Annotated in this window: 118 protein-coding genes and 2 pseudogenes (2 of these 120 running past the window's edge); 49 read left to right on the top strand and 71 right to left on the bottom strand. The window is 65.6% G+C overall.

Annotation, left to right across the window (positions count from 1 at the left end; all coding sequences use genetic code 11):
- The 3 genes from ACIA48_RS14735 to ACIA48_RS14745 form a co-directional block, all read left to right on the top strand.
- On the top strand, positions 1–1,015 hold the 3' portion of the coding sequence (locus ACIA48_RS14735) for a flavin-containing monooxygenase (protein WP_396732364.1). The gene continues 467 nt to the left of window position 1, outside the view; the window shows 1,015 of its 1,482 coding nt (coding positions 468–1,482); its start codon lies off the left edge, out of view; its stop codon occupies positions 1,013–1,015.
- 68 nt (positions 1,016–1,083) lie between these two features.
- Positions 1,084–1,431, top strand: coding sequence for a hypothetical protein (locus ACIA48_RS14740; RefSeq protein WP_396732367.1), 348 nt, complete (start codon positions 1,084–1,086; stop codon positions 1,429–1,431).
- A gap of 9 nt (positions 1,432–1,440) precedes the next feature.
- Positions 1,441–2,790, top strand: coding sequence for an adenylate/guanylate cyclase domain-containing protein (locus tag ACIA48_RS14745; RefSeq protein ID WP_396732369.1), 1,350 nt, complete (start codon positions 1,441–1,443; stop codon positions 2,788–2,790).
- 3 nt (positions 2,791–2,793) lie between these two features.
- On the opposite strand, the gene metK is transcribed toward ACIA48_RS14745, so the two are convergent.
- The 5 genes from metK to mihF form a co-directional block, all read right to left on the bottom strand.
- The gene (gene metK / locus ACIA48_RS14750) at positions 2,794–4,002 is read right to left on the bottom strand and encodes a methionine adenosyltransferase (protein WP_396732372.1); all 1,209 of its coding nucleotides are present in this window, start codon (positions 4,000–4,002) and stop codon (positions 2,794–2,796) included.
- A 111-nt stretch (positions 4,003–4,113) separates the two neighbouring features.
- Positions 4,114–5,367 carry a bifunctional phosphopantothenoylcysteine decarboxylase/phosphopantothenate--cysteine ligase CoaBC gene (gene coaBC, locus ACIA48_RS14755; RefSeq protein ID WP_396732374.1) on the bottom strand — a complete coding sequence of 418 codons (1,254 nt, stop codon included), beginning with the start codon at positions 5,365–5,367 and terminating at the stop codon, positions 4,114–4,116.
- 42 nt (positions 5,368–5,409) lie between these two features.
- Positions 5,410–5,724 (bottom strand): DNA-directed RNA polymerase subunit omega, encoded by a 315-nt coding sequence (gene rpoZ / locus ACIA48_RS14760; protein WP_041304056.1) that lies wholly within the window; start codon positions 5,722–5,724, stop codon positions 5,410–5,412.
- Between the two features lie 19 nt (positions 5,725–5,743).
- Positions 5,744–6,340 (bottom strand): guanylate kinase, encoded by a 597-nt coding sequence (gmk, locus tag ACIA48_RS14765; RefSeq protein ID WP_396732377.1) that lies wholly within the window; start codon positions 6,338–6,340, stop codon positions 5,744–5,746.
- A 15-nt stretch (positions 6,341–6,355) separates the two neighbouring features.
- A complete protein-coding gene (mihF, locus tag ACIA48_RS14770) occupies positions 6,356–6,670 on the bottom strand; it encodes an integration host factor, actinobacterial type (RefSeq protein WP_006244838.1) in 315 nt (104 codons plus the stop codon).
- 549 nt (positions 6,671–7,219) lie between these two features.
- Here mihF and ACIA48_RS14775 point away from each other — a divergent pair.
- Positions 7,220–8,275: a DUF2330 domain-containing protein gene (locus ACIA48_RS14775; protein WP_396732381.1), complete on the top strand. Its 1,056-nt coding sequence runs from the start codon at positions 7,220–7,222 to the stop codon at positions 8,273–8,275.
- Positions 8,276–8,286: 11 nt separating this feature from the next.
- Here the strand turns inward: ACIA48_RS14775 and pyrF are convergent, their stop codons facing one another.
- The 7 genes from pyrF to pyrR are packed head-to-tail and all read right to left on the bottom strand — an operon-like array spanning position 8,287 to position 16,895.
- Positions 8,287–9,105 carry an orotidine-5'-phosphate decarboxylase gene (gene pyrF, locus ACIA48_RS14780; protein ID WP_396732384.1) on the bottom strand — a complete coding sequence of 273 codons (819 nt, stop codon included), beginning with the start codon at positions 9,103–9,105 and terminating at the stop codon, positions 8,287–8,289.
- Positions 9,102–12,440 (bottom strand): carbamoyl-phosphate synthase large subunit, encoded by a 3,339-nt coding sequence (gene carB / locus ACIA48_RS14785; RefSeq protein ID WP_396732387.1) that lies wholly within the window; start codon positions 12,438–12,440, stop codon positions 9,102–9,104. Before carB ends, pyrF begins: the two co-directional genes overlap by 4 nt.
- Positions 12,440–13,564, bottom strand: coding sequence for a glutamine-hydrolyzing carbamoyl-phosphate synthase small subunit (gene carA / locus ACIA48_RS14790; RefSeq protein ID WP_396732390.1), 1,125 nt, complete (start codon positions 13,562–13,564; stop codon positions 12,440–12,442). The genes carB and carA overlap by 1 nt, the downstream gene beginning before the upstream one ends.
- Positions 13,561–14,058 carry a transporter gene (locus ACIA48_RS14795; RefSeq protein WP_396732394.1) on the bottom strand — a complete coding sequence of 166 codons (498 nt, stop codon included), beginning with the start codon at positions 14,056–14,058 and terminating at the stop codon, positions 13,561–13,563. Before ACIA48_RS14795 ends, carA begins: the two co-directional genes overlap by 4 nt.
- Before the next feature lie 28 nt (positions 14,059–14,086).
- Entirely contained in the window at positions 14,087–15,382 is a 1,296-nt protein-coding gene (locus ACIA48_RS14800; protein ID WP_396732397.1) for a dihydroorotase, read from the bottom strand.
- Positions 15,379–16,326 (bottom strand): aspartate carbamoyltransferase catalytic subunit, encoded by a 948-nt coding sequence (locus ACIA48_RS14805; protein ID WP_396732400.1) that lies wholly within the window; start codon positions 16,324–16,326, stop codon positions 15,379–15,381. The genes ACIA48_RS14800 and ACIA48_RS14805 overlap by 4 nt, the downstream gene beginning before the upstream one ends.
- On the bottom strand, positions 16,323–16,895 hold the full coding sequence (gene pyrR / locus ACIA48_RS14810; RefSeq protein WP_396732403.1) for a bifunctional pyr operon transcriptional regulator/uracil phosphoribosyltransferase PyrR: 573 nt from the start codon (positions 16,893–16,895) through the stop codon (positions 16,323–16,325). Before pyrR ends, ACIA48_RS14805 begins: the two co-directional genes overlap by 4 nt.
- Before the next feature lie 134 nt (positions 16,896–17,029).
- Between pyrR and ACIA48_RS14815 the strand changes: the two genes are divergently transcribed.
- Complete coding sequence (locus ACIA48_RS14815) at positions 17,030–18,235, top strand: serine hydrolase domain-containing protein (RefSeq protein WP_396732406.1); 1,206 nt, start codon at positions 17,030–17,032, stop codon at positions 18,233–18,235.
- A gap of 15 nt (positions 18,236–18,250) precedes the next feature.
- Positions 18,251–19,456: an FAD-dependent monooxygenase gene (locus ACIA48_RS14820; RefSeq protein WP_396732408.1), complete on the top strand. Its 1,206-nt coding sequence runs from the start codon at positions 18,251–18,253 to the stop codon at positions 19,454–19,456.
- Between the two features lie 86 nt (positions 19,457–19,542).
- Here the strand turns inward: ACIA48_RS14820 and ACIA48_RS14825 are convergent, their stop codons facing one another.
- Genes ACIA48_RS14825 through ACIA48_RS14840 form a run of 4 tightly spaced genes read right to left on the bottom strand, consistent with a single transcriptional unit; the run spans position 19,543 to position 22,309 of the window.
- Positions 19,543–20,097, bottom strand: coding sequence for a hypothetical protein (locus tag ACIA48_RS14825; protein ID WP_396732410.1), 555 nt, complete (start codon positions 20,095–20,097; stop codon positions 19,543–19,545).
- A complete protein-coding gene (gene nusB, locus ACIA48_RS14830; RefSeq protein WP_396732412.1) occupies positions 20,098–20,640 on the bottom strand; it encodes a transcription antitermination factor NusB in 543 nt (180 codons plus the stop codon). It abuts the gene before it with no gap.
- Positions 20,633–21,196, bottom strand: a complete 564-nt coding sequence (gene efp, locus ACIA48_RS14835) for an elongation factor P (protein ID WP_396732414.1) — start codon at positions 21,194–21,196, stop codon at positions 20,633–20,635. Before efp ends, nusB begins: the two co-directional genes overlap by 8 nt.
- Before the next feature lie 18 nt (positions 21,197–21,214).
- Complete coding sequence (locus ACIA48_RS14840) at positions 21,215–22,309, bottom strand: aminopeptidase P family protein (protein ID WP_396732417.1); 1,095 nt, start codon at positions 22,307–22,309, stop codon at positions 21,215–21,217.
- 33 nt (positions 22,310–22,342) lie between these two features.
- Here ACIA48_RS14840 and ACIA48_RS14845 point away from each other — a divergent pair, with 33 nt between their 5' ends.
- Together ACIA48_RS14845 and ACIA48_RS14850 are read left to right on the top strand one after the other, a co-directional pair.
- Positions 22,343–22,894 (top strand): B-4DMT family transporter, encoded by a 552-nt coding sequence (locus ACIA48_RS14845; RefSeq protein WP_396732419.1) that lies wholly within the window; start codon positions 22,343–22,345, stop codon positions 22,892–22,894.
- A gap of 46 nt (positions 22,895–22,940) precedes the next feature.
- Positions 22,941–23,840: a hypothetical protein gene (locus tag ACIA48_RS14850; protein ID WP_396732422.1), complete on the top strand. Its 900-nt coding sequence runs from the start codon at positions 22,941–22,943 to the stop codon at positions 23,838–23,840.
- On the opposite strand, the gene ACIA48_RS14855 is transcribed toward ACIA48_RS14850, so the two are convergent.
- The 6 genes from ACIA48_RS14855 to pcaH are packed head-to-tail and all read right to left on the bottom strand — an operon-like array spanning position 23,837 to position 28,940.
- Positions 23,837–24,523, bottom strand: coding sequence for a 3-oxoacid CoA-transferase subunit B (locus ACIA48_RS14855; RefSeq protein WP_396732425.1), 687 nt, complete (start codon positions 24,521–24,523; stop codon positions 23,837–23,839). The two genes, ACIA48_RS14850 and ACIA48_RS14855, sit on opposite strands and share 4 nt — an antisense overlap.
- Complete coding sequence (locus ACIA48_RS14860; RefSeq protein WP_396732427.1) at positions 24,520–25,215, bottom strand: 3-oxoacid CoA-transferase subunit A; 696 nt, start codon at positions 25,213–25,215, stop codon at positions 24,520–24,522. Before ACIA48_RS14860 ends, ACIA48_RS14855 begins: the two co-directional genes overlap by 4 nt.
- Positions 25,212–26,396 carry a 4-carboxymuconolactone decarboxylase gene (gene pcaC, locus ACIA48_RS14865; protein ID WP_396732430.1) on the bottom strand — a complete coding sequence of 395 codons (1,185 nt, stop codon included), beginning with the start codon at positions 26,394–26,396 and terminating at the stop codon, positions 25,212–25,214. The genes ACIA48_RS14860 and pcaC overlap by 4 nt, the downstream gene beginning before the upstream one ends.
- On the bottom strand, positions 26,393–27,592 hold the full coding sequence (gene pcaB, locus ACIA48_RS14870) for a 3-carboxy-cis,cis-muconate cycloisomerase (protein WP_396732433.1): 1,200 nt from the start codon (positions 27,590–27,592) through the stop codon (positions 26,393–26,395). Before pcaB ends, pcaC begins: the two co-directional genes overlap by 4 nt.
- Positions 27,589–28,152, bottom strand: coding sequence for a protocatechuate 3,4-dioxygenase subunit alpha (pcaG, locus tag ACIA48_RS14875; RefSeq protein WP_396732435.1), 564 nt, complete (start codon positions 28,150–28,152; stop codon positions 27,589–27,591). Before pcaG ends, pcaB begins: the two co-directional genes overlap by 4 nt.
- Positions 28,152–28,940 carry a protocatechuate 3,4-dioxygenase subunit beta gene (gene pcaH, locus ACIA48_RS14880; protein ID WP_396732438.1) on the bottom strand — a complete coding sequence of 263 codons (789 nt, stop codon included), beginning with the start codon at positions 28,938–28,940 and terminating at the stop codon, positions 28,152–28,154. The genes pcaG and pcaH overlap by 1 nt, the downstream gene beginning before the upstream one ends.
- Positions 28,941–29,011: 71 nt before the next feature.
- Between pcaH and ACIA48_RS14885 the strand changes: the two genes are divergently transcribed.
- Positions 29,012–29,761, top strand: coding sequence for an IclR family transcriptional regulator (locus ACIA48_RS14885; RefSeq protein ID WP_396732440.1), 750 nt, complete (start codon positions 29,012–29,014; stop codon positions 29,759–29,761).
- 27 nt (positions 29,762–29,788) lie between these two features.
- Here the strand turns inward: ACIA48_RS14885 and ACIA48_RS14890 are convergent, their stop codons facing one another.
- The 3 genes from ACIA48_RS14890 to ACIA48_RS14900 all read right to left on the bottom strand — a co-directional run bounded on the left by ACIA48_RS14890 (position 29,789) and on the right by ACIA48_RS14900 (position 32,791).
- The gene (locus ACIA48_RS14890) at positions 29,789–31,147 is read right to left on the bottom strand and encodes an MFS transporter (protein ID WP_396732443.1); all 1,359 of its coding nucleotides are present in this window, start codon (positions 31,145–31,147) and stop codon (positions 29,789–29,791) included.
- A 46-nt stretch (positions 31,148–31,193) separates the two neighbouring features.
- Positions 31,194–32,051 carry a shikimate dehydrogenase gene (locus ACIA48_RS14895; RefSeq protein WP_396732446.1) on the bottom strand — a complete coding sequence of 286 codons (858 nt, stop codon included), beginning with the start codon at positions 32,049–32,051 and terminating at the stop codon, positions 31,194–31,196.
- A 98-nt stretch (positions 32,052–32,149) separates the two neighbouring features.
- Complete coding sequence (locus ACIA48_RS14900) at positions 32,150–32,791, bottom strand: TetR/AcrR family transcriptional regulator (RefSeq protein ID WP_396732449.1); 642 nt, start codon at positions 32,789–32,791, stop codon at positions 32,150–32,152.
- A gap of 92 nt (positions 32,792–32,883) precedes the next feature.
- Between ACIA48_RS14900 and ACIA48_RS14905 the strand changes: the two genes are divergently transcribed.
- Positions 32,884–34,707 carry a bifunctional sugar phosphate isomerase/epimerase/4-hydroxyphenylpyruvate dioxygenase family protein gene (locus tag ACIA48_RS14905; RefSeq protein WP_396732452.1) on the top strand — a complete coding sequence of 608 codons (1,824 nt, stop codon included), beginning with the start codon at positions 32,884–32,886 and terminating at the stop codon, positions 34,705–34,707.
- On the opposite strand, the gene aroQ is transcribed toward ACIA48_RS14905, so the two are convergent.
- From aroQ to ACIA48_RS14930, 5 genes and pseudogenes are all read right to left on the bottom strand, one after another.
- Positions 34,694–35,116, bottom strand: a complete 423-nt coding sequence (aroQ, locus tag ACIA48_RS14910; RefSeq protein WP_396732883.1) for a type II 3-dehydroquinate dehydratase — start codon at positions 35,114–35,116, stop codon at positions 34,694–34,696. The two genes, ACIA48_RS14905 and aroQ, sit on opposite strands and share 14 nt — an antisense overlap.
- Before the next feature lie 35 nt (positions 35,117–35,151).
- Positions 35,152–36,240, bottom strand: a complete 1,089-nt coding sequence (aroB, locus tag ACIA48_RS14915; protein ID WP_396732455.1) for a 3-dehydroquinate synthase — start codon at positions 36,238–36,240, stop codon at positions 35,152–35,154.
- Positions 36,241–36,364: 124 nt separating this feature from the next.
- Positions 36,365–36,880: pseudogene (locus ACIA48_RS14920) on the bottom strand (shikimate kinase); the annotation flags it as partial.
- Positions 36,880–38,091 (bottom strand): chorismate synthase, encoded by a 1,212-nt coding sequence (gene aroC / locus ACIA48_RS14925; RefSeq protein WP_396732458.1) that lies wholly within the window; start codon positions 38,089–38,091, stop codon positions 36,880–36,882. The pseudogene ACIA48_RS14920 and the gene aroC, both read right to left, overlap by 1 nt.
- Positions 38,066–38,221: a hypothetical protein gene (locus ACIA48_RS14930; RefSeq protein WP_396732461.1), complete on the bottom strand. Its 156-nt coding sequence runs from the start codon at positions 38,219–38,221 to the stop codon at positions 38,066–38,068. Before ACIA48_RS14930 ends, aroC begins: the two co-directional genes overlap by 26 nt.
- On the opposite strand from ACIA48_RS14930, the gene ACIA48_RS14935 reads away from it, so the two are divergent.
- From ACIA48_RS14935 to ACIA48_RS14950, 4 genes are read left to right on the top strand one after another with little or no spacing between them, the layout of a single operon-like run.
- Positions 38,222–38,746: a DUF1097 domain-containing protein gene (locus tag ACIA48_RS14935; RefSeq protein ID WP_396732464.1), complete on the top strand. Its 525-nt coding sequence runs from the start codon at positions 38,222–38,224 to the stop codon at positions 38,744–38,746. It abuts the gene before it with no gap.
- Entirely contained in the window at positions 38,743–39,477 is a 735-nt protein-coding gene (gene nthB / locus ACIA48_RS14940) for a nitrile hydratase subunit beta (protein ID WP_396732467.1), read from the top strand. The genes ACIA48_RS14935 and nthB overlap by 4 nt, the downstream gene beginning before the upstream one ends.
- The gene (nthA, locus tag ACIA48_RS14945; RefSeq protein WP_396732469.1) at positions 39,474–40,094 is read left to right on the top strand and encodes a nitrile hydratase subunit alpha; all 621 of its coding nucleotides are present in this window, start codon (positions 39,474–39,476) and stop codon (positions 40,092–40,094) included. The genes nthB and nthA overlap by 4 nt, the downstream gene beginning before the upstream one ends.
- Positions 40,091–40,378 carry a nitrile hydratase accessory protein gene (locus ACIA48_RS14950; RefSeq protein ID WP_396732472.1) on the top strand — a complete coding sequence of 96 codons (288 nt, stop codon included), beginning with the start codon at positions 40,091–40,093 and terminating at the stop codon, positions 40,376–40,378. The genes nthA and ACIA48_RS14950 overlap by 4 nt, the downstream gene beginning before the upstream one ends.
- On the opposite strand, the gene ACIA48_RS14955 is transcribed toward ACIA48_RS14950, so the two are convergent.
- From ACIA48_RS14955 to ACIA48_RS14995, 9 genes are all read right to left on the bottom strand, one after another.
- On the bottom strand, positions 40,375–40,977 hold the full coding sequence (locus ACIA48_RS14955) for a TetR/AcrR family transcriptional regulator (RefSeq protein WP_396732474.1): 603 nt from the start codon (positions 40,975–40,977) through the stop codon (positions 40,375–40,377). The two genes, ACIA48_RS14950 and ACIA48_RS14955, sit on opposite strands and share 4 nt — an antisense overlap.
- Before the next feature lie 31 nt (positions 40,978–41,008).
- Positions 41,009–41,500, bottom strand: coding sequence for a DUF3237 domain-containing protein (locus tag ACIA48_RS14960; protein WP_396732476.1), 492 nt, complete (start codon positions 41,498–41,500; stop codon positions 41,009–41,011).
- Entirely contained in the window at positions 41,497–41,883 is a 387-nt protein-coding gene (locus ACIA48_RS14965; RefSeq protein ID WP_396732478.1) for a nuclear transport factor 2 family protein, read from the bottom strand. The genes ACIA48_RS14960 and ACIA48_RS14965 overlap by 4 nt, the downstream gene beginning before the upstream one ends.
- Positions 41,884–41,928: 45 nt before the next feature.
- Complete coding sequence (locus tag ACIA48_RS14970) at positions 41,929–42,354, bottom strand: prepilin peptidase (protein ID WP_396732480.1); 426 nt, start codon at positions 42,352–42,354, stop codon at positions 41,929–41,931.
- A gap of 15 nt (positions 42,355–42,369) precedes the next feature.
- Positions 42,370–43,173, bottom strand: a complete 804-nt coding sequence (locus ACIA48_RS14975) for a shikimate dehydrogenase (RefSeq protein WP_396732483.1) — start codon at positions 43,171–43,173, stop codon at positions 42,370–42,372.
- A complete protein-coding gene (mltG, locus tag ACIA48_RS14980; RefSeq protein ID WP_396732486.1) occupies positions 43,170–44,441 on the bottom strand; it encodes an endolytic transglycosylase MltG in 1,272 nt (423 codons plus the stop codon). Before mltG ends, ACIA48_RS14975 begins: the two co-directional genes overlap by 4 nt.
- A complete protein-coding gene (gene ruvX, locus ACIA48_RS14985; protein ID WP_396732488.1) occupies positions 44,434–44,976 on the bottom strand; it encodes a Holliday junction resolvase RuvX in 543 nt (180 codons plus the stop codon). Before ruvX ends, mltG begins: the two co-directional genes overlap by 8 nt.
- Positions 44,977–44,980: 4 nt before the next feature.
- Positions 44,981–47,671 carry an alanine--tRNA ligase gene (gene alaS, locus ACIA48_RS14990; RefSeq protein ID WP_396732491.1) on the bottom strand — a complete coding sequence of 897 codons (2,691 nt, stop codon included), beginning with the start codon at positions 47,669–47,671 and terminating at the stop codon, positions 44,981–44,983.
- A 139-nt stretch (positions 47,672–47,810) separates the two neighbouring features.
- Positions 47,811–48,212, bottom strand: coding sequence for a secondary thiamine-phosphate synthase enzyme YjbQ (locus tag ACIA48_RS14995; protein WP_396732494.1), 402 nt, complete (start codon positions 48,210–48,212; stop codon positions 47,811–47,813).
- A 124-nt stretch (positions 48,213–48,336) separates the two neighbouring features.
- Between ACIA48_RS14995 and ACIA48_RS15000 the strand changes: the two genes are divergently transcribed.
- Positions 48,337–48,645 carry a GlsB/YeaQ/YmgE family stress response membrane protein gene (locus ACIA48_RS15000; RefSeq protein WP_396732496.1) on the top strand — a complete coding sequence of 103 codons (309 nt, stop codon included), beginning with the start codon at positions 48,337–48,339 and terminating at the stop codon, positions 48,643–48,645.
- 64 nt (positions 48,646–48,709) lie between these two features.
- Here ACIA48_RS15000 and ACIA48_RS15005 read toward each other — a convergent pair whose 3' ends face one another.
- From ACIA48_RS15005 to ACIA48_RS15025, 5 genes are all read right to left on the bottom strand, one after another.
- Positions 48,710–49,108: a VOC family protein gene (locus ACIA48_RS15005; RefSeq protein ID WP_396732499.1), complete on the bottom strand. Its 399-nt coding sequence runs from the start codon at positions 49,106–49,108 to the stop codon at positions 48,710–48,712.
- Complete coding sequence (locus ACIA48_RS15010) at positions 49,108–49,581, bottom strand: SRPBCC family protein (RefSeq protein ID WP_396732501.1); 474 nt, start codon at positions 49,579–49,581, stop codon at positions 49,108–49,110. The genes ACIA48_RS15005 and ACIA48_RS15010 overlap by 1 nt, the downstream gene beginning before the upstream one ends.
- Positions 49,578–49,934 (bottom strand): ArsR/SmtB family transcription factor, encoded by a 357-nt coding sequence (locus ACIA48_RS15015; protein ID WP_396732504.1) that lies wholly within the window; start codon positions 49,932–49,934, stop codon positions 49,578–49,580. The genes ACIA48_RS15010 and ACIA48_RS15015 overlap by 4 nt, the downstream gene beginning before the upstream one ends.
- Before the next feature lie 77 nt (positions 49,935–50,011).
- Positions 50,012–51,340 carry a replication-associated recombination protein A gene (locus tag ACIA48_RS15020; RefSeq protein ID WP_396732506.1) on the bottom strand — a complete coding sequence of 443 codons (1,329 nt, stop codon included), beginning with the start codon at positions 51,338–51,340 and terminating at the stop codon, positions 50,012–50,014.
- A 21-nt stretch (positions 51,341–51,361) separates the two neighbouring features.
- Positions 51,362–52,198 carry a DUF3097 domain-containing protein gene (locus ACIA48_RS15025; protein ID WP_396732509.1) on the bottom strand — a complete coding sequence of 279 codons (837 nt, stop codon included), beginning with the start codon at positions 52,196–52,198 and terminating at the stop codon, positions 51,362–51,364.
- A 23-nt stretch (positions 52,199–52,221) separates the two neighbouring features.
- Between ACIA48_RS15025 and ACIA48_RS15030 the strand changes: the two genes are divergently transcribed.
- From ACIA48_RS15030 to ACIA48_RS15050, 5 genes are all read left to right on the top strand, one after another.
- Complete coding sequence (locus tag ACIA48_RS15030; protein ID WP_396732512.1) at positions 52,222–52,797, top strand: hypothetical protein; 576 nt, start codon at positions 52,222–52,224, stop codon at positions 52,795–52,797.
- A gap of 10 nt (positions 52,798–52,807) precedes the next feature.
- A complete protein-coding gene (locus ACIA48_RS15035; protein ID WP_396732515.1) occupies positions 52,808–53,599 on the top strand; it encodes an SDR family NAD(P)-dependent oxidoreductase in 792 nt (263 codons plus the stop codon).
- Positions 53,600–53,614: 15 nt separating this feature from the next.
- Positions 53,615–54,094 carry a nuclear transport factor 2 family protein gene (locus tag ACIA48_RS15040; protein WP_396732518.1) on the top strand — a complete coding sequence of 160 codons (480 nt, stop codon included), beginning with the start codon at positions 53,615–53,617 and terminating at the stop codon, positions 54,092–54,094.
- The gene (locus tag ACIA48_RS15045; RefSeq protein ID WP_396732521.1) at positions 54,091–54,867 is read left to right on the top strand and encodes an SDR family NAD(P)-dependent oxidoreductase; all 777 of its coding nucleotides are present in this window, start codon (positions 54,091–54,093) and stop codon (positions 54,865–54,867) included. Before ACIA48_RS15040 ends, ACIA48_RS15045 begins: the two co-directional genes overlap by 4 nt.
- A gap of 108 nt (positions 54,868–54,975) precedes the next feature.
- A complete protein-coding gene (locus ACIA48_RS15050) occupies positions 54,976–56,538 on the top strand; it encodes an HNH endonuclease signature motif containing protein (protein ID WP_396732523.1) in 1,563 nt (520 codons plus the stop codon).
- Positions 56,539–56,543: 5 nt separating this feature from the next.
- On the opposite strand, the gene ACIA48_RS15055 is transcribed toward ACIA48_RS15050, so the two are convergent.
- From ACIA48_RS15055 to ACIA48_RS15075, 5 genes are read right to left on the bottom strand one after another with little or no spacing between them, the layout of a single operon-like run.
- Positions 56,544–57,629: a putative zinc-binding metallopeptidase gene (locus ACIA48_RS15055; protein WP_396732526.1), complete on the bottom strand. Its 1,086-nt coding sequence runs from the start codon at positions 57,627–57,629 to the stop codon at positions 56,544–56,546.
- On the bottom strand, positions 57,622–58,554 hold the full coding sequence (locus tag ACIA48_RS15060; protein ID WP_396732528.1) for a transglutaminase N-terminal domain-containing protein: 933 nt from the start codon (positions 58,552–58,554) through the stop codon (positions 57,622–57,624). The genes ACIA48_RS15055 and ACIA48_RS15060 overlap by 8 nt, the downstream gene beginning before the upstream one ends.
- On the bottom strand, positions 58,551–61,193 hold the full coding sequence (locus ACIA48_RS15065) for a circularly permuted type 2 ATP-grasp protein (RefSeq protein WP_396732886.1): 2,643 nt from the start codon (positions 61,191–61,193) through the stop codon (positions 58,551–58,553). The genes ACIA48_RS15060 and ACIA48_RS15065 overlap by 4 nt, the downstream gene beginning before the upstream one ends.
- Positions 61,193–64,540: a DUF2126 domain-containing protein gene (locus ACIA48_RS15070; RefSeq protein WP_396732531.1), complete on the bottom strand. Its 3,348-nt coding sequence runs from the start codon at positions 64,538–64,540 to the stop codon at positions 61,193–61,195. The genes ACIA48_RS15065 and ACIA48_RS15070 overlap by 1 nt, the downstream gene beginning before the upstream one ends.
- 41 nt (positions 64,541–64,581) lie before the next feature.
- Positions 64,582–65,511: a DUF389 domain-containing protein gene (locus ACIA48_RS15075; RefSeq protein ID WP_396732533.1), complete on the bottom strand. Its 930-nt coding sequence runs from the start codon at positions 65,509–65,511 to the stop codon at positions 64,582–64,584.
- A 31-nt stretch (positions 65,512–65,542) separates the two neighbouring features.
- On the opposite strand from ACIA48_RS15075, the gene ACIA48_RS15080 reads away from it, so the two are divergent.
- Entirely contained in the window at positions 65,543–65,923 is a 381-nt protein-coding gene (locus ACIA48_RS15080; protein ID WP_396732536.1) for an MmcQ/YjbR family DNA-binding protein, read from the top strand.
- Here the strand turns inward: ACIA48_RS15080 and ACIA48_RS15085 are convergent.
- The gene (locus ACIA48_RS15085) at positions 65,920–66,390 is read right to left on the bottom strand and encodes a winged helix-turn-helix transcriptional regulator (protein ID WP_396732538.1); all 471 of its coding nucleotides are present in this window, start codon (positions 66,388–66,390) and stop codon (positions 65,920–65,922) included. The genes ACIA48_RS15080 and ACIA48_RS15085 overlap by 4 nt on opposite strands.
- 95 nt (positions 66,391–66,485) lie before the next feature.
- Between ACIA48_RS15085 and ACIA48_RS15090 the strand changes: the two genes are divergently transcribed.
- Positions 66,486–67,667, top strand: a complete 1,182-nt coding sequence (locus ACIA48_RS15090) for a thiolase family protein (protein WP_396732541.1) — start codon at positions 66,486–66,488, stop codon at positions 67,665–67,667.
- Positions 67,668–67,721: 54 nt separating this feature from the next.
- Here ACIA48_RS15090 and ACIA48_RS15095 read toward each other — a convergent pair whose 3' ends face one another.
- Positions 67,722–68,144: a nitroreductase family deazaflavin-dependent oxidoreductase gene (locus ACIA48_RS15095; protein WP_396732544.1), complete on the bottom strand. Its 423-nt coding sequence runs from the start codon at positions 68,142–68,144 to the stop codon at positions 67,722–67,724.
- 58 nt (positions 68,145–68,202) lie between these two features.
- On the opposite strand from ACIA48_RS15095, the gene ACIA48_RS15100 reads away from it, so the two are divergent.
- Positions 68,203–68,994 carry an SDR family NAD(P)-dependent oxidoreductase gene (locus tag ACIA48_RS15100; protein ID WP_396732547.1) on the top strand — a complete coding sequence of 264 codons (792 nt, stop codon included), beginning with the start codon at positions 68,203–68,205 and terminating at the stop codon, positions 68,992–68,994.
- Here the strand turns inward: ACIA48_RS15100 and ACIA48_RS15105 are convergent.
- Together ACIA48_RS15105 and aspS are read right to left on the bottom strand one after the other, a co-directional pair.
- The gene (locus ACIA48_RS15105; protein WP_396732550.1) at positions 68,991–69,902 is read right to left on the bottom strand and encodes a DUF4436 family protein; all 912 of its coding nucleotides are present in this window, start codon (positions 69,900–69,902) and stop codon (positions 68,991–68,993) included. The two genes, ACIA48_RS15100 and ACIA48_RS15105, sit on opposite strands and share 4 nt — an antisense overlap.
- A 45-nt stretch (positions 69,903–69,947) precedes the next feature.
- The gene (gene aspS / locus ACIA48_RS15110; protein ID WP_396732553.1) at positions 69,948–71,732 is read right to left on the bottom strand and encodes an aspartate--tRNA ligase; all 1,785 of its coding nucleotides are present in this window, start codon (positions 71,730–71,732) and stop codon (positions 69,948–69,950) included.
- 75 nt (positions 71,733–71,807) lie between these two features.
- On the opposite strand from aspS, the gene ACIA48_RS15115 reads away from it, so the two are divergent.
- From ACIA48_RS15115 to ACIA48_RS15125, 3 genes are read left to right on the top strand one after another with little or no spacing between them, the layout of a single operon-like run.
- Positions 71,808–72,695 (top strand): oxidoreductase, encoded by an 888-nt coding sequence (locus tag ACIA48_RS15115; protein WP_396732556.1) that lies wholly within the window; start codon positions 71,808–71,810, stop codon positions 72,693–72,695.
- Between the two features lie 9 nt (positions 72,696–72,704).
- Positions 72,705–73,214 carry an SRPBCC family protein gene (locus ACIA48_RS15120; protein ID WP_396732559.1) on the top strand — a complete coding sequence of 170 codons (510 nt, stop codon included), beginning with the start codon at positions 72,705–72,707 and terminating at the stop codon, positions 73,212–73,214.
- A 36-nt stretch (positions 73,215–73,250) separates the two neighbouring features.
- Entirely contained in the window at positions 73,251–73,745 is a 495-nt protein-coding gene (locus ACIA48_RS15125) for an SRPBCC family protein (protein WP_396732562.1), read from the top strand.
- Positions 73,746–73,748: 3 nt separating this feature from the next.
- Here ACIA48_RS15125 and ACIA48_RS15130 read toward each other — a convergent pair whose 3' ends face one another.
- Together ACIA48_RS15130 and ACIA48_RS15135 are read right to left on the bottom strand one after the other, a co-directional pair.
- Positions 73,749–73,991 carry a hypothetical protein gene (locus tag ACIA48_RS15130; protein WP_396732565.1) on the bottom strand — a complete coding sequence of 81 codons (243 nt, stop codon included), beginning with the start codon at positions 73,989–73,991 and terminating at the stop codon, positions 73,749–73,751.
- A 123-nt stretch (positions 73,992–74,114) separates the two neighbouring features.
- Positions 74,115–75,629 carry a carboxylesterase/lipase family protein gene (locus ACIA48_RS15135; RefSeq protein ID WP_396732567.1) on the bottom strand — a complete coding sequence of 505 codons (1,515 nt, stop codon included), beginning with the start codon at positions 75,627–75,629 and terminating at the stop codon, positions 74,115–74,117.
- A 75-nt stretch (positions 75,630–75,704) separates the two neighbouring features.
- Between ACIA48_RS15135 and ACIA48_RS15140 the strand changes: the two genes are divergently transcribed.
- From ACIA48_RS15140 to ACIA48_RS15155, 4 genes and pseudogenes are all read left to right on the top strand, one after another.
- Positions 75,705–76,595 (top strand): neutral zinc metallopeptidase, encoded by an 891-nt coding sequence (locus ACIA48_RS15140; RefSeq protein ID WP_396732570.1) that lies wholly within the window; start codon positions 75,705–75,707, stop codon positions 76,593–76,595.
- A gap of 57 nt (positions 76,596–76,652) precedes the next feature.
- Positions 76,653–77,330 (top strand): MBL fold metallo-hydrolase, encoded by a 678-nt coding sequence (locus ACIA48_RS15145; protein WP_396732573.1) that lies wholly within the window; start codon positions 76,653–76,655, stop codon positions 77,328–77,330.
- Positions 77,327–77,863 (top strand): DinB family protein, encoded by a 537-nt coding sequence (locus ACIA48_RS15150; RefSeq protein WP_396732576.1) that lies wholly within the window; start codon positions 77,327–77,329, stop codon positions 77,861–77,863. The genes ACIA48_RS15145 and ACIA48_RS15150 overlap by 4 nt, the downstream gene beginning before the upstream one ends.
- A pseudogene (locus ACIA48_RS15155) lies at positions 77,847–78,678 on the top strand (mycofactocin-coupled SDR family oxidoreductase). The gene ACIA48_RS15150 and the pseudogene ACIA48_RS15155 overlap by 17 nt, the downstream one beginning before the upstream one ends.
- On the opposite strand, the gene ACIA48_RS15160 reads toward ACIA48_RS15155, so the two are convergent.
- Positions 78,675–79,559, bottom strand: a complete 885-nt coding sequence (locus ACIA48_RS15160) for an acyl-CoA thioesterase (protein WP_396732579.1) — start codon at positions 79,557–79,559, stop codon at positions 78,675–78,677. The pseudogene ACIA48_RS15155 and the gene ACIA48_RS15160 overlap by 4 nt on opposite strands.
- A 78-nt stretch (positions 79,560–79,637) precedes the next feature.
- On the opposite strand from ACIA48_RS15160, the gene ACIA48_RS15165 reads away from it, so the two are divergent.
- From ACIA48_RS15165 to ACIA48_RS15180, 4 genes are all read left to right on the top strand, one after another.
- Entirely contained in the window at positions 79,638–80,300 is a 663-nt protein-coding gene (locus ACIA48_RS15165; RefSeq protein ID WP_396732582.1) for a TetR/AcrR family transcriptional regulator, read from the top strand.
- A gap of 147 nt (positions 80,301–80,447) precedes the next feature.
- Positions 80,448–81,668 carry an amidohydrolase family protein gene (locus ACIA48_RS15170; RefSeq protein ID WP_396732585.1) on the top strand — a complete coding sequence of 407 codons (1,221 nt, stop codon included), beginning with the start codon at positions 80,448–80,450 and terminating at the stop codon, positions 81,666–81,668.
- A 78-nt stretch (positions 81,669–81,746) separates the two neighbouring features.
- A complete protein-coding gene (locus ACIA48_RS15175) occupies positions 81,747–82,883 on the top strand; it encodes an acyl-CoA dehydrogenase family protein (protein WP_396732587.1) in 1,137 nt (378 codons plus the stop codon).
- Complete coding sequence (locus tag ACIA48_RS15180) at positions 82,880–84,136, top strand: acyl-CoA dehydrogenase family protein (protein WP_396732590.1); 1,257 nt, start codon at positions 82,880–82,882, stop codon at positions 84,134–84,136. The genes ACIA48_RS15175 and ACIA48_RS15180 overlap by 4 nt, the downstream gene beginning before the upstream one ends.
- Positions 84,137–84,153: 17 nt before the next feature.
- Here ACIA48_RS15180 and ACIA48_RS15185 read toward each other — a convergent pair whose 3' ends face one another.
- The 3 genes from ACIA48_RS15185 to ACIA48_RS15195 all read right to left on the bottom strand — a co-directional run bounded on the left by ACIA48_RS15185 (position 84,154) and on the right by ACIA48_RS15195 (position 87,087).
- Positions 84,154–85,170 (bottom strand): Rv2578c family radical SAM protein, encoded by a 1,017-nt coding sequence (locus ACIA48_RS15185; protein ID WP_396732592.1) that lies wholly within the window; start codon positions 85,168–85,170, stop codon positions 84,154–84,156.
- Positions 85,171–85,210: 40 nt separating this feature from the next.
- Positions 85,211–86,440 (bottom strand): glycosyltransferase, encoded by a 1,230-nt coding sequence (locus ACIA48_RS15190; protein ID WP_396732595.1) that lies wholly within the window; start codon positions 86,438–86,440, stop codon positions 85,211–85,213.
- A 239-nt stretch (positions 86,441–86,679) separates the two neighbouring features.
- The gene (locus tag ACIA48_RS15195; RefSeq protein WP_396732597.1) at positions 86,680–87,087 is read right to left on the bottom strand and encodes a hypothetical protein; all 408 of its coding nucleotides are present in this window, start codon (positions 87,085–87,087) and stop codon (positions 86,680–86,682) included.
- 244 nt (positions 87,088–87,331) lie between these two features.
- On the opposite strand from ACIA48_RS15195, the gene urtA reads away from it, so the two are divergent.
- The 7 genes from urtA to ACIA48_RS15230 are packed head-to-tail and all read left to right on the top strand — an operon-like array spanning position 87,332 to position 93,784.
- A complete protein-coding gene (gene urtA, locus ACIA48_RS15200) occupies positions 87,332–88,597 on the top strand; it encodes an urea ABC transporter substrate-binding protein (protein ID WP_396732600.1) in 1,266 nt (421 codons plus the stop codon).
- A 7-nt stretch (positions 88,598–88,604) separates the two neighbouring features.
- Entirely contained in the window at positions 88,605–89,489 is an 885-nt protein-coding gene (urtB, locus tag ACIA48_RS15205; protein WP_396732603.1) for an urea ABC transporter permease subunit UrtB, read from the top strand.
- A complete protein-coding gene (gene urtC, locus ACIA48_RS15210; RefSeq protein ID WP_396732605.1) occupies positions 89,486–90,598 on the top strand; it encodes an urea ABC transporter permease subunit UrtC in 1,113 nt (370 codons plus the stop codon). The genes urtB and urtC overlap by 4 nt, the downstream gene beginning before the upstream one ends.
- Complete coding sequence (urtD, locus tag ACIA48_RS15215) at positions 90,595–91,428, top strand: urea ABC transporter ATP-binding protein UrtD (RefSeq protein WP_396732608.1); 834 nt, start codon at positions 90,595–90,597, stop codon at positions 91,426–91,428. Before urtC ends, urtD begins: the two co-directional genes overlap by 4 nt.
- Positions 91,428–92,120 carry an urea ABC transporter ATP-binding subunit UrtE gene (gene urtE / locus ACIA48_RS15220; protein WP_396732611.1) on the top strand — a complete coding sequence of 231 codons (693 nt, stop codon included), beginning with the start codon at positions 91,428–91,430 and terminating at the stop codon, positions 92,118–92,120. Before urtD ends, urtE begins: the two co-directional genes overlap by 1 nt.
- Before the next feature lie 56 nt (positions 92,121–92,176).
- The gene (locus ACIA48_RS15225) at positions 92,177–92,704 is read left to right on the top strand and encodes a hypothetical protein (RefSeq protein WP_396732614.1); all 528 of its coding nucleotides are present in this window, start codon (positions 92,177–92,179) and stop codon (positions 92,702–92,704) included.
- Between the two features lie 3 nt (positions 92,705–92,707).
- Entirely contained in the window at positions 92,708–93,784 is a 1,077-nt protein-coding gene (locus ACIA48_RS15230) for an MBL fold metallo-hydrolase (protein WP_396732616.1), read from the top strand.
- A 2-nt stretch (positions 93,785–93,786) separates the two neighbouring features.
- On the opposite strand, the gene ACIA48_RS15235 is transcribed toward ACIA48_RS15230, so the two are convergent.
- The 3 genes from ACIA48_RS15235 to ACIA48_RS15245 all read right to left on the bottom strand — a co-directional run bounded on the left by ACIA48_RS15235 (position 93,787) and on the right by ACIA48_RS15245 (position 96,839).
- Positions 93,787–94,776, bottom strand: a complete 990-nt coding sequence (locus ACIA48_RS15235) for an amidohydrolase family protein (protein ID WP_396732619.1) — start codon at positions 94,774–94,776, stop codon at positions 93,787–93,789.
- 135 nt (positions 94,777–94,911) lie between these two features.
- Positions 94,912–96,177, bottom strand: coding sequence for a histidine--tRNA ligase (hisS, locus tag ACIA48_RS15240; RefSeq protein WP_396732622.1), 1,266 nt, complete (start codon positions 96,175–96,177; stop codon positions 94,912–94,914).
- A complete protein-coding gene (locus ACIA48_RS15245; RefSeq protein WP_396732624.1) occupies positions 96,177–96,839 on the bottom strand; it encodes an MBL fold metallo-hydrolase in 663 nt (220 codons plus the stop codon). Before ACIA48_RS15245 ends, hisS begins: the two co-directional genes overlap by 1 nt.
- Before the next feature lie 101 nt (positions 96,840–96,940).
- Here ACIA48_RS15245 and ACIA48_RS15250 point away from each other — a divergent pair, with 101 nt between their 5' ends.
- From ACIA48_RS15250 to ACIA48_RS15260, 3 genes are read left to right on the top strand one after another with little or no spacing between them, the layout of a single operon-like run.
- On the top strand, positions 96,941–97,816 hold the full coding sequence (locus ACIA48_RS15250; protein WP_396732627.1) for a peptidylprolyl isomerase: 876 nt from the start codon (positions 96,941–96,943) through the stop codon (positions 97,814–97,816).
- On the top strand, positions 97,813–98,811 hold the full coding sequence (locus ACIA48_RS15255) for a peptidylprolyl isomerase (protein ID WP_396732629.1): 999 nt from the start codon (positions 97,813–97,815) through the stop codon (positions 98,809–98,811). Before ACIA48_RS15250 ends, ACIA48_RS15255 begins: the two co-directional genes overlap by 4 nt.
- On the top strand, positions 98,804–99,247 hold the full coding sequence (locus ACIA48_RS15260) for a DUF3592 domain-containing protein (RefSeq protein ID WP_396732632.1): 444 nt from the start codon (positions 98,804–98,806) through the stop codon (positions 99,245–99,247). The genes ACIA48_RS15255 and ACIA48_RS15260 overlap by 8 nt, the downstream gene beginning before the upstream one ends.
- A 4-nt stretch (positions 99,248–99,251) precedes the next feature.
- On the opposite strand, the gene ACIA48_RS15265 is transcribed toward ACIA48_RS15260, so the two are convergent.
- From ACIA48_RS15265 to yajC, 7 genes are all read right to left on the bottom strand, one after another.
- Positions 99,252–99,545 carry a DUF4333 domain-containing protein gene (locus ACIA48_RS15265; RefSeq protein ID WP_396732635.1) on the bottom strand — a complete coding sequence of 98 codons (294 nt, stop codon included), beginning with the start codon at positions 99,543–99,545 and terminating at the stop codon, positions 99,252–99,254.
- Positions 99,546–99,596: 51 nt separating this feature from the next.
- On the bottom strand, positions 99,597–101,909 hold the full coding sequence (locus ACIA48_RS15270) for a RelA/SpoT family protein (RefSeq protein WP_396732889.1): 2,313 nt from the start codon (positions 101,907–101,909) through the stop codon (positions 99,597–99,599).
- A 103-nt stretch (positions 101,910–102,012) separates the two neighbouring features.
- Entirely contained in the window at positions 102,013–102,573 is a 561-nt protein-coding gene (locus ACIA48_RS15275) for an adenine phosphoribosyltransferase (RefSeq protein ID WP_396732638.1), read from the bottom strand.
- A complete protein-coding gene (locus tag ACIA48_RS15280) occupies positions 102,540–104,192 on the bottom strand; it encodes an ABC transporter substrate-binding protein (protein WP_396732641.1) in 1,653 nt (550 codons plus the stop codon). The genes ACIA48_RS15275 and ACIA48_RS15280 overlap by 34 nt, the downstream gene beginning before the upstream one ends.
- 5 nt (positions 104,193–104,197) lie before the next feature.
- Positions 104,198–105,493 carry a protein translocase subunit SecF gene (gene secF / locus ACIA48_RS15285; protein ID WP_396732644.1) on the bottom strand — a complete coding sequence of 432 codons (1,296 nt, stop codon included), beginning with the start codon at positions 105,491–105,493 and terminating at the stop codon, positions 104,198–104,200.
- Positions 105,494–105,497: 4 nt separating this feature from the next.
- Positions 105,498–107,324 carry a protein translocase subunit SecD gene (secD, locus tag ACIA48_RS15290; RefSeq protein ID WP_396732647.1) on the bottom strand — a complete coding sequence of 609 codons (1,827 nt, stop codon included), beginning with the start codon at positions 107,322–107,324 and terminating at the stop codon, positions 105,498–105,500.
- 72 nt (positions 107,325–107,396) lie between these two features.
- The gene (gene yajC, locus ACIA48_RS15295) at positions 107,397–107,729 is read right to left on the bottom strand and encodes a preprotein translocase subunit YajC (RefSeq protein ID WP_396732650.1); all 333 of its coding nucleotides are present in this window, start codon (positions 107,727–107,729) and stop codon (positions 107,397–107,399) included.
- A 139-nt stretch (positions 107,730–107,868) separates the two neighbouring features.
- Between yajC and ACIA48_RS15300 the strand changes: the two genes are divergently transcribed.
- The 3 genes from ACIA48_RS15300 (at position 107,869) to ACIA48_RS15310 (ending at position 111,224) form a co-directional block, all read left to right on the top strand.
- Positions 107,869–108,282 carry an extradiol dioxygenase gene (locus ACIA48_RS15300; RefSeq protein WP_396732653.1) on the top strand — a complete coding sequence of 138 codons (414 nt, stop codon included), beginning with the start codon at positions 107,869–107,871 and terminating at the stop codon, positions 108,280–108,282.
- Positions 108,283–108,430: 148 nt separating this feature from the next.
- A complete protein-coding gene (gabT, locus tag ACIA48_RS15305) occupies positions 108,431–109,771 on the top strand; it encodes a 4-aminobutyrate--2-oxoglutarate transaminase (RefSeq protein WP_396732656.1) in 1,341 nt (446 codons plus the stop codon).
- A gap of 19 nt (positions 109,772–109,790) precedes the next feature.
- The gene (locus ACIA48_RS15310; RefSeq protein ID WP_396732659.1) at positions 109,791–111,224 is read left to right on the top strand and encodes a gamma-aminobutyraldehyde dehydrogenase; all 1,434 of its coding nucleotides are present in this window, start codon (positions 109,791–109,793) and stop codon (positions 111,222–111,224) included.
- 34 nt (positions 111,225–111,258) lie between these two features.
- Here the strand turns inward: ACIA48_RS15310 and ACIA48_RS15315 are convergent, their stop codons facing one another.
- Positions 111,259–112,098: an alpha/beta fold hydrolase gene (locus ACIA48_RS15315; RefSeq protein WP_396732662.1), complete on the bottom strand. Its 840-nt coding sequence runs from the start codon at positions 112,096–112,098 to the stop codon at positions 111,259–111,261.
- 58 nt (positions 112,099–112,156) lie between these two features.
- Here ACIA48_RS15315 and ACIA48_RS15320 point away from each other — a divergent pair, with 58 nt between their 5' ends.
- Positions 112,157–112,621: a MarR family winged helix-turn-helix transcriptional regulator gene (locus ACIA48_RS15320; protein WP_396732665.1), complete on the top strand. Its 465-nt coding sequence runs from the start codon at positions 112,157–112,159 to the stop codon at positions 112,619–112,621.
- On the opposite strand, the gene ACIA48_RS15325 is transcribed toward ACIA48_RS15320, so the two are convergent.
- Positions 112,618–112,902, bottom strand: a complete 285-nt coding sequence (locus ACIA48_RS15325; RefSeq protein ID WP_396732668.1) for a hypothetical protein — start codon at positions 112,900–112,902, stop codon at positions 112,618–112,620. The genes ACIA48_RS15320 and ACIA48_RS15325 overlap by 4 nt on opposite strands.
- Positions 112,903–113,163: 261 nt before the next feature.
- On the opposite strand from ACIA48_RS15325, the gene ACIA48_RS15330 reads away from it, so the two are divergent.
- Positions 113,164–113,588, top strand: partial view of a LuxR family transcriptional regulator gene (locus ACIA48_RS15330; protein ID WP_396732892.1) — the 5' end (the start) only. It continues 2,821 nt past the right edge of the window; 425 of the gene's 3,246 nt are visible here — the first part of the coding sequence; it begins with the start codon at positions 113,164–113,166; its stop codon lies beyond the right edge, outside the window.

Below are 113,588 nucleotides of genomic sequence, written 5' to 3' on the forward strand. Positions count from 1 at the left end.
GACGATGCACACCGCACGTTGGGATCACGAGCAGGATCTGACCGGTAAGCGGGTCGCGATCATCGGAACGGGTGCCTCCGCGGTGCAGGTCATCCCCGAGATCGCACCGATCGTCGAGCGCCTCACCGTTTTTCAGCGCACCCCCATCTGGTGCCTCCCCAAGCCCGACGTGCCGCTGTCGCCGAGGACCAGACGCCTGATGCGCCTCCCCGGTGGCTCGACGGTGCAGCGCGTGCTCAGCCAGGCGTACGTCGAACTGACCTTCACGCTGCCCGCGCAGTACTTCACCCTCAACCCGATGGCCAAGAACATGTCGGAGATCGGCAAATCGTATCTGCGCAAACAGGTTCACGACCCAGAGGTGCGGGACAAGCTCACGCCGCGATATGCCGTCGGTTGTAAGCGCCCCGGGTTTCACAACACGTATCTCTCGACATTCAACCGCGACAACGTCGAGCTGGTGACCGAGCCGATCGACAAGATCACCGGGTCGGGCGTGGCGACCGTCGACGGCGAGACACGCGACGTCGACGTGCTCATCCTCGCGACCGGATTCAAGGTGATGGACATCGAGGACAACCCGACCTACCCAGTGACCGGCGCGGGTGGCCGGTCGTGGAGCGAGCACTTCAGCGAGCAACGGCTGCAGTCCTACGAAGGCGTTGCGGTGCCGGGCTTCCCGAACTTCTTCACGGTGTTCGGACCCTACGGATACGTAGGGAATTCGTACTTCGCGCTGATCGAAACGCAGACACACCACATCGTGCGCTGCCTCAAGCACGCAAAGCGCCGTCGCGCCAACCGCGTCGAGGTCAAACAGGAAGCCAACGACCGCTACTTCGCCGAGATGATGCGCAAGCGGCACCGACAGATCTTCTGGCAGGACACGTGCAAGGACGCCAGGAGCTATTACTTCGACAAGAACGGCGACGTGCCGCTGCGGCCGGCCAGCACGCTCCACACATACTGGCGAGCACGCAGCTTCCCGCTTGACGATTACGAATTCAGCACCTGAACGTCGGTGGCATATCTACGCTCAGCTCATCAATCGATTGACTGATTGGGGGCCGAGAAATGCAGAGTATGACGTTCGCCGACATACCGGTTGCTGTCGGCGGGGACGGCGTGGACTTCCGCAGCCAAGAAGTCGGTGAGATGTCCATCGCATGGGTGAAGCTCGCCGCGGGCGCAGACCTTCGTCCGGCACTGGCGGGACTGCCCGGCGACATGTGCCAATGCCCGCATTGGGGTTACATGCTGAACGGGCAGCTTCGCATGCACACGCCGACGGGGCCGCTGACCTACAGTGCCGGCGAGGCGTTCTATTGGGCCGCTGGACACGCTCCGGAAGCGGTTACCGACTGTGAGTACATCGATTTCTCGCCAACCGAAGAGCTCAAAACGGTCCTTCGCCACGTCACCGGCGATTAGACCACCGGGGTGACGTTCGACCGACCCGAGACCCGATACGTCGAGGCGGATGGGGTGCCCATCGGCTATCAGACGTACGGCTCGGGCAAGCGAACGCTGATCGGTGTTCCCGGGTTCGCGCAGAACATCGACACCATCTGGGACAACCCGGAATCCGCCGCCTTCTTCGAGCGACTCGGATCCTTCTGCCGCGTCATCACTTTCGACAAGCGCGGTACGGGAACATCGGACCGAAGCATTCCACCTCCGTCGCTGGATGCGCGGGTCCAAGATCTCGTTGCGGTGATGCGTGCAGAGAACGTGGATCGCGCAGTCATCGCCGGGTTCTCGGAGGGCGGCACCATGGCTGCGTTCTTTGCGGCGACCTATCCCGAGCGATCGGAGGGGTTGATTCTCAGCGGCAGCTTCGCGAGTCTGGTGCGCCGCGACGACCATCCCTGGGCGCCGACGGCGCGGCAGCAGTCCCGGAACTTCCGGGCAATCGGATTGGTCTGGGGCACAGGTCAATTCACGACCCGGCGGGTCGCGCCATCCATGGCTCGAAGCAAGGGTTTCCGGCGTTGGGCGGCCCGGTACGAACGCGCGTCAATATCGCGCTCACGAATCGTGCCTTTCAGCCGGATCAACACCGCGATCGACATTCGGCATGTGCTGTCGTCCATCTATGCCCCGACCCTGGTGATGCACGCGCGCGGAGACCGAATCATTCCGCTGCGGAGCGGCCGATACCTGGCCGAGCACATCGTGGGTGCGCGTTTCCTGGAACTGGACACCGGCGATCACGTGATCTGGTTCGGCGCGCAACACGCGTATGCCGATGCGATTGAGGAGTTCGTCACCGGCACACGTCCCAATGCCGACCACTCACGAAGGCTCGCAACGATTCTGTTCACCGACATCGTCGACTCGACGACACACGCCGAGCGCGCGGGCGATGCCGCCTGGCGCGATGTCCTGGACCGCCACGACGACGTGAGCCGCATCGAGATCGGCATCTGCGGCGGCCGATGGGTCAAGAGCACAGGTGACGGCCTGCTGGCCATATTCGACAGCCCGGCCCGTGCGGTCCGATGCGCGTGGACCCTGCGCGATCGCATCCGACGGGAATTGGGCATCGAAGTGCGTGCCGGACTGCACACCGGCGAGGTCGAGACGCGTGGCGACGACGTAGCCGGTCTAACCGTGCATCAGGCCGCGCGCGTGCAGGGTGTCGCCGGCAGCTCAGAGGTGCTCGTCTCGGACGCGGTGCACAACCTCGTCGCCGGGTCCGGCATCGCGTTGGAAGACCGCGGCACGCACACCCTGAAGGGGATCGCGCAGCCGTGTGGGCTCTACCGCGTCGTCGACGTCGCCTTATAGCGGCTAGACGGCCGCCTTGAGCTCGTCGACCTTGTCGAGGCGCTCCCACGGCAGGTCCACATCGGTGCGGCCGAAGTGGCCGTAGGCGGCGGTCTGCGCATAGATCGGCCGCAGCAGATCCAGATCGCGCACAATCGCGCCGGGCCGCAGGTCGAACACCGAGGTGATCGCCTTCTCGATGCGAGCCGGATCCACGGTCTCGCTGCCGAAGGTCTCCACGAAGAGCCCAACCGGGGCCGCCTTGCCGATCGCGTAAGCGACCTGGACCTCGACGCGCTCCGCCAGACCGGCTGCGACCACGTTTTTCGCCACCCAGCGCATCGCATACGCCGCGGAACGGTCGACTTTGGACGGATCCTTGCCCGAGAATGCGCCGCCGCCGTGGCGGGCCCAGCCGCCGTAGGTGTCGACGATGATCTTGCGGCCGGTCAGGCCGGCATCACCCATCGGGCCGCCGAGCACGAACTTGCCGGTCGGGTTGACCAACAGCCGGAAGTCGGAGGTGTCCATCGTGTCGTGGTTCAGGTCGGCCAGCACGGTGTTGACGACCTTCTCGCGGATATCGGGCGCCAGCGTGGCGTCCAGGTCGATACCTGCGGCGTGCTGCGTCGACAGCACCACGGTGTCCAGCCGGACCGGCGTGGTGCCGTCGTACTGCACGGTGACCTGGGTCTTGCCGTCGGGACGCAAGTAATCCAGCACCCCGCTCTTGCGAACCTCGGTCAACCGGCGCGACAGCCGGTGCGCCAGCGCGATGGGCAGCGGCATCAATTCGGGCGTGTCCTTGATGGCGTAGCCGAACATCAGGCCCTGGTCGCCTGCGCCCTGGGCGTCGAGCGGGTCGCCCGCGCCTTCGACGCGCGTCTCGTGGGCGGTGTCGACGCCTTGCGCGATATCGGGCGACTGCGCGCCGATGCCGATGTTGACCCCGCAGGTCTCGCCGTCGAAGCCCTTCTCCGAGGAGTCGTAGCCGATGTCGAGGATGCGGGCCCGCACGGTGTTGGTGATGTCGGCGAAAGCTTCCTTGGCCGTCGTCGTGACCTCGCCGACGACGTGCACCTGGCCGGTGGTGACCAACGTTTCGACCGCAACACGCGATCTGGGATCGTCGGCGAGCAACGCGTCGAGCACCGAGTCGCTGATGGCGTCACAGATCTTGTCGGGATGCCCCTCGGTCACCGACTCACTGGTAAACAGCCGAGCTTCACTCACGGTGTGATCCTCCAAAACTTAGTTAGTCAAATTATATGCGTGCCCTGCTGCACCCAAGCGTGTGCCCACGTTCCGCACAACCCTTTCACGCAGCCCGGCACGTGATTCGCGTTACCCGCTGCCGTCCTGCAGGATCGCCACGATCGCGTCAACGATACGGCTGGCCATCAGAGTTTTCGAACCGTGCTCCAATGCCGACTCCGCGCCGTCGGCCGCGAGCAGCCATCCGTCGTTGTTGTCGACCTCGAATGCCCGATTCTCGCCGACGGCGTTGACGACCAGCAGATCGCACCCCTTGCGCTGCAGTTTGGCCCGGGCGTGGAACAGCACATCGCCGTTCGCGTCACCGGTCTCGGCCGCGAAGCCGACGATCGCGCGCATGTTCGGCAGCTGGCCGTCGGTCCGCGACCGGACGGCACTCGCCAGGACGTCTTCGGTGCGGGTGAGCTCGATGACCGGTGGCGCCGCGTTGGGGTCGGCGGACTTCTTGATCTTGTTGCTCTCCACCTGCGTCGGGCGGAAATCAGCGACTGCGGCGGCCATCACCAGCACGTGCGCGTCGGGCGCGTGCTTCGAGACAGCATCGGCGAGCTGGGCGGCCGAGCCGATGTGGACCACATCCACTCCGGCAGGGTCGATGAGGCCGGCGGTGTTGCCCGCAATGAGCGTGACATCTGCCCCGCGCTGGGCCAACACCCGGGCCATTGCGTAGCCCTGCTTGCCCGAACTCCGGTTGCCGATGAATCGCACCGGATCGAGTGGTTCGCGGGTGCCGCCGGCGGTGACGAGCACCTTGACGCCGGGCAGGTCGTAGGGCAGTGCGTCGCCGCGCTCAAGCAGCAGGTGCGCGAGCGTGGAGATCTCCTCGGCCTCGGGCAGCCGTCCCGCGCCGCTGTCGGCGCCGGTGAGCCGTCCTGACGCCGGTTCCAGCACCACCGCGCCTCTGCGGCGCAGCGTGGCGACGTTGTCCACGGTGGCCGGGTGGAACCACATCTCGGTGTGCATCGCGGGCGCGAAGATCACCGGACATCGTGCGGTGAGCAGTGTGGCGGTCAGCAGGTCATCGGCACGGCCCGCGACGGCCCGCGCGAGGAGATCCGCGGTCGCCGGCGCCACCACGACGAGGTCGGCCTCCTGCCCGAACCGGACGTGAGGCACCTCGTGGACGTCGTCCCAGACGCCGGTGTGAACGGGATTGCCGGAGAGCGCTTCGAACGTTGCCGCGCCGATGAAGCGCAGAGCGGATTCGGTGGGCACGACACGAACGATGTGGCCCGCCTCGGTCAGCTGACGTACGACCGTGGCCGCCTTGTAAGCGGCGATGCCGCCGGCCACGCCGACGATGATCCGCTTGCGTTCGGTCACTTCAACCCTTCGCCCAACAGGCTCATCGCCGGGTCTCCTCCGCTACTCGCCTTCGGTGTGCTCGAGCAGGTCGCCGTGGATCTCCCGCATCGCGATCGACAGCGGCTTCTCCTGGAGACCGGGTTCGACCAGCGGTCCGACGTATTCGAGGATGCCGTCGCCGAGCTGGTTGTAGTAGTCGTTGATCTGGCGCGCCCGCTTGGCGGCGTAGATCACGAGCGCGTACTTGCTGGACGCGCGGTCGAGCAGCTCGTCGATGGGCGGATTGGTAATGCCCAACGGCGTGTCATAGGCGCCGGCGCCGGACTCGATGTCGTCGACAGCGGTCAGCTGGGCGTCGGCGTGGGGGGTGCTCACGTAGCAGATCTCCTGGCGGTTATGCGTGAAATTCGGGTGGCTCACCATGGGCCACCAGCAAGGATACCAATTCGGAGCACGCAGACTCCAATTCGCTGTTCACGACGACGACATCGAAGTCGTTCTGAGCTGCCAGTTCGTCGCGTGCGGTGGCCAGCCGACGGGCCATTACTTCTGGGGTCTCGGTGCCACGCCCGATCAACCGACTCTCCAGGGCTTCCCAGCTGGGCGGCGCGAGAAAAACGGTGAGGACTTCCGGCATGGATTTCTTGACGGCGCGGGCCCCGGCCAGATCCACCTCGATGAGAACCGGACAGCCCGCCTCGATGGCCTTCCGGACGGGTTCCGCCGGGGTGCCGGAGCGATGCAGGCCGCCGTGGATCTCGGCCCATTCGAGCAGGGCCCCGTGGTTGATCAGCTCTTGAAACCGCTCGGCGGTGATGAACGAATAGTCGATGCCGTCGACCTCGCCCGGGCGCGGGGCCCGGGTGGTGACGGACACGCTGAAATGCAGGTCGGGAACGCGGTCACGCAGACAGCGGACAACAGAGGATTTCCCGACGGCAGAGGGGCCGGACAGCACGATCGCCCGTCCGGCCCCCCGGCCGGCGCTCAACTTATGCGCCCGGAATTACTGGTCGAACTTTTCCAGCAGCGCCTTGCGCTGGCGATCTCCCAGGCCACGCAGGCGGCGGGTCGGGGCGATCTCGAGTTCGGTCATGATTTCCTGCGCCTTGACCTTGCCCACCTTGGGCAACGCCTCCAGAAGGGCAGAAACCTTCATCTTGCCCAAGACCTCATCGGTCTCGGCATCCTTCAACACCTGCTTGAGGTTGGTGCCGCCGCGCTTGAGCCGGTCTTTGAGCTCGGCACGTATGCGACGTGCGGCAGCAGCCTTCTCCAACGCTGCCGCGCGCTGCTCGTCGGTCAACTGGGGAAGGGCCACGGGTTCCTCCGTCTCTCACACCATCATTGTTTTCTTATCGGCTGGTATGAAAAATTCCACAACAGCCAGCGACGACGACCGTACCCACGCAACCTGATGAAAGCGAACCCCACCCCCTCGTTCTGACACCAAAAGCCCAGCGTGTAAGGCAGTGCCGCCGCGAGAGGCCAAACGCCCAGAACCGCCCGAAAGCGTCGGTTTCAACTGTCAACGAGCCGGATTCACCTGCGTATCAAGGTATTTCGACCGCTATGGGGTGGCCTACCGACCTACGCGATCTGTGGCCTGGACCACACATCGGGCGGGTTTCGAGGCCTGAAAAGAAAATTTTGCCTGGTCACCGCATGTCGGGCGTGTCGCAGCCACTCGACCGGCCAGTTAGAACGGCTACGCATGCGTCAAAACACCAAATGGATTCAAAAACCGCCCGGTAGAGCGCGACCAGCGGTGCCAATGAGGCAGAAGTGACATGTGTTGCCAACGTGATTCGCTGCACGGGCGTCCGATAGAGGCCAGGTACGAAATAGACTTCGCCGCGAGGAGGTCGCCGTGACCGCACGCGTCTGTCGATCCGTCGCCCTGGTACTCGCTGCATTGATCGGGGCAGCTCTGTTCAACATCGCGAGCACGGCGTGGGCGTGCGGCTGTGGAGCCTACGTCGCCGACAATTCCGACTCCTCGGTCGCCGACGAGCGGGCGCTGATTGCCTGGGACGGCACCACCGAGGACATCCTGATGTCGTTGTCGGTGACGGGCTCATCGGACGAAGCCGCCTGGATCATGCCGGTGCCGTCTGCCGCGCGCGTCACCCTGGGCGAGGCAGAGGTGTTCTCCGAACTCACCAAGCTCACCGCACCACGTATCGAGTACCGCGATTCGTGGTGGCCGACCATCCCCTGGCTGGTTTGGGCCGGATCGGCATCGGACACCGCAGGCGCACCGTCCGGCGCCGTCAACGTGCTCGACCGTCAGCGCCTCGGACCGTTCGACGTCACCCGGCTGGCGGCCAAGGATCCGACCTCGTTGGCAAATTGGCTGAGCGACAACGGATTTCCACATCCCGACAGTCTCGACGAGAACCTCGCCCCATACGTCGCCGACGGCTGGGAGATCGTGGCGGTTCGACTGGTTCCCGCTGAATCAGGCGGTTCATTGACGGGAGCCCTTCAGCCGCTACGGCTCTCGTTCGCCTCCGACACCGTCGTCTACCCGATGCGACTGTCGCGATCGGCGACGATGTCGCAGTACATCGACCTGTACGTGCTGGCACAGCATCGGATGGATCCGTCGGCGGTTCCGGTTCCTGGCGATAGGCCGACTCTCGAATTCGCCGGCCAGATCGATCGCGGCGCCTCCCCCGCACTGGCCGATTACGTCGGTGACGCAGCGTTTTTGACGAGGTGGAAGAACACGATCTACGAACCGACAGCGATCGAGGGTGACTACATATTCGGGCAAGCGCCCTCGGATACGCCCTTCCAGCAGGTCGTCTACCGCACCCGCGACCGCGGCAACGTGAGCTATCTGATCTTGCTCGCACTGCTCGGAGTCGGGGGCCTCGTCACGATCGTGCTGCTGACGCGACTCCTACCGCGAAAACGGTGAAACGCCAGCGCTCATGCTAGATACGCCACAGCATCGCGGAACTTCTCGGCCGCCGAGCGCACCTTCGCGACATCGGGACCGGCCCGCAACACGTCACGCGACACCGCGGGAAGCAGCTGCCCGCGATGGGATCCACCGAGACCGCCCAGTGCTTCGGGGCGTCCGCCCTGCGCCCCCACGCCGGGAACGAGCATCGGGCCGCCCAAGGCGCTGACATCCGGTGGTTCGGCGAGCGTGGCGCCGACGACGACGCCGACAGATCCCGGCTCGGGCACGCTGTCGCGGTTGACCGCGGCCGCGGCATCCACGATCGACTGCGCCACGCTTCGTCCGGCGGTCTCGGCGCGCTGGACGCTCGCACCCTCCGGGTTGGATGTCGCCGCGAGGACGAAGACACCACGGCCGTTGGCCGCCGCGGTGCTGAGCAGCGGCTGCAACGACCCGAAGCCCAGATACGGCGATGCGGTCACTGCGTCTGCGGCCAGTGGCGAATCGCCGGCCCACGCATTCGCGTAGGCGGCCATCGTCGACCCGATGTCGCCGCGTTTGGCATCGGCAAGCACCAGCACACCAGTGTCACGAAGCGCCCGAATCGTGCGTTCCAGCACTGCGAATCCCGCCGCGCCGTGCGCCTCGAAGAACGCCACCTGCGGTTTGACGATCGCAAAGCCGGAGAACGCCTCGACGCAGATGTCGCTGAACCGCGCCAGCCCGTCGGCGTCGACGGTAAGCCCCCATGCGCGCAGCAGCTCGGGATGCGGATCGATACCGGGGCACAGTGGTCCGCGGGCGGCGATCGCCTCGGCCAACCGGGCACCGAATCCTGTCACGGCCCCAGCACGCTGTGCAGTTCCTGCAGCGACATCACACCGATGTCCCCGCGGATTCCGGCCTCGATGCCTTGCACCGCAGCCGAGGCGCCCTGCACGGTGGTGACACACGGAATGTTCATCGACACTGCGGCCGAGCGGATCTCGTAGCCGTCGATGCGTGGACCGGAGTTGCCGTATGGGGTGTTGATCACCATGTCCACTTCACCGGACTTGATCAGGTCCACGGCGGACGAAACGGGCCGCCCCTCCCCCGGCTGCTCGAAGTGTTTGCGCACCTCGTCGCACGGAATGCCGTTGCGGCGCAGCATCTCAGCGGTGCCCGCGGTGGCCAGAACCCGGAATCCCAGGTCGGCCAGCCGCTTCACCGGGAACACCAGCGAGCGCTTGTCGCGGTTGGCGACAGACACGAACACCGTGCCCTCGGCGGGCAGCGATCCGTACGCCGCGGTCTGGCTCTTGGCGAAGGCGCTGCCGAAATCGTGGTCGATGCCCATGACTTCGCCTGTTGACTTCATCTCCGGGCCGAGCAGCGAGTCGATCTGCGCACCGTCGGTCTTACGGAAGCGATGAAAAGGCAGCACCGCTTCCTTGACCGCCACCGGCGCGTTGCGCGCGGTCGTCGCGCCGTCACCGGTGGCCGCCAGCACGCCCTCTTCGCGGAGTTGGGCGATGCTGGCGCCCAACATGACTCGTGCACACGCCTTCGCGAGTGGGATGGCGGTGGCCTTGGACACGAATGGCACCGTCCGGCTGGCGCGCGGATTGGCCTCCAGCACGTAGAGCACGTCGTCCTTGAGCGCGTACTGCACATTGAGCAGCCCGACGACGCCGATGCCGTGCGCGATCGCCTCGGTGGCGCGCCGCACGGACTCGACATCGCTGCGGCCCAGGGTCACCGGCGGCAGCGCGCACGCCGAGTCGCCGGAGTGGATGCCGGCCTCCTCGATGTGCTCCATGACGCCGCCGATGTACACCTCGGTGCCGTCGCACAGTGCGTCGACGTCGATTTCGATCGCGTCCTCGAGGAACCGGTCCACGAGCACCGGATGTTCGGGTGAGAGCTCGGTGGCCCTGGTGATGTAGCCCTGCAGGGTCTCCTCGTCATAGACGATCTCCATGCCGCGGCCACCCAGCACGTACGACGGACGGACCAGCACGGGGTAGCCGATGTCGGCGGCAATGCGGCGCGCCTGTTCGAAGCTGGTCGCGGTGCCGAACCGTGGTGCGGGCAGGCCTGCGGTGTTGAGGACCTCTCCGAATGCGCCACGGTCTTCGGCCAGGTCGATCGCCTTGGGACTGGTGCCGACGATGGGCACACCGGCCTTCTCGAGACGCTCCGCGAGTCCGAGTGGTGTCTGCCCGCCGAGTTGCACGATGACCCCGACGACACCGGGACCTCCTGCGCCGGAGGCGGATTCGGCGTGGTACACCTCGAGCACGTCTTCGAATGTGAGTGGTTCGAAGTACAGTCGGTCCGCGGTGTCGTAGTCGGTCGAGACCGTTTCTGGATTGCAGTTGACCATGACGGTCTCGAATCCGGCCTGGCTCAGCGTCGTGGCGGCGTGCACGCAGCTGTAGTCGAACTCGATGCCCTGCCCGATGCGGTTAGGCCCCGACCCCAGGATCAGGACCTTGGGCCTCTCGGTCTGGGGGGCGACCTCACTCTCGGCCGCGGGATCGAGTTCGTAGCTGCTGTAGTGGTAGGGCGTCTTCGCCTCGAACTCGGCCGCACAGGTGTCGACGGTCTTGTAGACCGGGTGGATGCCGAGCCGCGTCCGCAGCGCCCGTACCCCGATCTCACCGGCCAATTCCGGTCGCAGGGCAGCGATTTGGCGGTCGGACAGGCCGTGGTACTTGCCGCGCCGCAGCAGCTGCTCGTCGAGCACCGGCGCATCAAGCAGTTCGGCGCGCAGCGTGACCAGTCCGGCGATCTGTTCAACGAACCACGGGTCGACGCCGGAGGCCTCCGCGACCTGCTCAACGGTCGCGCCCTTGCGCAGAGCCAACTCGAGGTCGTACAGCCGTCCGTCGGTCGGCGTTCGCAGCGCCTCGAGCAGCTCGTCGACGGAGACGTCGGGGTCGGGTTTGGTCCAGAACCCGGCGCGACTGGTTTCGAGCGACCGCATCACCTTGCCGAGCGCCTCGATGAAGTTGCGGCCCAACGACATTGCCTCACCTACGGATTTCATGGTGGTGGTGAGGGTGGGATCGGCACCGGGGAACTTCTCGAAGGCGAAGCGGGGCGCCTTCACGACGACGTAGTCCAGCGTCGGCTCGAAGCACGCTGGCGTTTCCTTGGTGATGTCGTTGACGATCTCGTCGAGGGTGTAGCCGATCGCCAGTTTCGCGGCGATCTTGGCGATCGGGAATCCGGTGGCCTTGGAAGCCAGCGCACTGGACCGAGACACCCTGGGGTTCATCTCGATGACGATCAGACGACCGTCGACCGGGTTGACGGCGAACTGGATATTGCAGCCGCCGGTGTCGACGCCGACCTCGCGCAGGATGTCGATGCCCAGGGTCCGCATCTTCTGGTACTCACGGTCGGTGAGTGTCATCGCAGGCGCCACCGTCACCGAGTCGCCGGTGTGCACACCCATCGGGTCGAAGTTCTCGATCGAGCAGACCACCACGACGTTGTCGTGGCCGTCGCGCATCAGCTCGAGCTCGAATTCCTTCCAGCCGAAGATGGATTCCTCGATGAGCACGTTGGCCGACGGCGACGCGGCCAGCCCCTCGCCAGCCATCCGGTCCACGTCCTCGGCCGAGTACGCCATGCCTGATCCGAGTCCACCCATGGTGAACGACGGCCGCACGACGACTGGCAATCCGAGCTCGGCGACGGTCTCGCGAACCTCGTCCATCGTGAAACACACGCGGGAGCGCGCGGATTCGCCGCCGACCTTGCTGACGATGTCCTTGAACTTCTGCCGGTCCTCGCCCCTCTGGATCGCTTCGAAGTCGGCACCGATCAACTCCACGCCCCAGCGGTCGAGCGCGCCGTTCTCGTAAAGCGCGACAGCGGTGTTCAGCGCGGTCTGCCCGCCGAGGGTGGCCAGCAGCGCGTCGATCTTGTTGCCGCGCTCGGCATGTTGGGCGAAGATCTTTTCGACGAAAGCCGCGGTGATCGGTTCGACATAAGTGTGGTCGGCGTATTCCGGGTCCGTCATGATCGTCGCCGGATTGGAGTTGATCAGACTCACCTGCAGGCCTTCGGCCCGCAGCACGCGGCATGCCTGGGTTCCCGAGTAGTCGAACTCACAAGCCTGGCCGATGATGATCGGCCCGGAGCCGATCACGAGCACGTGGTTGAGGTCGCTGCGCTTCGGCATCAGCGGCCCTCCGCCATCATGTCGATGAACTGGTCGAACAGGTAGTTGGCATCGTGTGGGCCCGCTGCGGCCTCAGGGTGGTACTGCACCGAAAAGGCTCTCCCATCAACCAGTTTGATGCCCTCGACCACACCGTCGTTGGCACAGGTATGACTGACTATCGCGGTACCGAATTCGGTGTCGAACGTCTCGCCGGCCTCACCCTCGAGCGCAAATCCGTGGTTCTGTGCCGTCACCGCGACTCGGCCCGTGGCGTGGTCCATGACGGGCACGTTGATACCGCGGTGGCCGAAGACCATCTTGTACGTCGAGCGCCCCAGCGCGCGGCCGAGGATCTGATTGCCGAAGCAGATGCCGAACAGCGGAATACCCGCACCGAGGACTTCCCGTGTCACGCCGACGATGTGGTCGGCGGTGGCCGGGTCGCCGGGCCCATTGGAGAGAAAGACTCCGTCGGGTTTGAGGTCGGCGATCTGGTCGAAGGTGACCGTCGACGGCAGGACGTGGCTGCGGATACCGCGGTTGGCAAAGTTGCGCGGCGTGTTGGTCTTGATGCCGAGATCGATCGCCGCGACCGTGAAGCGTTGGGCGCCCTCGGGTTCGACGACGTAGGTGGCGTCCGTGCTCACCTCACCTGCCAGGTTGGCACCCAGCATCGACGGCTGATCGCGAACACGCCCGAGCAGTTCGTCGGCGTGCGCGAGAGCATCTCCGGAGAACACCCCGGCCTTCATCGAGCCGAGGCTGCGCAAGTGCCGCACCACGGCGCGGGTGTCGATTCCCGCGATCCCGACGATGCCCTGACGGACGAGCTCATCGTCGAGAGTGCCTGTCGCGCGCCAGTTCGACGCCCGCGGGGACGGATCGCGTACGGCGTAACCGGCGACCCAGATCTTGTCGCCACGGCTCTCGGCATCCTCCTGATTCCAGCCGGTGTTGCCGATCTGCGGAGCGGTGGCCACCACGATCTGCCCGTGATAGCTCGGGTCGGTCAAGGTCTCCTGGTACCCGGACATGCCGGTGGAGAACACGGCCTCTCCGAGCGTTTCGCCGACCGCACCGAACTCCGTGCCGGTGAAGATGCGCCCGTCCTCGAGCACCAGCACTGCCCTGCTCGTGCTCATGCCTTCTCCAGCCACGGCTCGTAGGCGGCGCGGTTGTCGGCGCGGAATCCCGTGTCGATCTCGGTACCCGACGGCAGGCGCCATCTGATCGCGAGGATGCCGTCGTGGGTCAGCGCCTTCCCGGCCACTCCCCGTTCGGTGCGAATCGCGGTGATCGATTCTTCGGGTATCCAAATCGGTCCTGCACCGTTGCGCTGCAACATGATCCCTTCGGGGTAACGGGTCAGCACCGCCTTGTGACGGAACCCGAGATCGCCGACGGCGACGCGGTCGTTCCAATGCGGGACGAGTGTGCTGCCGACATACATTCCTTTGGTGGCGGACACAATCGCCGATCCCACGGTGTCCGGCAGCGGCGGCAGGGTCCCGATCAATTCGGCCTGCCGCTCGGCGCGACGGCGCCAGCCGCGCAGCATCGCCTGGATGATGATGGCGATCAGCACGGCCAGCACCGCGGCCATGATCAGCGACCCCACGAGTGTTCCGGTGTTCATGCGCGATCCGCCTGCGCTCGCTCGCCGTTCATGCCGGGCTCTTCCCGTCGCGGGCGGTGACCTTGCCCCGCAACAGCGTCAGCGTCACCGCCGCGGGCAACTCCATGGACTCGTACGGCGTGTTGTCGGAGCGGCTCGCCAGCTCGGATCCCTCGACCGTCCAGGTGGCGTCGGGATCGACGACGGTCAGGTTGGCGGGCTCGCCGATCTCCAGGGGTCGGCCCTGATCCGGCAGGCCGACAATGCGGGCGGGGTTCTCGCTCATCACGCGAGCGACGTCGCGCCAGGTGAGCAAGCCGGGACGCACCATGGTCTCGACCACCACGGACAAGGCGGTCTGCAGGCCGAGCATGCCCGGGCGCGCATGGGCGAACTCGCACATCTTCTCGTGCTCGGCGTGCGGCGCATGGTCGGTGGCGACGCAGTCGATCACCCCGTCGGCGAGCGCCTGACGCAGAGCCTCGGCGTCCGAGGCCTCCCGAAGTGGCGGGTTCACCCGGTTGCGGCCGTCGTAGGAGGCCAGGCGCGTGTCGTCGAGCAGGAGGTGGTGCGGTGTCACCTCGGCGGTGATCGAAATGCCTTGTTCCTTGGCCCATCTGACGATCTCGACGGTGCCGGCCGTGGAGGCGTGACAGATGTGTACGCGCGCCCCGGCATCGCGGGCCAGCAAGGCGTCGCGAGCCACGATGGACTCCTCGGCCGCACGCGGCCAGCCGGCCAGACCCAGGAGCGCCGCATTGGGACCCTCGTGCGCGATGGCGCCGACAGTGAGGCGAGGCTCTTCAGCGTGCTGAGCGATGAGGACGCCGAGGCCCGTCGCATATTCCAGCGCGCGGCGCATGATCAGCGGGTCATGCACGCAAATGCCGTCGTCGGAGAACATCCGCACCTGCCCGGCGCCGTTGGCCATCATGCCCATCTCGGTGAGCTGCGCGCCGTTCAGGCCCATCGTGACGGCACCCACCGGATGTACGTCGACGAGCCCGACCTGCTGGCCGCGATGCCAAACGTGATCGGTGACGACCGGGCTGTCGGCGACCGGGTTGGTGTTGGCCATGGCGAACACCGCGGTGTAGCCACCCAAAGCCGCTGCCGCCGAGCCTGTTTCGATGTCCTCGGCGTACTCCCTGCCGGGCTCGCGCAGATGCGTGTGCAGGTCGACGAATCCGGGCAGCAGGATCTGCCCGCTGGCGTCCACGACGTCGGCGTCGTCGGGGACTGTCAACCCGGGACCGATGTCGGCGATCTGTCCGTCCGACACCAGTACGTCGACCCGGTCATCCTCGCCGTAGAGCTGTACCCCGCGGATCAACACGCTGCTCATGCGCTAATCGCCTCCTGCTCAGCGCCCACCAGCAGGTGGAACAGCACCGCCATCCGGATATGCACACCGTTGGAAACCTGTTGCAGAACAGCAGATTGCGGGGAATCCGCTACTGAGAACGCGATCTCCATACCTCGCACCATCGGACCGGGGTGCAGAACGACCGCGTTGCCAGGGAGCATTGCCTGGCGCTTCTCAGAAAGCCCGTAGAGCACGGAGTACTCGCGCGCTGAGGGGAAGAACCCGCCGTTCATCCGCTCGGCCTGCACGCGCAGCATCAGCACCGCGTCGGCGACGGGCAGTTCGGCGTCGAGATCGTGGGACACGGTGACCGGCCAGTCGGCTACCCCGACGGGCAGCAGCGTGGGCGGTGCGACGAGCACCACTTCCGCGCCCAGCGTGTCGAGGAGCAGCACGTTGGACCGTGCGACCCGGCTGTGCAGGACGTCGCCGACGATCACGACGCGCTTGCCCTCGATGTCGCCGAGTCGCTGGCGGATGGTGAGCGCGTCGAGCAGAGCCTGGGTCGGGTGCTCGTGCGTGCCATCGCCGGCGTTGATCACCGCGGGGCCGCCCTGCTCGGTGCGGGTCCACTCGGACAGCTGCTGCGCCGCACCGGATGCCGGGTGGCGGATGATCAGGGCGTCGGCACCCGCGGCACGCAGTGTGAGGGCGGTGTCGCGCAGCGACTCCCCTTTGGACACAGACGATCCCGATGCGCTGACGTTGATGACGTCGGCGCTCATCCATTTGCCGGCTACCTCGAACGACACCCGGGTGCGGGTGGAGTTCTCGTAGAACATCGTGATGATGGTGCGGCCGCGCAGCGTCGGGAGCTTCTTGATCTCGCGTCCAAGCAACGCCTGGCTGAATCGGTCGGCGTTGTCGAGAATGGCAACCGCGTCCTCACGAGACAGATCAGCGGCCGAGAGCAGATGTTTCACCTTGCGGGTCCTCCCTGGGGTGCGATCCAGATGCCCTCGATGTCGTCGTCTTCGGTGAGACGGACCTTGACGTTCTCGGCTCGTGAAGTCGGCACGTTCTTGCCGACGTAGTCGGCGCGCAGGGGCAGCTCTCGGTGGCCACGGTCGACGAGGACCGCGAGCTGCACGGCGCGGGGTCTTCCGATGTCGCGCAGCGCGTCGAGCGCCGAGCGCACGGAGCGGCCGGTGTAGAGGACGTCGTCGACCAGGATCACCAGGGTGCCGTCGATACCGCCCTCTGGAATCGAGGTGTCTTCTAGCGGCCGGGGCGGCTTGCTGTCGAGGTCGTCGCGGTAAAGCGTGATGTCGAGCGCGCCGCGGGCGACGGTGACGTCGGCGAATTCCTTGATCTTTTCGGCCAGCCGCGCGGCGATCGTGACCCCACGGGTGGGAATACCGAGCAGGATGACCGGCGGAGCATCGGAACCGTCGAGCGCGGTCTTCTCGATGATTTGATGGGCCATGCGGGAGATGGTCCGGCTGACGTCCGCTGCGGACATCAGTTCCCGGTCGGTGCCAGGCGCGCCCAAAGACCCTGACCTCCTTCTCCGCCTCTCAGGACGGCTCTTTAAAGGATGTCGAAACTGCGGGGAGCTTAGCACCTGCATTTCGGCTCGCCACACGCGACACCATCCGTCACCGGCGCTTCAGTACGCTGACGCGGGTGAAGCTCGACGGTAACCAGACATCCATCCAAGAGGCGATCGACGGCGGGCTGCTCGCCGGTGCCGTCACGCTGGTGTGGCGTTCGGGCGAGGTGCTCCAAGTCAACGAGCTCGGCTACCGCGACGTCGACGCGGGCCAGCCGATGGAGCGGGACACCATCTTCCGCATCGCGTCGATGACCAAGCCCGTCACAGTGGCCGCCGCGATGAGCCTCGTCGAGGAGGGCAAGCTCTCGCTGTCCGACCCGGTGTCGACGTGGCTGCCCGAGCTGGCCGACATGCAGGTACTCGTCGATCCGCGCGGTTCCCTCGACAAGACCACTCCTGCGTTCAGGCAGATCACGATCGACGATCTGATGACCCACCGCAGCGGACTCGCCTACTCGTTCTCAGTGCTCGGTCCGCTGAGCAAGGCCTACGGTCGGATGTCCTTCCGCCAGGATCAGGACCGCTGGCTGGCCGAGCTTGCGACGCTACCGCTCGTCCACCAGCCCGGCGACCGCCTCACCTACAGTCACGCCACCGACGTCCTGGGCATCGCGCTGTCGCGGATCGAGGGCAAGTCACTGTCTGATGTGTTGTCCGAGCGCATCTTCGGACCGCTGGAAATGGTCGACACCGGCTTCTCGGTGGGCACCGCGGGGCGTCGTCGTGCCGCGACGATGTACAAACTCGACGCGAACATGACGTTGCAGCACGACGTGATGGGTCCGGCGCCGATCACCGATCCCCCGTTCTGCACCGGCGGCGCCGGTCTGTGGTCGACCGTCGACGACTACCTTCGGTTCGCACGGATGCTGCTTGCCAACGGCACGCTCGACGGTGTCAAGGTCCTGTCCGAGAAGTCGGTTCAACTGATGCGCACCGACCGGTTGACCGACGAACAGAAGCAGCACGACTTTCTGGGGATGCCGTATTGGCTAGGCCGCGGCTTCGGGCTCAACCTCTCCGTGGTGACCGACCCCACCAAGTCGCGGCAACTGTTCGGGCCCGGTGGACTCGGCACCTTCGGTTGGCCCGGCGCCTACGGCACCTGGTGGCAGGCGGACCCGAGCGCCGATCTCGTGCTCATCTACCTCATTCAGAATCTGCCCGAGCTGAGCGTGGACGCAGCCGCGGCCATCGCGGGCAATACGTCGCTGGCGAAACTGCAAAGCGCACAACCCAAATTCGTCCGGCGCACCTACCAAGCTCTCGACATCTGACGCTACGGTGGTGCGATGACCCAGCCCACCGTCGTAATCAGCGGGGCCGGCATCGCCGGCCCCGCACTGGCGTTCTGGCTGACCCGCAACGGATATCGGGTCATCGTCGTGGAGATCGCACCCGGCATTCGGCCCGGCGGACAAACCGTTGACCTACGGGGCGCGGGCGGCGACGTCGTCGAACGGATGGGCCTGATCGACCAAATGCGCGCGCGGGCAGTCGAGCAAGCCGGCGCCGCCTGGGTGAAATCCGACGGCAGCAGGCGCGCCGAGATGCCGGTGACTGCGTTCGACGGCAACGGCCTCGTGTCCAAACTGGAGATTCTGCGCGGCGATCTAGTCGACGTGTTGTACCAAGCCACCAAGAACAGCACCGAATACTGTTTCGGTACAAGCATTTCGGAGGTGGAGCAGGCCGAGGACGGCGCCGAGGTCACTCTCTCCGACGGAACGATGTTGCGGGCGGACCTCATTGTGGGCGCCGACGGTCCACACTCAGCGGTGCGGAGACTGGCCTTCGGACCGGAAGACCAATTCGTCACGCCGGTCGGCGGCTACAACGCCTGGTTCTCGGCACCCGATCGCGTCGGACTGGACGGGTGGTTCCTGATCTACCAGGCGCCCGGTGGACTCAACGCCTCGATGCGTCCGTCACATGACCCGGCTATCGCGAAGGCCGGGTTCACCTTTCAGTCAGAACCTTTGACGTACGACCGACACGACCTCGACGAGCAGCGCCAGATTCTCGTCGAGCGATTCGCGGGAGCGGGGTGGGAATGTGACGCACTGCTGGCCGCGGCGCAGGAGGCCGACGACTTCTATTTCGACTCCTACGCCCAGGTCCACATGCCGTCCTGGTCATCCGGTCACGTCACTCTTGTGGGTGACGCCGGCTACTGCGCCTCCCCGCTCAGCGGGATGGGGACCAGCCTCGCCCTTGTCGGCGCGTACGTGTTGGCGGGCGAGCTCGGCCCAGCAAATTGCTTTGACACCGAACATATTTCGTCGAAATTGGCTCGCTACGAAACCGTCATGCGTCCTTACGTCGACAAATGCCAGGAGCTGCCGAACAGCCTCGACAGGTTCGCTCCGATGAAGGATTCCGACATCACGTCCACTGCGCTGGTGATGAAGTGGATGCAGCGCTGGCCGTTCCGCCCCATCGCGGCAAAACTCTGGTTCAAAACCGCGGATTCGATTGCATTGCCTGAGTATTTGTAGCGTCATATTCGAGTGCCGAGCGTGCGTGTCTGAGGGTGACATGCCGGCGAGTCGCACGAGAAACCGCACGCTCGTCGAGGTGGGCGCTACTCGATGCTGCGTGAGAGCACCCGGCCGAACTGCAGCAGACGTTGCATCTGCGCCAGACCGCCGTTGTCGACAGACTTGTAGTAGCGGAACGATTCGCAGTAGATGTCGGTCTCGGTCACCGACTTCTGCCTGGACCGGGTGACCAGTTGCGTGTACATCCGCAGCCGGACTTCGGAAAGCCGGCGGGTGCCGTCGTCGAGCGCCTCGTACTCGGTGGTGAGCACGTGGTCGGTGATCGTCGACAACAGGATGGTGCGTACGGAGGCGTTGAGCACTCGGCGCTCGCGATCGTCGCCGCTCGACGACTCGTCATCGGCGCGCCAAATGATCAGCCGGTGCCCATCGGTGAGCACGACCTCCTGCCACAGCGGGTTCTCGTCGGTGTCGCCCCACGTCCCCTCGCTGAAGCCGCGGGACATGATGAACGACTTGATCGCCGGAAGGTCGATGACCGAACGCAATTGGTCGAGCGCCAGGTCGGGATCACGCAGGTATACCTTGGCCGCCTCGTCCACACTCGAGTACGGCGCCCAGTCCTGCGGTGCGCCCATCTACGTCCCTACGCCCGAATCGCCTGCCCCCCGAACGGCTTGCGCGGCCGCCCGAATCTGGGGCGTCACCAACATCACCTGACCCAGCACACCGTTGACGAAACCCGGTGAGTCGTCCGTGGACAACTGCTTGGCCAGTTCGACGGCTTCGTCGACCGCGACGGGTTCGGGAACATCGTCGGCGTGCAGCAGCTCCCACACCGCTACCCGCAGGATCGCCCGGTCGACGGCGGGCAGCCGATCCAGAGTCCACCCTTGCAGGTGCGCTGAAATCAGGTCGTCGATGTGCGCGGCGTGATCGGTCACCCCACGCGCCACCGTCACCGTGTACGGGTTCAGCGGTGAGACGTCGGTCTGAGATTGCGCCAGAGCGTTGCGCGCCTCGGCGACCTCGGCTGCGGTGAGTCCGCGCGCCTCGGCCTCGAAGAGCAGATCGACGGCCCGCTTGCGGGCCTGATGGCGGCCACGGTCGCTCCGACCGATCCGGCCTGAGCCCCCGCTTCGGCTTTTCCTGTCGCTGCGCTCGCCCCGGGTGTCAGGCATTCACCCTTCCCAGGTAGCTGCCGTCACGTGAGTCGACCTTCAGCTTGTCGCCAGTGTTGATGAACAACGGCACCTGGATCTCCGCGCCGGTCTCGACGGTCGCCGGCTTGGTGCCCGCGTTGGAGCGGTCGCCCTGCAGGCCGGGCTCGGTGTGGGTGACCTCTAGCTCGACGGTCACCGGCAGTTCGAGATACAGCGGGGCGCCGTCGTGGAAGGCGATCTGCACCGGCAGGCTCTCCAACAGGAAGTCGGCGGCGCGCCCGACGAGCGATTCGGACAGCGGGTGCTGCTCGTAGTCCTCGGAATCCATGAACACGAAGTCCGAGCCGTCGCGGTAGAGGTAGGTGGCGTCGCGGCGGTCGACGGTAGCGGTCTCGACCTTCACACCGGCGTTGTAGGTCTTGTCGACGACCTTGCCCGACAGCACATTCTTCAGCTTGGTGCGGACGAACGCGGGCCCCTTGCCGGGCTTGACGTGCTGGAATTCGATGATCTGCCAGAGTTGGCCGTCAATCTGAAGGACGAGCCCGTTCTTGAAGTCGGCGGTCGATGCCACGGTTGGTTGTTCTCCTGTTCAGAGGATCGCCAGTTCCTTGGGGAACCGGGTGAGTAAGTCAGGGTTCGGGTGTGAGTCACTGCCGACGACAAGCGTGTCCTCGATTCGGACACCGCCGCGGTCTGGCAGATAGACACCGGGTTCCACGGTCACCGCGGAGCCAGCAAGCAGTGTACCTGCGGATGAGGCGCTGATTCCCGGTGCTTCGTGAATCTGCAGACCGACCCCGTGACCAAGTCCGTGACCGAAGTTCTCGGCATATCCCGCATCGGCGATGATCTGTCGCGATGCCGCGTCGACATCGGAGAGCGTGACCCCGGGGGCGAGCGCGTCCCGGCCCGCACGCTGCGCAGTCGCCACCAGCTCGTAGATGTCGTGTTGCCACTGGGCGGCTGGCGACAGCACAAAAGTCCGGGTCATGTCGGAGTGGTAGCCGCACACCAGCGCGCCGAAGTCGATCTTGACGAAGTCGCCGGCACTCAACACCGCGTCGGTCGGCCGGTGATGCGGGATCGCCGAGTTGGACCCTGCGGCCACGATGGTTTCGAACGACCGGCCGTCGGCGCCATGATCGAGCATCAACGCCTCGAGCTCGCGGCTCACCTCTTTCTCTGTGCGGCCCGCCCGCAGCCCGCCCCGCTCGACCAGATCGTGTAGCGCCGCATCGGCGGCTTCGCAGGCCAGACGCAGCAACGCAATCTCGCCGGCGTCCTTGACCTCACGTAACGCCTCCACCGTTCCCGAGGCCCTGACCAGTTCGGTTCTGTCACCGGCGGCATTGGTGAGCACGCTGAACATGTCGACGGTCACCACATGGCTCTCGAAGCCCAACCTCGACAGCCCATCGGCCGCCGCGCGCGCGACCAGATGTGGTCCGCAGGATCTTTCGATGACGAGCTCGGCGTCGGGCGCCTGCTGCGCGGCCTGGGTGCGGTAACGCCCGTCGGTGGCCAGCACCGGTGTCGGGTCCTCGGCGCGAATCAGCAGCGCGGCGTTGGACCCGGTGAAACCGGACAGATATCGCACGTTGACCAGGTCTGACACCAGCATCGCGTCTAGGTCGTCGGCGACCAGTCGCTGACGCAGCCGGTCCCGACGCTGTGAAATAGTCACGGTTGTTGAACCTACTCGCTAAGGTGTGGCCTCATGAGTAACTGGTTGCTGCGCGGACTGGTGTTCGCGGCCCTGATGGTGATCGTGCGATTGCTGCAGGGAGCGTTGATCAACGCGTGGGAGACCAGGGCCGGTCTGATCAGTCTCATTCTCGTCATCCTGTACGCGGTTGCGGTGTTCCTGTGGGGGCTGGCGGACGGCCGCGCCGACGCCCGCGCCAATCCCGATCCGGACCGCCGCGGCGACTTGGCGATGACGTGGCTACTGGCCGGCCTGTTCGCAGGGATCGTCAGCGGCGCCATCGCATGGTTCATCCACCTCTTCTACAAGAGCCTCTACGTCGAAGGCCTGATCAACGAGCTCACCACGTTCGCGGCGTTCACCGCCCTGCTCGTGTTCCTGATCTCACTCGCGGGCGTCACCCTCGGCCGCTGGCTGGTCGACCGCCACGCCCCCGAGGTGACGCGGCACGGTCACGTGCATGACGACGAGCGAGCAGACACCGATGTGTTCGCGGCCGTCAACCAGCCAGAAGGCCAGCGGACCGAGGAGTACGACACGGTGGAGACCCGTCGTGACACCTGAGTCCCGGCCTGTCCTGACGAGCTGAGCTGAGCTCCGCGACTCCACCGTGAACCCGGACGAATTCTGCACGTCCGACCAGTGGAGCGTGCTGTCCTCCGCAGGTTCTCACTCACAGTTCGCCGGCGTGCTCGGCGGCTTCTTGATCACCGCCATCGCGCTTCTGATGGACAAGAAGAGTCGCGAAAGCATTCACACGCTTGCGCTGTTCTCCTCGGCGGTGCTGATCCTGATGCTGTCCAGCTTCCTGTTCAGCTTGATCACGGGTAACCAGGTGCCGGCCGAGGGCGACGCGCGTGGCATCTGCGCGATCGCGTGGACACAGGGTGCGGTGTCGACAGGAATGCTCGCCGCAGGTGCGACGGCGCTGTTCGGCGGCCTGGGCTGGATGCTCGCCAGCCATGCGGTCAACCGGTTGTCCGAGCAGGATCCCGAGGACGTCGGCGCCTACTGCTTTCTGGCCGATCTTGGTGGCTGGCTGACGTTCGCCGCGGCGATGACGACGACGCTGATCCTGTCCGAAACCGCCGTCGACTACTTGCATTTCATGTACGGCCGCAGACCCGACCTCTGGGTGACCGGCCTCATCGTCACGGCCTCCGCGCTGGTCATCCTCGCCGATTTTGTGCTCGTGTATGTGCGGACCAAGACGCTGCGCAGGTCGTTGGCCGACAGCGACGCGCCGACCCGACTGGCGCTTCGCTCGATCAAGGTCGCCACCATCGCCACTGTGATCCTGGCGATCGGCGCGTCCTGGCTGGCCGTCAGCCTCGCCCGAATTCCCAAGGACTGGTTGACAGAACCGAACGTCGCTGTCGTCGCGTTCGTCTTGTCGTTGACGTTCGTGCTGCCCACGATCGTGGCGACGGCGATCTGCTACTCAGTGGCGAGCACCGATGAGCGCCCCGTTGTCCGAGGTGTGAAAGGCGTTGCGGCGCGAGGACGCTAGTGCAGTGGTACCGACATTCGCTCGGCGAGCGCGGACAGTGAGATCCCGAACGTCTCCAACACACGTATGCCGTCATCGTGGCCGGAGCCGATCGCGAAGACCGCATAGTCGGTGTACACGCGGCTGACGCACCTAGTGCCGGTGAGCGGATAGGTGCACTGCGGAACCAGCTTCGCCTCACCGCTCTTGGCGAACAGATTCATCATGACGAACACGCTTTTCGCCCCGATGGCGAGATCCATGGCGCCGCCGACCGCGGGAATGGCATCGGCTGCTCCGGTGTGCCAGTTGGCCAGATCGCCGTGCTGACTGACCTGGAATGCGCCAAGTACGCAGACGTCGAGATGACCGCCGCGCATCATCGCGAACGAATCGGCATGGTGGAAATACGATGCGCCCGCGGTCTCGGTGACGGGCACCTTGCCCGCATTCGTCAGATCTGCGTCGATCTCGTCGCCGACCGCTTCGCCGCCCATACCGAGCATGCCGTTCTCGGTGTGCAGCACCACATCTGCTTCCGGAGAAAGGTATTCGGCAACAGTCGTTGGTTGTCCGATCCCGAGGTTGACATACGAACCCGGCGGAATATCACGCGCGATGATCGCTGCCAGCTCGCGACGGTCAAGTGGACCGCGATCCAGATGCTCGATGCTGGTGCTTCGACTTTGGACATGGAGCGTCACGACGCCGCCTCCCTCGTACGTTGGTCAGCCGACAAATCGAGGATGCGGTCCACGAAGATTCCGGGTGTGACCACGATTTCAGGATCGATGGAACCCGCCTCGACCACGCGGGACACCTCGGCGATTGTCAACGACGCCGCGGTGGCCATAACCGGGCCGAAATTGCGAGCAGTCTTGCGGTACAACAGGTTTCCTGCCCGATCGCCGACATGCGCGCCGATCAGGGCAACATCGCCCCGGATCGGGTACTCCAGCACGTAATCTCTGCCGTCGATGGTTCGCATTTCCTTCCCCTCCGCGAGGGGTGTACCGACACCCGTCGGACAGAAGAACGCGCCGATCCCCGCACCCGCCGCCCGGATCCGTTCCGCCAGATTTCCTTGCGGCACCACCTCGAGCTGGACCCTGCCGGCTCGGTAGAGCTCGTCGAAGACGTATGAATCCGCCTGCCGCGGAAAGGAACAGATGACCTTGGTGACGCGTCCGGCAGCGAGCAGCGCGGCGAGACCGGTGTCGCCGTTGCCCGCGTTGTTGCTGACGATGGTGAGATCGGTGGCACCCTGTTCGATCAACGCGTCGATCAGTGCGGTCGGCATGCCCGCCATCCCGAAGCCGCCGACGAGAACTGTCGACCCGTCTTCGATGCCTACGACGGCTTGCCCCGCCGCTTCGCAAATCTCGGTGCGGCTCATGGCCTGTCCCCCTCGTTACTCTCGAAGCCGGGTAAAACGTCGGCGGCGATCCGGAAGGCCGTGTTCGCGTCCGGCACTCCGCAGTAGATCGCGGTCTGCATCAGCAGCTCCTTGATCTCGTCGTTGGTCAGCCCGTTGCGACGGGCGGCCAGCAGATGCATCTTGAGTTCCTCGTGGTGTCCGCGAGCCACCAGCGCGGTCAGCGTGATCAGCGACCGGCTTCGGCGGTCCAGGCCTGGCCGCGTCCAGATTGCGCCCCAGGCGTATTCGGTGATGAACCGCTGAAAGTCGGCGGTGAAGTCGGTGGTCGCGGCGATGGCCCGGTCGACATGCACGTCGCCGAGGACCTCACGCCGCACCTTAAGGCCGCTGGCGTACACCTCGTCGATGGTGGTGGGCATCGGCGCTGTCGACGTCTGCGCGTGTTCGGTGATCAGCTGTGCCACACGAACCGGAACCTCGGCCGGGGCGAGATGTCCCACACCGTCCAGTACGACCAAGCGCCCATCTTTGACGCCGGAGGCTATGCGCTGCAGGTGATCGGGCGGTGTGGCGATATCGTTGCTGCCCGCGACGGCGAGGACCGGTGTGCTGATCTCGTGCAGCCGGTTGGTGACGTCGAATCCACCCAATGCCTCACACACCTGGGCGTACGAGCCGGAGTCCGCGCTACGCAGAGCATCCAGCAGCGTCGAGCTGATGACGGATTCACGCTCGGCGAAGCCGTTCGGGAACCAGCGCTGCGCGGCGGCCGCGACCATGGTTTCGGTTCCCGACGCGCGTACGGCTTCCGCGCGTTCCCGCCACGCGGCCTTGGTGCCGATCACCGCTCCGGTGCACAGCAGGGTGGCCGAGGCAATACGGTACGGCGCATCGAGTAACAGCTGCAGCCCGACACATCCTCCGACCGAATCACCTGCGTAATGGAATGTTTCGCGGGTGTACCGATCGGCGAGCGCCAGCACCCCGGCGGCGAGCTCAGCGATGGTGAAGGCTTCCGTCATGCCGCCGCGGCCATGCCCTGGCAGATCCCAGCCCACCACGCGCCACCTGTCTGTCAATGTGGCCGCGGCCTGGCCCCACAGCGCGGTGGCAGAGGTGCCCAGTGACGGCCCGAGAAGAAGCAGCGGGGCGGTGGCCGGCCCGCCGAACTCCGTGCCGATGATGCGCGGAATGCTCACGGCGTGTCCTTGAGGTAATGGTCGGCCCGCTGCAATGCAGAGTCGATGAGCTGTTCGGCAGCCCCGAGATAGCTCGCGGACGGAGCGCGTCCGGTCAGTTCCGTCATGCTCTGCTGCTCGGATGAAACGCCTTCGGCAGCAGCCAGATTAGCGCTTGCACGGGTCGCGTCGATCTGCAATCCGATGAGGAGTTCGGTCGCGTGGGCGGCGGCGACGACCGTGTACCGCGCCAAAGTCCGCAGGGTCGCCCACTCGGCATGCCATGCCCCGTCGGAACGTTCGTCGACGGACATCGCCGCTGCGGTATGCAGTGTGGCGGCCAGCGGCGCCGCGGTCATCGCAGTACGGCGGATCAACACCGAACGCACCGGATTGTTCTTGTGAGGCATGGTCGACGACCCGCCCCCGCCTGATTCCGCCAGCTCGCCGATCTCGGGCCGGCTGCCCGTGGCGACATCGGCCGCGATGTACCCCCAGGCGTCGGAGCAGGTGACCAGGGCATCGCCGATTCGAGTGATCGCGGATCGCGTGGTGTGCCAGGGAGGCGCGGGGGCGAGCCCGAGCGCGGCCGCCAGTGAGTCACCGAGGCCGATCGCGCCTTCCACGGATCCGCTCAGCTCGACGGCGGCAGCCAGGGTGCCCGCTGCACCTCCGGCCTGGACCGGAATCCTCAGCTCGGCCAGCGGTTCGGCGGCGTCCAACACCGCGGACAACCACCGCGCCACTTTGACGCCGGCGGTACTCGGTAATGCCGCCTGGGTGAGAGTCCTGGCGAGCATCGGTGTGGCACGGTGCGTTTCGGCGAGTGCCGACAAGGCCCGCACCTGACCCACGAGTTCCTCACGAATGCGAGCGAATGCGTCTCGGACACACACCATCAGCGCGGTGTCGACGACATCCTGGCTCGTCAAGCCGCGATGCAGCCACCGTGCGGTTGGCTCGGGTGTGCGGGCGCGCAACAGCGCCACCAGCGCGCTGACCGGATTGCCGTCGGCATCGGCATCCCGCGCGATCGGTTCTAGGTCGCTGTCGGTGATGAGCGCACCGAGGTCAGCGCACGCCGATTCCGGCGCGATGCCCGCGTCGACGAGCGCATCCAGCCATGCCTGCTCGACGGTGACCATTGCGTTCAGGAAGGCACGATCGCTCATCAGATCATCGGCACGATGATCCCCGGGCCAGAACAGATCGCTCACGGCCGATGTCCCGGATAGGTGAGGAAGACGGTCTCGTCGTCGCCGGCTTGGAGCTTGATGTCGAATCGCAGGCCGGTCGCTTCCTGGGTTGCAATCAGTGTCTGACGGCGATGCGCGGGAAGCGATTTCAGCAGCGGGTCATTCTGTAGTTGATCACCGGGCAGGTACGCGCGAGTGAACAGCCGGTTGAGCAGTCCGCGGGCGAACACCGTGACGAGAATGAACGGTGCAGCGCCGGGGACCGATGCCCCGGGTAGCACCGTGGAAAAGCTGTAGTGGCCGGCATCGTCGGTGGCCGCACGCCCCCAGCCAGTGAATGTCCAGCCGTCGCGGTGCAGCGAGCCGGCGGCGGAGGGAACCTTGCCGTCGGCGTCGGCCTGCCAGATCTCCAGCAGCGCATCCGGAACCGGGTTGCCTCCCCCATCCGTGACCACGCCGCCGAAGCGGACCGCTCCTGGTGAGCCCGGCGGCACGAGTTCGCTTCCGCGATCGAACGGCAGCGCATAGCCATAGAACGGACCGACGGTCTGCCCGGGAGTGGCGGTCAACAGCGTGGACATCAGTGCTCGCTTCCTTCATCGACAGGGGTCCGGCTGGACCCGGTCAGCACGATGTCCCAGCGGTAACCGGTGGCCCACTCGTGGGTGGTGACGTCGTGGTCGTAGATGGCTACCAGTCGGTCTCGCGCCTTTTGATCGGTGATCGACTGATAAATCGGGTCGAGAGCGAACAGCGGGTCACCGGGAAAGTACATCTGGGTGATCATGCGCTGCGTGAATTCGGTTCCAAACAAAGAGAAGTGGATGTGGGCAGGCCGCCACGCATTGTGGTGGTTCTTCCACGGATAGGGCCCGGGTTTGATGGTGGTGAACCGGTAATTGCCATCGTCGTCGGTAAGGCAGCGGCCTACGCCGGTGAAGTTCGGATCGATCGGCGAAGGGTGCTGGTCGCGTTTGTGGATATAGCGCCCGCCGGCGTTGGCCTGCCAGATCTCCACCAGCTGCCTGCGCACGGCCCGCCCGTCACCGTCAACGATCCGGCCGGTCACCACGATTCGTTCACCGATGGGCGCGCCGGTGTGCTGAATCGTCAGGTCGGATTCGAGTGGATGGACGTCACGTTCTCCGAAACACGGCGTCCACAACTCGATGCCTTCCGGATCGGCGTGGTGCAGGTCCTTGGTCGGGTGGCGCAGCACGCTGCTCCGGTACGGCGCGTAGTCGAGCCGTGGCTGCGTCTCCTCGACGCCAGAGCGCTGATAGGCCGATTCGATCGCGCGGATCTCGTTGCTCACCTCGGCCTGACTCGCCGAGGCGCTGTCCGAGTTGATCGTGGGCGTAGCTGTCATGGTGCGCACCGTATCCGTTCCTTCGAGACGAAATGAAGACTAGACTTCCGCTCAGCGGAAGGATCTGAACATTGGCCGGTAATACGTCGACGCCCGGGGCGACCGTCGCCAGCCGTTTGCTGGCGATCATTGCCGCATTCGATGAGCAGCACCGCAATCTGTCGCTGTCGGAGCTTGCCCATCGCGCGGGTCTGGCGGCGCCCACCGCGCACAGGCTCGCCGCGGAACTGGTGGCCGGCGGTGCGCTCGAGCGCCGTGCCGACGGCCGGTTCGAGGTCGGCAGGCTGCTGTGGAGTGTGGGCCTGCTGGCCCCGGTCGAAGGCAAGTTGCGCCAGATCGCCGAGCCTTTTCTGCACGACGTCTACGCGGCGACGATGGCCACGGTGCACCTGGCGATCCGGGAGGGCGCCGAGGTGCTCTATCTCGAGCGGATGATGGGTCGGGCGTCCGTACCGATCGTCAGCAGTGCTGGGAGCAAGTTGCCCATGCACTGCACCGGAGTCGGTAAGGTGCTGCTCGCTCATGCGCCGCCCGATATTCGCACTCAGGTGTTTGCCAGTCTGACCCGTATCACGCCCTACACGATCGTCGCCCAGCCGATCCTCGTGGCGCAGCTCCAACGCGTCCGCCGAGACGGGGTGGCGACCACGACCGAGGAAATGTCGCTCGGCGCCTGTTCGCTGGCCGTACCCGTGGTGCGGTCGTCGGACGACACCGTGGCGGCGGCGATCGGAGTGGTCGTGCCCAACCTCAAACGCGATCGCCAGAGACTGCTCGGTGCCCTGCAGGTTGCCGCGCGCGGCATCGGCCGCTTGCTGTAACCCACAGGGCACCACGGCAGCTACTCCTCAGTGGTCGACGAGTTGGCGCGCCGAATCGGGAACCTTGATCCCCAGCTGAGCGGTCGGCACATCCTTCGTCTCACGCGCCGTCAGCGCAGCAGCACTGGCGATGAGGCAGACCACCGCGGTGAAGATGCTCGTCGCGACCCAGCCGCCTTCACTCACACCACCGAGTGCGGTGACGATCGCCGGCGCGAAACCCGCAACCAGGAAACCCAATTGAGTGCCGATCGCCAGTCCGGAGAAACGGACCTTTGTGGAGAACATCTCGCCGTAGAACGATGGCCAGACCGCGTTGGCCGCGGCGTAGCCGAACGAGAACGTGGCTATTGCCAACGCGAACATCAGCACGTCGTTGCCACTGGTCATCGAGAGCAGATACAGCGGCATCAGCGCCGCCGACGACAGCGCACCGTAGATGAAGACTGGCTTGCGTCCGATGCGGTCGGCCAGCTTTCCGAACATCGGCTGAGTACCCAGCGCGACGATGTTCGCGACCACGACCAGCCACAGCGTTTCGTCCGCGTTGAGCCCCATCTTCTTGCCGTAGGCGATGGCCAGGTTGGCGAACACTGTGGAGACCGCGGCGATGAAGGCGCAGAAGATCACGCGCAGAACGTCGCGCCAGTGGTTCTGCAGCAACGGCTTCAACGGCATCCGGGCGATGGTGCCCGTGGCTTTTGCCTCTTCGAATTCCGGGGTCTCGTGCAGGCGACGACGAATGAAGTAGGCGACGACGACCACGACTGCGCTGAGCCAGAACGGCACGCGCCAACCCCACGAGAGCAGATCCTCGTCTGGCAGCGCCACGATCGGAATCACGACGAGCGAGGCCAGGATCAAACCACCCTGGGTTCCGGTGAGCGTCCACGACGTGAAGAAGGCCCGCTGGTCGTCCGGGGAATGCTCGAGGGTGAGCGAGCTGGCACCCGCCTGTTCGCCGGCGGCCGAGAAGCCCTGCAGCAGGCGGCACGTCACCAGCAATATGGGTGCGAGCGCTCCGACCGATTCGTATGTCGGTAGGCACCCGATCGCGAACGTCGACGCGCCCATGAGAAGCAGCGTGAACATCAAGACGTTCCGGCGCCCCAGTCGGTCACCGAAGTGCCCGATCACGAACGCCCCGACCGGCCGGGCGATGTAGGCGACGCCGAGCGTGGCGAACGACTGGGCCAACGCGACGGTCTCGTTGCCCTCGGGGAAGAAAATCTTTGGAAAGACGAGCGCGGCAACGAAACCGAATACGAAGAAGTCGTAGTACTCGACCGCGCTGCCCATGAAGCTGGCGAGCGCTGCCTTCTTCGGCGTCCGCTGCGGTGCGCCCGCTGGCGTACCGTCGGGCGGATTGCTGTTGATGACGCTCATGGGTTCCTCCTAGTTTCGGACTGAAGTGGTTCCGGCGGCCGAGAATTCACCCGGCAAGACTGCGAAAATGTCGGGACATGCGAGCGGCGTCCGGCGTGATACCCGTGATCAGCTCGAACGCGGTAGTGGCCTGATGCACGGCCATGTGGCCGCCGTCGAGGGTCCGGCAGCCGGCCTCACGTGCGGCGGTCAGCAGTGCCGTGTTCAGCGGTCGATAGACGATGTCGGCGACCCACAGCCCTGGATGCAGTAGCGCCGCGTCGAACGGCAGGCCCGGATGATCGGCCATTCCCGTTGGCGTGCAGTGCACGATCCCATCGCTGACCGGCAGCAGCACCGACAGCTTGTCGAACTCCGAAGCGTCGACCCGCGCGCCGAGATGCCTGCCTGCCAGCTCGCGCGCCAAGACGGTCGCCCGATCGACGTCGACGTCCACGACGATCAGATGCTCGGTGCCCACATCGAGCAGCGCATGTCCGACGGCGGCACCCGCGCCGCCCGCACCGACGAGGGTCACGGTCTCGGTGGCGGCATCCGGTAGCCCCTCGGCGAAGCCGGTGCCGAAGCCGGGAGCGTCGGTGTTGTAGCCGACCGTCCGATGCTCCTCGAAAACCACGGTGTTGACCGCACCGAGTGCCGCAGCGCCGTCGTCGAGTGTGTCGAGGTGTTCGATCACCAACTGCTTGCAGGGGTGGGTGATGTTGAGCGCGTTGTAGCCCAGCGCACGGGTCCACGCGAGAACCTCACCGATGCGGTCGGGCGCGATGCCGGCGGTCGTCAGATCGATGGTCCGGTACACGTAGTCCAGACCGTGCGCGCGGCCTTCGGCCATGTGCAGGGCGGGTGTCAGCGACGGGCCGACGCCCTGGCCGACGAGGCCGACGAGATAGGGGCTGGAACTCACGGTGCACCGTCCTGATTAATGTACTAACTAGTACGTACGTGAAGTAGAACACTGTGGTGCGCGTCTCGTCAAGGGTGATTGGTGACGGTGCTCGCTGATCAGCGAGCGGTGAGCCAGCCGACGACGACGTCGCCGATCATGCGTCGCAGGTGAGCGCGCTGGCTGACTTCGGTGAGGTCGACATCGAAAAGGAAGCCGAACGTATAGCGATTGGCGACCTGGAATACGCAGTAGGCGCTGATGACCATGTGGACGTCGAGGGCATCGACGTCATCACGGAAGACGCCTTGCTCGTGGCCGCGGGCCAGGATCTGATCCAGCAGCGACGTCGCCGGTTGCGACAGCGCACGAAGCGACTCCAGCCGGCTGATGAACTGACCCCGGTGGATGTTCTCGATCGACACCAGCCGGATAAAGGCCTGGTGATCGAGGTGATGATCGAAGGTCAACTCAGCCAGCCTGCGCATCGCCACGACGGGGTCGACATGGTCTACCTGCAGCCGCTGCTCGGCTTCGCGGATGCCCCGGTAGGCGTTCTCCAGCACCGCCATATAGAGCTGTTCTTTGCCGCCGAAGTAGTAGTAGATCATCCGCTTCGTCGTGCGGGTGCGCTCGGCGATCTCGTCCACGCGGGCGCCGGAGTACCCCGACTCGGCGAAGACCTCGGTCGCGACCGCGAGCAATTCCGCGCGCGTGCGCTCGGCATCGCGCTGCAGCTCGGGGCGGGACTCGGCGGTCACGTTCGGCAGCTTACTGGCAGAAGTGCCGCATTCCGTGGAACCTCTTCCAAACTAATTAACTAATTGGTACATTGAGCCCGAATGGAGGCATCATGAAGACGTCCATCGCCACGGTCTCGATCAGCGGCTCCCTCACCGAGAAATTGCACGCATGCGCGGCCGCCGGATTCGACGGCGTGGAGATCTTCGAGCCCGACCTCATCGCCAGCGACCACAGCCCCGAGGAAATCCGAACCCTGGCCCGGCGCCTGGGTTTATCACTGGACCTCTACCAACCGCTGCGCGACATCGAGGGTGTCGACGAGGCGACGTTCGCAGAGAACCTCCGCCGCGCCGAAGCCACGTTCGTCACGGCCCAACGGCTGGGCATCCGGGCAGTCCTGGTGTGCAGCAACGTCGCCACCGCGACCGTCGCCTCCGATGAATACTCCGCGGATCAACTTCGCCGCTTGGGAGACCTGGCGCAGACGATGGACATCAAGGTCGCGTTCGAGGCGCTGGCGTGGGGACGTTTCGTCGACGACTACCGCCGAGCCTGGCGCATCGTCGAACTGGCCGACCATCCGGCGGTCGGACTCTGTCTGGACACCTTCCATGTCCTGTCCCGCGGTCATGACACCTCGGCGATCGAAAGCATCCCCGGAGACAAGATCTTCTATCTCCAGCTTGCCGACGCTCCCGCGTTATCCATGGATGTGCTGTCCTGGAGCCGCCATCACCGGTTGTTCCCCGGCGAAGGAGACTTCGACCTCACGAGCTTCGTATCGCGTGTGCTGGCGGCCGGATACGACGGACCGTTGTCGCTGGAGGTTTTCAACGACACGTTCCGCCAGACAGATCCTGAGCGCACCGCGGTTCACGCGCTTCGCTCTCTGGTGTGGCTGCAGGACAAGGTGGCCGCCCTGCAGTCGCCGACGGGCGACACGCAACTGCGCTCGGTGACAGATGCCAAGCCTCCCAACGGCTTTGACTTCGTCGAGCTGAAGGCCGAAGACACCACCGAGGTCGAGGTCCTGCTCGAGCAGCTCGGCTTCACCCAGCGTGGCCGCCACCGCACCAAGCCGGTGTCACTGTGGGTCGCGGGCGACGCGCGTGTCGTCCTCAACGAACAGCAAGCGCGAGATATGGATCCGCAGGTCGCCGCGATAGGGCTTCAGGTACCCGACGCCGACGCGACATCCCGGCGGGCCGAGGACCTGATGGCTGCGCCGGCCTACCGCCGCACCTATGCCTCCGAGCAGCCGATGGGTGGGGCCGTCGCCCCGGACGGCTCCGAGATCTTCTGGGTCACCGCACCGCCGACCGGAATGCCGCCGGCGTGGGTCGACGAGTTCGAGAACGGGCTGCCGCTCGACATGACCACCACGGTGCGCGCCATCGACCACATCAACTTCGCGCAACCCTGGCAGACCGCCGATGAGGCGGTGCTTTTCCTGACGAGCATCTTCGGCCTCTCTGCCGATGTGCCCACCGAGGTGGCCGCACCGACTGGGCTGGTGCGCAGTCAGGTGATTCGCACCGTCGATGGGGCGGTCCGATTGCCCCTCAACGTCGCACCGCATGTGCTGGACGACACCGGGATGCCCCAGCACATCGCGTTCGCCTGCTCCGATGTCTTCGAGGTGGCGCGCCGCGCCCGGGCGCGGGGGTTGGCGTTCCTCTCGGTCCCCGACAACTACTACGACTACGTCGCGGGCCGTTTCGGCGTGGACGCCGACGCGGTCGCGGCGATGCGCGAGCTCGACCTGCTCTACGACCGCAACCCCGACGGCGAGTTCATCCACTTCTACACCCGCACGGTCGGCTCGGTCTTCTTCGAATTCGTCGAGCGGCGCGGCCATTACGACGGCTACGGCAGCGACAACGCCCCTGTCCGGCTGGCTGCCCAACGAGCAGGACGCTTCAGCTCACGGTAGCGATATACCGAAGCGCCATCACGTAACCCTGAACACCCAAACCGACGATCACACCCGTCGCGACGGCGCTGAGGTAGGAGTGGTGCCGGAACTCTTCACGGGCATGCACGTTGGTGAGGTGCACCTCGATCAACGGCGCCCGCAACTCCGCGCAGGCGTCGCGCAGAGCGATCGATGTGTGTGTCAGCGCGCCGGCATTGAGAATCACCGGATCCCCGGCGTCGGCGGCCGCGTGCACGAAATTGAGCAACTCCGCCTCAGAGTCGCTCTGTCGCACAATCGCTTTCATGCCGAGATCCTCGGCCTCGCCTTCGATCATCGCGACCAACTCATCGTGGGTCGTGCTGCCGTACTTCTCCGGCTCACGCTTGCCGAGGCGGCCCAGATTGGGCCCGTTGAGCACGAGCACGGTCTTCGCCGGTGGTGGCGTCGCCTGTGTTTCGCTCACCGCTGCTCCCCCTTTCCGATCACCGAGTACGCCGCCGCGAGCAGCGACGGATCCGGCCCTTCCAGGCGACCCGGCTTACCGAGTCCGTCGAGCACGACGAAACGCAGCACCCCGGCACGGGTCTTCTTGTCGCCTGCCATGTATTCCAGCAGTTGCGGTAGCGCGTCGGGGTCGTATTCGACTGGAAGACCCAGTGCCGTCAGCACAGTCTTGTGCCGGTCTGCGGTGTCGTCGTCCAGTCGCCCGGCCAGTCGGCCCAGTTCGGCGGCGAACACGAGACCCACCGATACCGCTGCGCCGTGGCGCCATTCGTATCGTTCCCGCCGCTCGATCGCGTGGGCCAGCGTGTGGCCGTAGTTCAGGATCTCGCGCAGTTGCGATTCCTTCTCATCTGCCGCGACGACCTCGGCCTTGACAGCGATCGCTCGCCGGATCAGCTCGGGCAGCACGCTGCCCATCGGATCCACAGCGGCTTCCGGGTCGGCCTCGATCAGGTCGAGAATGACCGGATCGGCGATGAAACCCGCCTTCACGATCTCGGCCATACCGGCGACGAGTTCGTTGCGCGGCAACGTTTCAAGCGTCGCGATGTCGACGAGCACGGCGGCCGGCTGATGGAACGCACCGACGAGGTTCTTGCCCGCATCGGTGTTGATACCGGTCTTGCCGCCGACCGCGGCGTCGACCATGCCGAGCAGCGTGGTGGGCACGTGCACGATGTCGATACCACGCAACCAGGTCGCGGCGGCGAAGCCCGCGACGTCGGTGGCCGCTCCCCCGCCGATGCTGACGATTGCGTCTTTGCGGCCGACACCGATGCGGCCCAGCACTTCCCAGATGAACCCGAGAACCGGGAGGTCTTTACCCTTCTCGGCGTCGGGAATCTCGATTCGATGCGCGTCGATCCCCTTGTCCGCCAGGGCACTCCGAACAGCCTCCGCCGTCTGCCCGAGCGTCGGCTGATGCAGGATGGCCACCTTGTGCCGCCCCGCCAGGGTGCGCTCCAGCTCGCCAAGCAGGCCGGTCCCGATGATCACGGGGTACGGCGGATCGACGTGTACATCGACGGTGACCGGTTCACTCATGAGGACCCGCAGCTTTCTTGGCCGCCAGTTCCGCGGGCGACGGAGGCGCCTCGGTGGTCGGGGCCGGTGTCAGCGTCGTCGGACTACGACGCCATGGTGGACGACGGCGGCGCCGGTGCTGGCGCGACGTCTCGGGGTTCTCCAGCCGCTCCACGATGTAGCGCACGACGGCGCCGGGGTTGCGGCGGTTGGTGTTGACTCGCAGCGTGGCGACCCGCCGATAGAGCGGGACACGTTGGTGCATCAGCGCTTTGAACTTCTCGCCGCGGTCTCCGCCGGCCAGCAGCGGCCGAACCGTGGGACCGTTGGTGCGACGCACTCCCTCGGCGGCGTTGATCTCCAGGTAGATCACGGTGTGACCGGCCAAAGCATCGCGCACGCCTGCGGTGGTGATCGCTCCGCCGCCGAGGGACAGCACCCCGTCATGAGATTCCAGCGCGGACCGGATGACGCTCTCTTCGATGCGGCGGAACTCGGCCTCGCCGTCGGCGGCGAAGATATCGGCGATGGTGCGCCCGGTGGTCTCCTCGATCGCGGCGTCGGTGTCCAACAGCGTGAGGTCGAGTGCCTTGGCGAGCCGACGGCCGATCGTCGACTTACCCGACCCGGGAAGCCCGACGAGCACCGCTTTCGGCGCCATCAGCCCGACGCCTGGACCGGCGGCGAGGACGGTGCGCGCTCCGCGACAGCGCGCAGGTAGTTGTCGACGTTGGTGCGCGTCTCCGCCAGCGAGTCGCCACCGAACTTCTCGAGTACTGCCCGCGCCAGGACCAGAGCCACCATGGTTTCGACAACGACACCGGCCGCGGGCACCGCGCACACATCGGAGCGCTGGTGGATCGCGACGGCTTCGTCGCCGGTGGCCATGTCGACGGTCGCCAGCGCGCGCGGCACGGTCGAGATCGGCTTCATGGCGGCCCGCACCCGCAGCGGCTGACCGTTGGTCATGCCACCTTCGAGGCCGCCGGCGCGGTTCGTCGACCGCATCACGCCGTCGGCGCCGGGATACATCTCGTCGTGGGCGACGCTGCCGCGGCGCCGTGCGGTTTCGAAACCGTCGCCGATCTCCACACCCTTGATCGCCTGGATGCCCATGACTGCACCGGCCAGTTGGCTGTCGAGACGGTTGTCGCCGCTGGTGAACGAACCGAGCCCGACGGGCAGACCGTGGACCACGACCTCGACGATTCCGCCGAGGGTGTCGCCGTCCTTCTTGGCGGCCTCGATCTCGTCGACCATGGACTGCGCGGCCGCGTCGTCGAACGCGCGCACGGGACTCTCGTCGATCCTGGTCAGATCGGAGAACTGCGGCGGCGGCCCGTCATAGGGCTTGGAGGCGCCGATGGAGATGACGTGCGACAGGACCTCGACGCCCAGCGCCTCGCGCAGCAGTGCCCTCGCGAAGGTGCCTGCGGCCACCCGGGCGGCCGTCTCGCGGGCGCTGGCCCGCTCCAGCACGGGCCGGGCGTCGTCGAAACCGTATTTGAGCATGCCCGCGTAGTCGGCGTGACCGGGCCGCGGCCGGGTCAGCGGCTCGTTGCGAGCGCTGTTCTCCAGCTCGGCGGGGTCGACCGGATCGGGCGCCATCACCGTTTCCCACTTGGGCCATTCGGTGTTGCCGATCTCGATGGCGATCGGACCGCCGAGTGTGACGCCGTGCCGAACGCCGGCAAGCATCGTGACCTGGTCTTTTTCGAACTTCATCCGGGCGCCGCGGCCGTAGCCGAGCCGACGCCTGGCCAGCTGGCCCGCGATGTCGTCGGAGGTCACATGGATGCCGGCGACCATGCCTTCGACAACGGCCACCAGAGCGCGGCCGTGGGATTCACCAGCTGTAGTCCATCGCAACACGCGTCCCATCTTCCCACAGCTCACCGGGCGCGATTTCCACGCCGATACCGCCACTGAGCGGGTGTTTGCGCGCCGAAATCGCAACGTGGCCGTCACGGCTGGGAAACAGCACCGCGTCACCCTTCTTCACATGGATTCACGATCCGCGTTGACGCTGAGCATCGGGGTGCTCGGAGGGCTGGCGGTGGCACTGACCGCAGAGGTCATCACCGTCCCGATTTGGGTGGTCTTCCTGACGTGGGCGTCGTTCTTCTTCGTCGGGGGCGGGGTCACCGGGTGGGTGCGATCGCTGTCGAGCAACCTCGCCGGAGTTCTGATCGCCTCGGCAAGTCTGTACGCCGCGCACCTGATGGGCGGCAGCCTTTGGGTGACCGCACTCGCCGTCGGCGTCGGTAGCGCCGTGATGGTGCAGGCCTCGTGGGTGCCGCTGCTGTCGACGACGCCCGCGGTCGTCGTCGGGTTCGCGAGCACCGTGTCGACGGTCGCCGGGACCGGCAACACGATCACGGTGACCTCCATTTCGCATCCCGGGCTCGTCGCGGCCACGGCATGCCTTCTCGGCGCGTCGTTCGGGCTGCTGTCCGAATACGTCGCGGGAGTCCTCACCCGTGAACCCGCGAAGGAAGCCGCGAAGGAAGGGAGCTCGGCGCAATGAAACTGCAGCACTATCTCGGCGGTTTGGAAGGGCTGCCCGAACCGCTGAACTTCGAGAAGCGTGTCTTCGTCGAAGACTGGGAAGAACGAATCTTCGGCATCCACGTGGCGATGATGGGGCTGTCGAACCATCTCGGCTCGGCGTTGCCGCAGTATCCGATCGACGATGTGCCAACGGCGTTCAAAGACGAGTGGACATGGGCCAGCCTGCGCACCGGCGCCGAGGCGATGAATCCGTTCGACTACTTCAAGTTCCGCTACTACGAGAAGTGGCTGGGCGGTATCACGCAGTTCTTCATCGACCAGGGATATGTCACCGAGGATGAGTTGTCCTCGCGGCAGGCCGAATTGGTGGCAGACGCGACACCTGCACCAGAGCGGGACAGCGCGATCGACGACCAGGTGGTCGAGTATCTACGCAAGGGCGACAGTCCCCGCCGTGACGTCGCGCACCCGAAGTTCGCTGTGGGTGACCGGGTCCGGATCACCAATGTGCCTGCCGCGGCACACACTCGGTTGCCTGGCTATCTGCGGGAGCGCGAAGGCACCGTGGAGCGGATCTTCGAAGGCGACTACGGCTATTTCGTCCACACCGGTGACGGCATCGGCGATCCGATGCCGATCTACATCGTCGCGTTCAGTCCCGAAGAACTCTTCGGCGAACGTGCCGAACCCGGTGCGCTGACCATCTACGCGGAGTTGTTCGAGGCATACCTGGAAGGAGTCCAATGAGCGATCAGTTCGCTTACCCGGCGGACCGCGAGGCCGCCAGCGCCGCCAAAGTCGCTGCGCTGGAATCGCTTCTGATCGAAAAGGGGGTGATCACCGGTCAGACCGTCGACAAGGTGCTCTCCTACTTCGAGTCGGAGATGACACCGCTCAACGGACGCAAGATCGTCGTGAAGGCGTGGACGGACCCCGACTTCGCCGCTCGCGTGGTCGTCGACACCCCGGCCGCGATCGCCGAACTCGACCTGCCCGACGGGATGGCGGGCGCAGAGGGTGAGCACCTGCAGGCCGTCGCGAACACTCCGGGGATACACAACCTGATCATCTGCACGCTCTGCTCGTGCTTTCCCTGGCCGGTGCTCGGTCTGCCGCCCTATTGGTACAAGGATCCGGTGTTCCGGTCCCGGGCCGCCCGCGAGCCGCGCAAGGTGCTCGGCGAGATCGGCGTCGCCCTGCCCGACGACACCGAGATCAAGGTGTGGGATAGCAGCGGACACTCGCGCTGGTTCGTGATCCCCGAACGCCCCTGCGACACCGATGATTTCACTGACGAGATGCTGATGGATCTCGTGACGACGGAGTCCATGATGGGTGTGGCGCTGGCGGGACCGGTGAAATGACCCTGCACGAAACCTGTACGACCGACCAGGCGGCGCCGCAGTTCGAGCATGAATGGCAGCGCCGGGCATTCGGGCTGGCGTTGGCGCTCTCAGAGTTCGGCCACTACGAGTGGAGCGACTTCCAGCAGAGCCTGATCGAAACGATCGGCCAATGGGAGAACACCCCCGAGACCGAGCGTGGCGACTGGGAGTACTACGACCACTGGGTCACCGCGCTGACCAAGGTGGTCGACGACCACCATCTGCTGACCAATCCGGCGATCGCGAAGGGCGACGACCACTAGGTGATAGCGAGACTGTCCAGGACCCGCCCGATTTCGGCGACGGCCTGACGCTGCGCGGTCTTTTGATCCTCGGCTCGGGCCACGATCATCGCGACCTCACACGTGGCACCGAAGAGGAAGTACGCGAGTGGGCCGGGCGGTCTGGTGGCGATACGGCCGGCATCGATCGCGCGGGAGATCCCGAGTTCCATCAGGTCCAGCAGCGGAGTTTCCAACCGGCGGATGCCCTCCCAGCCGATCGCGGCGGGCGCATCCAGCAACATGATGCGCTGCAATCCGGGGTCCAGACACTCGTCGAGGAAAGCAATGCTGGCCGCCTTGAATGCGTCCCACGGATCCTTCTTACGCGTGTACGCGGCCGCGAGTGGGGTCGTCAGCTGTTCGATCTCACGGCTGAACACGGCTTCGAACAGCTGCCGCTTACCGTCGAAATGGTGATAGACGGCGCCCTTCGTCACGCCGGCCCGCGCGGCCACCGCGTCGAGTGAGGTCGCGTCGTAACCGTCGCCGGCGAATAGTTCGCGTGCGGCGTCGACGAGCGCAGCGGTCGTCGCCTCGGTGCGCTCCGCCTGCGTTCGTCTGGCCACTCCCCTCGCCACGGGCCGACCATAGCCGAACATCAAGAGCGGTTCACAACACCTGATAAATGCGGTAGTCGATGTGGTTCGGCGACAACACGTTGTAACCGACGGCGACCAGCGCGGAAAGCCACGCGTAGCGCTCATCAGCGGTCTCGAATTTCGGTGTGGTCCGCACGTAGGTCTCGTCGAAGCCGAGCACCTCACCGGCCGCCAGGCGCTCGAGGCCGTCCGCGGGGACCTTGATGATTCCGCGTGCCTCGTAGTGGATCAGCGCACCGTCGTGGGTTCGCAGGGTGGCGCGGACGTCCACGCGCCCGACGCCGTCGCTCCCGACGATCAGCCAGTCGCCACCACCGGGCAATATTTCGCCGCGGACTTTCGGCCCCTCGATAATTCCGCCGGTCGTGATGAAGGTCATCCTGGCGCCGACGGGTGTCGTGATCGGTTGTGCCGGTTGAAGGTTGACGTGCATGTCGAAGAGGTGCTCGACCGGCAGCGCATCGATCAACGGCAGCTGGTCGACCGGCGTCGCGGTGGTCATGCGTTCGTCACCCCGAGCGCGGCCTGCAGCTGCATACCGTCGACGAAGGTGTCCTTGCGTGTGACGAGCCCGTCCGGCGACACGTTCACGACGTCGAGGCAGTCGAACCGGATGTCGCCGGAAATCAGTGCCCAGTCGAGGATCCAATGGTCTTCGCCGAAGATCACCCGGTAGGTCTCCCACGTGAGATTCGGGAACTGGCCGAAGATTTCGGCGAAGGTGGCACGGACCGCGTCACGACCGACGACGGGTTCACCTCCCATGTGCATCCAGAATCGAGTGTCCGGCGTGTGCAGGGCGACGATCGCATCCGGATCATGGGCCGCCCATGCGGCGAAGTAGCGCTCGGAAATGTCTTTCAGGTCCAGCTGTGTTAGTTGCATACTCAGAGTATGCATTAACCTACCGCGGGTATGCAATAGCTTGAATCAGAGTAGGGCGAGAGAAGTAGCCGCGGCAGCGGTCACGCACATCGAGGGGCCGTGCGGCACAGTTCTTTCCGCGCTGACGATCCGGACGATCACGGCCCATGCCGCCGTCAGCAGTGGTGCCCCCAGCGCGGCGAGCGACCATACATCGATACCGAAGGCGCCGGTCAGCGCCCCGATGCCGATCGCGAGCTTGACGTCACCGGCGCCCATCGAGGCGGGGGCGATCAGGTGCAGCACAAGGTAGATCGCGAACAGCGATGCGGCGCCAGCCGACGCCGATGTGCCATGTCCCGCCGCTGCGGCGCACGCCAAGATCGCGACAGCGCCGGGCACTGTCAGCCAGTTGGGGAGCCGTTGCTCCCGGATGTCGTACCAACTGAGCCCGACGAACCAGGCCAGCACGCAGACGCCGGCCGCCCCCATTCGTCGAGGCTAACGTCAGTTCAGCGCGGCCCTCATCGCCTCTTTCGGCGCAGGCTGACCGGTGAACTGTTCGACTTGGGCGAAAGCTTGATTCAGCAGCATCTGCAGACCGCTGATCACCCGTCCGCCCGCGGATTCGACTGCGGCGGCCAGCGGGGTCGGCCACGGGTCGTAGATCGCGTCGAGCAGTATGGGGGTGGGTGCCAGCGTCGGTACATAAGGTGCCACTGCGTCGGCGGGCACGGTGTTGACCATGACGTCCACCTCGGCGACATATGCGGCCAGATCCGCGCCATCGATAGCGCACCAGTCCCCGTCGACACCTGACCTCGTCGCGAGTTCGACCATCGGTGCCGCCCGTTCGGCGTTACGGGCCACCACGGTGATCTGTTGCGCGCCGAGTTCGGCAAGGCCGACGACCACAGCGGGCGCCGTACCGCCCGACCCGAGCACCATCGCTCGGCCGGCGATGGGGCCCAGCGCGCCGGTGACACCGTCGATGTCGGTGTTATCGGCACGCCATCCGGTCGGCACGCGCACGAGGGTGTTGGCTGAACCGACCAGCTCGGCACGTGTCGTGCGCTCGTCGGCGAATTCAAGGGCGGCGAATTTGCCGGGCATCGTCACCGACACCCCCACCCATTCAGGCCCGAATCCGCCCACCAGGGAGGGCAACTGATCGGCGGTGCACTCAATCCGCTCGTAAGTCCAGTCGTCCAGACCCAACGCGCGATACGCGGCGAGATGGAGTTGCGGTGACCGGGAATGCGCTATCGGCGACCCGAGCACCGCAGCCTTGCGCGGACCGCGCGCGTTCACCGGTTGGAATCGAGGACACCGTTGCGCATCGCGAGTTCGATGTTCGCCAGGTGCTGCTCGTAGTCCCGGGTGAACAGGGTCGTGCCCTGCATGTCGATGGTCACGAAGTACAGCCAGTCCCCCGGCTCGGGCTTTTCTGCCGCCGCGAGTGCAGGCTGGCCCGGCGAACAGATGGGCGTCGCCGGAAGGCCCGGCCGTACGTAGGTGTTCCAGGGGGTGAGCTGGCCACGGTCGCCGTCAGTGGTGGCCACTTCGATCCGGTCGAGGGGATAGTTCACCGTGGAGTCGAATTCCAGCGTGCGGTTCTCGGCGAGCCGGTTGTAGATGACCCGCGCGACCTTGGCGAAGTCCTCCGGGGTGGCTTCACGTTGCACCAGCGAGCCGACGGTCAAAATCTGGTACGGCGACATGTTCATCGCCTTTGCGGTTTCGCGGATGCCGCCCGCCTCGTACTGGGCCGCGCTCGCACCGATCAACGTCGACAGGATTTCCTGCGGCTGCGCAGACGGATCGATGTTCCACGAACCCGGTGCGATCAGCCCTTCCAGCCTGCGGTGGTCGGTGCCCATCGCGTTCACCGGGCCGACTGCCCACTCCGGCACCGAGAGCACCGACGGTTTCGCTGTGCTCGCCGACTCCTTGAGCGCCTCTGCGGCGACGCATTCACGCTCACCGTCGAGGTCCACACATGTCGCCTTGGAAATCAGGCTGAGGATGCCATCGGTGACCGCATTGGTTTTGACGTCCTGCACGTCGTCGAGCTGGCGCCCTTCCGGAATCACCAACTTGCCCACCCGGTTCGCCGGATCAGCAAGCCGCTCAACGGCGTTGGCGGCCGGAATCTCGGTGCGCACCTTGTAGAAACCGGGCTGGATCGACGAGATAGCGGCGTTTCCCTGCGCCGCCTCGACGAACGTCGCGGAGTCGGCCACCACCTTCTGGTCCTCTAGGGTCCTGCCGATCGCGGTCGTGGAATCCCCGTCGTGGACCTGGACCACCACGTCGTTCACACCGTCGCCCGTGAAATCGCTACCGGTGCCGAACACGTTGTGCCATAGCTTGGAACCGAGGAACACCACGCCGATGACGACGACGATCAGGATGCCGACCGCCAAGCCACTGGCCATCCGGCGCCTGCGCCTGCCGCGCGCCTCACGCATCCGGTCCGCGCGGGTCCGTCGTCGCCGTGGCGGGCCAACCGCCATGGGTTCCACCCGTTCGCTGCGCCAATTGGGCTCCACGCGCTCGCGGCCCCAGTCGTCAGACATCTCCGACCTCGTCTCTGAAGTCACCGCGCGCTGCCACGATCGCGCGCCGTTGATCCAGCCAGTTCTGCAAGATGCCGACCGCGGCGGCCTGGTCGATCATCGATTTCTGCCCCTTGGCGCGAACGCCGGCCTCCCGCAAAGACCGCTGCGCGGCAACGGTAGTCAGTCGCTCGTCGGCGAGTCGCACCGGCACCGGTGCGATGCGTGCCGCCAATTGGTCGGCGAGGCCGATCGCGTCGTGGGCGGCGGAACCCGACCGGTCGGCAAGTGTGCGCGGCAACCCGACCACCGCTTCGACCGCGTGGAATTCGTCGACCAACGTCGCCAGCCGACGAACGTGCTTGTTCGAGCCCTTGCGCGTGTCTCGCATCACCGTCTCCACCGGTGTCGCGAGAATTCCGTCCGGATCGCTGACCGCCACCCCGATGCGGACACTGCCCGCGTCGATGCCCAGGCGTCGGCCGCGTCCTGGATCCGGTGGCTGCAGCGTGGGGCCCGGCCGGTCAGGTTGACGATCGTCAGGCTCGTTCGGCACGCGGTCAGCTCCGGCCCAGTTCGGCGCGTAACGCGACCAACGCCGCGTCGATCCCCGCCGCACCTTTACCGGAGCCCTGTGCCAGATCGGCCTTGCCACCCCCGCGACCGTTCACCGGCGCGCCCAGTTGCTTTACAAGATCGTTGGCGCTCAGCCCGAGATCCTGCGCGGCCGGATTCACCGCGACCACGTACGGAACCGAGTCGCCGTCACCTTCGGCGATCAACGCGACGACAGCGGGTTCACTACCCAGCTTGCCCTTGATGTCGCCGACGAGTGTCCGCAGATCCGCCGCTGACATTCCGCCAGCCATCCGCTGCGCCACGAGGTGGACCTTACCGACCTGTTCGGCGCCTGCGGCGGCATTCGCTGCCGCGGCGCGCGCGTTTGCCAGCCGCACCTTATCGAGTTCCTTCTCGGCGGCGCGCAACCGTTCGACGAGGTTGGCGACGCGGGCCGGAACCTCCTCCGACGGCACCTTCAGTGACGAGGCCAGCCCGGCCATCAGAGCGCGTTCCTTGGCCAGATGACGGAACGAGTCCAGGCCGACGTAAGCCTCCACCCGGCGCACACCGGAGCCGACCGAAGATTCACCGAGGATCGTCACGGGCCCGATCTGCGCAGACCGCTGCACGTGCGTGCCACCGCAGAGTTCCAGGGAGAACGGACCACCGATCTCGACCACGCGGACCTCGTCGGGGTAGGACTCGCCGAACATCGCCATGGCGCCCATCGCCTTGGCTTTCTCCAGCTGCTCGTTGAAAGTGTGCACCTCGAAGTCGGCCTGCACGGCCTCGTTGGTCACTTCCTCAACCTGGACGCGCTGCTCATCGCTCAACGCGCCCTGGTAGTTGAAGTCGAACCGCAGATAACCGGGACGGTTCAGCGATCCGGCCTGAACGGCGTTGGGGCCCAACACCTGTCGAAGCGCCGCATGCACCATGTGGGTTCCGGAGTGACCCTGGGTCGCGCCGTGGCGCCACCTCGGGTCCACCGCGGCAATCACCGTGTCGCCCTCTACGAACTCACCGGATTCGACGTTGACGCGGTGCGCCCACAGGGTTTTCGCGATCTTCTGTACGTCGGTCACCGCGGCCTTGGCCGCAGCGGACGCGCCCGCACCGGTGATCGTGCCCTCGTCTGCGATCTGTCCGCCGGACTCCGCATAGAAGGGGCTGCGATCGAGGACCAGCTCGACGCGGTCGGCGTCCTGCGCGCCGTGGCCGATGACGGGCACTCGCTTACCGTCGACGAAGATGCCGAGAATTCTTGCCTCGGTGGTCAATTCGTCGAAGCCGGTGAACTCGGTTGGCCCGGCGTCGACGAGATCGCGGTACGCCGACAGATCGGAGTGCGCCTGCTTGCGGGCGGCCGCATCGGCCTTGGCGCGCTGGCGCTGCTCGGCCATCAGTCCGCGGAAGCCCTCTTCGTCCACCGACAGGCCCGCCTCGGCCGCCATCTCGAGTGTCAGCTCCAGCGGGAAGCCGTACGTGTCGTGCAGCGTGAACGCGTCGGATCCGGACAACATGGACTTTCCAGCGGCACGCGTCACCGTGGCCGCCTCGTCGAACAGCCGTGAGCCCGACGCGAGTGTCCGGTTGAACGCCGTCTCCTCTGCGACCGCGATGCGCTGGATGCGATCAAAGTCGGTGACCAGTTCCGGGTACGACGGGCCCATCGCGTCGCGCACCGTCACCATCAGGTCGGCCACGATCGGCTGTTCGACACCCAGCAGCTTCGCGGCGCGGATGATCCGGCGCAGCAACCGGCGCAGCACGTAGCCGCGCCCCTCGTTCCCCGGGCTGATCCCGTCGCCGATGATGATCGCCGCGGTACGGCTGTGATCGGCGATGATGCGGTAGCGGACGTCGTCTTCGTGGTTGCCCTGGCCGTACCCACGCGGGGCGACGGCGGCGACCAACTCGATCACCGGACGCAGCAGATCGGTTTCATAGACGTTGTCGACGTCCTGCAGCAGGCAGGCCACCCGCTCGACGCCCATGCCGGTGTCGATGTTCTTGCGCGGCAGCGGGCCGAGTATCTCGAAGTTCTCCTTGGACGTGCCCTCGCCGCGTTCGTTCTGCATGAACACGAGATTCCAGATCTCGATGTAGCGGTCCTCGTTGGCCTCGGGCCCACCCTCGATGCCGTACTCGGGTCCGCGGTCGTAGTAGATCTCCGACGACGGACCGCACGGGCCAGGGATGCCCATCGACCAATAGTTGTCGGCCATGCCGCGGCGCTGGATGCGCTCGAGCGGCATACCGGCGACTTCCTGCCACAGCCCGATCGCCTCGTCATCATCGAGATAGACCGTCGCCCAGATTTTTTCGGGATCCATGCCGTACCCACCCTGCTCGACGGGGTTCGTCAGCAGAGTCCACGCGAACTCGATGGCGCCCTTCTTGAAGTAGTCGCCGAAGCTGAAGTTGCCGGCCATCTGAAAGAAGGTGTTGTGCCGAGTGGTGATACCGACCTCGTCGATGTCCGGGGTGCGGATGCACTTCTGAACGCTCACTGCCCGGTCCCATGGTGGGGTGCGCTGCCCGAGGAAGTAGGGCACGAACTGCACCATGCCGGCATTGACGAACAGCAGGTTGGGGTCGTCGAGAATCACCGAGGCACTCGGGACCTCGGTGTGGCCCGCCTTCACGAAGTGATCGAGGAAACGCTTCCTGATCTCGTGTGTCTGCACGTTCTTACTGTTCCTAGTTCTATGGGTGGCTCGTATGGGTGGCTTCCGCAATTACCTGCGACTATTCGACCGCACCACAGTACCGGTCGCGGTTCTCGCGCCTAACAGGCCAACGAACCGGCACCGCGTCGAGTGCCGGTCAGGCGCCGATAAAGCTCAACCGCACCTTGCGCTGCGGATTGTCGCTGTTCAAATCGACAAGCACGATGCTCTGCCACGTGCCGAGCAGCGGCTTCCCGCCCTGCACGGGCACCGTCACGGACGGCGACACCAGAGCGGGCAGCACGTGATCGGCCCCGTGCCCCGGTGCACCGTGGGCGTGGCGGTAACGATCATCGCGCGGCAGCAGACGTTCGAGCGTGTCCAGGAGGTCGTCATCGGACCCGGCGCCGGTTTCGATGATCGCGACGCCGGCGGTGGCGTGTGGGACGAACACATTGCACAGGCCGTCCTGGTGTGCGCCGCAGAAAGCCCGCACGGCCTCGGTCAGGTCGACGATGCGGCGCCGGGCGGTGTCGATATCGAGTACGTCGGTGTCCACGGCATCGAGCCTACGAGCGTTCGCCGGGATTGACGCGAGCGTTTATTACCTCAGGGGCTGGGGTATCGCTGATTCACCCGGGTGATCTACGCAACAGCCCGACCGACACGACCTTGGAGGCATCGTGACCATCACCGGCATCATCACCGCAATACTCATCGGCGTCGTAATTGGCGTACTGGCCCGGCTGCTGCTACCGGGTAAGCAGCCCATCGGGATGCTTGTCACGATCCTGGTCGGCATCGTCGCCGCGTTGATCGGTACGTGGCTTGCCCAGCAGCTTGGCATTTCAACCGCAACACCCGGCGTCGACTGGGGAGAGTTGCTCGTTCAGCTCGTCGTGGCCGTAATCGGCGTCGCGCTTGTTTCGGCGTTGATGGGACGCCGGCACACCGGTGTGGTGGGCCGTCGACGTTCGGGCTTGATGCGCTGACCGCGTACCACCCGACTAGCGATCCCGGCTGAACCCCTGCAGCCGGGATCGCTCCTCTCTGCAGTTAGGACGCGCGCGCCTTGATTTGTTGCACGATCCACGTATTGCCGTCTGGGTCGGCGAATTCGAATAGCGTTCCGCCGTCACGTTCGTCGATGACGTTGATCTCCCCCACCTTCACCCCGCGGGCAAGCAGTTCCTCCCTTGCGCGGTAGGCGTCGGCGACGACAAGTTGGAGACCCTTGAGCGAGCCCGGCGGCATTGCCGGTCCGCCCGGAAGTTCTCCGATGACGATCGAGCAACCCGAGCCCGGCGGCGTGAGTTGGGCGAAGTCCATGCCGGGAGCTTGGGTGTGGTGATCGAGAGCGAAGCCGAGCTGATCACGGTAGAAGGCGATGGCCCGCTCAACCCCACCGTTCTGGCTGTCGACCGGAACCACCACCACTTCCAGCGTCCAATTCATCAGAGGCTCTTGAGCAGCGCATCGAGCTTCTCGTAGCCCTCGGTCATCCCGCCTTCCATCCCGGAGGACAGGAAGGCGTCGCGCGCGTCGGTATTGGGGCAGATCGAGCGGCCGCGTAGGCGCGAACGGCCGTTGCCGAGGTCCTCGAACCACAGGTACTCGATGTTGACCATATCGGGAGCGCCCTCGAATTCGAAGGTCTGCAGGATGAACTCGTTGTCCCGCACGGTGTGGAACGTGCCGTTGAAGCCGAACGTGCCCTCGTCATTGGAGTGCGTGTAGCGATAGCCGCCATGGCTTGTGAAGTTCCACTCGCTGATCTCCATCTCGAGACCGTGCGGGCCGAGCCACTGCTTCATCAGCTCGGGTTCGGCGTGCGCCCGGAAAAGCGCCTCCACGGGGGCATCGAACTCGCGGGTGAACTCCATGGCCAGCGTGTCGACCGGGGCGTTGAGGTCCAATGCGTTCGTCATTTCTTGTTTCCTTTCTTGTCAGTGATCGATGCCAGCAGGGTGTCCAGCCGGCGGTAACTGCGTTCGGCGTCAAGCCGATATCGGTCGATCCATGCGGTCAGCCGCTCCAATGCGGCAGCGTCGAGGTGAACCGGACGTCGCTGCGCGTCACGGGTCCTGGTGACGAGACCCGCGTGCTCGAGCACCTGAATGTGCTTGGACACCGCCTGTTTGGTGATGTCGAACGGTGCGGCCAATTCGTTGACCGTGGCTGGTCCTCTGGACAACCGCGCCACGATCGTGCGCCGGACCGGGTCCGCGAGTGCCAGGAAGGCGCGGTCGAGCTGCGCGTCCGCATCGCCATCACTCTCCATTATCAACCTTGCGTTTGATCAATGCTTCGGTTGAATACCAACGTAGGACGGTATGCAGCGCCTGTCAAGGGTGGGTATTAGCGCTTCTTGCGGATGATCGCGCGCAGCTTGTCCAGGCGCGTCGCGATCTCACGCTCGGCGCCGTGGGTGGTGGGCTGGTAGTAGTCGATGCCGACCAGCTCGTCGGGCGGATACTGCTGGGGCACAACACCATCGGGGTCGTCGTGCGCGTACTTGTACCCGATCGCGTTGCCCAGCTTCTCGGCGCCGGAGTAGTGACCGTCGCGCAGATGCGTGGGCACTTGACCCGCCTTGCCGGCCCGGATGTCACCCATCGCCTTGCCAAGCGCAGTGGTGACGGCGTTGGACTTAGGTGCGGTCGCCAGGTGGACGGTGGCATGGGCAAGCGTGAGCTGGCCTTCTGGCATGCCGATGAGTTGGACGGTCTGAGCTGCGGCGACGGCGATCTGGAGTGACGTCGGATCGGCCATGCCGATGTCCTCGCTCGCGAGAATCATGAGCCTCCTCGCGACGAACCGCGGGTCCTCCCCCGCGACCAGCATCCGGGACAGGTAGTGCAGGGCAGCGTCGACGTCGGAGCCGCGGACCGACTTGATGAACGCGCTGATGACGTCGTAATGCTGGTCGCCGTCGCGGTCGTAGCGCACGGCGGCCTTGTCCAGCGATTGTTCGATGACCTCGACGGTCACATCCCCTGCTTCGGACGCGACCTCGAGTGCCGTCAGCGCGCGACGGGCGTCGCCGGCCGACAACTGCACCAGCAGTTCGACGGCGTCGTCGTCGACCTTGACCTTGCCGCCGAGGCCACGCTCGTCGTCGATCGCGCGGCGCACCACGGTGCGCACGGCGTCGGCGTCGAGTGGCTGCAGCTGAAGGATCAACGATCGCGACAGCAGCGGTGCGACAACGGAGAACGACGGGTTCTCGGTGGTGGCAGCGACGAGCAGCACGACGCGGTTCTCGACGGCGGACAACAGTGCGTCCTGTTGGGTTTTGGAGAACCGATGCACCTCGTCGATGAACAGCACGGTCTGCTCGCCGTGATGAAGGATGGCCACGCGTGCCTTTTCTATGACGGCACGGACCTCTTTCACACCGGCCGACAGCGCCGACAGCGCCTCGAAACGGCGGCCGGTCGCCTGCGAGATCATCGATGCGAGCGTCGTCTTACCGGTGCCCGGCGGGCCGTAGAGGATGACCGATGCCGCCCCCGAACCCTCGACCATCCGGCGCAGCGGCGAACCGGGCTGGAGCAGATGGTCCTGTCCGACGACCTCGTCCAGCGTCGCGGGCCGCATCCGCACCGCCAACGGCGTAGACGCGCCGACGGGAGCAACCCCCGACGACCTCTCCTCGCCGGGGACGTCAAACAGACCGTCGGCCACGCTCTCTGCTTACCACGCGGCTCAGACGCCGGGTTGTGTCACGAAGTCGATCAGTTCCTCGACCCGTCCGATCAGTGCGGGCTCGAGATCATTCCAGTCGCGCACACGGCCCCTGATCCGCTGCCACGCCCTCGCGATATCGGCCTGCTGGGCGTGCGGCCAGCCCAGCGTGCTGCACACGCCCTTCTTCCAGTCCGTGCCCTTGGGGATGACGGGCCACGCCTCGACTCCGATGCGCCCAGGTTTGACTGCCTGCCAGATGTCGATGAACGGATGTCCCACCACGAGCGTGTGCGCGCCGCCGGGCCCGCGTCGTACGGTGTCGGCGATCCGCGCTTCCTTCGAGCCGGCCACCAGGTGGTCGACGAGTACACCCAGCCGCCGGCCGGGGCCGGGACGGAATTCCTCGACAATTGCGGCGAGATCGTCGACACCGCCGAGATATTCGACGACGACGCCTTCGACGCGGAGGTCGTCGCCCCAGACCTGCTCGACGAGCTCGGCGTCGTGGCGACCTTCGACGTAGATGCGGCTCGCCAACGCCACCTTCGCGCGTGCGTCGGATACCGCCACCGAGCCAGACGCGGTGCGCGTCGCCTTCGGCGCGGACCTCTTCGGCGGAGTCAGGATGACGGGCTTCCCATCGATGAGATAACCCGGGCCGACGGGGAACGGTTTCCTGCGGCCCTTGCGGTCCTCGAGCTCCATTCGGCCGTACTCGATCCGCATCACCGCGCCGACGAAGCCGGTCTGGGCGTCCTCGACGACCATGCCGATCTCCACCGCCAGCTCGGTCGAGCGGGGTCGTTTCTGGTGCGGGTTGGATGCGAGAACATCGGAGCCATAGCGGTCAGCCACCGGGTGATCGTAGGGTCGGCAGCGTGCTGCTCAACCGCGACACGACCGAGGGAATCGCTAACGGCAGCATCACACTTGTGCTCCGCCGTTGGGATGTGCCGAGGGTCAAAGCCGGCGGAACGCAACGCACCATGGCCGGCACGATCCGAATCGACGACGTCACCGAATATCCCGGTGGCCATCGCGTCACCGCCGCACAGGCCCGCGCCGCTGGCTATCCGGACGCCGCGACCGCCCAGCGCGACCTCGATCGGCGGTCGGCCCGGCACACCTATGCGATCGCGGTGTCCTATCTCGCGCCCGATGAACGGCCCGACCTCGCTTCCGACGACCGCCTGTCCGCCGACGATGTGGACACGATCGCCGCGCGGCTGGACCGGTGGGACGCGGCGACCGAGCCGTGGACGCGCCAGTATCTCGAGCTGATCGCCGCCAACGAGGCCGTCCGCGCACCGGATCTGGCCGACCGCGTCGGGTTGGACGTACCGCGGTTCAAACGGCGCGTCCGCCAGCTCAAGGGGTTGGGCCTGACGATCAGCCTCGACGTCGGTTACCGGATTTCGCCACGCGGTAGGGCTTTTCTGCAGAAGTCCAGGTAAAGATAGGGGCGTGACAGAGCTATCGAAGTATGGGCCGTGGGCCGTGGTGGCCGGCGGATCCGAGGGCGTCGGGGCGGAATTCGCACGGCAGTTGGCCACCGCGGGAATCAACCTCGTGCTGATCGCCCGAAAGCCGGAACCCCTCGCCGAGACCGCGGATGCCTGCCGTGCGCTGGGGGCCGAAGTACGAACACTCGCAGTCGATTTGGTGTCCACCGACGCGGTGAGTCAGATCGAGGAGGCCACCTCCGACATCGAGGTCGGCCTGCTGATCTACAACGCCGGCGCCAACACCTGCAGCGAGCACTTCCTCGACGGTGAGCTGGGCGAGTTCGGCCGCGTCATCGATCTGAACATCGGCACCATGCTGGCGTTGGTGCAGCACTTCGGCAGGCCGATGCGCTCACGTCAGCGCGGCGGCATTCTGATGGTCGGCTCGATGGCCGGCTACCTCGGCTCGATGCGGCACACCGTGTATGGCGGCGTGAAGGCGTTCGGACGCATCTTCGCCGAAAGTCTGTGGCTCGAGCTGCGCGACCACCACGTCGACGTGCTCGAATTGGTGCTCGGCGTCACCCGCACCCCGGCGATGGAGCGCGTCGGGCTGAACTTCGACGTGCCCGGCATGCGCGTCGCCGACCCGGCCGACGTCGCCCGAGAAGGTCTCGAACGCCTCGCCCACGGCCCGATCCATATCGCGGGAGGTAACGGCGACGACGTCGCTCGGCGTAATGATCCCGATCGCGTCAAGGTGGTGCTCGGCACGCACAAATTCATGGAAAAGCTCATGGGATCCCGTTAGCTGAAAGGAATTTCGTTGAACGACGAGCGGATTTTCGAGCTGGAGCGACGGCTCGAGCGCATCGAGGAGGAGCGCGCGATCGAGCGGATGATCGCGTCCTATGGTCCGCTGGTCGACGCCGGTGAGGCCGACGCCGCGGCGGATCTGTGGGCCACTGACGGGAGCTATGACGTAGAGGGCTGGTCGATGCGCAGTCGCGAGGACGTGGCGGCCATGGTGCGTTCCGACGCCCATCAGGGTCTGATTCACCGGGGCTGCAGCCATTTTCTGGGCCCGGCGGTGGTGACTGTCGACGGTCTCGACGCGGTGGCGGTGTGCGAGTCAATTCTGTTGGTCCATCGCGGCGACGGGTTCATCGTCGCCCGCGCGGGAGTCAACCACTTCCGGCTGAAGCTCATCGACGACCGATGGCAGATCGTCGAACGAACGACGCGCACGCTGGACGGAAAGTCGGAGGCCCGCGACCTGCTGGCATCGGGGATCGCGGGCTCATGAGCGGACAACTCGCGGGCAAAGTAGCCCTGGTGACCGGCGCGGGCGCAGGCATCGGCGAGGGGATCGTCCGACGCTTCGCCGATGAGGGAGCCAAAGTAGTGGTCGCAGAGATCGACTCGGCCGCAGGCGAAGCCGTCGCCCAGGCGGCCGGCGGCACGTTCGTCAGTACGGACGTGTCCGATCGCGAGCAGGTCGAGAACGCGGTGCAGACCGCGGTGTCGACGTACGGCTCGATAGACATCGTGGTGAACAACGCGTGGGGCGGCGGCGGGATCGGACGGGTCGAGAAGAAGACCGACGAACAACTCGCGCAGGGCATCGCCGTCGGCTATTACGGTCCGTTCTGGGCGATGCGCGCGGCATTCCCGCACATGAAGAACAAGGGCTGGGGCCGAGTCATCAACATGTGCAGCCTCAACGGTGTCAACGCACACATGGGTTCGCTCGAGTACAACGCGGCCAAGGAGGCGCTGCGGGCTCTGACTCGTACCGCGGCGCGGGAGTGGGCACCGACGGGCGTCACCGTCAACGCGATCTGCCCGGCGGCGAAGAGCCAGGCCTTCTTTCGCGCGCTCGGCGAGTACCCCGAACTGGAAGCGGTGGCCGATGCGGCCAACCCGATGGGCCGAATGGGCGACCCGTACGACGACATCGCACCCGTCGCGGTTTTTCTGGCCGGCGAAGGCTCGCGCTATCTGACGGGCAACACGTTGTTCGTCGACGGCGGAGGCCACATCAACGGCAGTCCATGGGCACCCGATCTCGGCGATTAGTTGTGTAGCGCTGAACCTCTTGCGTCACAACAGTTTCAGAGATACACGAACTGCTGGACACCCTTAGACATCTCTTGGGGTTTTTTCTAGAGTGCCCTTAGACTTCGAATGTATGTTCGAGCTATGGATGGTGCGAAGGCGGTGCAGGCGGCGATGACCGCGCTGCGCGCCGCGCACGATCAGCTGGCCGTGCTGCCGATCGACGCACTGACCAAGGGCGAGTTGGTCGCGGCGTTGGACGATCTCGAGACGCTGTGGTGTCAGTTGCCCGCGCAGAGTCATCGCATGCTGGCGCGGTTGCAGTCCGAGACGACGGCCAAGGAGATGGGCGCCAAGTCGTGGCGTCAGGTGTTGGCGAACCGGTGGCGCATCTCGACCTCGGAGGCCGGTCGTCGCCTGGATGAGGCGGCAGTGTTGGGTCCGCGGCGCTCGTTGACCGGGCAGCCGCTGGATCCGGTGTTGCCCGCTACGGCGTTGGCTCAAGAGCGCGGGTTGATCAACGCTGAACATGTCGAGGTCGTGCGCAAGGCGGTGGGTCGGATCCCGGCTGCGGTCGACAGTCTGACTCGCGCGCAGATCGAGGTCGATCTGGTGCGCTACGCGGTGGGGCTGGGGTCCAAGGAGCTCAACGACGAGGCCGCGCGGATCCTGTTTCTGCTGGATCAGGATGGACCCGCACCTGATGATGCCGAACGGCAGCGTCGCCGCGGGGTGGCGATGGGGCCGCAGGGTTGTGACAAGATGCGCCCGATCACCGGCACGCTCACCCCGGAGGCGGCGGCGATTTATGAGGCGATTTTCGCCAAGTGGGCCGCGCCAGGGATGTGCAACCCCGTTGATGAGCAGCCGTGTGTGTCGGGGACCCCGACGCAAGCTCAGATCGACAACGATCAGCGGAGTTTGGCGCAGCGTCAGCATGATGCGCTGATCGCGGTCGGACGCAGTGTGTTGGAAAGCGGTGAGTTGGGTCAGCACAACGGGTTGCCGACGTCGATCATCATCCGCACCACGTTGCAGGACTTGCAGAGTTGCGCCGGTGTGGGTGTGACCGGTGGCGGCACGGTGGTGCCGATCAGCGATGTGGTCCGCATGGCCGCGCATGCTCACCATTTTCTGGCGGTGTTCGACAAGGCGACCGGCTCGGCGCTGGATCTGTTTAGGACCCGGCGGGTGGCCTCGCCGGCGCAGCGGATCATGCTGATCGCCCGCGATGGGGGGTGCACGAAACCCGGATGCACCGTGCCGGCCTATGGCTGCCAGGTGCATCACGCTGCCAAGGATTGGGCTGATGACGGGAACACCAATGTCGATGACCTCGGTTTGGCGTGTGGGCCGGACAATCGCATGGTCGGCGACGGCGGCTGGTCCACCCGGATCAACGCCGAGCACGACGTGGAATGGATCCCGCCCTCGCAGCTGGACACCGGCCAAACCCGGGTCAACGACTACCACCGACCCGAACGCCTACGCCCACCCAACAACGAATTATTCGACGCACCAGCAGTCAACGAACCGGCGCGCGAGAGCGGAACCCTAGACGACGTTCCACCGTTCGAAAACGAATGGTTCGACATTGAATGGCTCATCGGCCCACCCGATTACGAACCATCCGACAACGAACCCTCAGACGACTCGCACGAACCCGGCGGACCAGAACCGAACGCCGCCTGAGGCCGCTAGGCCAGCTGCTGGTTCTGCTCCTCCAGCGGCGCGCCGATCTCGGCGAGTTTCACCGGATTTGACGTGATCTCGTCGATGACAGTGTGGATGAACCGCATCTTCTCGAGCACGGGCGCCGGCAGCACGAAGGGATAGAGATCTTCCTTACCCATTGAGCGGTTCACCATGTTCAGCGCCCACGACAGCGGCAGCCACAGATCGATGATCGTGTCGAAACCGCTGGGCCCCAATACACGTCGTTCAAAGGTGGCCCCGGCCGGCGCGAATCCGAACGCTGCCGCCGTGTCCAGGGTGTCACGGATGTGCAGGTAATGGGCGAAGGTCTCCGCCCAGTCCTCCGCCGGATGCATCGTGGCGTAGGACGACACGTAGTTCTTCTGCCAGCCAGACGGCGCCCCCTGACTGTAGTGGCGGTCCAGTGCCTCCTGGTAATCGAGATCCGGATCGCCGAACAGCTCGTTGAACCGCTCCAAGTAGTCCGCCGACGTGCCGATCAGGCGGTAGAAGTAGTAGTGCCCGATCTCGTGCCGGAAGTGTCCGAGCAGCGTGCGGTACGGCTCGTCCATCGAGATGCGCAGCTGTTCGCGGTGCACGTCGTCACCCTCGGCGAGATCGAGCGTTATGACACCGTTCGCATGACCGGTGAACACCTTCTCGAACTGACTGGACAGCAGATCGAACGCGAGCCCGTACTGCGGGTCGGCGTCGCGACCCACGATCGGCAGCTTCAGTTCGTGCAGCTCGGCGATCATCCGCCGCTTAGCCCGCTCCGCCGTCGCGAACGCCGCCAATGCGATGGCGTCGGCGTCGTTCGGTCGGGTGCGGGTCAGCGCGCACGACGTGCACAGCTTTGCGATGGGCCCTCGCTCCACCAGCCAGTTGCATTCTGCAAGATGCATATTCGCGCACAACCGATACTCGCTGGAGTCCACCGCGCCTGCGTGCTCGGCCTCGGGGCCCGGCGCGATGACCAGCAGCGCCATGTCATCCAGTGAGAATCCGATTCTGCTCTTGCAGTTCAGGCAGATCGAGTTCTCGAACGCCAGGCGCTGGCCGCAATTCGGGCAGGTGAAGTCACGCATGCAGAACGCCACCCTCGTAGGGCGCGACGTCGACCGCGACGTCGATCACGCTGCGCTCGGAGTCGGTGTAGATGATGCCCCGTAGCGGCGGAACGTCCGCGTAGTCACGACCGAAGCCCACGGTGATGTAGCGCTCGTCGACCATCTGATCGTTCGTGGGATCGAAACCGAGCCACTGGTTTTGCGGCGTCCACACCGACGCCCACGCGTGCGTGGCATCGATTCCCACCATGCGTTCCTTTCCTGGCGGTGGGTCGGTCGCCAGGTACCCGGACACGTAGCTGGCTGCCAACCCATTGGCACGCAGGCAAGCGATGGCCAGCCGCGCGAAGTCCTGACATACCCCTTCCCGCGCGGTCAAAACCTCGCTCACCCGCGTCGACACCGTCGTCGAGCCCGACCGATAGGTGAAGTCGGCGTAGATCCGCGAATTCAGGTCGCGCAACACCTCGATGAGCGGCCGACCCGGCTCGAAACTCGGTGCGGCGTAGTCACGCAGCTCTTCGGTGATCTCGGGTGACCGCAGGTCGAGGGTGAACTCGGTGGCCAGAGCGCCGTCCGTGCCGACGGGCCTGGAGATCTCCCACGGCGCACGCGCCGATCCTCCGTCGTAGAGGTCGGCGGGCGGCGGATCCACCTCGACCACCGAGCTGCTCGTGATCGACAGCGTCTCGTGGCGTTCGGTGACGTGGAAGTACGAACTGATGTTTCCGTAGGCGTCGCGGCTGGTGGAGCTGTCTGCCGCGGCCGGTTCGATCTCCAGCTCGTGCGACAGGCAGCGCTGAACCGCGGAGTCGCGTGGGGTGAGGAAGCCTCGGCCGTAGCTGCTCGTGACCACATCGGAGTAGCGGTACACCGTCCGGTGCGAAACCCGATAGCACCGACTCGATTTCGAGGCCGTAGGCCCGTCGGGGAACGCCGTCACGGCATCACCCTGCGTTCGTCGGGTCCCCACAGCGGTTGCATCTCACCGGGCAGCGACAGGTGGGTCTTGGTGATGACGCCCGACATATCACGCAGATCGGCATGCATGCCGTTGAGCAACGACGCGAGGTCGGCACGGCTGCCATCGGGCGTCACTGCTTCGAGGTCGGGGGGCTCGACACGTCGTAGCCGTGCGATGATTTCCTCGACCAGTCGCTCGGGGTGTGACGATCCGGATGATCCCGGCAACGATTTCAGCCCAGTGCGGAGGCGCTCGAGCTGGTAGGCCAGCGACCGCGGATTCTCGGTGTCGAACAACACGAGTTCGGCCACGGCTGCCACATTAACCTTGCCGGGATTGCGTCGCCGATAGATGACCGATGACTCACATGCCACCAGTGCGGATTCCGTGATGGTTTGCTCAGCGCCCGGGCTACGTACCGTCGTGAGGGTCGCGCGCAGCAATGCCGTCAAACCGAGCCCGCGTTCGATGCGTTTGCCGATGTCCATCATCGTCCAGCCGACGTCGTGCACCATCGACTCGGCGGCCACGCCGGAGAGCGCCAGCATCCCCGCCAGCGTGAGGTTGTTCGTCGAGGACAAGAACTCTTCGCCCTCGGCTTTGGAGTCCGGCGGGGAGTCGGGAGCGTGCAGCAACGCGCGCTCGACGGCCGCCAGCACCATCCAGGTGTCGTTGGACATCTGATCACGCACCGCACGGGCTGCCGAACCGAGACGCTCGACCGATTGTGCGAGGGAGCCGGAACGGTGCCGGTCGGCTGTCAGTGACCACAGCGTCGTCGGCGCCGTCGCCACCATCTCGGCGTAGTCACCGTCACCGGTGCTCGTCCCGGTGATCCTGCCGAGTGCGCTGAGCAGCACCGGCACACACTCACTGCCTGCCAAGTCCCTGCGGTAGCGATACTCGTGATAGCGCTCGCGAGTCACGGTGAGCAAGCGGGCCATGTTCTCCGCGCGCTCGGCGTAGCGGCCCATCCAGAACAGATCGGAGAGCACTCGGGGCGAGCTAACGGCTCCGGTGGGGCTGGGCCTGATGGCCGGCAGTTCCACCGGCGGCGCGGTCGGCGTACGCTCGGCGATCACCCGTGTCGGCGTGCGTACCCAGATATCCTTTGCTGCAACGGTATTCAGTTCGTATGCCGCGTGTCCGGGTGCGACGAGGTAGCCGAGCCCACCGATCATGGGCGCGTATCCGCTTCGCTGCGACACCGTGAACAACCGCATGCCCACGTTGCCCGCCGACAGTCCGCCCGGGTAGTAGTCGGTCGGAGCCGACGAGAACTGAGGCAGCTCTTGGCCCACGAACTGCCATGGCGTGGCTTCGATACGCACCCCGAGCGATTTGCGCTGCGAGGAGGACAGCGCGGGTCCGACGTACGCGGGCCCGCCCGTGACCGGCCGGATCAGCAGCGACGCCAGATTGCTCAGCAGGTGTGAACGTTCGGTGTTGATGCCACCCCAGTACATCTCCGCCGTCCGTAGCAGCGGCGTCTCCCCCAGCAGCCGTTCGGCGAGTTCGGGTAGAAAGCGAAGCAGCCCAGGGCTTTCCAAGATGCCGCTGCCGAGCGAGTTCACGACGCTGACCGCGCCGCGCCGCAACACCTCGACCAGGCCAACCACACCTAGCCGCGAATTCGGGCGCAGGTCAAGCGGATCCGCATAGTCGGCGTCGACGCGGCGCAGCACCACGTCGACCCGCTTCAGCGTGCCCATCGATCGCATCCACAACTTGCCGTCACGCACCACCAGGTCCGCGCTCTCCACCAGCGGGAAGCCCAGGACGCTGGCCAGATAGGCCTGATCGAAAGCCGTCTCGGAGTGGATGCCCGGGCTGAGCACGACGACGACCGGTTCCTCCGCGGACTCGGGCGCGACGTCGATGAGCGCCAGACGCAGCGCCTGCGCCCAGGGTGAGGCCGGGCGCGGCCCGATGCGCTCGTACAGGTCGGGGACGGCGTGCGCCACCACCCGGCGGTCTGCCAGCGCGTAGCCGGCACCCGACGGGGCCTGCGTCCAGTCCGCGTTGACCAGGAAGCCGCCGTCGCGCCCGCGGCTGATGTCGCAGCCGTGCATGAACAGCTGATGACGACCGGGCACCTCGATGCCCCGCGCGGCACGGATGTAGCCGGGGTGGGCGAAGAGCAGCTGGGCGGGCAGCACGCCGCTGGTCACCGACTCGCGCGCGCCGTAGAGGTCGGTCAACACTGCATCGAGCAACCGGGAACGCTGCAGCACACCGGCTTCCAGGATGTCCCAGTCGGCCGACGAGACCACCAACGGCAGCGCGTCGAGGTGCCATGGCCCGGGTTCGGCCGCTCCGTTTCCATTCGTGACCGCGTCACCGTTGCGGTCTACCTGTACGTAGGTGATGCCGTCGTTGTCGACCAGGCCGCGCACCGTCGACCGCAGCTGGTTCAGGCCGATACGGCCACGTTCGCCGACACACTCGGCCAGCTCCTGCCAGGCCGGCCGGATATTGCCTGCGGGGTCGACGAATTCGTCGTACCCGCTGACCGCACTCCCACGTACGTCGAACAGCGCCTCCTGGGCCCGCGCGGCGCGATACCGCGACAGCAGGTTGTCGATGTCGTCGTGTGGGCTCGCTGCGGGTAGGACCATCACTGCAGAACGGTACGCACCCGGCGCAGATCCAAGATTCCCGGCGCGCCCACATCGGTGGATTGGCGCGCCTGCTTCTCCCGGATGTCGGACATGTCGACCTTCCCCGGAGTGAAGCCGGTGGTTTCGAAGCGGCGGCCGCGCCGCGACTCGGCTTCCACGGCGTTGACGGGCGGACTGTCGTAGGACCGGCCGCCCGGGTGGGATACGTGGTACGTGCAGCCGCCGCGTGACATGCCGGTTGCGGTGTCCACGAGTTCGAACCGCAACGGCCCGTCGACGGTGATGGTCGGGTGCAGCGCGCTCGGCGGCTGCCACGCGCGGAACCTCAGCCCGCCCACCTGGACATCGGGGTTGTCGGTGGCAAGCAGCGGCACCGGGTAACCGTTGGCGGTGACGACATAGCGTTGCCGGTCGGCGCCGATGAGCCGGATCTGGATGCGCTCGATCGACGAGTCGACGTAGCGTGCCGTGCCGCCCCCGGTCGACTCCTCCCCCAGAACATTCCACGGCTCGATCGCTCCGCGTAGCTCGATCTCCACACCGTCGAACACGGCCGTCCCGATCCGCGGGAACCGGAACTCGGTGAACGGGTCGAGCCAGCTGGTGTCGAAGTTGATGCCGTGTGCCCGCAAGTCTGCGGCCACGTCGGCAATATCGTGAATCAGGTAGTGCGGCAACAGGTATCGACCATGCAGATTGGCGCCGTGGCGGATGAGCGGCGCCCGCAGCGGTTCATCCCAGAACCATGCGACCAGCGAGCGCACCAACAGGGACTGCACCATCGCCATCTGGTAATGCGGCGGCATCTCGAATCCGCGCAGTTCCAGCAGGCCCAGCCTGCCGCGCGCACCGTCGGGGCTGTAGAGCTTGTCGATACAGAACTCGGCGCGGTGGGTGTTGCCGGTGATGTCCGTCAGCAGATGCCGCAAGGCCCGGTCGATGATCCACGGAGCGGAGCTTGCGGAGCGACCATGATCCGGTCGCGGCCCGCCCGCACCTGCGGACAGCCGCGCGATCTCGGCGAACGCGATCTCCAGTTCGTAGATGGCTTCGGATCGGCCCTCGTCGACTCGTGGCGCCTGTGACGTCGTGCCGATGAACCGTCCCGCGAACAGATAGGACAGCGACGGATGCCGCTGCCAATACGTCAGCATCGACACCAGCAGGTCGGGCCGGCGCAGCAGCGGCGAGTCCGCGGGCGTAATGCCACCCAGCGTGATGTGGTTGCCTCCACCGGTGCCGCCGTGGGTGCCGTCGACGTCGAACGACTCGGTCGACAGTCGCGCCAAACGGGCCTCGCGGTACAGGGTTTCCAGCTGTTGCCGCTGCTCGGCGAAACTGGCCGTCGGCGCCACGTTGACCTCGATGACTCCCGGATCGGGGGTGACGGTCATCGACGTGATCCGCGGATCCGGCGGCGGCCCGTAGCCCTCCAGGACGACGGGACAGCCGGCCGTGGCGGCCGCGGACTCCACCCGGTGAACCAGGTCGACGAAGTGATCCGCGTCGTCGGTCGGCGGGAGGTAGACGTACAGCAGGCCGTCGCGGATCTCGACCACGATCGCCGTCGTCGGGGTGGCTTCGACATCGACAACTTCCGCGTCGTCCGAGAGGGATTCAACCGGCAGCGCCTCGCGGTCCGCCAAGGGATCCGCCGCATGAGTCGGCTCGGGAGTGCGCCAGCTGATCGACTTCAGCGGCAGCCGCAGCCCTGCGGGCGAATCACCGTCGAGCAGCACGACGCGCCCACGCCGCAGCCGCCAGTCCGCGCTGGCCCAGCCGGACCCGTCGTCGGCCCGATGCAACGGCAACACATAGGCCGCCGGTTCGCTGACCGATTCCTCCAGACGCGCGACCAGTGCCGCGCGGGCCTCGGGGGTGTCAGCCTCCAGATCGTCTGTCTCGGCGACGGGTTCACCGTCGGGCAATCGCACTGCCGCACCCAGCCGGCTCAGCGCATCTTCGTAGGCGGGCCGAATCTGGGAGGCGGGCAGGCCGAGTCCATCGGCGAGCGCACCGAGGACGCGCAGTCCGGCATCGGGTGCCACCTCGATCATCTCCGGCTCACTTTGCCAGGGATCGGCGAGCAGCGCGCCGTCGCGCCACAACGGTTCACCGTCGGTGCGCCAGAAGAGTCCGATCTGCCAGCGCGGCAAGGGTTCTCCGGGATACCACTTGCCCTGGTTCCGGTGGACCAGACCCTGCGGCGCCCACACTGTCTTCAACCGTGCGGCAAGCTCGGATGCCAGTCGACGTTTGTGCGGCCCGTCGGCGTCGGTGGTCCACTCGGGGTCGACCTGGTTGTCGATCGAGACAAACGTCGGCTCCCCGCCCATCGTCAGGCGGACGTCACCGGCGGCCAGTCGCTCGTCGACGCGGCCGCCGAGTTCACAGATGGCGCCCCAGGCGGCCTCGGTGTACGGGAGCGTGACGCGCGGGTCCTCGTGCACACGCGTGACGGCGTTGGTGAAGTCCAGCGTGGACTCACACGGTTCGATGGCACCGGTGATCGGCGCGGCGGAGTCCGGATGAGGCGTCGCCGACAACGGGATGTGCCCCTCCCCAGCGAACAGCCCCGACGTCGGGTCCAGCCCGATCCAGCCCGCGCCGGGGATGTACACCTCGGCCCAGGCGTGCAGATCGGTGAAATCGGCGGCGGGGCCCGACGGTCCGTCGAGCGCCTCCACATCGGAGGTGAGCTGGACGAGGTAACCGGAGACGAACCGTGCCGCGAGCCCAAGCTGACGCAGGATCGACACGAGCAGCCAGGCCGAGTCGCGGCACGAGCCGATGCCCGTGCGCAATGTGTGGTCCGGCGTCTGCACGCCGGGTTCCATCCGCACGCTGTAACCCACGTCGGCGTTGACCGCGCGGTTGAGCGCGACGAGGAAGTCGATGGTGCGGGTGCCGAGAGCGACGGAGAAGTTCTTGACCCAGGCCTGGACGAGGTCGCCGGGCCCGGCGCCCTCATCGGCCTCGTCGACGGGCCGCAGGTAGGGCTTGAGGTCCTCGGCGAGAGCCTTGGGATAGGTGAAGCCGACCTTTTCGGCGTAGTCCTCGATGAAGAAGTCGAATGGGTTGATCACCTTGAGATCGGCGATCAGGCCGACAGTGATCGTCAGGGTGCGGGCACGGGTCGGAAAGACGAGCCGGGCAAGGAAATTGCCGAACGCGTCCTGTTGCCAGTTGACGAAGTGATCGGCGGGCTCGACGGTCAGCGAGTAAGCGTCGATCGGTGTCCGCGAGTGCGGAGCCGGGCGCAACCGGACGACATGGGGATGCACCTCCACCAGCCGATCGAACGTGTAGCTGGTGCGATGCTCCAGCGCCACCTTGATGCCCATCGCAAGATCCCATCACAACGAAACCCGGCGTGCATGGCGGCTCAGGTCTGAGCGACGCGCGGAATGAGTGAGCCCTTCGGGCGTAAGACGAGGACGAGCACCCCGGCGATGACGATGCCGACCAGGTTGACCGCCAGCTGCAGCGCCGATTTCGCGGCGACATCCCACTGCCCGACGGTCGCGGCCACCACGGCGAAGCCGGCCGCGGTGACGGTGTACACCGAGATGAAGACACCGACGAGCCCTGTCGCCCTGGCCGAGACGAGCGACAACATCCCCGCCGCACCGGCCAGCAGCGCCACGACGAACGACAGCGGGCCGACCTTGAAGATGAAGTCCACTTCTTCGACGTGCGCGACCGCATCCACCGTCAGCCACCCGATCGCCTCGGCGGCCTTCGTCGCGACCGCCGTGATGCCCATCGCGATCGGGAAGCCGATGAGCAATGCCAGCCCCGCGCGCCGTGCCAGGTTTCCCCGGCGCTGGACGATGGCGACCGACAGCGCCGCGAGCGGCCCGAACTCCGGGCCGAGCACCATCGCGCCGACGATCGTCACCGTGGAATCGGTCACCACGCCGATGGCGGTCAGCAGACAGGCCAGGGTCAGGAAAGTGACGAACGTGACGCTGAGCGTGGCCTCTTCGCGCGTCCGGCCGATCAGCTCGTCCCAGACGAGTGCATCAGCGGGATCACCTTCGGCCTCGTCCTCTGCCTTGTGCGCCCTGCTGGAGAGCACCGTGTCGAGGACCTCGAGGGTGATGGCACCCCGGTGGTGCGCGTCGAGTTCCTTCAATTGCTTGATCACGCCGTTGGCGCATTCGCGGGCGATGTCGGCGGTGATCTCATCGCCCGCAGGTTCCAGGGCCGCCCCCGGGTGCAGGACGATGTTCGCGACCCCGACCTCGCGGCGCAGCACGTCGACGACGGAGTCGCGCAGATCCTCGGGCGCTATCACCCGCAAATGCAGCACTGGTGAACCCTATCCGCGCACAATCGTCGATGTGGCCACCTGGGAGGACGTCGCGGAAATCGCCGGCCTACTACCGGAGACCGCTGAAACGGGGCCTCGCTCATGGCGGGTCCGCAAGAAGCTGATGGTCTGGGAGCGGCCGCTGCGCAAGGCCGACTATGCCGCGCTGGGCGACGACGCTCCCCACGGCGACATCCTCGGGGCGCGCGTCGCCGATGAGGGGGTGAAGTTCGCGCTCATCGCCGACGACCCGGACGTGTACTTCACCACGCCGCACTTCGACGGTTATCCGATGGTGCTGGTACGGCTGGCTGCGATCAGCGTGCCTGACCTCACCGAACTCGTCACCGAAGCGTGGCTGGCCCAGGCGCCGAAAACCTTGGTGAAGAAGTTCTTGGCGGAGGAGCGCTAACTTCTGACAGCTCTGACCATCAACTCGTCGGGCGACACCAGATGCCCCTTCTCGCAACGAATCTCGACGGTCGCTTCGGCGCCGCAATCGGCGTGCGCGAGGCGCAGCGGAGTGCGATTGGGCAGATGGCGCCGGCCCCATTCGAACATCGCCCACACCACGGGCATGAAGTCGACGCCCGCTTCTGTCAGCACGTACTCGTCGCGGCTGCGCTGACCGGGCTCCTGGTACGGCCGGCGCTCGAGCAGACCGGCGTCGACCAGTTCTGACAGCCGCGCGGCAGCGGCGGCCTTGGTCACACCGACGCGACGCCAGAAGTCGTCGAACCGGGTGGTGCCGTAATACGCCTCGCGCATGATCAGCATCGCGGTCTTGGTTCCCAGCAGCGCCATCGTCTTCTCGACAGGGCATTCCCCCACTGCCGACCAGGCATCGCGGTCGGCCAGCCGGCCCTGCAGCACTGTCATGGAAGTCACTCCTCATCTGGGTTGTTCTAAGTATACCCAGGTGTTATAGCTGGGTATAGCAAGCATTACTCAGTGACGAGTTCAGGAGGCTGGAAATGGCTGGATTTGCGGGACGGGACGCGGTCATCGTCGAGGCGGTACGCACACCGATCGGAAAAGGCAAGGCCAGCGGCGCACTGCATGACGTGCTGCCCGTGGATCTGCTGGCGCATAGCCTCACCGAGCTGGTGAAGCGCACCGGCATCGACCCGGCGCAGATCGACGATGTCATCACCGGCGCCGTTTCACAGGTCGGTGATCAGGCCGTCAACATCGGGCGCAACGCGCTGCTGGCCGCGGGCTTCCCCGAGACCGTGCCGGGCACGACCGTCGACCGCCAGTGCGGCAGCAGCCAGCAGGCGATCGCGTTCGCCGCGCAGGGAGTGGTCGCGGGCGCGTACGACATCGTCGTCGCCGCCGGCGTGGAGTCGATGTCGCGAGTACCGATGGGATCGAGCGTCCTGCCGGGCAGCGACCCATTCGGCGCGATGGCGCAGCGCTATCCCGAGGGACTGGTGCCGCAGGGCATCAGCGCCGAACTGATCGCGGCGAAGTGGGGCTTCTCGCGTGAGCAGCTCGACGAGTTCTCCGCGGGTAGCCACGAAAAGGCCGCGCGGGCAACGAAAGAGGGCCGCTTCGACAATGAGCTGATCCCGATCGCCGGGCTTACCAACGACGAGATCATTCGCCCCGGCACCACGGTGGAGTCGCTCGCGGGTCTGAAGCCCGCGTTCTACACCCCGGCGTACGAGGCGCGGTTCCCTCAGATCAACTGGGAGATCACGCCGGGCAACTCGTCGCCGCTGTCGGACGGCAGCGCGGCGGTGATGATCACCACGAGTGAGATCGCGAAGCGGCTGGGTCTGCGTCCGCTGGCGCGGATCCACACGTCGACCGTGGTGGGATCGGATCCGCTCTACATGCTGACCGGCGTCATTCCGGCGACCGAGAAGGTGTTGCAGCGCGCCGGATTGACGCTGGCCGACATCGACCTGTTCGAGGTGAATGAGGCCTTCGCGCCGGTGGTGCTGGCGTGGGCGCACGACGTTGGGGCCGACCTGTCGAAGACGAACGTCAACGGCGGCGCAATCGCTATCGGCCACCCGCTCGGTGCGTCCGGTGCGCGCATCATGACGACGTTGGTCAACGCGTTGGAGCAGCAGGGCGGACGCTACGCGCTGCAGACGATGTGCGAGGGCGGCGGCATGGCCAACGCGACGATCATCGAGCGGCTGTAGCTCTGGCGACTTGTGCACGTTTGGGAGCGCTCACCGCTCCTAAACGTGCACAAGTCACTCCTTCTGAAGCTCGAAGAGCGGGATGACCCGGCTGGTCTTCTGCTGGTACTCGCCGAACACCGGCGTCAGCTCGACAAGTCTCGGGTAGAGGTCATCCCGCTCTGCGGAGGGCAGCTCACGGGCGGTCACGTCGTAGTTCGTCGTGCCGACTTCGATGTGTGCCCGCGAGTTCTTCCGCAGGTTGTGCACCCAGGCGGGATCGACATCGGCACCCGCATACGAGCCGACGACGATAAGCCTGCCGTCGACGGTGAAATACGCGAGCGGCGACAGCCGGGGCTTGCCTGACTTCGCGCCGGTCGTCGTCAGAAGCAGCAGGTCACCGCCCTCAAACGGGCCGCCGACCTTACCGCCGTTGGCGCGGAACTCGTCGACGATGCCAGCGTTGAAATCCTTTAGATCTCCGATCTCGGTCATGCTCGAACAAAGCCCACCGGTGAGCGCTTATATTCCACGTCCGCATAATCTCCCAGCCATGCGGGTGATCGTCACGGGCGGCAACAGCGGTGTGGGCGCGGCAACGGCATCGGCGCTCGCCGCAGAGGGCCACAGCGTCACGATCGCGTGCCGCACCATCGACAAAGCACAACGCGCTGCCGCCGAGATGCCCGGCAACGTCGAGGTGTGCCCGCTCGATCTTGCCGACCTTGCCAGCGTGCGGGCCTTCGCCGATTCGGTGGAAACCGTTGATGTACTGGTGAACAACGCCGGAGTGATGGGCATGCCGTTGACCCGCACCGTCGACGGGTTCGAGGCGCACATGGGCACGAACCATCTCGGGCATTTCGCGTTGACCTGTCTGCTCGGCGAACGGATCAAGGACCGAGTGGTGTCGGTCGCCAGTGCCACCTACCTGTTCACGCGCCTTGACCTGGACGACCTCAACTGGCACACCCGCAAGTACTCGAAGTTCGCGGCCTACGGTCAATCCAAGCTGGCCAACCTGCTCTTCGTCCGCGAGCTCGCCGCACGCGGGATCCGCGCCTACGCATCCGATCCAGGCGCGACCGATACCGACATCACCAGGTCGATGGGCATGGGCGAGCACCGTGGGATGCGCAAGCTGCTGCACACACCGGCCCAGGGTGCGCGGGCCAGCCTGCAGGCGGTGTCGACCGATCTGCCGAGCGGCACGTACCTCGCGCCACGGTTCAATCAGTTCGGCCCGCCGAAGGTGACCAAGCCGCGACCCAAGGCGGCCGATCCCGTGATGGCGCGCCGGCTGTGGGAGCTGTCGGCCGAGCTGACGGGATGCGACTGGACTTAGGCGGAATGACGCGCTCGCCACCACGCCACGACGTACATGACCATGGCGGCCGCAACCGCGAGTAGCACCCACAACACCACCAGCTGATCGATCCATGCACCCGCAGGCGGTGCGCCGGGCAGGAGATTGCGCAGCGGGATCACCGCGAATAGCACCGCGGCGAACCAGGTCATCACCGGAGGCAAGAACTGATGGCGGCCGGCCAGCGTCTGGGTGGCAACGAACAACGCGGCCGCCGGCAAGGCCAGCAACACCAGGATCAGGCCGAGATCGAACATGAGGGCAGCGTCAGACCGTTCCAAGGTGAGGCGCACAGTCTGCGGCGGCGCGGCCGAGGAGTTTAAAGTTCCGGGTTGGCTGTCGATATTCCAGCCGTTGATGTGTCCGGCGATGATGACGCCCGCCGGAACAACCTGGCGTTGCGCACCGGTGCCACTGAAGGTTTCGACCCCGATGACGTCGGTAGTGTAGGTGTCGAATGGCCAGTCGTCGGGGTCACCGACGGCGATAAGCGTGGTGGCGGTGTCAGGGGCAACGTCTGCGTGAAGATAGATCAGCTCTCCGGACTTCGTCCAGGAACTCAATCGGATGGCCAACTTGTCCACCGACTGCGGATCCCTTGCCATGAGATCGCGGCCCGGGTGGACCAGGAGATCGACGGACAGCGTGTTCTGCAACGTGTCGAACTGCCGCAACCGAATGATGACCGACGTCTCGGATTCCGGCGATGTTTCGGTGAATGCGAAATCGCGGTACGTATCGCTGGACGCGCGGTATCCGAGCAGCGACGCGAGATACAACGCGGCGACCACAACCACCGTCGTCAGCACAACGACGCGCCAAGTACGCCGATCTGTAGGACGTGACACCGGCTTTTCCGGCTGCGCCGACTGCGACTGTCCGTCCACGCGCGGATCGTAGCTCTGCGCGCGACGCACACGCCACGGAATCGCTCAGTCGCCATCCTTGCGCGGCTTGGCGTCGGGTTTGAAGTCCAGGCCCGATTCTTTGCGCTGCTGCGCGGTGATCGGTGCGGGCGCATCGGTCAGCGGATCGACGCCGCCGCCGGACTTGGGGAACGCGATGACCTCACGGATCGAGTCGAACCCAGCGAGCAGAGCGGTGATGCGATCCCACCCGAACGCGATACCGCCGTGCGGCGGGGCGCCAAACGTGAACGCGTCCAACAGGAATCCGAACTTGTCCTGGGCCTCGTCGTGGTCGATGCCCATCATCGCGAACACCCGCTCCTGGACGTCGCGACGATGGATACGAATCGATCCGCCGCCGATCTCGTTGCCGTTGCACACGATGTCGTAGGCGTTGGCGAGTGCGGTACCTGGATCGGTGTCGAACGTCGCCTCCGATTCCGGCTTCGGCGAGGTGAACGCGTGATGCACCGCGGTCCACGCACCAGAGCCGACCGCGACATCGCCTGCGGCCGTGGCCTCGTCGGCGGCCTCGAACAGCGGCCAGTCCACCACCCAGGTGAACGCCCAGGCGTTGGGATCGATCATGTCGAGGCGCTTGGCGATCTCGATACGGGTCGCGCCCAGCAGCGCACGCGCCGCCTTAGTCGGGCCCGCCGAGAAGAAGATGCAGTCCCCCGGCTTCGCCCCGACATGCGCTGCGAGCCCGTCACGTTCGGCATCGGTGAGGTTCTTGGCCACCGGGCCACCGAGCGTGCCGTCCTCGGCGACAAGGACGTAGGCCAGCCCCTTGTGGCCGCGCTGCTTGGCGAATTCCTGCCAGCCGTCGAGTGTGCGCCGCGGTTGCGAGGCGCCACCCGGCATGACGACAGCGCCGACGTACGGCGCCTGGAACACTCGAAAGGTGGTGTCGGAGAAATACTCCGTGCATTCAACGAGTTCCAGGGCGAATCGCAGGTCGGGTTTGTCGGACCCGAATCGGCGCATCGCGTCCGCGTAGTTGATTCGTGGGAGCGGCGTCGGCAGGTCGTAGCCGATCAACGCCCACAGCGCCTTGAGGACCTCCTCAGAGACCGCGATGACATCGTCGGCGTCGACGAAGCTCATCTCCATGTCGAGCTGGGTGAACTCGGGCTGGCGGTCGGCGCGGAAGTCCTCGTCGCGGTAGCAACGGGCGATCTGGTAGTAGCGCTCCATGCCCGCCACCATGAGCAGCTGCTTGAACAGCTGCGGGCTCTGGGGCAGGGCGTAGAAGCTGCCCGGCTGTAAGCGGGCGGGCACCAGGAAGTCGCGCGCCCCTTCGGGTGTGGAACGGGTCAGCGTCGGCGTCTCGATCTCGACGAAGTCGTGGCGCGCCAGCACGTCGCGCGCTGCCGCATTCACGTTGGAGCGCAAGCGAATCGCGTTGCCCGGGCCTTCGCGGCGCAGATCGAGATAGCGGTACTTGAGCCGTGCTTCCTCACCGGCCTGCTCGTCGAGCTGGAATGGCAGCGGTGCACTCTCGCTGAGCACGGTCAACGAGGTGGCGTTGACTTCGATATCGCCCGTTGGGATTTCGGCATTCGCGTTACCTTCGGGGCGGATTTCGACGACGCCCTCGACGGCGATGCAGTATTCCGCGCGCAGCCGGTGCGCATTCGCGAGCACGCCCGCTTCACGGAAAACCACCTGAGATACGCCGGACGAATCCCGAAGGTCGATGAAGATGACACCGCCGTGGTCGCGGCGCCGCGCAACCCAACCGGCCAGCGTCACCTGCTGACCGGCATCGGTGGACCGCAACGAACCGGCGGCATGACTGCGCAGCACGAACTCTCCTGTGAATGGCCTGATGGACGACTGCCACAGTGTAGTGGGGTCATTCTGGCCGGTAGCTTGGCGTTCGTGGACGACCGTATTGCACTCGTCGGACCCGGCGCGATCGGGTCGACGGTTGCCGCCCTGCTCTACGCCGCGGGCCACCCCATCACACTGTGCGGACGTACCGCCCGGGAGTCGATCGAGGTCAGGCCCGACGACAAGGAGCCGATCGTCGTACCGGGGCCAGTGCTGACCGATCCGGCGGAGATCGCCGAAGCAGCCGACGTCGTGCTGCTCGCCGTGAAGGACACCCAGAACGAGCAAGCCGGCGCCTGGCTGGCCAAGCTGTGCGACGACAACACCGTCGTCTGCGCGCTGCAGAACGGCGTCGAACAGGTGGAGCGCGTCGGCCGGTACTGCCCGTCGTCGACAGTGGTGCCCGCGGCCATCTGGATCTCGGCCGAACCGGATCCGCAGGGCTGGATACGGCTGCGTACCGGGGTTCGGCTGGTGCTGCCGGTCTCCGATGCCGCTGAACGGCTGTCCGACCTGTTCAACGGCGCGGACATCTCGACCGAACTGGACCCCGACTTCATCAGTGCGGCGTGGCGCAAGCTGCTGGTCAACGCCGTGGTCGGATTGATGGTGCTCACCGGGCGGCGCATGGGCATGTTCCACCGCGACGACGTGGCCGCCCTCGCACGGCGCTATCTGGCGGAGTGCCTGGCAGTAGCGCGGGCGGACGGCGCGACCCTCGGCGACGAGGTGATCGACGAGACCATGAACCTGTTCAGCCAGGTCCCTGCGGACATCACGACGTCAATGCTGACCGATCGAGAGGCGCACCGGCCGCTGGAATGGGACATCCGCAACGGGGTGATCAGCCGCAAGGCCGCCGAGCACGGGCTGGCGACGCCGATCAGCGACGTCCTGGTGCCGTTATTGGCTGCAGCCAGCGACGGGCCCGGTTAATCTCAGCGCGTGACGGCGCCCCAGATGAACCCGTGCGAGCGCGTCGGCCTGGAACTCATCAACACGGCGCGTTTCCGCACCACCAATTCCGTCGATCTCCCGATCACCCCCAGCCAGCTGTGGCAGGTGCTCGAGGACGCAGAGGCCTATCCGCAGTGGTCCTACGTCACACGCATGAACTGGACGAGTCCCAGGCCTTTCAGAGTCGGCTCCACACGCGCCATTGAGACGAGCGTCGGTGGGCACGTCATCGATGAAGTCATCGCGTGGCATCCGCAAGTGCACTTGGCTTTTCGTGTCAACGCGGTATCTGCGCCCACCGAGGGCGCATCCGTCGAGGAGTTTCGCATCGAGCCGACTCCGCAAGGGTGCCGGCTGACGTGGACCCTCGCGCACGACCCGAAGAAGGTTTCGTTGGGGGTGAAGCTCGTCGCGAAAACCGTTATGAACGTCAAGTACCGCCAGTACCTCGACAAGCTGCGCAAGTACAGCGAGCAACGGTTCGGCGTTTCGATCTAGACCCTGGGTAGACACTGTCGGCTACTGTGTATGGCCATGCACGCATGTGAGCTGGTTGAGCTGGACTTCATCGAGAGCGCGCCGTTTCGGTTCGTCAGCAAGGTGGACCTGAACATCACGCCCGAGCACCTGTTCGAAGTGCTCGCCGACGCGGAGTCGTGGCCGCACTGGGCGACCGCGATCACCAAGGTCACCTGGACGAGCCCTGAACCGCGAGGTATCGGCACGACGCGCACGGTGAACATGCGCGGCGGCATCGTCGGTGACGAGGAGTTCTTGGCCTGGGAACCCTTCACCCACATGGCTTTTCGGTTCAACGAAGCATCGAGCAGCTCCATCTCGGCGTTTGCTGAGGACTACCGCGTGGTGCCGACGGCCGACGGCTGCCACCTGACCTGGGTGATGGCGATGAAACCCAAGGGCCTTTCCGGCCGCATCGGGATGACGCTGGGTAAGCCGTTCATGGCACGCACGTTCCAGAAGTTCCTGTACAACCTGCGCGACTACTCCGACAAGCGGTTCGCGAAGTAGCTACTAATTATTGTTGGGGTCCATGTCATCGAGCTTCACCTCGGTGACACTGCCACCGGAGAACGTCGCTCGGCGGCGCTTCGATTGGGCATCGCCATCGGAGGCGCCGTGGGTGGGCGCCTCGGCAGTCGTCCCCACGGTCGTGGTCCCGGTATCCGCCGACGCCACCGCGCCTGCGTTGATGATCGCGGCACCCAGGCCCGCAACCGCCGCGAAAGCGGCGATCAAATTTCTTGTGTTGTTCATGGCTCAATGCTCGCGGTGCGCGGCGGGCTGCGTAATCGCCGACGAGCCACAGTGCGCTAGCTGAACGGAAGACTTTCCTATCCCTCAGGAAAGCTCTTCACGAGTAACCGCCGAACTCGAGGCCTAATGCAGACCGGCCCAGGCCTTTCGCCGCTCGGCGTCGGGATCCTCAGTCACGGTGTCACGCGCGGTCATGATGATGCGGGTGGAGCGATGCTCGGTGTCGTACACCGGCCAGTCATGGCCGTTGGACCACTGAATCTCGCCGGTGTCCCACCCCTTGGCCGCGAAGTCCAGCCACGCTTTCTGCATCCGCCTGCCGACCGGCGGCTGCAGCCGTCGCCCGAGGGGATGAAGCTTGCGTCCGATAAATGACGCGTAGCTGTGCTGGATGTGCACGATCTCGCTGCCGTGGGTGGCGCCCAGCCCCAACACTCGCAAGCTCCAGCCGACATGATCGAAGCGGTACATGTGCGTCGGCGCGACGGCGCTGTACGCATCGGCGAACGCCCACGCCGGCCCGCCGAACATGACATCGGAGCCGAACGCGATCAGTGCTCGTCGCCTCGGATAGTCCGGATACGCGGCCAGCACCGCATCCTTGGCGTCCGGTGCGATGCGGTCGAGATAGGCGCCGATGGACGCCGTCGTGGTCGGCAGCATCGGCGGCTTCGTCCACGCGAACATCGATGCCTCGTGGCTGTTGGTCCCGATGATCAGCGGCATTTGCTCGATCGCACCTTCGCGCGCCGCGTCCACCGGATGCCTCGGCAGCAGGTCCACCCCGTACGTCAGCCCGTACGCGAGGTTCGGTGTAGTCGCCGCGCTCTTCAGCTGAACCAAGCCCGCGGCCCGGCGTAGCTGGCGCTGCGGCAGCTGCTTGACCTCGGCCACGTCGACACCCAACCGCTTGACGAATTCGTGCGCCTGCCTCGCCCGGGCCTCACGTTCCCCGATCAGCGGCAGCGCCGGGCTCTGCGCGATCGCGCGGCTGAACAGCCCGTTAGCCGCGGGGCTTGCCAACAGCGCCAGTACTGACGTCGCTCCCGCCGACTCGCCGAACACGGTCACCCGGCTCGGATCACCGCCGAACGCCGCGATGTGGTCGCGGACCCACCGCAGCGCCGCCATCTGGTCACGCAGCGCGAGGTTGTCGTCGAATCCGTCCCCGAGGTCGCTGAGCTCGAACCCGCCGAACACCCCGATCCGGTAGGTGACGTTGACGACCACCACGTCGCCGTTGGCGGCCAGCCGCGAGCCGTTGTAGAGCTGAAACTGCCCGGCGCCGTAAACGAATGCGCCACCGGGAATCCACACCATCACCGGAAGCGACGCGCTGGTGTCCGGCGACCACACCGTCAGCGTCAGGCAGGCCTCGTCGCGCACCTTCGGGTCGTCACGGCCACCGCCGACAAACGACTTGCTCTGCGGCGGCAGCGGTCCGTGTTCGAGTGCGTCGAGCACCCCAGTCCAAGGCTGCAATGGCGCGGGGGCCAGGAATCGTCGCTCCCCCACGGGCTGCTCGGCGTATGGCACGCCACGCCAAACCCCGACACCGCCATCGGTGGTACCGCGAATATCTCCGAGGTGGGTATGGACGACCGTCGAAGCCCCGGAATGTCCGACAACGACTGCCACCCCTGAATCGTAGTGTGCAAAGCTGAATGCGCCTGGGTGCCAGACCCGTCCGGCGAACGCAAACGAGGTATCTCGATGACCTTCAACGAAGGCATGCAGATCGACACGAGCACAACGTCGACCAGCGGCGGCGGCGGCCGCGGCCCTGGACGCGGCATCGCGGTCGGCGGCGGCGTCGGCGGCCTGCTCATCCTTGTCGTCGCCTTGTTTCTGGGAGTCGACCCAAGTTCGGTCATGCCGACGCAGCAGTACGACACCGGCGGCGTCGAGACGCCCGGCTTCGACACCAGCCAGTGCAAGACCGGCGAGGACGCGAACAACATCGTGCAGTGCCGGGTGATCGCGACGGGCAACTCGGTGGACGCGGTGTGGCAGCAACTGCTGCCTGGTTATCAACGACCGCGGATGGAGATCTTCCAGGATCAGATCCAGACCGCCTGCGGTCCCGCGACCAGTGATGTCGGCCCGTTCTACTGCCCGGGCGATCAGACCGCGTACTTCGATGTCGGGTTCTTCGATGTGCTCAAGAACCAGTTCGGTTCCAGCGGTGGTCCGTTGGCCCAGGAGTATGTGGTGGCCCACGAGTACGGCCATCATGTACAGAACCTCGAGGGCTCACTTGTCAATGCGCAGCGTGATCCGGAGGGCGCCACCGGTGGCGGCGTGCGCACCGAGTTGCAGGCCGACTGCTATGCAGGCATCTGGGCCCACTATGCGACCATCACCAAGCAGGACAGCACCGGGGTTCCATTCCTGGAGCCGTTGAGCGACAAGGACATTGCCGACGCCCTGTCGGCCGCGGCATCGGTGGGCGACGATCGCATCCAGCAAGCCGCCACCGGGCGCGTCAACCCCGAGGCATGGACCCACGGTTCCTCCGAACAACGGCAGAAGTGGTTCACCGAGGGCTATCGCACCGGCGACGTCAACAGCTGCGACACCTTCTCCGCCACGAACTTGGGTTAGATTTCGCCGGTAGCTGATCGGCTGCGATCGCCGCGGCGTTCGATCTAGCGTCGAGACATGGACCCCGTCACCGTCACGCCCGACCTCACCATGCTCGTCGTGCGCGGATGGCAGGTCTACCTGTGGCGCGACGCCGATTCGGTGACCGTCATCGACACCGGCGCACCCGGCTCGGGCGCCGAGATCTTGGCGGCAGCGCCGCGGATCGACCGGATCGTGCTGACCCACGGCCACGTGGACCACTGCGGTTCTGCCGCCGAGCTGCAAGACGCCACGGGCGCAACTGTTTTCGCCGGGGCAGGTGACTCCAGGGAGATCCGGGAGGGCGTAGCCATGCCGCCACCCGTTTTCGAAGATTGGGAAATCCCGATCCACCAACGTGTTTCGGCCGGCTTGCCGGATGCGGCGCCACCGGTTCCCGGACTGCAGGATCTGCACGACGGCGACGTGCTGGACTTCGGTGGCGGCGCGGAGATCCTCTCCATCCCCGGGCATACCGACGGCAGCATTGCGATTCACCTGCCCCGCCGCGGCGTGCTGTTCACCGGCGACACCATCGCTCATGTCGGGACGGTCATGCTGGGCACGTTCAACCAGGATCGGGCACAGACCGTGGCGTCTTTCAAGCGACTCGCGGCACTGGATGTCGAGACGGCGTGCTTCGGCCATGGCGAGCCGATCATCACGGCCGCTGGGGCCCGGATCCGCGACACTGCTGACACACTGACTGGGTGACGTCCGAGCGCGACCCCATCGAGCCCGACAGCAAGGACTGGACCTGGGTGTTGTCGCGATCCTGCCCCGAGTGCGGGTTCGCCCCTGACACCGTGCACCACACCGAGGTCGCCGACCGCATCCGCGCCGACGCCGCCGAATGGGTGCCGCGGCTGGCTCAGCCCGGGGTCAGGAACCGGCCGGAGCCGACCGTGTGGTCGACGCTGGAGTATGGCTGCCATATTCGCGACGTGCACCGCATCTTCGACCATCGCGTCCGGCTGATGCTCGACGAGGACGAACCGCGGTTCCCCAACTGGGATCAGGACGAGACCGCGCTGACCGACGACTATGCCGCACAGGAGCCGGCCACGGTTGCCACCGAGCTGTTCGACGCCGCGGTCATCGTCGCCGACACCTACATACGCGTCCCGGACGATGCGTGGTCGCGACGGGGACTGCGCAGCAACGGCAGCGAGTTCACCGTCGCATCAATTGCGATTTACCACTTGCACGACATCGTCCATCACGCGCACGATGTCGGGCATGGCTGAAGACACACCGCTGGCGGGCAAGGTCGCCTTCGTCACGGGAGCGGCGCGCGGACAAGGACGTTCTCACTGCATTCGGTTGGCCCGGGCGGGTGCTGACATCGTCGCGATCGACGCCTGCGGGCCGGTCGCCGAGCACAATGGCTATCCCCCAGCGCTGCCCGAGGACCTCGCCGAGACGGTGAGCCTGGTCGAGGGCGAGGGACGCAAGATCCGCGCTGAGGAGATCGACGTACGCGACCTGGAGGGCCAGCAGCGGGTGGTGGCCGACACGATCGAGCAGTTCGGCCGGCTCGACATCGTCGTCGCCAACGCCGGCGTGCTGAATTGGGGTCGGCTGTGGGAGATTTCGGCGAAACAGTTCCAAGAAGTCGTCGACACCAATCTGACGGGGGTATGGAACACGATCAAGGCGGTGGTGCCGGCGATGATCGAGGCCGGTAACGGCGGCTCGATCATCAACATCAGCTCGGCGGCCGGCATCAAGGCGGTTCCGGGTTGCGGCCACTACTGCGCGAGCAAGTTCGGCGTGGTCGCGCTGACCAATTCACTTGCGGTCGAGTTGGGCGAGTTCGGGATTCGCGTGAACTCGGTTCATCCCTACGGCACCGACACCCCGATGGGTAATGACGCCTCGATGTGGCAGATGTTCGCCGACCACCAACTTCATCCATAGCTTCTCCCCCGGTGCGCTGCCGACCGACTCGCTGGCCGCCCCGGATCTGGTGTCCGACATCGTGCTGTGGCTGGCCAGCGACGCGTCGTCGCTCGTGACCGCAGCCCAGATCCCCGCGGACAAGGGCTATCTGAAGGTCTAGAGCCGCGACTGCTCTTTGATGCTCGAATCGGTAGTGCGCAGCGGGCGGATCAGCGCGTCCTGACCGAACGAGGCGATGAGCTCACCGCTTTCGGTGTGGACGGCGCCGCGTACGTATGACATGCCCGCACCCACCTGCGTGCTCTCGTGGGTATACAGCAGCCAGCCGTCCCACGTGAACGGTTCATGAAAGCTGACCGTCACCGTCATCGGCGCCGTCGACACGGTCAGGTGCGCCTGCGCCGTTCCGATTCCTTCGTGGGCCCGCATCGTCGTCGAAATACCAAGGTGTCCAGTGAAATACGCGATCAGCGCCTTGGCCAGGTCGTCGCGTGAGGGAATCGGGTCATAGTGGAGCCACGCGTACAGTTCGGGCGGTCCGACCTCGTCGGGGCTGTTCACGTCGACGACGTCGACCAGGCGCAGCTGACGCCCGGTCATCGGCATCTCCGACTCGTTCGCCTCGGTGGGACCCGTGACGTCGGGCCGCGGCAGGTGATGGCGGATGACGTCGCCGGTGGGGACATCGGTGAGCACCGTCGCCACGATGCAGCGCTTGCCGTTCTGCTTGGCCGCGACAATCGCGGTCGCCGTCGACCGGCCCTCGTTGACCACGTCGAGTTCCAGCTCGACTGGACCCGCACCGACCATGACAGCCCGGGCGAAGACCGCGGAGACAGAGCGCACCGACTTCTCCGGAAAGCGTTTGGCCACAGCGACAATCGCCTGCGCAAGGACCTGTGTGCCCTCGACCACCTGGCGGTCGTCCTGACCTGCCGGGCCTGTTTCGGCAATGAATCTGTTCTCTCCGTCGGGCTGCACGTCGAACAGATCGAGCAGGCTCTCAACGGTCCAGGACGTCTGCGCTGAGTCTGTGGTCATGGGAGGGAACACTAACCGAGCCCGGGCAAAAGCGGTAACGTCGTTACCGACATTCGCGCACACAACCGGGAGGTGGCCATGGCGAAGCGCAGCGGTCGGCCGCCCGGCGGAGGCGCCCGCCCCACGTCAGACGGCGTCGTCGACCTGGATCCAGAGTCGCGCCCGAAGCGATTCATGAAGTCGGCGTTGGCAATTCTCGGCGAGACCGGCCGTACGGACTTCACCGTGCTCGAAGTCGTTGAACGCTCCAAGACCTCGCTGCGATCCTTCTACCAGCATTTCTCCACCAAGGACGAATTGCTGCTGGCGCTGGTCGACAAGATCATGTCGGAGTCGACGCGCAAGTGGCGCGAGGACACCACGGGCCTGCCCGCCGCCGATGCGCTGCGCATCCTCATCGACCGCATCTGCACACCCGCGGAAACGACCACGCAGGACAAGGTCAACCGCGGCCTGACGTTTTACAACGATCGCTTAGCCGAGGCGCTGCCCAGCGAGTACGCCCGCGTGCTGTCTCCGGTGCACGACCTGATCAAGGACATCATCCGCAGCGGCATCGATGAGGGCGCATTCCGCTCCAACATCGACATCGACGCAACGGCCGCGCTGATCATGCAGTCGGCCCTCGGGGCGATGCGACTGCGGGTGCTCGGCGCCGAACTCACGGGCGTCCCGGTCGACGCCGACCACATCTACGACTTCTGCGTCAGCAGCCTCACGGGTCGCCACGACCGCGCCTGACCTGCACCGGCACCGGTGCGGAACCCGGTGCGAATCCAGTGTGAAAAAGACCTCAACCAGGGGTGGTGTTTTCGCTGGTCCAGAAGTGGTAACGTCGTTACCACCATAGCCCGTCAAGACCCATGCGAGTCCCCAGGAGGCGCAACTATGACCCGCGAACTCCCCTATCCGGTGTTCGATGCCGACAACCACTTCTACGAGCCCAAAGAGGCGCTGACGCAGTTCCTGCCAGAGCACCGCAAGGGCGTCATCGACTACATCGACGTGCGCGGACGGACCAAGATCATGGTCCGCAACGTCGTCAGCGACTACATCCCGAACCCGACCTTCGAGGTGGTCGCGCGACCGGGTGCCCAGGAGGAGTACTTCCGGCACGGCAGCGGCGGCAAAAGCTTCCGCGAGGTCATGGGTAAGCCGATGAAGTCCATTCCGGCGTTCCGTAATCCCGAGGCCCGCCTCGAGGTGATGGACAGCCTCGGTCTGGACTACTCGTTGATGTTCCCGACGCTGGCCAGCCTCGTCGAGGAACGACTCAAGGATGACCCCGACCTGATTCTCGACATCGTCCATGCGCTGAACCAGTGGATGTACGAGACCTGGCAGTTCAACTACGAGGACCGCATCTTCTCCACCCCCGTGATCAACCTGGGCAACGTGGATCGCGCCCTCGAGGAACTCGACTGGTGCCTCGAGCGCGGCGCGAAGACGGTTCTGGTTCGGCCCGCGCCGGTGCCGGGCTACCGCGGCACCCGCTCGCTGGGCGTCGAGGAGTTCGATCCGTTCTGGGACGCCTGTGTCAAAGCGGGCATCCCCGTGTCGATGCACGCTTCGGACAGCGGTTACTCCGAGTACCTCAACGACTGGGAACCCGGCGACGAGTTCAAGCCGTTCGCGCCCACCTCGTTCCGGATGGTCGCGATGGGCAAGCGCCCGATCGAGGACACCATGGCGGCGTTGGTGTGCCACGGTGCGCTGACCCGTAACCCCGACCTTCGTGTCCTTTCCATCGAGAACGGCGCGGACTGGGTGCCCTACCTGTTCAAGCAGTTCAAGAACGTCTATTCGAAGATGCCGCACGGCTTCCTGGAGGATCCGATCGAAGCGTTCCATCGCTGCGTCTACGTCGCGCCGTTCTGGGAGGACGACTTCGCCCAGATGGCCGATCTGTTGGGTATCGACCGGGTGATCTTCGGTTCGGACTGGCCGCACCCGGAGGGCCTGGCGCAGCCGACGCACCTGATCGACGACCTCCAGGGGCTCGACGCGGAGGGACAGCGAAAGGTCATGGGTGGCAACATGATCGACCTGTTCAAGATCCCGAACGAGAAGGTCCACAAGCCAGGTGTACCCGCGCTGGAATTCGCCTGATCGCTACGGTCCCTATCGTGAATGTGCGTGTCGGTACTCCGGCACGCACTTCACGCGTCATCGAAAGTGAGTTGCGCCGTGACCGACGCCGCAAACCCTGAACGGCTGCTCTTCGCCTCGACCACCCAAACGTTCCTCGAGAAGGGCGCGTCGCTGGGTCGGCTTCGTGAACTTCACGCCGCTGGAACGTCGTTCGAGATGGATTGGTGGAGCCGCGCCGCCGAACTCGGCTGGACCAGCCTGCTGGTGCCCGAGGAACTTGGCGGCGGCAACGTATCCGGTGACGGAGTCGCGGACCTTGCTCTGGTCGCGGAACTGGCGGGCCACACCGTCGCACCAGGACCGCTGCATCCGGTGAGCATCGTGCTGGCTGGTCTGACCGAGGTCCCCGAAAACCATGAGCAGACAATCGAGTCGTTGATCGCCGGTGAGATCGTGGCGTCGTGGGCGGTCTACGAACCAGGTAAGCAATGGTCCCCACTCGAGGCGTCAGTGACCGCGACGCCCACCGACAAGGGATACCGCATCGACGGCGTGAAAGACCGCGTCGAGGCGGCCGCCGACAGCGCGATGCTGCTGGTGGTGGCCAATTGCGACGGCGCGGTGCGACAGTTCCTGGTGCCGACCGACGCGGCAGGCGTCACCGTCGAAGCGCAACGGTCGATCGACATGGTGAAGACCTACGCCCGAGTGCAATTCGACGGTGTCGACGTCGACGCGTCTGCCGTCGTCGGCTCTGCCGAGCAGACCCCGGCGCTCATCGAGAGACAAAGCCAGATCGCCGCAATACTCCAATGCGCCGAGATCGTCGGGATCCTGGAAACGGTGCTGGACTTCACCATCCAGTGGGGGTTCGACCGACATTCGTTCGGCAGGCCCATCGGCTCGTACCAGGCGCTGAAACACAAGTACGCCGATCTCAAGATTTGGTTCGAATCGTGCCGGGCGACGACGAACGCTGCAGTCGCCGAGGTGTCCGCGCGGTCGGCGAATGCCGAGATGGCGGTCAGCGTCGCGAAATCCTATGTGGGCGAACATGCTCCAGGGATGCTGCAGGACTGCATCCAGCTGCACGGCGGCATCGGGGTCACCTGGGAGCACGATCTGCACATCTTTCTACGGCGGGCGACGCTGTACCGCTCCCTGTTCGGGACACCGGAAGATCACAATTTGCGTGTGTACGCGCTCACCAAGAATCTGGAGACCGCATCATGACCGACACCGCGTCGGCGACGACCGAAACGACGGAGTCGGTCGAGGAATTCGCGACACGGGCCCGCACCTGGCTGGCCGAGAACATGCCGTCGATCGATCCGGCCAATCCACCTGAGCACGACCGCGGCGAAGAGGAACCGTGGGATCGCGCCAAGGAATTGCAGAAGAAGCTCTACGAGGGTGGATTCGCGGGCATCTGCTTCCCCCGCGAATACGGCGGCCTCGGACTGCCGATCGCCTACCAGAAGGCGTTCAACAACGAGTCTCGCTGCTACGAGCTACCGGTCATCCTGAACACCCCAACCTTTACGATCTGCGCGGCGACCATCCTGGACACCGGGTCCGAAGAGCAGAAGCAGCAACATATCTCGGCAGCGCTGCGTGGTGACGAGGTGCTCGTGCAGTTGCTGTCGGAGCCCAGCGGCGGTTCCGATCTCGCAGGCGTCATCACCCGCGCCGATCGCAAGGGCGACAAGTGGGTGATCAACGGCGCTAAGACGTGGAGCACGAGCGCGTTCGCCGCAGACTACGGGCTGATGCTCGCGCGCACCGACTGGGATGTGCCCAAGCACGAAGGCCTGACGATGTTCCTGGTCCCCATCAACAGTCCTGGCATCACTCTGCGGCGCATCAAGCAGGTGAACGGCTCAGTCGAGTTCTGCGAGGAGTTCTTCGACAACCTCGAACTCGGTGACGACGCTGTCGTCGGCGAGGTCAACGGCGGCTGGCACGTGGCGTCCCGACAGCTCTATCACGAGCGTCGTGCGGTCGGCGGCGGATCGGAGTTCGCGAGTGGCATTGGCGCCGAAGGCAAGTCCGATGTGCCGATCGACTACGTCGCGCTGCTGGGCGCCACTGGACAGGCCGACAGCGAGCGGGCACAGGAGGCCGCGGGACGCGCGCTGGTGCACCGTGCGGTGCGCGAGCAGCTCATCGACCACGTGTATCACGGCGTTCTCGACGGCTCACTACCGCCGGCCGCGGGATCGATCATCCGGGTCACCCACGCCGAGGTTCATCACCTGGAATTTGACACCGTGCTGTCGCTGACGGGGAGCACGGGTGTCGTGGATGCCGGCGACGACATGATCCGCTACGGCGACCGGTACCTGTCACGGCAGGCTGCGGCGCTCGGCGGTGGCACCACTGAAATCGCAAAGAACATCATCGGTGAACGCGTGCTGGGCTTTCCGCGTGAGCATGCCGCTGACCGGGGTGTGCCGTTCAATCAGGTGAAGCGCAACCGGGGCTAGGTCCTGCGTCGAGACTGTCAAAACAGCGTGGGCTGCAGGGCTTCGGCGCAGTCGACTGCGGGGGTCGCCGCGGCACGGAACGAACGGCGGTCGGGCGCCAGGCCGTGCTTGGCGATCAACGGCGTCACCCTGTCATGCAGCATCTTCTTGTAGTCCGACGGCAAATAGGCTCCGCGCCTGTACAACTCGCCATAGGCCGACACAAGCTCAGGATGCGACCGCGCCAACCACGCCATGAACCACCCGCGCGTCGAACCACGCAGATGCAGGCCGAACGCCGTCACCCCCGTCGCCCCCGCCGCGGCGATCTGACCCAACAACGCATCCAGATGTGCCACCGAATCCGTCAGGTGGGGTAAAACCGGGGCCACCATGACGTGACAGTCCAGACCCGCGTCGCGCACCGCGGAGATCAACCCGAGGCGAGCCTGCGGGGACGGCGTACCCGGCTCGACATCCTTGTGCAGTTCGGGATCCCCGACCGCCAGTGATATCGCCACGCTGACGTCGACCTGCCGAGCTGCCTCGGTGATCAACGGCAGGTCGCGGCGCAACAGCGTGCCCTTGGTCAGGATCGAAAACGGCGTACCGGAATCTGTCAGCGCGCCAATGATTCCCGGCATCAGCGCGTAACGACCCTCCGCCCGCTGATACGGATCGGTGTTGGTACCCAGCGCCACCGTCTCCCGTTGCCACGACCGCCGGGCCAGCTCTCGCCGCAGCACGTCGGCGACATTCGTCTTCACGACCACCTGCGTGTCGAAATCAGCCCCGGGGTCGAATTCCAGGTACTCGTGCGTGGGCCGGGCGAAACAGTATCGGCAGGCGTGCGAGCAACCGCGATAGCCGTTGACCGTGTACCGGAACGGCAGCATCGCCGCGTTGGGCACCTTGTTCAACGCCGACTTGCACAACACCTCGTGGAACGTGATGCCTTCGAACTGCGGCGTGCGCACACTGCGGATGAACCCGATCCGCTGCAGACCGGGCAAGGCGCCGTCGTCGACGCTGACGCCTTGACCGTCCCACCGCACTCCCTTATTCGAACTTATGTTCGATGCGATGTCAAGGTAATTACGGACGTGGCGTGGCCTGCTCGACCGCCTCGATCACCAGTTTCGCCGCCACCAGCGCCCCGTCCGCACGGATCACGCCCGCCGATTCGGCCGCTCGCGCGCCCACCTCAGGGGTCAACGCCATGCCGAGGGCGGCCGTCAGGGATTCATTCGTCGGATTCGCGCCGTCGTGTGCCACACCGATGCCGAGAGCGGCCACTCGACCCGCCCAGTACGGCTGGTCCGCGATCTGCGGCACCACCACCTGCGGCGCGCCGGCCCGGGCCGCCGTGGTCGTCGTGCCCGCGCCGCCGTGGTGCACCACGGCGGCCACCCGGGTGAACAGCGCCTGCAGGTTCGCTTCGCCGACGATGAAGCAGTCGTCCCCGTCGTCGATCGCCGCCAGATCCGCCCACCCACGCGAAATGACGATGCGCCGGCCGTGTGCGCGGATCGCCTCCATGGCGACGGCGGCGACGTCGTCGGGCGCTCGCACACTGCTGAAGCCCACGTAGACCGGTGGCGCACCCGCATCCAGGAACGCCATCAGCTCCCCCGGCAGTGGGCGAGTGTCGGGCAGGATCCACGCGCCGGTCTGCACGACGTCGACGTCGGGTGAGCCCGGCCATGGGGCGAGGACCGGGTCGGCCGCCAGGAACGGTCGGCTTGTGTGGACATGATCGCGAACGTTGTCCACCGGAGGTAACCCCAGCGCCGCCCGATGTGTATTGAGCGGGGCGCCGTAAAGCGCCTGCACGCGTTCGGCATCGACGGCCCACAACTCCTTGTTGCCAGCACCGGGCGGGAACGGCCGGCCCGGCCGCGACAGCGGTGTCTGGTGCGGTGATGGCAGCACACCCGGCATGAACGCCACACACGCGTAATAGATGCCCAGCCACTCGGCGATCGAGCGTAGCCCGGCCGGCATCAGCCCCGTCGCGACCAACGCGTCGCAATCTTCGGCGGCCGGCGCCACCGTCTCGAACTGACTGGCCACCAACTCGGCGGCGACGCGGGGCGCATCGGCAGGCGTCGACGGTTTGACACCGGATGCCTTCACACCGTGCACCAAGTCGCGCACCGACTTTCCGGCCGCGATCATCGGGACACCGACGCGGGTCGCGTGCTCCGCGAAGTCCGGAGGTGCACACATCCGCACCTCGACGCCCTGAGCGCGCAACGCGACCGCCAGTCCCAACATCGGTTCGACGTCACCACGTGACCCCCACGTCGACAACAACACGCGCATTCCCGCCACCCCAATTCCGCTGGTAATCCGGACAGGAGGACGATTGTGCGACATCACCGGGGTCTTGCGGCAAGCCCCCCGGTGCGCTATATGTTGAAAGTGGAAGGGGTGCGTTCTCCCCGACCGATCCCCTTTTTCCTTGTCTCCCTTACGGTGTCGCCCGTGACGGAATTGCGGTAGACGACCTCCCCGCAGCCGACGACTGCGAGCGGCTCGCGGTCAGGCGACCGAAGCGTGAACTACCACCGGCTGAGCTGGCAGAAGGCCGTCGTGGGGCCGGTGTTCTGGACGGCCAGTTGTCCGTCGACCCAGATCTCGCAATGCGCGTTCGGCGGCGCCTCCATGGCGTGCCCGGCCCGAGCCACGCTGATGTACGCCCATTGCGGGTCGCTCAGCGTCGCGGTCGCCTCCCACGGGACGACGAATTTGCCCCTGGTCGAGTAGGCATTCGCGTCGGCGTTGAAGGCCTGCAGATCCGCGGGCGAACTGGTCACGTAGTTGATGTCAAAGCTCAGCGGGGCGTCTGCGGTGACAACGTATTTGACGTTCGGCCCGGGCGGTTGCGCGTCCGCCGTTACCTGGCTGACCGCCAGTGAACCTGCCGCCAGCACGAGCGTCGCCCCGACCATCGATGTCGCTTTTCGCATATTCGTCACATCGCCGCACCGTACCGGACCGTTACACGCACGTCAGGTCAGCTCCGGCAGTGCCCGCAAACGGCAAACCAACATCGGTTCTCCTACAGGTTAATTTGTTCGTCACACACAGACATTTGGCAGAAACACAGCCGCTCTAACGTCCCGATTCGACACCCCCGCGGTGCCACGAATTCTGCTCTCCAGCCGACGCGCATCCCCTGATGTGCGCTGCTGATATAGGGAAAGGCTGTCAATGCGACTACCACAACGCTCTTCGTTGAGAAGGTCTGCGCTCGCGACGGGAAGCATCGTCGCCGCGGCGGGCCTGCTGTTGGCGGGCTGTGGAAGCAAGGCGACCGAGTCCGACTCGGCAAACGCCGAATCGTGTGTGGACACCTCGGGTCCTAGCGTCAAGGTGGGCTCGCTGAACTCGTTGTCGGGAACGATGGCGATCTCCGAAGTGACGGTGCGCGACGCCATCGCACTGGCGGTCGACGAGATCAACGCAGCCGGCGGCGTGATGGGCAAGCAGATCCAGATCGTGGGTGAGGACGGCGCCTCGGAGCCGACCGTGTTCGCCGAGAAGGCCGAGAAGCTGATCAGCAGCGACTGCGTGGCCGCGGTGTTCGGCGGCTGGACGTCGTCGAGCCGTAAGGCGATGCTGCCGGTCTTCGAGAGCGCGAACTCGCTGCTGTACTACCCCGTGCAATACGAGGGCCTCGAGTCGTCGAAGAACATCTTCTACACCGGCGCCACCACCAACCAGCAGATCGTGCCCGCGCTGGACTATCTGAAGGAGAAAGGCGTCAAGTCGCTCTATCTCGTCGGCAGTGACTACGTCTTCCCGCAGACCGCGAACCGGATCATCAAGGCCTACGCCGAAGCCAACGGTATCGAGATCAAGGGCGAGGACTACACGCCGCTGGGCTCGACGGACTTCTCGACCATCGTCAACAAGGTCCGCACGGCCGACGCCGACGCCGTGTTCAACACGCTGAACGGCGACTCGAACGTGGCGTTCTTCCGCGAGTACAAAAACGTCGGCCTGACACCGCAGGACATGCCGGTCGTGTCGGTGTCGATCGCCGAGGAGGAAGTCGGCGGCATCGGTGTGCAGAACATCACCGGGCAGCTGACGGCGTGGAACTACTACCAGACGATCGACACTCCGGTGAACAACGCGTTCGTCAAGGCCTACAAGGAGAAGTACGGCGCCAACAAGCCGACGTCGGATCCGATGGAGGCGGCCTACGTCTCGGTCTATCTGTGGAAGAACACCGTCGAGAAGGCACAGTCGTTCGACGTCAGCGCCGTGCAGGAAAATGCGGGTGGCGTCACGTTTGACGCGCCGGAGGGTCTGGTCACCATCGACGGCGAGAACAACCACATCACCAAGACCGCGCGCATCGGTGAGATCCGTGCCGACGGACTGATCTACACGGTGTGGGAATCGCCCGGCCCGATCGAGCCGGACCCGTACCTCAAGTCCTACCCTTGGGCCGCTGGTCTCTCGGGCTGAGTTGGGCATGGATGTTCTAATCGGGCAGCTGGCAACGGGATTGAGTCTCGGCTCAATCCTGTTGCTGGCCGCACTCGGTCTGTCGCTGACTTTCGGTCAGATGGGCGTTATCAACATGGCGCACGGCGAGTTCATCATGGCAGGCTGCTACGTCGCCTACGTGGTGCAGCAGATCATCTCCAGCGCCGGTGCGTCCCTGCTGATCTCGCTGGTCGTCGGCTTCGTCGTCGGCGGCGCCATGGGTGCGCTGCTGGAAGTCACGCTGATCCAGCGGATGTACCACCGACCGTTGGACACGCTGCTGGTGACGTTCGGTGTCGGCCTGATCCTTCAGCAGATCGCCCGCGACATCTTCGGCGCTCCCGCGGTCAACGTCATCGCCCCGGCGTGGCTGTCCGGCGGTGTGGAGATCTTCGGCGCGGTCGTTCCCAAGACGCGAATCTTCATTCTGGTGCTCGCAATAGCGTGTGTAGCGGCGCTCGCCACCGCCCTCAAGGTCAGCCCGATGGGCCGCCGAATCCGGGCGGTCGTGCAGAACCGCGACCTCGCCGAAACCAGCGGGATCTCATCCCGCAAGACCGACATCACCACGTTCTTCATCGGTTCGGGTCTCGCGGCCGTCGCCGGCGTCGCATTGACGATGATCGGGTCGACCAGTCCGACGATCGGGCAGAGCTATCTGATCGACGCGTTCCTCGTCGTGGTGGTCGGTGGGCTCGGCCAGATCAAGGGCACCGTGATCGCGGCGTTCTCGCTGGGCTTCTTGAACTCGTTCATCGAGTACAACACCACCGCATCGCTGGCCAAGGTGATCGTCTTCGTGATCATCGTGATCTTCCTGCAGGCCCGACCGCAGGGCCTGTTCACCGTTCGCACAAGGAGTCTGGTGTGAAAGCCGTTCTCGGCCGTTGGCAGACCTGGGCGGGTTTCGGTATCGCCGCGGTCGTGTTGTTCGGTGTGGCCCCGGTGGTGCTGTCCGACTTCCGCTTGTCGCTTCTGGGCAAGTTCCTGTGCTTCGCGATCGTCGCGGTCGGTATCGGGCTGGCGTGGGGCCGGGGCGGAATGCTGGTGCTCGGTCAGGGCGTCTTCTTCGGCCTCGGCGGCTACATGATGGGTATGCACCTCAAGATCGCCGACGCGCAGATTCGCGGCGACGACGTGCCCGACTTCATGCAAATCGCCGGGGTGCGCGAATTGCCCGGCTATTGGCAACCGTTCGCCTCCCCCGCCTTCACACTGCTGGCGATCGTGTTGCTACCGACGGCCATCGCCGCGGCGCTCGGCTTCGGCGTCTTCAAGCGTCGGGTCAAGGGTGCGTACTTCGCGATCCTGTCGCAGGCGCTGGCCGCCGCGCTGGCGATCCTGCTCGTGGGTCAGACCAGCATCGGTGGCAGCAACGGGCTCAACAGGTTTCGTACGTTCTTCGGCTTCACCCTGAACGATCCGGCCAACCGGCGGATGCTGTACTTCATCGCCGCGGGCGTCCTGCTGCTCGTGGTCGCGGTGGTGCGGCAGCTCATGCAGAGCCGCTACGGGGAACTGCTCGTGGCTGTGCGCGACGGCGAGGAGAGGGTGCGCTTCCTCGGCTACGACCCCGCCAACATCAAGGTCGTCGCCTACACCGTCGCCGCACTGTTCGCCAGCATCGCCGGCGCTCTGTTCGCCCCGATCGTCGGATTCATCGCACCGTCACAGGTCGGCATCCTGCCGTCGATCGCGTTCCTGATCGGCGTCGCGATCGGCGGGCGCACAACGTTGTTGGGGCCGGTGCTGGGAGCGATCGGGGTGGCGTGGGCGCAAACCCTGTTCTCCGAACGCTTTCCGTCGGAGTGGACGTACGCCCAGGGTCTGCTCTTCATCGTGGTCGTCGGCTTCTTCCCCGCCGGCCTGGCCGGGTTGGGCGTCTTCCTGAAGCGTCGCCGCAAGACCAAGACCGAACCACCCGAGGAGAAAACCACCGATTCCGACCCCGACACAGAGAAGGTGGGCGCCAGCTCATGACCGAGGTCGAAGCGAGCACGGCAGGCAAGGAACCCATCGTCGGCGGCAACGTCGGCATGGGCACCCAATACCTCGAAGTACGCGGATTGACCGTCGATTTCGACGGATTCAAGGCGGTCAGTGACGTTGACCTCACCCTGTTCCAGGGTGACCTCCGATTCCTCATCGGACCCAACGGTGCGGGTAAGACAACGGTGATCGACGCGATCACCGGGCTGGTGTCCGCGTCGGGTTCGGTGAACAAGTCGGGCGTGGAACTACTCGGTAAGAAGGTGCACCAGATCGCGCGCCGCGGGGTGGGCCGAACCTTTCAGACGGCAAGCGTTTTCGAGCAACTGACCGTGCTGCAGAACCTCGACATCGCGGCGGGTGCGGGCCGATCGGCGTGGACATTGTTGCGCCGCCGCAAGGGCGTGCTCCCGGCGATCGAACAGGCGATGCACACCATCGGGCTGACCCACCTGGCCGATAAGCCGGCCGGAGTGCTCGCCCATGGGCAGAAGCAGTGGCTGGAGATCGGCATGCTGCTCGTCCAGAACGCCGATGTGCTGCTGCTCGACGAACCGGTGGCAGGCATGAGCACAGAAGAACGCGAGGAGACCGGAAACCTGTTGCGCCGAATCGGTGCCGAACGCACGGTCGTCGTCGTCGAACACGACATGGACTTCATGCGGGCATTCGCCACATCCGTCACCGTGCTCGCGCGCGGCCAGGTGATCGCGGAAGGTTCGGTCGCCGAGGTGCAGGCCAACCCGAAGGTGCAGGAGGTCTATTTGGGCACCGCCGCGGCAGGCGCCGACGGCATCGAACTCGTCGAGGAGAACTCCTGATGCTGCAACTGGTCGACGTCCACGCTGGTTACGGACGCTCCGAGGTCATCCACGGCGTCAGCATCGAGGTGCCGACCGACGGGGTCGCCGCCGTAATGGGGCACAACGGCGCGGGCAAGACGACCCTGTTGCGCGCAGCGGTCGGCCTGCTCAAATGCAATTCGGGCAAGGTGCTGTTCGACGGTGAAGAGCTCACCAAACTGCGGCCCAGCGCCCGCGTGAAGCGCGGGCTGGCATACGTGCCACAGGGGCAGCAGTCCTTCGGCCAGCTGACGACTGCCGAGAACCTTCAGGTCGTCGCCGACGGCCGCAAGTACGGTAAGCAGCTCATCGACGAGCAGCTGGATCTGTTCCCCGCGTTGAAGGAACTGCTCACCCGGCGGGCCGGCCTGCTGTCGGGCGGTCAGCGCCAGCAGCTGGCGATTGCACGCGCGCTGATCACCACCCCCAAGTGCCTGATCCTCGACGAGCCCACCGAAGGTATTCAGCCGTCAGTTGTCGCCGAGATCGAAGCGGCGATCACCGCCCTGACAGAGCGCGGCGACCTCGGGGTGCTGCTGGTCGAACAGCACATCGGTTTCGCGCTGGAATCCGCGCAGCGCTATTACATCCTCGAGGCGGGCCGGGTCACGTCCAGCGGTACCGGTGGCTCGGCATCGGAGGCTGACGTGCGCGCCGCCATGGCCATCTAGCGGCCATTTGCTGGTTCGCGCACGCTCGCGGCTCACGAAATGGCACGCTGCAATGCGTGAGCGCACCCGCCGAGGCCAAGGTACTTCTCGACACGGGCGGGCTCGTCGTCACTGACGACGGCCGTCGGGTCAACATCTTCGACCGGTGCACGGGCGGGCTCGCGACAGTCGCTTTCGTGCTCGGCGTACTCACGCTCGTCGTCGGCGGGTTCGGCCTGGTCGCAATGATCACAAAGGTCCCCTCATCGGGGCTCGGCGCGATCTTCGTCGCCGTCGGGGTTGCGCTCGCGGCGGTGATGTACCGCGTGGTCATGACAATTCTCCGTCGCCGCAAGCAACCGCTACACAGCTGCCGCTCGGTCGCGGTGATCGACCGCAAGCTCGGGCTGTTCAGCTACGGCGGCGGCGCCATCGTCCCGCTGGACCAGGTGCAGTTCGCCCGCAGGATGCAAATCGGTTCCAGCTCACCAAAACTCGTCGCGCTCACCCCCGGCGGGACCAAAGTTCTCAAGCGCGGCAACCCTTTCGACGGCGGTGTCGGCAACGCCGACGAAGTTCTCACCGCAGTTGTGCGCGGCGGCTGATCCGTGCAGGTCTCGAGGCGGTCCGCGCTCGCCCTCTTCGCGACCGCTGTCGGCGGAGCGGCGTTCGGTGTGTCCTCCTGCGGATCAGCGCCGTCAACGACCCCGAGGGCCCCGACCGCGCTACCCGAGAACGCACTCATCACCCTCGGCGTCCAAGCCGGTCCGCCGCCTGTGCCACACCGGACCGGCATCTCGTCGGCGCTGAAGATCGGCGACGATGTCTACCAAATCGATTGTGGCCTAGGCTCGTTGAACGCGTTCACCAATGCCGGGCTGAAGTTCGACCAGCTGCGGAGCATATTCATCACGCACCTGCACACTGATCACACGGTCGACTACGGCAGCTTTCTGTTCTCCGGCGGCTATACGGCGGCCAAGGGTAAAGCGCCGGTCACGGTCTACGGGCCAGGTCCCGCGGGCGGGCTGCCAGCCAGCCAGGTCGGCAACGCAAACCCGGCGACGATCGACCCGGCACATCCGACCCCGGGCCTGGCTGAGATGACGAAGTCGCTGCAGCAAGCGTTCGCCTACACGAACAACATCTTCATCCGCGACATGGGCACCGATGACCTCCAGACGTTGTTCGCGGTCACCGAGATCGCCGTGCCACCAGAAGCCAACTACCAGAACAGATCACCGAAGACCGACCCCTTCCCGGTGATGTCGGACGACAACGTCTCGGTGACCGCGACGCTGGTGTCGCACTACGACGTCTTTCCCGCGTTCGGCTTGCGCTTCGACCTGAAAAAGTCCGGCGTGTCCGTCACCTTTTCCGGTGACACCACCAAGTCCGAAAACCTGATCACGCTCGCGAAAGACACCGACATCCTGGTGCACGAGGCGCAGTTCAGCCTCGACGACGCCTACTACGGCAACAGGTTCCCGCCGAACTACCTGAAAAGCTCACACACATCGGCCGTGCAGGTCGGTGAGGTCGCCGCGGCGGCCAATGCCGGCCACGTCGTCCTGAGCCACTACGAGCCCACCGACCTGCCCGACTCCGAATGGAACGAGGCGATCGGTCAGAACTTCTCGGGCAAGCTCACGGTCGCACGCGACGGCCAAGTCTTCACTCTCTGAGATCACGAGCCCAGCGTTGCAGGAAGTCGCCCGCCGAAGAGCTTGATCGCGTTCTCGGAACTGACCTTCCGGCGGGTCGCGTCGTCCATCGGGAACGACGCCAGGAAGTCGGCACCGGCTTGGTTGTCATCCATCGGGTAGTCGACCGAGAACATCACCCGGTCTGCGCCGATCACTTCGAGAGTGCATGCGAAGGATGGCGGACAGAAATTGCCGCTCGTCGTTACATGAAAGTTGTTGCGTAAGTACTCCGACGGCAGGTTCTGCAACTTGTGGCCATCGCCGTTACCGCCGAGCCCGTAGTAGCGATCGATTCGATATGCGGCGAACGGAAGCATCTCTCCGAGGTGTCCGATGATCATCTGCAATCGCGGGAATCTGTCGAACAGCCCCGAATAAATCAGGCGCAACACGTGGGTACCTGTCTCGGCGGCGAAACCCCAAGACGCAAGATGCAGACCGTCGTCGACGTACGGTGCGAACCACGCGTCCATCACGGCGGGGTGAGGCGTCGTCGGGTGCAGATAGACCGGGGCGCCCAGCGATTGGGCACGCTCGAACAGCACTTCGTACGCCGGATCGTCGAGGTATCGACCCTGACAGTGCCCGTTGATCAACGCACCGACCAATCCCAATTCGGTTACTGCACGCTCGAACTCGGCCGCAGCGGCCTCGGGATCCTGCGTTGCCAACGTCGCGAAGCCGCCGAACCGGTGCGGGTTCGCGCGCACCGACTCGGCCAGATCGTCGTTGGCGCGGCGCGCGAGATTCACAGCGAGGGCGACATCGGTCTCGTCCTGCACACCGGGGTCGAACAGCGACAGGATCTGGAAATCAATACCTGCAGCGTCCATCTGCTCGATTCGAAGGGGTCCCCGATCGTAGAGACGGTCGTAAGCGACGGGATTGTTGGTGCGCAGCCAGGTGCCCACCACGTTGTCGGCGCTGGCCGGATCCCAGGCGAAGTGTTCTTCGAGTGCGATCAGCGACATGGCACCTCCGTGGTCGGGTCGGCTCAACCCTACGCGGATGATTCGGCATGCTGGTGGTGATCGTTTCATGCGCTAACGGGTTGATCACCAGCACCACATGCGTGCGATCAACCCGCTAAGACAGCGGACCGCGTATCAGGCTCGGTTGAGCCGCGAGAGGACGTCTACCAGAACATCGTCGACGGCGACGTCGACCTGCTCACCGGTCGCCAGGTTCTTGACCCCGACGGTGCCCGCCTCGATATCCCGGTCTCCGGCGACCAGTGCAATCGACGCACCGGAGCGGTCCGCAGCCCGCATCGCGCCCTTGATACCGCGGTCACCGTACGAGAGGTCGACGCGCACACCCGCGGCGCGCAATCGTGCCCCGAGCACCGCCAACGTGACCTTGGCCTGCTCACCGAGTGGCACGGCGAACACGTCGACGCGGGCGGTACCGCCGACGGTCTTGCCCTCGGCCTTCAAGGCCAGCATCGTCCGGTCGACACCGAGACCGAAACCGATGCCGGACAGATCTTTTCCGCCGAGCTGGCTCATCAGACCGTCATACCTGCCACCGCCGCCGATACCCGACTGTGCACCAAGGCCGTCGTGCACGAACTCGAAGGTGGTCTTGGTGTAGTAGTCCAGGCCGCGGACCATGCGGGGATTGATGACGTACGGCACCCCGAGCGCATCCAGATGCGCGAGGACGGTCCGGAAGTGCTGCTTGGCGACATCGGAGAGGTGATCCAGCATCACTGGTGCGTCCGCGGTCATCTCTCGCACCTTGGGGCGCTTGTCGTCAAGCACCCGCAATGGGTTGATCTCGGCGCGCCGGCGAGTGTCTTCATCCAAGTCGAGCTTGAACAGAAAGTCCTGCAACAGTTCCCGGTACTGCGGACGGCACGTGTCGTCACCAAGCGAAGTGATCTCCAGCCGGAACCCGTCGAGACCAAGTGATCGGAAGCCGGCGTCGGCGATCGCGATCACCTCGGCGTCCAGCGCCGGATCGTCGACACCGATGGCCTCCACCCCGACCTGCTGCAGCTGACGGTAACGGCCGGCTTGCGGGCGTTCGTAGCGGAAGAACGGGCCGGCGTAGCAGAGCTTGACGGGCAGCGGCCCGCGGTCCAGTCCGTGCTCGATCACCGCGCGCATCACCCCCGCGGTGCCCTCCGGGCGCAACGTCACCGAGCGGCCGCCCCGATCGGCGAAGGTGTACATCTCCTTGGACACCACGTCGGTGGACTCCCCCACGCCGCGGGCGAACAGCGCGGTGTCCTCGAAGATCGGGAGTTCGACATCGCCGTAACCCGCGCGGCGGGCCGTGGCCAGCAGACCGTCACGGACGCCGACGAATTGCGCCGAGTCCGGCGGCAGATAATCCGGGACGCCCTTGGGCGCCTGAAAATCACTCACTAGTTCAAGCCTTCGAGGAATGGGTTGCTACGACGTTCGAATCCGATCGTGGTCTTCTCGCCGTGTCCAGGTAGTACCACGGTGTCGTCATCGAGCACCAACAGTTTTGTGACGATCGAGCCGAGCAGATCGCGCCCGCTGCCACCGGGCAGGTCGGTGCGGCCGACCGATTGCCGGAACAGCGTATCGCCGGTGAAAACGACTTCTTCAGTGCCCTCGGATACGCGGAAAACGACCGAGCCGCGCGTGTGCCCGGGTGTGTGGTCGACCGTCACGGTGATACCCCCCAGTTCCACTTTGTCGCCATCCTTGTCCAATTCCACGACCTGCTTGGGCTCTGAGAACAGCGCGCTGAATGCCAGTCGCGCCAGCTTCGGCCCGAAATCCTTGATCGGGTCGGTCAGCATGAAGCGGTCATCAGGATGGATGTAGGCCGGGCAGCCGTACATGTCGGCCACCTTCTGCGCCGACCAGATGTGGTCGATGTGACCGTGGGTGAGCAACACGGCGGCGGGGGTGAGGTGATTCTCGTCGAGGATTCGACGTAATGGCGCCATCGCCCGTTGGCCCGGGTCGACGATGATCGCGTCGCTGCCCGCCCGCTGAGCCAGCACGTAGCAGTTGCATGCCAGCATGCCCGCCGGGAATCCGGTGACCAACACGGGTCCAGTTTTCCATCTCGGATGACGTGGGTCGTAACGCCACACTCAGCAACGCCTGGCACACTCGTTGCCGACCGATCGATACAAGGAGGACACGGGCGGTGCCGACCAACGAACAGCGGCGGGCGACAGCGAAGCGCAAGCTCGAGCGGCAATTGGAGCGTCGGGCGGCCAAAGAGCGCCAGCGTCGCATCTTCACCATCGTGGGATCCGTGGTGGGTGTCCTCGTCGTCGCAGGCGGCGTTGCGGCCGCGATCATTCTCACCAGGGGCGATTCGGACAGCGAGACCACCGCCGCCACTGATTCCTCGACCCCGACGAGCACGGAGCCCGCCGGCCCGGGCACGCTGCCCGCGTTCGCGGCGCCTGCCGGTCTCGGCGACAACTGCGAGTACCCGGCAGCGGAGAAGGCCAGCAAGGAGAACAAGCCGCCGCGGACGGGCAAAGTGCCGACCGACCCCGCCGAGGTCAGCGCAAGCATGGAGACCAACCAGGGCAACATCGGCCTGATGCTGGACAACGGCAAGTCGCCCTGCACGGTGAACAGCTTCGCCAGCCTGGCGAACCAGGATTTCTTCAACGGCACCACGTGCCATCGGCTGACGACGTCAGAGTCACTTTCGGTGCTGCAGTGCGGCGACCCGACGGGACAGGGCACCGGCGGCCCTGGCTACCAGTTCGCCAACGAGTACCCGACGAACCAGTACCAGCCCGACGATCCGAAGCTGATGGAACCGGTGCTGTATCCGCGCGGCACACTGGCCATGGCCAATGCCGGCCCGAACACCAACGGCAGCCAGTTCTTCCTGGTGTACAAGGACTCGCAACTGCCACCCGGCTACACGGTGTTCGGCACCATCGATGAGACCGGGCTCGCCACGCTGGACAAGATTGCGGCGGCGGGCACGGCCGACGGTGCTCCGGATGGGGCGCCAAAGTCTGAGGTCAAGATCAATAAGCTGCAGCTGGATCCGTGACCAACCCGCCGCCGTACGGCGCGTATCCCCCGCCGTACGGCGGATATCCGCCGTACAGCGGATATCCGACGCCCCAGCCGACGAATCCGCTGGCGATCGCTTCACTGGTGTGCGCGCTCCTGTTCGCCCCTCTGGGCATCGTGTTCGGACACATCTCGCTGTCGCAGATCAAGAAATCCGGTGAAGAGGGCCGCGGGCTGGCGGTCGCGGGCCTGGTGATCGGATATCTGGTCACCGCACTCGCCATCCTCGTAGTGGTGCTGAGCGTGTTGTTCGTCATCGCGGTGGGCCGCAGCCTCGAGAACTTCGACAACGGGACGTCGTACTACACGGCAACACCAACGCAGCCGGTCGACGCCCCGCCGCTGCCAGAGTTCAAGCCGCCCGCCACGCTCGGGTCCAACTGCCAGTACCCGGCCACAACGGAACCGGCGAGCAAGCCGGCCAAGCCGCCCCGCACCGGGCGAGTGCCGACCGAGCCTGCGTTGGTCAGCGCCAGCATCACCACCAACCGCGGTGGCATCGGCTTGCAGTTGGACAACGCCAAATCCCCCTGCACAGTCAACAATTTCGCCAGCCTCGCTCAGCAGGGTTACTTCGACGACACCACCTGCCACCGGTTGGCCGCGACCCCGACGCTCGGAATGCTCCAGTGCGGCGATCCGAGCGGAACGGGTCAGGGCGGCCCCGGCTATCGATTCCCGAACGAGTACCCGACCAACCAATTTCGGCTGACCGACCCGATGATGCAGCAATCAGTTCTGTACCCGCGGGGCACGCTCGCGATGGCCAACTCGGGCCTGGGCACCAACGGCAGCCAGTTCTACCTCGTCTACCGGGACTCGATGCTGCCCCCGACCTACACCGTGTTCGGCACCATCGATCAGACCGGGCTGGCCACGCTGGACAAGATCGCCGCCGCCGGTGTCGCCGACGGAGGTGACGACGGCAAGCCCGAGCAGGACGTGATGATCGAAAACGTGCGACTTGACTGACGTCGCGGGCTATTTCGCACTGGTCATCGGCCTGTTCGCGGTCGTCTCGGCCGGTCTGCTCTTCGCAAAGGTGTTGCGCGCGCGGTCTTTTGTGCCGGTTCCCGCGCGCATCATCGAGAAGTCCATCGACGAGGCGTCGGTCCCCACCGCCGCCGGCGATTCGGGAGGGCCACGTTATGAAGCACGAGTGCGATACGCGTACGCGGTGAACGGGACAGAGTTCATCGGCGATCGACTGGGTCTTTACCGGACGACCTATCTGCGTGGCGCGGCGAAAAAGCACGTGTCGCGACTACCGGACACCGTGACGGTCTTCGTCGATCCGAAGAATCCGGCGACCTCAGTCCTGTCGCGGCAAGGACTGGGATTGGCGTTGTTGGTCGGGGGGTTCGGCGCCTTCGTCGTCATCATCGCGCTCGCCGTCATCCTCGCGTAGTGCGCTAGGAGCTGGGCCGCGTCTCGATGTAGAACTCGACGTCGTCGCCCTCGACCTTGGTGATCCGCATATCCGCGGTGTACTCCGTGCCCTCAGGCCCGGTGAACTTGCACTCGAACTTCGTTCCCACTTTGGCCTCGACGCCTTCGGGGCACTTGACGTCGTTCGGCGTGAAACCTGTTTGCTTCTTCACCAAATCGACGACGGATTGTGCGGCGCCATCGGGCTTGATGGTCGAGCCGCAGCCGGTGATCAGCACGGCGACAGCGACAATCGTCGCCACAAGTGCGGTCCGCATCGCCGAATTATGACAGAAATTGACGAGCGTGCGATTCTTTGCCGAAAACCGTCACGCCGCGGATGTCACACGGTAAACGTCGTACACGCCCTCCACGTTGCGCACCACGTTGAGCAAATGGCCCAGGTGCTTCGGATCGCCCATCTCGAAGGTGAATCGGCTAACCGCAACCCGGTCATCGGAGGTGGTCACCGAAGCAGACAGGATGTTCACTTTTTCGTCGGCGAGCACCCGGGTCACGTCAGACAGCAACCGGTGCCGATCCAATGCTTCCACCTGAATCGCGACCAGGAACACCGACGACGGCGATGGTGCCCACTGCACGTCGATGATCCGCTCCGACTGTTCCTGCAGCGATGACGCATTGGTGCAGTCGGTGCGGTGCACGCTGACTCCGCCACCGCGGGTGACGAACCCCATGATGATGTCCCCGGGGACGGGTGTGCAGCATTTGGCGAGCTTGGTCAGCACCCCGGGGGCGCCGGGCACCGCCACGCCGACATCGTCGGTGCTGCGCTGGCGCACCGGCATGGTGGCCGGCGTTGAGCGCTCGGCGATCTCGTCGGCGGCGTCCTCATCGCCGCCGAGTTGCGCCACGAGCCGCTGCACGACGTGCCGCGCCGAAACATGACCTTCGCCCACCGCGGTGTATAGCGCCGAGACGTCGGCGTAGCGCAGCTCACGCGCCAGCGCTGCCACCTGTTCGGCATTCATCAACCGCTGCAAAGGAATTCCGGCACGACGCACTTCACGCGCGATGGCGTCCTTACCGGTTTCGAGTGCTTCTTCGCGGCGTTCCTTCGCGAACCATTGGCGGATCTTTGCCTTCGCCCGGGGCGAGACCACGAACGTCTGCCAGTCACGCGACGGGCCGGCGTTGGGCGCCTTGGACGTGAAAACCTCGACCTGGTCGCCGTTTTCGAGCTTGCGCTCCAAGGCGACCAGCCGACCGTTGACGCGGGAACCGATGCAGCGGTGGCCTACCTCGGTGTGCACGGCGTAGGCGAAATCCACCGGCGTAGAACCGGTCGGCAGCGTGATCAGATCACCCTTCGGGGTGAACACGAAGATCTCCTGGACCGCAAGGTCGTAACGCAACGACTCGAGGAACTCGCCGGGGTCGGCGGCCTCCCGCTGCCAGTCGAGGAGCTGACGCATCCAGGCCATGTCGTCGATCTCCGCGGCACCACTGGCGGCCGAAAGCCCGTTGCGGCCTTTGGCTTCCTTGTAGCGCCAGTGCGCGGCGATGCCGTACTCCGCCGTCTTGTGCATATCCGTGGTGCGGATCTGCACTTCCAGCGGCTTGCCCTCGGGTCCGACGACCGTGGTGTGCAACGACTGATACACACCGAACCTGGGCTGGGCGATGTAGTCCTTGAAGCGTCCGGCAATCGGCTGCCACAGCGAATGCACCACGCCCACAGCCGCATAGCAGTCGCGGACCTCGTCGCAGAGGATACGCACACCCACGAGGTCGTGGATGTCGTCGAAGTCGCGGCCCTTGACGATCATCTTCTGGTAGATCGACCAGTAGTGCTTGGGCCGGCCTTCCACCACCGCGTTGATCTTCGACGCAGTCAGCGTCGCGGTGATCTCGGCACGCACCTTCGCCAGATAAATGTCGCGCGACGGCGCCCGATCGGCGACCAGCCGCACGATCTCCTCGTACTTCTTCGGATGCAGGATCGCGAACGACAGGTCCTCGAGCTCCCATTTGACGCTCGCCATACCGAGCCGATGTGCCAGCGGCGCAATCACTTCCAGCGTCTCGCGGGACTTGGCCGCCTGCTTCTCCGGCGGCAGGAAGCGCATGGTGCGCATGTTGTGCAGCCGGTCGGCGACCTTGATCACGAGCACCCGCGGATCGCGGGCCATCGCGAGGATCATCTTGCGGATGGTCTCGCCCTCGGCGGCGGTACCCAGGGCGACCTTGTCCAGTTTTGTCACGCCGTCGACCAGGTGGCCGACCTCGGTGCCGAACTCCTCGGTCAGCGCATCGAGGGTGTAGCCGGTGTCCTCGACGGTGTCGTGCAGCAGGGCCGCGATCAGCGTCGTGGTGTCCATCTCGAGCTCGGCCAAGATGTTGGCCACGGCCAGCGGATGGGTGATGTACGGGTCACCGGAGCGGCGCAACTGGTCGGCATGCCGCTCGTCGGCCACCTCGTACGCGCGCTGCAGCAGGGTCAGGTTCGCCTTCGGATAGAACTGCTTGTGGACGGCCACCAGCGGCTCCAGCACCGGGTTCACGGCGCTGCGCTGTGCCGTCATCCGGCGGGCCAGCCGGGCCCGCACCCTGCGCGACGCGCTGGTCGCCGCCTTCGAGGAATCCGCCTTGGGGATCTCCAGGGGCTGCGTCTCGGCCATCTGCGCACTCGGCGGCGACTGCACGGCCTGGCCCGTGCCGGGAGCATCCCCGTTTGCAGCCACCGTCACCTCCTGAAGTCGCTCAGACTTTCCAGAATACGGCTCAGACGGTGAGCAAGGACGTCACAGGCAGCGGTTTGAGCACTTCGCGCCCGCTCAGCGCCGTCAGCTCGAGCACAACCGCAGCGGCTGGAACCTCCGCACCGCAGTGTCGCAGCAGCTTCTCGGTCGCCGCCATCGTCCCGCCGGTGGCGAGAACATCGTCGATGATGACGACCGTTCGCCCTTCGAGATCGATGCCGTCAGCAGGCAGTTCCAGCGTCGCCGAGCCGTACTCCAGCTGGTAGGTCTCGCTGTGCACCGGCGGCGGCAACTTGCCACCCTTGCGGACCGCCAGCACCCCAGTCCCGAGTCGCAGCGCGACCGCGGCTCCGAGCAGGAAACCGCGCGCGTCGATACCCGCTACCAGGTCGGCGCCCTCGGCCGTCTCAGCGAGCGCGTCGGTGACCTTCGCCAGCCCGTGCGCGTCGGCCAGCAGGGGCGTCAGATCCTTGAACTGGATACCTGGCTCGGGAAAATTCGGCACCTCACGCATCAGCGATGCGACGAGTGCCGAGATGTCCGACTCGCTCACCCGCCCAGAGCCCAACGATCCATGTTCCATCCCGCGCCCCATCGAGTCGGACTGCTGCTTACCGCGTACATGTCTTTCGACGTCAACACGGTTCGCTGCTGACGATAGAGCGGAATGGTCGGCATGTCAGTCCACAGGATCGATCCGCCTTCACCGAGCAGTCGAGACAGCTCCTTCGGATCGGATGTCACCGCGATCGCCGCGATGATGCCGTCGACACGCTCGTTGGAGAAGCGCGACAAATTATTGCCATTGGCGGAATGCAGATCGTAGGCGTCCATCGAATTGGATCCGGTCGAACCACTACCCGCCGCGCCACCCGTGCTGGCGATCAGAACGTCGATCTCGTTGCTGCGCAGCGTGAGTGGTCCAGTTTCGTTGGACGCGACGTCCTGCACGGTGATGCCGGCGGGAGCGCACGCCTTGGCAATCGCGCCGACGGTCGCGGCGAGCCGGGCGTTGGGGCTCTGATAGCCGATGCGGACGGTCAACGGCCGCCCATTGATCGCGGCCCGCGCCGCCACCGGATTGGCGACGGTGAACTTGCCGCCTTCGACCGCACTTTCGGCCGCGCTGTAGGCATCCTCGGTGACGGGATTCAGCCGTGCGTTCGCGATCGGCACCTGGGCGTTACGGGCGATGACGTCACGGGGGGTGCAGAGGGCCAGCGCGCGTCGCTCCGGCGGCGCAGACATCGGACCCTTCGAGGAGAAGATGAGCTGTTCGATACCGGCGGACGGAGCGTCGGTGCGGACGTAATCGTCGGGCAGGTTCAGCGTGCCGGACGAACCCGTAGATACGTCGACGACGTCGTAGGCGCGCTGGTTGATGCGGTCCTGAATGTCGGCACCGCGCGGCCAGACAGTGATTCTGGAGGTGACCGGCGCCGCTCCCCACCACTTGTCGTTGGCGACGAGCTTGACGGCGCCTTCGTCAGTGACCGAGTCCAGCTTGAACGGGCCCGACGACGGGAACTTCTTGAGGTCGATATCAGGCGTCAGGTTCCAGGTGGTGTTCCACGCCTTAGCGATTCGGTCGATGGCCGCGAGGTCGTTATTCGTGATCGCGGCGGTGACGCCGCCGTCGGGCAGACCAAGTTCATCGGCGATCACATGCGACGGCATCATCGACGTCGCGGCGAACAGCTGACCGTAGTCGACGAATGCGCGGTCCTGCGCGAAGGACACGCGGGCCTTCTTCTGGCCCGGCGCGCAGTCGACCGACGCGATGTCGGTGTAGCCGGCACGACTGGCCGCGTCGAACCCGGGGAACCGTCCGGACTGCGACGCCCAGGCCAGGACCATGTCGTCGCACGAGATCGGCTTGCCGTCGGAATACACCGCGGCGGCGTTGATCTCATAGTCGAGGATCAGGGGCGCCCGGCCGACCACCGAGATCTTGCCAAAGTCGTGGTCACCGACGATCTGGCCGTCGGGGCCGTGATAGTTGAAACCTGTCAGCACCCTTGCGAACGCCTGCGGACCCCCGGATGCGGCACCGGCAACCGTGTTGGTGTTGTAGGTCGACAGCAAGCCGTCCATCGCGAAGTCGATGCTCTCGGCGGGGCCCCGCGAACACGCCGACAGACCCGCGGCACCGACCGTCAGCACGGCCGCCAGAGCACCCGCACGCCGGCTCCATGCCATCATCTGGGCTACCGCCGCCGGGCGTCGCGCTTACCCGACGGTCGTCCGGTCCGGCTGTTCGTCGGCCGGACCGGCCGCGCGCCGGGCGCGGGCTTGTCCGGTGGTGGCGTGGTGCTAGCCGCCGGCGACGACACTGCTGCCTTCGCCTGCGTCGCCTTGCCCTCGCCTGGCTCCTCGCCGATGTCCTGCGTGCTGTCCGACAGCTTCGCGGCACTTCCCTTGCGGCGGTTCAACACCCGGCGGGTGTGGTTGCGCACCACTGTGGTGCGTTCCCGCAGCGACACCAGCAGCGGTGTGGCGAAGTAGATCGACGAGTAGGTACCGACGATGACGCCGACGAGCTGTACGAGAGCCAGGTCCATCAGTGTGCCGACGCCCAGCAGCCAGACCGCGACCACCATCAGCGCCAGAATCGGCAGCACCGAGATCACGCTCGTGTTGATGGACCGCATGAAAGTCTGGTTGACCGCGAGGTTGGCGTGCTCCGCGAACGTCCGGCGGGTGGTGTGCTCGAAGCCGTGGGTGTTCTCCTCGACCTTGTCGAACACGATCACGGTGTCGTAGAGCGAGAAGCCCAGGATGGTCAGCAGGCCGATGACCGTCGCGGGCGTGACCTCGAAACCGACGATGGAATAGATGCCGGCGGTGACGACGAGGTCGAATACCAGCGTGGCCAACGCGGCGACCGCCATGTAGCGCTCGTATCGCACCGTGATGTAGATCGCGGCCAATGCGAGGAACACCACCAGGGCGATCAGTGCCTTCTCGGTGATCTGTCCGCCCCAGGTCTCCGACACCGCGGAGTCGCTGATGGCGTTCTTGTCGGGCTGACCGTCGGGACCGCGCGGCTGGAACGCATCGAACATCGCGGTGCGCAGCGTCTCGATCTCTTGGTTGTTCAGGGTCTCCGAGCGAATCTGCACGGTGGCCGAATCGCCACTGCCGACGACGACCACGGCGTCGGCTTCCTTGCCCAACGCCTCGCTGAACACGTCTTCGACCTGCTGGGTGCTGACGATGCCACTGGCGGTCTGCGCCGGCATCGATACCTTGGTGCCCCCCTCGAAGTCGATGCCGAAGGTGAAGCCGCGGATCAGGATGCTCGCGACACAGATGGCAACGATCGCGCCGCTGACGGAGAACCACAGCTTGCGCTTGCCGATGACCTCGAATGCGCCGGTACCGGTGTAGAGCCGGGTGAAGAAGCCATGCCGTGGCGTCGCGGCCTCGAGGTCAGGCGCCTCGACGGCTTCGGTCAGCACGTTGTCCACGTCTGCGTTTTTGTCTTTGTGTTTGGCGGCCATGTCGCTACCCCCGTCCCGTCACGTGTGCGGCCGCACGGCGCTCGCGGGCGATCTGCTGCACCGCGCCCAAGCCGTTCAGCTTCGGCTTCGCCATGGTCGGCGACTTCGACGCCATGTAGACGATCGGCCACGTCACCAGGAACACCACTACGACGTCGAGGATGGTCGTCAGGCCCAAGGTGAACGCGAAGCCCTTCACCTGGCCGACCGCCAGGACGTAGAGGACGGCCGCCGCCAGGAACGTGACCGCGTTGCCGGACAGAATCGTCTTGCGTGCCCTGTTCCAACCACGGGGCACAGCCGACCGGAACGATCGGCCGTCGCGTATCTCGTCCTTGATGCGTTCAAAGAACACGACGAACGAGTCGGCGGTCATACCTATACCGATGATCAAACCTGCGATGCCGGCCAGGTCGAGCGTGTAACCGATGTATCTACCGAGAAGCACCAGGATCGCGTAAACCATTGCGCCGGAAGCGACCAACGACAGCGCGATGAGAACGCCCAGTATTCGGTAGTACAGCAGCGAATAGAGCAGCACGAGCGCGATACCGACTGCACCTGCGATCAAACCGGCGCGCAACGAGGTCAAACCCAATGTCGCCGAGACGGTTTCGGCCTCCGAAGACTCGAATGACAACGGGAGCGAACCGTACTTCAGCACGTTGGCGAGTTCGCGCGCCGTCTGCTCGGTGAACTGACCGCTGATCTGAGTGCGACCACCGGGGATGGGCTCACGGATCTCGGGTGCGCTGACCACTTGGGAGTCCAGCACGAACGCGGTCTGGGTACCGACGTTCGCGGCGGTGAAGTCGGCCCAGATCTTGGTCGCGTCGCCCTTGAACTGGACGTCGACGAGGTAGATGCCCTGCTGCTGATCGAAGCCCGAGCTCGCATTCTCGATCTGCTCACCGCTGATGATCGACTTGTCGAGCAGATAGACCTCTTTCCCGTCCTGCGAGCACGTGACCAACGGCAGGTTCGGGTCGTCGTTACCCGCGAGCACGTCGTCCTCGCCGCAGCGGGTGGCCTGGAATTGCAGCGCCAGGATCTGGATCTGCTGATCGCTGCTCTGCCGCAATTCCTTCTCGTCGGCAATGCGCTGGGACAGCGGGACGTCACCGGACGGTGGAGCCGGCGTCTGCGTCCCAGGGGCCGGTGCAGGCTCCTGTCCCGGCGCTGGCGTCGGCTGTGGCGGTGCCGGCGGCTCCGGTACGGGCTGGGCCGGCGGCTCGACGGGATAGGGACGAGGCTGCGGCGCGGGCGACTGGGCCGGCTGCTCGACGGCACCTGGCGGGAGGACTACCGCGCCGGGGTCGGCCCCTGGAGGCGCTCCGGGCGCTCCCGGCGCCCCGGGGATGCCGGGAATCCCTGGTTCTCCGCCCGGTAAGCCCGGAGGTGTCCCCTGCGGCGCCTCTGCCGGCGGCTGCTGCTGGGGCTGCGCCGCGGCCGACGGCATCGCGTGGACCACCGGCCGGATGTACAGCCGCGCCGTCTGGCCCAGGTTGCGCGCCTCACTGCTCTCGTTACCGGGAACGGTGATGACGAGGTTGTCGCCGTCGATGATGACTTCGGACCCCGACACGCCAAGACCGTTGACGCGATCGTTGATGATCGTCTGCGCCTGATTGAGGGCGTCACGGGTGGGACGGGAGCCGTCCGGCGTGCGAGCGGTGAGAGTTACGCGGGTGCCACCCTGGAGGTCGATGCCGAGCTTGGGCTCGGCCTTCTTGTCCCCTGTCAGGAACACCAACAGGTATGCGCCGACCAGCAGTACCAGAAAGAGCGCAAGGTAGCGGGCAGGGTGCACCGGCGTTGAAGGCGATGCCACGTTTCTAGGGTCTCCTCGAGATCAGTTCGTCAGCACCGCAAAGGGTACGTGCTCAGGCTGAGTAGTCAGCCCTCAGTCCTTGGTGTTCGGGCTTTCGGTGATTTCGGTCGCCGTCGATTCCTCGTCTTCGACGTCCTCGAAATCATCGTCATCGGTGATCTTGTCGCGCACGGCCAGCTTCATCCACGTGGTTACCACGCCAGGCGCGATCTCCAGGTCGATGGAGTCGTCGGCTATGCCGGTGATCGTGCCTTCCAGGCCCGAGGTCGTGTGGATGCGATCCCCGATCTGCAGCGACTCGTGCAGATCGATCGTGGCCTGCATCGCCTTCTTCTGTCGGCGCGATGCGAAGAACATGAACGCGCCCATGATGATGATGAGGGGCAGGAAGATGACCAGATCCATGTCAGCAGCAGTCTTTCGTATCGGTCTCGGTGTCACAGCGCAGACCGGCAGGTCAGACGCTTCGTCAGTGACCAGTGTGCCATTGCGGCCCCGGATGACCGAGGCCCCCATCGTCGCGGCCCGGTGTTAGCTTGCTGTAGTGCTCGGGCACCTCGGCGTCAACGTTCCTGATCTGAGGGCGTCCAAGAGCTACTACGACGCGGTCATGCCGCTGCTGGGATTCGACGAGTTTGTCGCCGCAGAAGACGAGTTCGCCTACCGGCCCGCGAGCGGCAAGCCTGGCACCTATCTGTTCTTCTATCCGTCGGCCGAGGACTCGCGGTATTCGCGGCACCGGACCGGTCTTCAGCATTTGGCGTTCATCATGCGGTCGCGCTCGCTCGTGAACGACGTGCATGAGCTCGTTGTCAGCGATCTGGTCCCGCGGTTCGGCGGCGAAGTGCTGCACCAGCCTCAGGTTTTTCCGCAGTATCCGCAGCCGTACTTCGCGACGTTCTGGCTCGACCCGTGGGGACTGATGCTCGAAGCGGTGTGCCATCACGACCGCGATTGACTGATCGCGACGAATTCCGTTGTGTTGATCTATGGCAACGGACGATTCCGTCAGAAGCTGGCGGAGTTTTCAATCGGATCGGTGCATAGCCGACTAGGCTCGAACCGCGGCGCGGCATGCGCCGAATCCACATCGACAGGAGTCGGAATTGAGCACCGTCGAGCAGAGCCGCTACCTCGCCACCGAGATACCCGGCCCGCTTTCGCAGGCGCTGATCGACAGGAAGACCGCCGCCGTTTCCCGCGCGGTGGGCAACACCATGCCCGTGTACGCGTCGCGGGCGTTCGGCGGCATCGTCGAGGACGTCGATGGCAACCGGCTCATCGATCTGGGGTCGGGCATCGCGGTGACCACCATTGGTAACTCGTCGCCCGCCGTCGTCGCCGCGGTGCAAGATCAGGTCGCCCGCTTCACCCACACGTGTTTCATGATCACGCCGTACGAGGGCTACGTCGCGGTTGCCGAGCAGCTCAACCGGCTCACGCCGGGCAGCGGCGACAAGCGATCCGCGCTGTTCAACTCCGGCTCAGAGGCAGTGGAGAACGCGATCAAGGTCGCGCGGACCTACACCCGGAAGTCGGCGGTCGTGTCGTTCGATCACGCCTATCACGGCCGGACCAACCTGACCATGGCGTTGACCGCGAAGTCGATGCCCTACAAGCACGGCTTCGGTCCGTTCGCACCGGAGATCTACCGCGCACCGCTGTCGTATCCGTTCCGCGACGCGGAGTTCGGCAAGGAGATGGCCACCGACGGTGAGCTGGCGGCCAAGCGCGCCATCACAGTGATGGACAAGCAGGTTGGCGCCGATAACCTCGCCGCGGTCATCATCGAACCCATCCAGGGTGAGGGCGGGTTCATCGTGCCCGCGGACGGCTTTCTGCCCGCGCTGCTGGACTGGTGCCGCGACAACAACGTCATCTTCATCGCCGACGAGGTGCAGACCGGTTTCGCCCGCACCGGCGCGATGTTCGCGTGCGAACACGAAGGCATCGAGCCCGATCTGATCGTCACCGCCAAGGGCATCGCTGACGGCATGCCGTTGTCCGCCGTCACCGGTCGCGCCGAGATCATGGACGCACCGCATGTCAGCGGACTCGGTGGCACCTACGGCGGCAACCCGGTCGCGTGCGCGGCGGCGCTGGCGACCATCGAGACCATTGAGACCGACGGGCTCATCGAGCGGGCGCAGCAGATCGAAGCGCTGATGAAGGACCGCCTTGGGCGGTTGCAGGCCGAAGACGACCGGATCGGTGACGTGCGCGGTCGCGGGGCGATGATCGCGATGGAGCTGGTGAAACCAGGTAGTACCGAACCCGATCCCGATCTGACCAAAGCACTGTGCGCAGGATGCTACGCCGCGGGCGTGATCGTGTTGTCCTGCGGCACATTTGGCAACGTGCTCCGCTTCCTTCCCCCGCTGACCATCAGCGACGACCTTCTCGTTGAAGGTCTCGATGTCCTCGCGCTCGTGCTCAAAGACCTTTAATCGAAAGGAAACTCACGCTGTGACCAAGGTTCAGAATTTCATCGGCGGCGAACTCGTCGACTCCGTCAGCGGCGCAACGATGCCGCTCGTCGACCCGAGCACCGGCGAGGAGTACGCCACCGCGCCGATCTCCAATGAGGCCGACATCGACAATGCGTACTCGGCCGCGTCGAAGGCGTTCAAGGACTGGAGGCGCACGACACCGTCCAACCGTCAGAAGGCGCTGCTCGATTTCGCCGACGAGGTGGAGCGCAACGCGCAGGCACTCATCGAGGCCGAGGGCCGCAACACGGGCAAGCCGAACCACGTCACGGCGGCGGAGGAGATCCCGCCGATGCTCGATCAGATTCGTTTCTTCGCCGGCGCCGCAAGGGTGTTGGAGGGCAAGTCGGCCGGTGAGTACATGGAGAATCACACCTCGTGGATTCGCCGCGAGCCGGTGGGTGTGATCGGCCAGGTATCGCCGTGGAATTACCCGATGATGATGGCGATCTGGAAGTTCTGCCCGGCGATCGCCGCGGGCAACACTGTGGTGATCAAACCCAGCGACACCACTCCGGTCACCACGGTGATGCTCGCCGAGATGGCCGCCAAGCACTTCCCGCCCGGTGTGCTGAATGTCGTGTGCGGCGACCGGAACACCGGCGCCGCGGTCGTCGCGCATCCGACACCGGAGATGGTGTCGATCACCGGTTCGGTGGCCGCCGGCCGCGCGGTGGCCGTGAGCGCGGGCGGACACTTGAAGCGCACGCACCTGGAGCTAGGTGGTAAGGCGCCGGTGATCGTGTTCGACGACAGCGACATCGCCAGCGCCGCAGAGGGAATCGCAACGGCCGGTTATTTCAACGCCGGCCAGGACTGCACCGCGGCCACGCGTGTGCTGGCGACGGCCAAGGTGGCGTCGGATCTGACCGACGCCCTCGCCGAGCAGGCGCGCGGCGCGACCACGACGTTCGGCAAGGCCGCCGACGACGAAGACGCCTGGGTGCCCCCGGTCAACAACGTCAACCAGATGGAGCGGGTGCTGTCCTTCTTCGCCGACGTGCCGTCGCATGCGAAAGTAGCCGCGGGCGGAGAACGCCAGGGCGACAAGGGGTTTTACGTGGCGCCGACAGTTGTCGGCGGGCTTCACCAGGACGACCGGTTGGTCCAGCAGGAGATTTTCGGCCCAGTGATCACGGTGCAATCGTTCTCCGACGAGGACGAAGCGATCGCGTGGGCCAACGGCACGGAATATGGCCTGGCGTCATCTGTGTGGACGAAGGATGTGTCGCGGGCACTGCGAGTGTCGGCGGCGCTGGACTTCGGATGCGTCTGGATCAATACCCACATCCCGCTGGTCGCCGAGATGCCGCATGGCGGCTACAAGTCTTCGGGTCACGGCAAGGATCTGTCGATGTACGGCCTCGAGGATTACACGCGCATCAAGCACGTGATGGCCTTCACGGGCTAGGCGGGTTTTCGCGAAATTGCATTCCAGCAGGTGGCTACTCGCACTTCCGCTGCTGAAATTCCATCTCGCGGTTGATGAACTCGGTGATCGACCGTAGAACCAGTTCGCGGTCGATCAGCAGCGGCGAGGAATGGCCCGAACCAGCGGTGGCGACGACGGTGGCGTCGGTCATGGAGTCCGCGACAGCCTGCGCGTCGGCGGGGCGCCATCCGGTGATGTCGTCACGAGCGGCGATGAGCAATGTGGGTGCGGTGATTCGGGCCATGTCCACGGTCATGTCCGGCCGGTTGAGCATCATCGACCGCATAGCGTGGAACATCGCTCCTTTCTGCGCGTCGGTGAATCCGCTCATCACGGTCTTCGCGAGATCGGGTGCGGCTGCATATGATTCGCGCCCGACGAGCGCATCGGATAAAGGCTTCAGCAGGAGTGGGTTGGGACCGGTGAGCCGGTAGAGGTGCACCAGTGGCCAGACTTGGGTCCAGCGCTCTCCCGTACGCAGCGGGTGCGCCGGCGTGCCGATGGTGGTTAGCGTCCGGATCCTGTTGGGCTGGTGTGCGGCCAGCTGAATTCCGACATGGCCACCCCAGGCATTGCCCACCCAGTCGACCCGATCGAGTCCGAGAGCGTCCAGTACCTGCGCGGCCGCCGATACGCACTCGTCGAAGGTGAAATCGCGATCGACCGGCTCACTGCGGCCGTGTGACGGTCCGTCGATGACGTATACCGAATGGTCGCGCGTCAGGTCGTCCTGGAGACCACACCAGGATCTCGAGTCGAGAAACAGGCTGTGCCACAACACGACCGGCGAACCGCCGCCCATGCGCTCGACGTGCAAGCCACCCAGACCGGTGGTGATGAACTCGGTGACCATCACTACTCCATTTACTTCGGAAGCCGAAACTTCGGTATCCGTAGTATCCTCACAACCCATGGCCGCGTCAAGAGATCTGCCGCCCGACCGCCTGGCGATCGGACAACTGCTGGTGCGACTGCTGCGCGAGTTTCGCGACGATCTCGCCGCACCACGCGTGGATGCCGGGTACGGCGATGTCCGCGAGACACACTTCCAGATCTTTGGCAACATCCGGACGGGCGGTATTCGGCTCACGGAACTGGCCGACCGGGCGCAGCTGAGCCTGGCGGCGGCGTCGGAATTGGTCAACGATCTCGTCGAGCTCGGATATCTCACGCGTCGACCGGACCCATCCGACGGTCGAGCCAAACTCATCGACCTGACCAAGAAGGGGCAGTCGCTGATGGCGGACGCCGGCGGACGGGTCGTCGATATCGAGGACCGGTGGTCGAAGGTCGTCGGCGAACGGAACTTCACACAGATGACCAGGACCATGCAGCGCCTACTGGACGAACTGAACCCGAAGGACGCGCGGAGCTAGTCGGAACCAGTCACCAACGTGGCGACGAAGCTGCGGATGTCGTCGACCGTGAGTTCCACACCGTCGACCTCGAGTGCGATCAGGTCGGACATCAGATCATCGGCGGGCTGACGGCATCGGTTGGCGATCATGACGTCGACGTACTGGTGCAGCGCGTCGGTGGCCCTCGGTGTCAATGGCCCTGCGGCCCACCGGTAGAACAGGGGCCAATCCGTCTCGGGCACACCGAGCGCCTCGCACACAGCTGCGGCGGTGGCTTGGCGGGTACTGGCAGTGCTCATGTCGGCCTCCTCATGCGTTGATCGGGACGACTCCACTGTCTGTTTAGCCCAACTACCAATCATCCGCCGGTGGGCGTAGATCTGACGGGATCGAGGCGTAAATCACGCGGCCCCGCTTACCCGGATACGGGACACACACGAGCCGTTCCATCCCGAAATCGCAGGTGATTGCCGGATATATGCGCCCTAAAGCGGATGTTTCGCCCATCTCGGACACCGGATGCTGAAAGCATGAGCGCGAGTGAGTGGAGCGAGGTTGAGATGGCCGACCTGCTGCCGACGGGCACGGTGACGCTGCTACTCGCCGACGTCGAGGGCTCGACCAAGCTTTGGGAAACCCAGCCGGAGTCGATGTCTACCGCGCTAGCGCGACTGAATCGCACAGCGTCGGCACTAATCGCCGAACACAATGGGGTGCGGCCCGTCGAGCAAGGCGAAGGTGACAGCTTCGTGGCCGCGTTCGCGCGAGCGGCCGACGCGGTGGCGTGCGCTCTCGCCCTTCAGCGCACCGCCCTCGCCCCGATCAAGCTGCGGATCGGCGTGCACACCGGCGATGTGCAGCTTCGCGACGAAGGAAACTACGCGGGCACGACGATCAACAAGACTGCGCGCCTACGCGATCTTGGGCACGGCGGTCAGACAGTGCTTTCGGGCGTCACAGAGGAATTGGTAGAGGATCGCTTGCC

Origin of the sequence: Mycobacterium sp. NPDC051804, assembly GCF_044452905.1 — a bacterium.
In the GTDB taxonomy this organism is placed as follows: domain Bacteria; phylum Actinomycetota; class Actinomycetes; order Mycobacteriales; family Mycobacteriaceae; genus Mycobacterium.

Excerpts from the sequence above, each read along its gene's own strand:
- ACIA48_RS14740 (WP_396732367.1), top strand. The coding sequence starts at position 1,084 with ATGACGTTCGCCGACATACCGGTTGCTGTCGGCGGGGACGGCGTGGAC.
- carB (WP_396732387.1), bottom strand. The coding sequence starts at position 12,440 with ATGCCGAAGCGCAGCGACCTCAACCACGTGCTCGTGATCGGCTCCGGG.
- carA (WP_396732390.1), bottom strand. The coding sequence starts at position 13,564 with ATGAGCACGAGCAGGGCAGTGCTGGTGCTCGAGGACGGGCGCATCTTC.
- ACIA48_RS14795 (WP_396732394.1), bottom strand. The coding sequence starts at position 14,058 with ATGAACACCGGAACACTCGTGGGGTCGCTGATCATGGCCGCGGTGCTG.
- ACIA48_RS14800 (WP_396732397.1), bottom strand. The coding sequence starts at position 15,382 with ATGAGCAGCGTGTTGATCCGCGGGGTACAGCTCTACGGCGAGGATGAC.
- ACIA48_RS14820 (WP_396732408.1), top strand. The coding sequence starts at position 18,251 with ATGACCCAGCCCACCGTCGTAATCAGCGGGGCCGGCATCGCCGGCCCC.
- ACIA48_RS14825 (WP_396732410.1), bottom strand. The coding sequence starts at position 20,097 with ATGGGCGCACCGCAGGACTGGGCGCCGTACTCGAGTGTGGACGAGGCG.
- nusB (WP_396732412.1), bottom strand. The coding sequence starts at position 20,640 with ATGCCTGACACCCGGGGCGAGCGCAGCGACAGGAAAAGCCGAAGCGGG.
- ACIA48_RS14845 (WP_396732419.1), top strand. The coding sequence starts at position 22,343 with ATGAGTAACTGGTTGCTGCGCGGACTGGTGTTCGCGGCCCTGATGGTG.
- ACIA48_RS14860 (WP_396732427.1), bottom strand. The coding sequence starts at position 25,215 with ATGAGCCGCACCGAGATTTGCGAAGCGGCGGGGCAAGCCGTCGTAGGC.
- pcaG (WP_396732435.1), bottom strand. The coding sequence starts at position 28,152 with ATGTCCACGCTGTTGACCGCCACTCCCGGGCAGACCGTCGGTCCGTTC.
- pcaH (WP_396732438.1), bottom strand. The coding sequence starts at position 28,940 with ATGACAGCTACGCCCACGATCAACTCGGACAGCGCCTCGGCGAGTCAG.
- ACIA48_RS14890 (WP_396732443.1), bottom strand. The coding sequence starts at position 31,147 with ATGAGCGTCATCAACAGCAATCCGCCCGACGGTACGCCAGCGGGCGCA.
- ACIA48_RS14905 (WP_396732452.1), top strand. The coding sequence starts at position 32,884 with ATGAAGACGTCCATCGCCACGGTCTCGATCAGCGGCTCCCTCACCGAG.
- aroB (WP_396732455.1), bottom strand. The coding sequence starts at position 36,240 with ATGAGTGAACCGGTCACCGTCGATGTACACGTCGATCCGCCGTACCCC.
- ACIA48_RS14935 (WP_396732464.1), top strand. The coding sequence starts at position 38,222 with ATGGATTCACGATCCGCGTTGACGCTGAGCATCGGGGTGCTCGGAGGG.
- nthB (WP_396732467.1), top strand. The coding sequence starts at position 38,743 with ATGAAACTGCAGCACTATCTCGGCGGTTTGGAAGGGCTGCCCGAACCG.
- nthA (WP_396732469.1), top strand. The coding sequence starts at position 39,474 with ATGAGCGATCAGTTCGCTTACCCGGCGGACCGCGAGGCCGCCAGCGCC.
- ACIA48_RS14950 (WP_396732472.1), top strand. The coding sequence starts at position 40,091 with ATGACCCTGCACGAAACCTGTACGACCGACCAGGCGGCGCCGCAGTTC.
- ACIA48_RS14960 (WP_396732476.1), bottom strand. The coding sequence starts at position 41,500 with ATGACCACCGCGACGCCGGTCGACCAGCTGCCGTTGATCGATGCGCTG.
- ACIA48_RS14965 (WP_396732478.1), bottom strand. The coding sequence starts at position 41,883 with ATGCAACTAACACAGCTGGACCTGAAAGACATTTCCGAGCGCTACTTC.
- ACIA48_RS14970 (WP_396732480.1), bottom strand. The coding sequence starts at position 42,354 with ATGGGGGCGGCCGGCGTCTGCGTGCTGGCCTGGTTCGTCGGGCTCAGT.
- mltG (WP_396732486.1), bottom strand. The coding sequence starts at position 44,441 with ATGTCTGACGACTGGGGCCGCGAGCGCGTGGAGCCCAATTGGCGCAGC.
- ACIA48_RS15005 (WP_396732499.1), bottom strand. The coding sequence starts at position 49,108 with ATGAATTGGACGCTGGAAGTGGTGGTGGTTCCGGTCGACAGCCAGAAC.
- ACIA48_RS15010 (WP_396732501.1), bottom strand. The coding sequence starts at position 49,581 with ATGACGAACGCATTGGACCTCAACGCCCCGGTCGACACGCTGGCCATG.
- ACIA48_RS15015 (WP_396732504.1), bottom strand. The coding sequence starts at position 49,934 with ATGGAGAGTGATGGCGATGCGGACGCGCAGCTCGACCGCGCCTTCCTG.
- ACIA48_RS15045 (WP_396732521.1), top strand. The coding sequence starts at position 54,091 with ATGAGCGGACAACTCGCGGGCAAAGTAGCCCTGGTGACCGGCGCGGGC.
- ACIA48_RS15050 (WP_396732523.1), top strand. The coding sequence starts at position 54,976 with ATGTATGTTCGAGCTATGGATGGTGCGAAGGCGGTGCAGGCGGCGATG.
- ACIA48_RS15055 (WP_396732526.1), bottom strand. The coding sequence starts at position 57,629 with ATGCGTGACTTCACCTGCCCGAATTGCGGCCAGCGCCTGGCGTTCGAG.
- ACIA48_RS15065 (WP_396732886.1), bottom strand. The coding sequence starts at position 61,193 with ATGGTCCTACCCGCAGCGAGCCCACACGACGACATCGACAACCTGCTG.
- ACIA48_RS15070 (WP_396732531.1), bottom strand. The coding sequence starts at position 64,540 with ATGGGCATCAAGGTGGCGCTGGAGCATCGCACCAGCTACACGTTCGAT.
- ACIA48_RS15085 (WP_396732538.1), bottom strand. The coding sequence starts at position 66,390 with ATGACAGTGCTGCAGGGCCGGCTGGCCGACCGCGATGCCTGGTCGGCA.
- ACIA48_RS15090 (WP_396732541.1), top strand. The coding sequence starts at position 66,486 with ATGGCTGGATTTGCGGGACGGGACGCGGTCATCGTCGAGGCGGTACGC.
- ACIA48_RS15095 (WP_396732544.1), bottom strand. The coding sequence starts at position 68,144 with ATGACCGAGATCGGAGATCTAAAGGATTTCAACGCTGGCATCGTCGAC.
- ACIA48_RS15100 (WP_396732547.1), top strand. The coding sequence starts at position 68,203 with ATGCGGGTGATCGTCACGGGCGGCAACAGCGGTGTGGGCGCGGCAACG.
- ACIA48_RS15125 (WP_396732562.1), top strand. The coding sequence starts at position 73,251 with ATGCACGCATGTGAGCTGGTTGAGCTGGACTTCATCGAGAGCGCGCCG.
- ACIA48_RS15130 (WP_396732565.1), bottom strand. The coding sequence starts at position 73,991 with ATGAACAACACAAGAAATTTGATCGCCGCTTTCGCGGCGGTTGCGGGC.
- ACIA48_RS15140 (WP_396732570.1), top strand. The coding sequence starts at position 75,705 with ATGACCTTCAACGAAGGCATGCAGATCGACACGAGCACAACGTCGACC.
- ACIA48_RS15145 (WP_396732573.1), top strand. The coding sequence starts at position 76,653 with ATGGACCCCGTCACCGTCACGCCCGACCTCACCATGCTCGTCGTGCGC.
- ACIA48_RS15160 (WP_396732579.1), bottom strand. The coding sequence starts at position 79,559 with ATGACCACAGACTCAGCGCAGACGTCCTGGACCGTTGAGAGCCTGCTC.
- ACIA48_RS15165 (WP_396732582.1), top strand. The coding sequence starts at position 79,638 with ATGGCGAAGCGCAGCGGTCGGCCGCCCGGCGGAGGCGCCCGCCCCACG.
- ACIA48_RS15170 (WP_396732585.1), top strand. The coding sequence starts at position 80,448 with ATGACCCGCGAACTCCCCTATCCGGTGTTCGATGCCGACAACCACTTC.
- ACIA48_RS15180 (WP_396732590.1), top strand. The coding sequence starts at position 82,880 with ATGACCGACACCGCGTCGGCGACGACCGAAACGACGGAGTCGGTCGAG.
- ACIA48_RS15190 (WP_396732595.1), bottom strand. The coding sequence starts at position 86,440 with ATGCGCGTGTTGTTGTCGACGTGGGGGTCACGTGGTGACGTCGAACCG.
- ACIA48_RS15195 (WP_396732597.1), bottom strand. The coding sequence starts at position 87,087 with ATGCGAAAAGCGACATCGATGGTCGGGGCGACGCTCGTGCTGGCGGCA.
- urtA (WP_396732600.1), top strand. The coding sequence starts at position 87,332 with ATGCGACTACCACAACGCTCTTCGTTGAGAAGGTCTGCGCTCGCGACG.
- urtB (WP_396732603.1), top strand. The coding sequence starts at position 88,605 with ATGGATGTTCTAATCGGGCAGCTGGCAACGGGATTGAGTCTCGGCTCA.
- urtD (WP_396732608.1), top strand. The coding sequence starts at position 90,595 with ATGACCGAGGTCGAAGCGAGCACGGCAGGCAAGGAACCCATCGTCGGC.
- urtE (WP_396732611.1), top strand. The coding sequence starts at position 91,428 with ATGCTGCAACTGGTCGACGTCCACGCTGGTTACGGACGCTCCGAGGTC.
- ACIA48_RS15235 (WP_396732619.1), bottom strand. The coding sequence starts at position 94,776 with ATGTCGCTGATCGCACTCGAAGAACACTTCGCCTGGGATCCGGCCAGC.
- ACIA48_RS15265 (WP_396732635.1), bottom strand. The coding sequence starts at position 99,545 with ATGCGGACCGCACTTGTGGCGACGATTGTCGCTGTCGCCGTGCTGATC.
- ACIA48_RS15270 (WP_396732889.1), bottom strand. The coding sequence starts at position 101,909 with ATGGCCGAGACGCAGCCCCTGGAGATCCCCAAGGCGGATTCCTCGAAG.
- ACIA48_RS15275 (WP_396732638.1), bottom strand. The coding sequence starts at position 102,573 with ATGGAACATGGATCGTTGGGCTCTGGGCGGGTGAGCGAGTCGGACATC.
- ACIA48_RS15280 (WP_396732641.1), bottom strand. The coding sequence starts at position 104,192 with ATGATGGCATGGAGCCGGCGTGCGGGTGCTCTGGCGGCCGTGCTGACG.
- secF (WP_396732644.1), bottom strand. The coding sequence starts at position 105,493 with ATGGCCGCCAAACACAAAGACAAAAACGCAGACGTGGACAACGTGCTG.
- yajC (WP_396732650.1), bottom strand. The coding sequence starts at position 107,729 with ATGGATCTGGTCATCTTCCTGCCCCTCATCATCATCATGGGCGCGTTC.
- ACIA48_RS15315 (WP_396732662.1), bottom strand. The coding sequence starts at position 112,098 with ATGGTCACCGAGTTCATCACCACCGGTCTGGGTGGCTTGCACGTCGAG.
- ACIA48_RS15320 (WP_396732665.1), top strand. The coding sequence starts at position 112,157 with ATGGCCGCGTCAAGAGATCTGCCGCCCGACCGCCTGGCGATCGGACAA.
- ACIA48_RS15325 (WP_396732668.1), bottom strand. The coding sequence starts at position 112,902 with ATGAGCACTGCCAGTACCCGCCAAGCCACCGCCGCAGCTGTGTGCGAG.